Genomic DNA, 100,785 nt, shown 5'->3' on the forward strand with positions numbered 1-100,785 from the left:
AATGGAATTACACAATCAAGCCCCGAAATTAAGCACCTTCAGAATTGTATACTTTGTTTTTTAACGGGCCCTAAGGTGTGTCTGTCTCGTCCGGAGAGGCCATCGCCGGGTGCTTGATCATGAACGAGAGCACGGCTTATTCAACCAGGGCACGTGCCCGGTCGGTTTCTTCCTTACCCGTGCGGACACAAACGAAATCCCACGGAAGAAGCCTTTTCTTCGGTGGGATTTCGGTTCGGGTCAGCCGGGCTTGACAGGCAGCCCGCAGCCCGGCTGTTGACAGCATTCGGCATCAGTAACCTTCGCCCTCAGCCGGCAATTTGGTTTTGCCGCGGAAGGAATAGAAGACGTAACCAAAGTAACCCGCGGCCAGCACCATGCCGATGATCCACCACACCATACCGACGCTCAGGCTGTATTCCTGCGCCGCGCTGTTGTAGATGGTGAGCGCGAATTGCCGATCGGTGGAGGCGGGCAACATGGTGGGGAACAAACCAAAGGCCGTACTCGCGGCCATGCCGGCGATGAACAGGCTGGAAGCGAAAAACGCATGGCTGTCCTGCTGGCGTGCCTGAGCGTAGGCGCCGCCGAGCCAGCCCAGCAGGCCGAGCACGGGAAAAATAAATCCCCAGGGCGCGTGCCGGTAATTGTCCCAGATTTCGGGGTGAATGTACCAGGTGGCGAGAAAAGCCAGCAGCGAGGTGGCCAGGGTCAGCCACCAGGCTCTTTCCGCCCAGAGCCGCGCGCGCGTTTGCAGGGCGTTCGTGGTCTTCATCGCGATGAAATGCGCGCCGTGCGCGGTCACCGTCGCGAGCGCCACCACTCCCATGATCACCGTGAACCAGTCGAGAATGCCGGCTGCGGGCACCACGGTGAAGGTCGTCCACAAGGGCGCGAAGAAATAGCCTTCGGGGTTGAGCGGAACGCCGCGCACCACGTTGCCGAGCGCCGCGCCAAAGAAGATAGCCAACAGTGTGCTGGCGAGCGAGAAGGTTACATCCCAAAAGGCTTTCCACATGGGATGGCGCAGGTGATGGCGGAATTCGATGCCGATGGCGCGCAGCATGAGCAGCCACAGCACCATCATCAACGGCAAATAGAAGCCGCTGAAGCTGGAGGCATAAACCTTGGGAAAGGCGAAATAGAGCGTGCCGCCCGCCGCCAGCAGCCAAACTTCGTTGCCATCCCAAACCGGCCCGATGCTGTTCAGCACCGTGCGCCGCTCATCCTCGGTTTTGGCGACCAGCAGATGAATCACGCCGGCGCCGAGATCAAAGCCATCCAGGATGACGTACATCGTGAGCATGAAGCCAACCGCGATGAACCAGAAGATTTCCATTCAAACCTCCGTGAGTGAATGCGAAGACGCTGCCCGCGCCGTGCCAGCCAGGCCAGGGTTTCTCCGAGAATGCTCCAACCTTGGCTGAGCCGTGGTTTCTTCCACTTCGACTGCCAAAGAGACTCTGAGAATCTTCATGCGACAGCCCAATCGTTGCAGGATCGTCTTCTCGAGAGTCTACGCTTGCGGACCGACACGGCGCCGAACCGGTGCGGCCGCGGCGACAGGCATGGCAGCAGACGGATCAAGCGGCGGAGGCATGGGCTGCGGCCGGCGCCGGCCCATGAAAAACCTCGCGCATCACCAGAAACAGAAACAGCATGCCGAGCAAAGCATACATGCCCATGAAGCCCAGCAGCGTGAACAGGCCGTTGCCCGCCGATACCGTCGGCGAGATGCCTTCGGTGGTGCGCAGCAGGCCGTAAACCAGCCAAGGCTGGCGGCCCAGCTCGGCGGTCATCCAGCCGGCAGTGTTGGCAATGTAGGGAAAGGGAAAGCTGAGCATTAGAATCCACAACAGCCAGCGGGTGGAGTAAAGTTTACGCCGCCAGAGCAGATATGCTGCAACGGCCATGATCGCGATGAAAATCGTGCCCAACCCCACCATGATGTGATAGGCGTAATAGAGTAGTGGAATGTTGGTGGGCCATTGCTCGCGTGGAAAAGCATCCAGGCCTTTGACCTCGGCGCCCCAGCGGTAGTAAGTGAGGAAGCTGAGCAGCCGGGGAATGTGAATGGGATTGTCCATGCGCAACTTCTCCATGTCGGGCTGGCCGATGAGGATCAATTCCGCGCCTTCCTTGGTTTCGAACAACCCCTCCATTGCCGCCAGGGTCACGGGCTGATAGGTGGCCACGTTCTTGCCCTGGCCATCGCCGGTGGGAAAAGCCACCAGCACCGCGGCAAGCAAGCCGGTGGTCACGCCCAGGCGCAGAAACACCTTGCCGTATTCTTCATGACGGTGATCCAACAAGTAAAAGGCGCCAACGGCCGACACGACAAAGGCGGCGGTGATCACTGCGCCGATCATGTTGTGGAGGTATTGCCAGCCGAGCCAGGGATTGAGCAGCAAACCCCAAAAGCTGGCGAGATGCACCGAACCGTCAGCCGCCACCGAATAGGCCACGGGGTGCTGCATCCAGGCATTGGTGGCTATGATGAAGAAGCCCGACAGCCAGGAGCCAAGAAACACCATGAACGCGGCGACGAAATGGCCGATTTGCCCGAGCTTTTTTTCACCAAAGATGAACAGGCCGAGAAAGCTCGATTCCAGAAAGAAAGCGAACACGCCTTCCATCGCGAGCGTCTGGCCGATGACGCCGCCGGCAAAGGTGGAAAACTTGGCCCAGTTGGTGCCGAATTGAAACTCCATCGGAATGCCGGTCACCACGCCCAAGGCGAAGTTGATCGCGAAGATTTTGGCCCAAAAGCGTGCGCTGCGATTGTAATGCTCGTCTTTGGTGCGCAGGGCCAGCCCCTTGAGGATCACGATCAGCAATCCCAGGCCCATGGTCAGTTGGGGGAAAAGATAGTGGAACATAATCGTAAAAGCAAAGTGCACGCGGTGCACCAGCAATGCCTCTTCCATCCTGTTCTTCCTTTCTTGTGAGAGTGCCAGGTGTGACCGTCTGCGCCGGCGCCTCCCTAAAATAGAAAAGACAGCGACGAGAATTCGCGCTGTCATGCAATGTTTCCCAAAATGTCAAAACAACTGTGCGCACGCGCCGGGCGTACGAGAGCTGTCGGTTCCAGGTTTAGGTGACGCCCTCCACCGGCAGACCGGCGTCGTGGTACAATTCCTCGCCCTGCGGATTGGTCACCAGGACGTCGATTGCAATTCCTCGCCGCACGCTTGCCGTCACGACACAGAAGTCTTCGAACAATTCCAGACAGCGGATCATGCGTTGCTGCTCCGCGGCAACCTCCACCATGAGGTGCACGTCGATCTTGCCGATGCGCAAGCGGCCCTGCTCGTTGCGCACCAGCGCGCCGGTGACGGTGGTCTTGATATTCTTGACTTCTATCTTAGCTCTTTGCAGGCAAAATAGCAAGCTGGCGCTCAGACAATCACCCACCGCCGCGCCCAACAGCCGGGAGGGATTGGGCCCGCGGTTGTGGCCGAGCGGCGGCGGTTCATCGAGCGTGAGGGGCGCGAGATGCTCCTGGTCGAAGATCGCCTTGAATTCATAGTCCTGCACCCGTTCGAGCCGAAGCGCAAAGGTTCCGTTTTCAGCCATGCCGGTCTTCCTCGAGACTAGTTAGGTCTGGCAGCTTGTCCTTCCTGCAACACGAAGTTGATGGGAATGGCCATCCACACGGCCACCGGTTGATCTTGCGAGATCGCCGGTTTGAACACCCATTGTTGCACGGCGGCAACCGCCGCGTCGTAGAAAATTTCGGGTCCCTGCAACGGCACGACTTTCTTGACCTGGCCTTTTTTGTCGATGAGAGCCTTGACGAACACTTTGCCCTGCACGCCGGCCTTGCGGGCCAACTCCGGGTAAACCGGCTGCACGCGCTTGACGATGGCCGGCGGCGTCTGGAAGGGCACGAATTCATCCATGCCCGGCTCTTCTTCGCCGAAGAGCAGTTCATCCGAGCCGATCACCAACGAGTCACCGCCGCCGGTGCCCTCACCGGAAGTGATCGGCGCCTGGAATTGCGACAATTCCTCCTGCGTGGCAATGGTGGCTTCAGGCGTGATTTGCGCGTCCGGCACCGGCACGGGGATACCCACGGAGGGCCGGGCCACTGGGGCCGACACCGCGATCGCGGGCGCGGACGAAGCTGAAATCGACGGCGGTGGCCCGAGCTCGGCGATGTCTTTGATCACCCGCATGCGCACCATGCGCACTTCCGGCTCTTTCGACCACTCCCGCCCGCCGATCCACATGCCGATTGCCACCAAATTGAAGAAGAGCGCCACGCCCAAGGCCCAGGTCAGGTAGCGATTGTAGACTTCATTCAGCTCCGGCGCGCCGTAGGGGAAAAGCTGGTAAAGCTTGAGGCTGTTTGCTGTCATCTTGATTTCTCCTTTCCCTGCACGGGAAACGCGCTAACCGGCGTTGGCTTGGAGTTTCTGCAACATTTCGATATCGGTGGGCTTCATGGGCGCCAGGCTGAAGCGATTGACATTGGCGAGCTCGAGCTCGTCCATGACATCCACCATCAGGTGATACTTGCTCTTGGGATCGACTTTGATCAGCGTAATCAGCTTGGGGTTGGTGCGGTTGCGCTCATCCAGGAATTTGCGCAGATCTTTGAACTCGATCTTCTCCGGCGTTTCGATGCCCAGATTCCAAAACACGCTGCCGTCCTGCAGCACGCGCAGGGTGAGCAGGTTGGATTCTGCCACCTCCACGTCGGTGTTGCTCGGCGGCAGATTGATCTCCATCGTCTGCGGCCGGCTGAACACACTGGTCAACATGAAAAACGTCAGCAGCAGGAAGGCAATATCCACCATCGGCGTCATGTCGATGTGGATGCCGACCCGCTGGATCTTGCGTGGCCGGCTCTCGTCTTCCGAGCCCTTTTTCTCGGCTCTTTTGCCAATATTCTCTGCCATATTTACGGCCTTTCTCTCACCTAGAATTGATTCAACTGCCCGCGCGCGGCTGGCCGGCGGCGAGACTCACGGCGGACAACGACGCACCCCCGCGGGGGGGACACCAAACGGCGGCCAACTCACTCCGCTTCGCTGCGTTCGAGATTGGTCACCAGATTGAAGCGCGTCAGGTTGACCTTCTGCATAATGTCCATCACTTCCATGACCACGCCATACTCCGTGTCGCGGTCGCTCTTGAGCACGGCGCGCAGTTTGGGGTTGGACACGCGCGCCTCCACCAGCTTGTGCGCCAGCGCGTTCATCTCAATCGGAACTTCGGTTCTCAGCGCATACTCCTCGCCGAAGAGCCGGCGGCGCAGGAATTGCGAATCGACGCCGACGTAAAGGTCGCCTTCTTTGGCGATGGTGATGGTCAAAACGTCCGATTCCGGCAGTTTGATTTGCGAATGGGAATCGGGCAGGATGACATCCACTTCTGCGGGTGGGCGAAATTGCGTCGTCAACATGAAGAAGGTCAACAGCAGAAAGGCAATATCGACCATCGGCGTCATATCCAGCCGAATGCCGGTACGATGCAATGCCATAGGACATGCCTCCCGGGGTTAGCGTGATTCTCTGGTCTTGCCCGTCAGGATCTCGACGACGGAATAGCTCGCCTCATCGATCATGTAGGTGAAGCGGTCCACTTTGTTGACGAAGTAGTTGTAGAACACGATCCCGAGGATCGCACCCACCAGCCCACCGGCGGTGTTGATCAGTGCCTCGGAGATACCGATGGAAAGCTGCACGGCGTCGGGGGCACCGGCGTGTGCCAGCGCGCGGAAGGCGCGGATCATGCCGATGGTCGTGCCCAGCAGGCCCACCATGGTCGCGATCGAGGCGATGGTGGCGAGCGCCAGCAGGTTCTTTTCCAGCAGCGGGATTTCCAGCTTGGTGGCCACGTCGATGGCGCGCTGGGTTTCCTTGGCCACTTTGTCCATGTCGCTTTCGGGCTTTTGGTTGACGCGTTGATAGCGTTCCAGGCCGGCGCGGATGATGTTGGCCATCGAGCCGCGTTGCTCATTGCAGGCGGTCAGGGCGGTATCGACATCGCCGTCCATCAAGCTGCGTTGCACTTTGTGCAGGAAGTTGACCAGTGCGCCGCGGCCCTGCGCCTTGTTGAGCGACAAAGCCCGCTCGACGATAAAGGTGATGTCCATCATGATCAGCAGCATCAGCAAAATGACCAGCGGGCCGCCCTTGTAGATAAATTCCAAGCCGTAGCGGTCGTTCGGCGCACCGAAGATACCGTAATAGATATAGGTCGCCACCGCCAGCTCAATGAGGATCACGATCAGCAGGAAAAGATTACGCTTCATAACTCGCCTCCGAGAATGGGTTGATTCAAGCCGTCGCCAAGCTGGCGAGCGCTTCTTCTTGGTTGGGAAACACTTCGAATACTTCCGTCAATTTGGTGATGACCAAAACGTTCTCCACGCTGTCGCGCAGGCTGCACAGCAGCAGCCGGCCCCCGCGTTTGGCATACTCTTGATGGCCCGCCACCAACACCCCGATGCCGGTGCTGTTGAGATAGGGCACCTTCTCCAGGTTGACGATGGCGAACTTGTTGTCCTCTTGCGCCAGGTTTTGCAGCGTCTCCCGGAGCGCGAAGGTCTCATCGTTGCCCGTCAGTGAGGTTTTGGGCGAAAGAATCACCACCTTGCCACGAGCTAATTTTTCCAGTTTCATAACCTGACTCCCTGCGGTTTGGGCTTGGGAAGGTCGGCGCCGGCACCTGAGCCCGGCCTGCAACCTTCGCAGATTGTGCGGCTCCATCCCGGCAGCCACTCTATTGCTCCAACAACTTCAACCCGCGGATGGCATCTTCGTTTTTCGGATTGAGTTGCAACACCCGGCGATAGGCGGCCATGGATTCCTCGCGCTGCCGGTTCAGCGCCAAGCCCTGCGCCAGCCAGAGCCAGCCATATTCACTCTTGGGCTCGAGTTCAACGTGTTTGCGCAGCATCTGTGTGGCCTTGCCGTAATTCCGTTTGACCAGATTGTAGAAACCGATCTGCTTCATGGCTTCGGAGCTTTTCGGATCCAGCTCGAGCACTGCTTCATATTGCGCCTCGGCCTGGGTGATCGAATCGACCTGGGCATAGGTGCGCGCCAGCGACAGCCGCGCTTCCAAATAGTCAGGCTTCAGCCGGACGCTGTTGCGCAGCGGTGGAATCGCGCCGTTCCAGTCTTGCATGCCGATGTAGGCGATGCCCTGATTGAAATATGCACCCGGCGCGGTGGAATCCGCTTTGATCTTTTTGTCGAAGCAGGGCACGGCTTCGGCGTAACGCTTTTCGATCACCAGCAGCGTGCCCAAATCGAAGTACACATCTGCCTGGGTGGAATCGAGTGCCACCGCCTGCTGCAGCTTGGGAATGGCTTCACTGTATCGCTTCGTGCGCGTCAGGCAGCGGCCCCAGCGGATGTAGTCTTCGGTCTGCAACTCGCCGTTGGTGACGATTTGCGCGAGCCGCTCGTACACTTTGGCGGTGTTGTCGTAGTCGCGCGTGTCATAGTAGAGATTGGCCAGCAGGCGTTGCGCCTCCACCGAACCGTTGTTCAACTGTACCGCTTTTTCGGCCTTGCTCACGGCGGCGGCCGGCTGGCGCGCGGCATAAAGCGATTTCGCCAGCAGGAAGAAGCCGGGATACGAGTCCGGCTGGCGGACGACGTGGCTCTCCAACGCGGTGATCGCCTCGCCGTAGCGCCGTGCCGTGAAGTAGATGTTGCCGAGATCGAAGTAAGCCTCGGGATGATCGGGCTGCAGCCGCACCACCTCCTGCAACTCGATCAACGCATCGTTGAAGTTTCTCTCCTTCATCAGCAGCTTGCCGAGCGTGTAGTGCACCTCCATCCGGCCCGGTTCCAGCTTGAGCGCTTCGCGATAATTGTCGATGGCCAGCGCCGGCACTCTTTGTTTGGAATAGGCATCGCCCAGGGTGACATAGACGTCGGCGTCTTTGGGTGCGGCCTCGCGCGCTTTGAGCAGTGTGATCAAAGCCGCGTTGAGCGAATCCTGCGCCAAATAGACCTGGCCGAGCGTGAGCAGGAAACGGCCCTGATTCTCCTTCAGCTTGGCGCTTTCCTTCAACACCGCCTTGGCCTCGTCGTATTTCTGCAGCTCCATGTTCAGCAGCCCCAGGGCATGCAGATAATCGCCCTTCTTGCCGTTCAGCTCGCGCGCCCGCTTCAGCTCTGCCAACGCCTCCTCGCGCTGACCGGTTTGCCAAAGCGACATACCGAGAAAGTAGTGCGCCTCGTCGGAGTTGGGATTACGCTGCAGCTCTTCGCGCAAAAGCGGAATCGCCTCGCCGTACTTTTTGCTTTCAAACGCGTCGCGCGCGGCCAGCAGCGTCGTCTGCTGCGACCAAACGGCGGCGCCAATTGACAGCAACCCACTGAGCAGGATGATTTGAATGCGAATGTGCATGGTTCCCTCGACAGCTTTCTTCATTGCGGCATGTCGCGAATGACTTTGAGCAGGTCCATGGTGGTGATGATGCCCACCACCCGCTCCTTGTGAGTGACCATGAGCCGATGAACGCGTCCGCCGATCATCGTGTCCGCCACCTCCTGAATGGGCGTCTGTTCATCGACTTTGAACACGAACGGCGTCATGATCTCCCGTACCGTGACCAAGGGTTTCTCTTCAACGTGAAACGAGCTGATCTCCTCAGCGGAAAGGCGGTCTTCCCAACCGTGCAGGTAATAGTCATGAGGCTCGTTCGCCCGGACCCGCATCTCGGCGAGGCTGTCGTGCTGCACAATATCCGTCAACGAAACCACGCCAATCAATTTGCCGGATTCATCCGCCACCGGCGCGCCAGTGATCGCCTTGTCGATGAGAAATTGTGCCAGCTCTTCAATGGTCCAATCGTCGGGAACGGAGAGGACATTGGGATTCATCACGTCCTTAGCGGTCAGTCTTTTCATGACAGCCTCCTGGATGACATGCGCTCGGAGTTGCTTGATCCGCCTCACCACGCTTCCAATGAGCATCAATGGTGCCAAAACCTTCACGTCAAAACAAGGTGACCTATGTTTTTGAATGTTATCTAATTACGCCGGCAGGCTCCGAGCCATGTTGCAGGCAGGAAATTCTTCCTTCTCGGAAAATGACAAAGGGCTTTCTCAAACTTGGGAAAAGCGTGCGGGCGGTTTGAAGGAAGGTGATGCGGGAGGAAATCGGGGCTGAAGGAATCTCAGGGCAGCAGCTTGGCCACCAGGCGAAATCCGATATCTTGTGAGCTGTGCTCGGGTTGAAAAGCATCGCGATAGGGAATGTACAACAAGGCGACGCTGGCACTGTACCACGAGCCGCCGCGTCCCACGCGCAGTCCGCTGGCCTCATCGTGGTTGCGCGCATCATCGCGGAACGGGCGCTCGCGGTTATAAGCACGATTGAGCGACTGCGTCCACTCCACCACATTGCCGCTCAGGTGATACAGGCCAAAACGATTGGCACGGTCAGATGCATAGGACTCCTGCCAACCCACGACCGTCACCGGGGCGTCGGGATTCTTCTTCCAATTGTACCAGGGAATCTCGCGGTCACTGAGCAACAGGCTGAGGCCGTAGTCGAAATTGTCCGGGCCGCGCGCCGCCTTCTCCCATTCCGCTTCGCTGGGCAGCGCGAACAGCCAGCGGCCGCCACCGATTTTCCGCGTCAGCCATTTGCAGTAGGCATTGGCCTCGAACCAATTCACCCACACCACCGGTTGATCCGGCTGGCCGAAGCGGACATAGTCCGGATGCTCCGGCGGCAGCAAGGCCGTGGCCTGCGAGGGATTGACAGCCTTCCAGCGCCGGCCGGCTGAGGTCCAATTGCTGTCCTCGGCATAGCCGGCGGAATCGCGCAGAAACTCGCGAAACTCGGCATTGCTGACTTCAAACGGGTGAATGAAGAAGCTGGTGAGCCAGAGGTAATGCGGCTCGCGGGGATTCAAGCGGTCGCCAAAGAGAAAGCTGCCGCTGGGGATGGCAACAAACTCGGGCAGATTGGGCAGCAGCCGCGGCGGGTAAACGGTGGGCGTGGGCCGCAGCGTAACGGAAAACGCGCCGCCCTTGTCCGGACCGGCGCGATATCCCGCCAGCGGGACCGGGAGGTACTGTGTGCGTCCTTCGTGCGTGACCTGCAAAAAATAGTTGCCTGCCGGCAGCCACATGCGGCTGCCGTTGAATGCTGTGATGCGCGTGGTATCTTCGAGATGGGCGCCGGCGCGCAAGAGCACAACCGCCGCGCCAAGCTGGTTGGCGACGAGCAGTTCGGTTTCCCGCCGTTCGTAGTGAAGCTGCTCCTGGCGCGCCTGCTGCCGCGACCAAAGCACCAGCGCCAACCCGGCTGTCACCGCAGCCGCCGCGAACACGCCTGCCACAACGATTTTCTTCTTCACCGGCTCCTCCAACCCCGGCAGTACGCACCAGCCGCCAGCTTCAAATATCCTGGCGGCGCAACAATCGCTGCGAAAACCAGAGCGGAAAAATGATCCAAACGGAAAGACCCAACACCAGCAGCGCGACGCTGGCCATCTTGCCGCCCAAAAACCGCAGCAACGCCGCGCCCGCCGCGCCGAATATCGTGACGCCGTCGAGAATGATCAGCGCCGCCACCCGCACCATGTCCACCGGATTGCCGAACAGCGAGAGAAACAGAAAAGTATTCGCCGCTCCTCCCCGCAGCCACAAGGTGGCACCGATCGCCAACAGATCATAGAAAAGAACGAAAAAGAACCAGAGAAACAGCGAGACGCCAAAGGCCTTGGCCTTGCGCTGATTGGCCGTGGCCACCAGCGCCGCCAGACAGAGGAACACCAGCGCCAGCAACAGGGCCAGCGCCACAAACATGCTGTAGCGCACCAACCCTCCCACCCCGTTGGCCGCGACCACCAGCGTGCCGGCCAGGGCAAAGCCGATCAACGTGGACAGCGCCATCGATCCGAACACCCCCAGCAGCTTGCCGAGTTGCACCTCGCTGCGCAGCACCGGCTGCGAATAGAGCAGCTCGGTCGCGCCCTTGTCGCCGGTGAAGCTGAGTGTGCCCATGATGAGTGCCACCAACGGCACGAGATAAAGCACCAGATTGAGAATGCTCGCCGAGGTGCGGGTGAAACTCTGCATGCCGGAGAAGCCCTCCGCCCGCATGCCGAAGTAGGAAATGCTGAGCACCAACGCGCCGAACACGACCGCAAAAATCAGCGTCCACTTGTTGCGGATGTTGATGATCAACTCCTGCTTCGCGATATCGAGGATGATCTTCAGTTCCATGCCCATTGCCTTTCACTATAGCATTTTTCAAATGCGCGCGCAGGAATCGTAGTCTTGCCCGCTCGGGGAGCACTGTGACAACCGCGAGTTTGCTGGCTTTGACAGCCGCCCGCAAGGCGGTGGGCACGACAAACCTGCTCATGCAATTGAAAACCACGGCAAAACAGCGGCGGCGTGCCGAACCAAGCCGATGGCCGCCACCGAGAGTGGCACCGGTTTGCCTCAGCCGCCTCGCGGAAACCGCTGGAGAAATTCCCGCGCCTGCAGGGAATCGCTGAAGGCGACCTTGCCGGATCCCATCGGCGTGCGGACGCCGGTCTGCACGATGGTGGCCTGCGCCAGCGGCAGCCAACGCTGGCCGGCGTAGTCCATCACAAATGCCGCCGCCACCGCCTGCTTGCCGACGCGGCGCTCGAAGTTCTCCAGGCAGCCGAGATCGTCGAATTTGTACACCTCACCGGAGGTAGTGTGAATTTGCGAGGCAAACAGGCGCTCGGAAATCGCCATGCGGCAGGAGGCGCACATGTCTTCCGGGAAGATATCCACCGGTTTGATTTCCGCCGAACCACAGGCGAAAAGAGACAAACCAACAACGGAGAAAATGACAAGGCAAATTCTCCAATGGCGTGGGCATGCTCCTTTCCGTGGGGATGCTTCGATCCCCGGGAGATCATGCTTCTTGCGGAGGCACTCAAGTTTCTTCATGTTGATGACTTCCCACGTAGTGCAAATACATATCCTCAATCGTACCGTTGGCCAAAAACGTCTGGCGCAGGTTTGCAATCGACTCCTGCGCCACCAGCTTGCCACTCACAAAAATGCCGACCCGGTCCGCCAGTTGTTCCGCTTCGGCGAGCAGATGCGTCGAGAAAAGGATGGTTTTGCCCCGCTGCTTTTGCTCCAACACAAACTCACGAAAGCGCTTCACCCCGGCCGGATCGAGGTTGGCCGTGGGTTCATCGAGCAGCAGCACCGGCGCATCCGGCAACGAAACCACCACCAATCCCAGACGCTGCACCATGCCGCCGGAGAATTCGCTCACCAACTTGTCGGAAAAACCGTTGAAATTGGCCTGCGCGAGCGCGGCCTCGGCGAGCGCCGGCGGCAGTTTGCGCACGCGGTCGTAGAAGCGCACGACTTCGCGCGCGGTGAGATTCTCGGGGAAAACCACGCGTTGCGGCAGATAACTCAACCGCCGCTTCGCTTGTTTGGGAAAGCGATGCACGTCGAAGCCGTCGATCAGAATGCGGCCGGCGGTGGGGACATTCAAGCCCACCATCGCCTTCATGGTGGTGGTCTTGCCGCTGCCGTTCGGACCCAGAAAGGCAAACACCTCGCCGCGCTGCACCTCGAACGAGATGTCATCGACAGCGGTGAATTTGCCGTAGCGCTTGGTGAAATGTTCGACCTGGATCATGGCATGCCTTGCAGAAATAAAGTTGCAGTCAGAGGTCCGTCCGCCCCCCGGGCAGACGCCAACCCTTCAAGGCGAAAGGTTGAGGGCGTTGAGACGCAAATCAACCGGCCGCAGCAACGGATGCTCGTCCATTTCCCGGTTGACTGCGATGATGGGAAAGGCCTTGGCAGCCGCGGCCAGCGCCTGCGCCGCCGGGCTGTAGAGATAAAGCCGCAAATTCGGGCGGTGGCCTTCGAGATAGTCAAAAACGTTTTGAATCTTCATCGGAATATCGCCGACGCCGTCGTGGTCGAGATCATAACCCTCATAAGCGCTCCAGTGATTGCCCCGGCCGCCGCTGCTCCACGCCGTGCGCGTGCGCTTGCCCACCAGCGTGAGCGGATTCAGGTTGTCGATGAAATTGTTCTCGGTAAAGAGGTTGCGCTCGGAGTTTTGAAACATCTGCAGCGCAATGTCATTGCGGGCGATGAGATTGTGGCGAAAGCGGTTGTTGGTCGAAGCTTCGAAGAACAAGCCGACGGCATTTTCGGCAATCACGTTGGAATCGGCCAGCGAATCATGGCAGTCCTGAAACAGGATGCCGAAGGAGGCAAAGCCGCGATTGCGCACGAAGTGATTGTGGCGCATTTGAATGCTGCGCGAGTACATGATCGCGGCGCCGGCAACATTGTCGAAAAAGCGGTTGCGCAGAAAGACGTTGGAATCGGCGTACATGTAGTGCACGCCGTAGCGCAGATTGCAGACTTCATTGGCCTCGATCCAGGTATGATTGGCATTTTGGATGTAGAAGCCGTCGCGCGCCGCAGAGATTCGGTTCGCCACCAGCCGGTTGCGCTGGGAATTCCACAAATGAATGCCGCTGCCACGATCTCCCAATTCCAGCTCCGCCCGGCCGGTGATGCGGTTGCGCATCACGAGATTGCCATCGCTGTGAAATAGGTAAATGCCAAAGAGCACGTCACGCAGCTCATTGTCGGCCACGAAATTGTGATTGGATTTGATCAAGATGCCGGCGTCTTCCTGCACCAGCATGCGGCCGCAACCCTCAACCACGAAGCCCTGGAACACACAGGAGTCCGCCGTGATCAACACCGTGCTGCCGGTGCCGCTGCCCAGAATCACCGGCCGGCCGGTTCCGATCAGTGCGAGCCGCTTGTTGAGATGCAAATTACCGCGATAGATCCCCGGCGCCACCCACAGCGTGTCGCCCGGCCGCGCCGCCGCGAGGCGAGCCTGCAAATCATCGCCGGTGACGGACTCCGGTGGTGCCGAAGGTGCAGTGCGCGCAGCCGGCGCTGAGGTTGAGGTGGTGGCACCTTCAAACGCAGCGCGCGCACTGCCGGCGAGCAGCAGCGCAAACAAGATCGCTTGCAGCAGCAGCAGCAGACCGAGGTTGCGGAAGTGCACGCTGCCGGAGAGTTTGAGCGTGCCGTAGACGGCGTGCACCGTCATCGGCACAAATGCGATCACGGCAAACAACGGCGTCCAGTTGTTCACGGCAAGCACCGCCACCAGGGCAACTGCCAAAACATGATAGGCGAGATTGAGCCAACCCAGGCTGAACTTTTCCGGAAGTGTCAGGCCGGGCTTTTTCGTTGCGGAGGCCGCGAGTTTCATGTGCACGTAGACCATGCCGCCGCCAAAGAAGAGAAAGTTCAACAGCCAAATCCAGCCGGCGGTGAAATCGAGTTTTCCGGCAACGACATAGTAGCCGCTGGGTGCGGTCATGGTCAAACCCAGCGTCGCCAGCAGATCGCTGGAGATGGTCTTGGTGCGGCCGCGCACCAGCAAAAAATTCGCAAGGAAAAGCAAGGCTGCCAGACCGCCGATTCCCAGCAGCGCCCATTTCCCTTGCGCCAACAGCGGCAGCAGAAACAGCAGGCCGGCGCCGAGGTAGACGGTTGTCCAAAAGCGCGCCGCCGCTGCTTTGCCGCTGCCCGGGGCAACACCAAAGCCGGTACGAAGCATCAATTGCATCGGCACGTAGCTGAGAAACACGCCCAGCACCGCCAGCGCGAGCCACAGCAGCGCGAGCGTGAACCTTCCCGCCAGGCTGGCGCCGACCAGCAGCGGCACGAACAAAACCGCCCAGGCGCCGTGTTCCTTGGGAATGATGGGAGCCGGCAGCATCATCTCATCCCACCGCCTGTACTTTTCGCCAACTTTGCCGCGACAGCCACATGGCCGCCACCAGCAACACCGGCAGACAGATCATGAAGTAAGTGCCGACATCGGGCAGGCTGTAAACTTCAAAATTGGCCAGCGTGTGATGCCCGATGATGGGCGGCGTGAACGGTGCCACCTTGACCGCTGCCGTGGGATCGAGCTCGTGGCCATAGAGATAAAGCTTGTGATAGAAGCTCCACAGCGAAAACAGTCCGAAGTAGCAGAAGAGCACGACCAAATCCACCAGCGCCGACATCTTCCCCAGCACCGCCACGCGCAGCGCCAGCAGCATCACTCCGCCCACCACGAACGGAATCCATTTGAACTCGGTGAAGTCGTCCTCATGCAACTCGCGCATGCCGATGTAATGATTGAGCGTGTTGATTTCGCGCAGGTCATCGCGGTAGGCGGATTTGCCCCCCTCCAGCTTGAAGGAGTAGATCTTCAAAACCAATCCCTCGGGAAACTGGTTGGAGTACAGCGTCATGCGCCAGAGCGGGAAAAAATAGGTGGGCAGTAACAGCACGACAGCAACCAGGATCAACACCCGGCTGCGCAGGTCAATCGGTGTCTCCAGAAACTGATTCAGCTTGTCAATATACTTTTGCATTGCACAACTCCCTTCTTGCTCCACCTCTTACTCTTACTCTTACTCCTACTCCTACTCCTACTCCTACTCTTACTCCTACTCTTACTCTTACTCTTACTCCGACTGCTCCCCAAAATGAGTAGGAGTAGGAGTAGGAGTAGGAGTAAGAGTAAGATTAAGAGTGAGAGCTAGAGCACAGCCACACACCGTGCGCGTCAGCCCTTCACCAACAAATACCCCTGCATTTCCTGGTGCAGCGCCGAGCAGAAATTGGTGCAGTAGAACGGATAGACGCCGGTCTTATCGGCCACGAATTCAATGGTCTTGGTCTCGCCGGGATCAACCACGACGTTGATATTGTACTCATTCAAGCCGAAGCCGTGCAGCTCGTCCGTGGTTTGTTCGATGTTGGTGAGATAGACCGTCACCTTGTCGCCTTTGTTGACTTCGATCTGCCACGGGGTCATGCTGGAACGCACGGCGATCATGTAGACCTCGACGTTCTTGCCGTTGCGCTCCACGCGGGCATCCTTCACGTCCCAAATCGCATGAGGATTCTTGTTTTCTTCCTTGGGATAGACTTCGATCGGATTCAGCTTGTCTGCCTTGATGATCTGCGCATAGTGCGGCTCAGGCTCGGTGAAGGCATCGTAGAGCAGGGACATCTTCTCGCCGCTGATGTCGATCAACTGCGAAGCCTCGGGCTGCGAAGGCCCGACGCTGAGATGCCGGCCGTGCGACAGCTTGTTGAGCGCGATCAGATACTTGCCGTCCGGACTTTTGGTATCGCCTTCCGCCGCGGTCAGATGGCCGATGTTGTAAGAGATCGGAATCTTGTCCACCACTTCCCAGGTGCCGAGGCGCCATTTGGCCACGGCGCTTTCCACGAACAGCGAAGTGTAGGCAAAACCCTTGTCATCGAACTGCGTGTGCAGCGGACCCAGGCCGACATTCACTTCCGCGTCCTTGACGGCGTCATAGTTCAAAACCGGAATGCCGTCCTCCTGGCCGGTGAAATCCCTGTTCTGAATCGCGGTCAGCATCTTCTCGAAATTGAAGGCAGTGGTGATGCTCTGCAGCTTGCCGCTGGCAATGATGTAATTGCCATCCGGGCTCACATCCACGCCATGCGGCGATTTCGCGGCCGGCAGCAGATACACCACGCCTTCGGCATCCTTCGGATCGATCACTTTCACGCCCGCAAGCGTTTTGAACTTGCCGTCGGCGATGGCCTTCTCGGCATTCTTCCAGTTCACCGCAATGACGTAGTCGCGATCTTTCTGCGCTGAGCTGACTTCGAACTTGTCGGTGAGGCCGGTGGCACGCTCGCTGTTGTAGCAGGTCCAGAAACCCCAGTCCGCACTCGGGCCTTTGCCCGCGTCGCCCAAATCATAGTTGAACGGCGGCATCAATACTTCCCAGCCAAGCGCCATCTCACCGGTGTTCTTGTCCACGGCGATGCCGGCAACCACGCCTTTGAACTTCGTGGCGTAATCTTCCGCGCTCTCGTAAGTGCCCTTGGGCAGCGGAATCGAGAAGCGCGAGCCGGCCAGCACATACTCGGTGTTTTCGGTCACGAACGAAGAGCAGTGATTGCCCGAAACGTTCGGCAGCGGCCCGAGAATCTGTTTGGTCTTGAAATCACGCAGATCGACGCGCGCCATGCGGTTGTTGGCATTGTCGGAGATGAACAGCCAGCGGCCGTCGTAATCGCCGTTGGTTTCGCTGATGGCGGGATGGTGGGCGTCGCCCCAGGTGAACCCGCCGAGCATTTCCTTCGACTCCTTGTCAAAACCGTAGCCAGTGGCCGGATACGGCGTAAAGACCGGAATTGTAGCGATGTGGCGCATCGAGGGAATACCATAGATGTAAACCTGTCCGGAATGGCCGCCGGATTTGAAGACGTAATACTCGTCCAAGTCTCCCGGCGCGACGTAGGATTTGAGCGCCGCTTCCTGCACATCCGAACGCACACCGGCGCGGCCTCTTTGTTCACCGCCACCGCCGCAGCCCGCATGCAGGGCGAAACCGGCCAGAATCGCCACACCCGCCATCATCAAAAACTTCACTCGCATAACGACTCCTCCTTGGTTAAGATTGACGGCTACAGAAAATGGAATTGCCGCCCGCTTCACTTTTGACTGGCGGCCTGCTGCTGCTGCTTCTTCAACTCGTAGGCATAACGCATCTTTTGGATGGCCTCCTGCCGCTGTTCTGTGGTGAGAGGAATCATGGTAGAGAGCACCACTTCCATGGTACCGCTCGGCCGCATGAAGAAATCATCGAGCGTGCGCCCGAAGCGCGACTGCACATCCTCCACCGCCAACGCCAAATCCGGCCCGATTTGCGCCGCCGCCTCGATCTCTAGGCTGGAGACGGAATGGCAGACAAAACAGCGGTTGTCCACGAAGAAGGCACCCGGCCCCTCGCGCATGCGCTTCTCCTTCTCCACCTCGGCGGCGGTGGGAATGTCCCGCACGTTGTGATTGGGCAAATACTGCAGCGGGAGATTCGTCTTCTTCCAGCTCATCACCAGCATCGCCAGCGCCTGGGCATCCATGCTCGAGAAATTAAAATTCGGCATGACGGTTTCCGGCACCAGTTCCTTGGGATTCTTGAAATGCGCCACGTGCCAGGTGAAAGCCGAATGAAAGCCCTTGATCCGCTCGTAGTTGTATTGTTCCGCCGACTTGTCCCCCACCCAGGTCAAATCCGGCCCCACCGTGCCGCCGCGGCCATTGACGACGTGGCAGGCACGGCAGCCTTTCTCATTCACCAATTGCTTGGCGCGGTTGAGGTAGCTTGCGCCCTTCGTCTCCTTGTCGTAGCGATGGCAGGCGTTGCAATTCATCTGCATCAGCGCCTTCTTGTCGCTCATGACGTAGAATTCCCCCAACTCACTGCCCAGCACCGGTTCCTCCCAATGTTCCACTAAACCGTGCGCCGCGTGCGTGTCGGTGGCATAGCCCTGCCCGCCGTGACAGCTCGTGCAGCCGTATTGCGCCACCGGATGCTTCTGCAGAATTTCCTTGGGATGGGTGCGAAACGGTTGTGGCGCGTTTTCCAGGCCCTTCCATTCGACCCCGAGATGGCAGGTGACGCAGCGATCCGCTTTGTCAAGCTCCCGAACGTAGACCTGCTGCAGCCCCGAGGGTACCATCGCGGCACGCTCCGGCCCGAGCTTCTCCGCCACGTGGGTGCGGAACTCGGATTGATACCGTTTCCACTCCGGCGTGTAGTACTGATAGAAGATGAAGCCGGTCAACAACAACACCGCGAGGCCGAGCAAGCTCACGACGAGCTTGTCTGTTTTCACAAAGGTGAGTTTGTCTTTGATGGTTTTGTGATCCATTGTTCTTCCTTAACCGTTAAGCATAGGGCATGGCGCGAAGCGCATAGTATAAGCTATACCCTATGCGCTATGCCCTCTGCGCTCTGCTCAGAACTTCACCGGCATTTCCGGCCACGCTTCCCACGGCCAGTAGAAGTTCCAGTACGGACCGCGCAGGAACGTGCCGATGATCATGAACACGATGATCAGGACGCAAATGCCCAGGAATATCCAGTTCTGCGTGCTGCGTTCTTTCGCAAACCACACGCCGACACTGTTGAGACTCGACTTGTCGCGATAAGGCCACCACACCGCCAGCGCCAGCAGGACGGCCGGCAGCAAGATGCCGCCGATCAACGCGCCGTTGATGGTGAAGGAGCCGATCTTGACGGTGGTGATCGTAACGATCTCTTGCAGCCAGAGGAAGTACCACGGCGCCTTGGCCGGGTTGGGCGTCACCGCGGGATTGGCCGGCGCTTCCAGCGGCGCGCGGAAGATGATCGTCAAGACGAAGGTCGCGGCGAAGGTCAGCAGCGTCACCAGCCAGATGCGCCGCAGCAAATGCGGCGACGAAGCGACGGTGTTTTTTTCCTCATCCACCATTGTGTTCTGCACGTGCACCGTCGTGCCGTTGGTAATGCCGAGCAGCGAGTAGGTTTTGGATTTAACCGGCGCGATTTTCTCCGGGCTTTGCTGCAGAGCTTCCCGGTCGGTCACCGCCAACCCGCCGTCCTTGCGCACGCGCCACATGTGATAGGAAAACAGCAGCAGCACCAACAGGGGCAGGAAGAAAACATGCAGCACGTAGAAGCGAATCAGCGTGTTTTGATCGATGGTGTTGCCGCCCAGCAGGAAGAAGCGCACCGCCTCGCCGGCCAGCGGCGCCGAGCGCGCGATGTTGGTGCCGACGGTGATCGCCCAATACGCGAGTTGATCCCAGGGCAGCAGGTAACCAGTGAAGGACAGCAGCAGCGTGAGCAGCAGCAGCACCAGCCCGATCATCCAGTTCAACGGCCGGTTGGCACCGGCCGCGCTGCCGTTCTTGTAGGCGCCGGTGAGAAAGACACGCACCATGTGGAGAAAAACGGCCGCCACCATCATGTGCGCCGCCATGCGGTGCATGCCGCGCAGCAGCCAGCCAAAGGAAACGACGAATTCGATATCCTTCACCGAGGTATAGGCGCGCTCCACCGAGGGCACGTAGAGAAACATCAAGATCAAGCCGGTGAAAACCAGGATCATGAACAGGGCGAAGGAAATCGTGCCGAGCCACATGGAGTAGTTCCACGACAGGCTGGCCTTGCTGATCTTGTTGGGGAACCAGTGCAGCATCAGGTTTTTGACGATGGCATCGCCGGCTTCTTTATCACTGCCCGGCCGCCACGTCCAGGTGAGCTGATCGTAGAGTTTTCTTGTTGAGGCTGTAACAGGCATGCTCGACTCCACTCGTTTGTCGCAGCGCCTATAGGCGCCGAGGCTTTGCGTTAACCAAGAAGTGTGCTCTGCGTTGAAGGGTTGCACGAAGTTCAAGCGTTCAGCGCCGGAAGGCGCCACTGCGAACAGATCACACCGTGAGCCGGAAATTCTGCTCGACCTCGCTGCCCAGGTCAATCACCAACTGGCCGTCATCCGGAGAGAGTTCGAGCTTGTGCCATTGCAGCGGCCGCGGCGCCGGCCCGGCGTAGTTCGTGCCATCGGCATAGAATTTCGAGCCGTGGCAGGGACAGTGAAACTCGAACGGAATCGTCTGCTTCTCGCCGCCGATGGTGACCTGCTTGGGTTGATTTAGTTTGGTGTATTTCACGGTGCAGCCGAGATGCGTACAGGCCGCGGAAATGGCATAAAATGACTTGCCCTCTTTGAAAACATACAGTCGCTTGTCCTCCAGAAAAGTCACACCCTCCGCCAGATTGGCCGGCAGTCCGATCTTGAACTTCTGCGGCGGTTCATACAACACGTTGGGGATGAGCGCACGGAATGACTGCCAGCCGAAGCCTGCCAGGCCCGCCAGCAGGCTGCCAAGCCCGAGTTTCTGCAAGAATGCCCGCCGCGTTTCCGGCAGCAAACCGTTGCCGGCCGCCGGTGTCTGAGATTCAGTTTTTTTGAAGAGCTTCATGTCACTCCTGCCTCATATGAATTTTTGCACCGCAAAGGGAATCGCAACCACGGAAACTTCTGAAAACGGAACCCGACCGGTGGCCGATGCTATCGTTCCTTTTCCTCGTAGTAAAACACTTCCATCGTCATGGCGTCGGTGGGGCAGCGAATGGCGCACAAACCGCAGCGAATGCAGGTGTCGTCATCCTTGAGCATGGCCGTCGCCGGCTGAAAGGGATCGAGCTGGTAGTGATCGATCAGCCGGGATTTGGTTTCCTGATCGAATGCGAGCTGCTCAAACGGCACGAGCTTGAGGCAATACTCCGGGCAAACATCGACGCAGCGGTTGCACATCACGCATTTCTCTGCGTCGTAGATGGTTTGAATGTGGCAGGCCAGGCAGCGCTCCGCCTGCTGCCGTGCTTGCTCTTCCGTATAGCCGCTCTCGACTTCGGAAATGCCGGTGCGGCGCTCCAAATCGATGGTGGGCGGCGCTTCCCGGCTGTGCTGTTCGAAATCCTCCGTCCGGCTGAAGCGCCGGGTCGGAATCTTTTCGATGGAGAGATGATAGAAAGTCGTGAGCTGGGCGCCGCGCAAGTATTCATCGATCGACAGCGCGGCGCGCTTGCCGTTGGCAATGGCATCGATGATGTTGCGCGGGCCGAAGGCAACGTCGCCGCCGGCATAGACGCCCGGCGCCGTCGTCGCCAGGGTCGCCGGATCAATCTTGATGAATTTGCCGGGCGTCAGCTCGATGCCGTCGGAGGATTTGATGAAGGACAAATCAGCCTGCTGGCCGATGGCGAGCACGACCGAGTCGGTTTCGAACATCTCTGAGTATGTCGGATCGTATTGTGGATTGAAGCGGCCGTTTTCGTCGTACGTCCGCTTGACGCCGATGAACTCCACGGCTTTGACCTTGCCGTTCTCGCCCAGGAAACGCCTGGGCCCGCGCTGTGGATGGAAGATGATGCCCTCGCGCTGCGCTTCTTCGAATTCTTCGTGCCCTTGTGCGGTGCGCAACACTGGCATCTCGGCGAAAGACTCCAGGCTGGCGATATGCACTTCCGCGGCACCGGCGCGCATGGCGGCACGCGCCGCATCCACGGCGGCATGAATGTCCCCCGGCTCTGCTTCCGGGCCGCCCCGCAAGGCCATCCGCGCCGCATCGAACGCGACAAATCCGCCGCCGATCACCAACACCTTCCGGCCGAGATTGACGCGATAGCCGTTGTTGATGTTGATCAAATAATCGATGGCTTTGATCACGCCGTCGAGCTGCACCCCTTCGAGGTTGAGTTCGCGGCCCCGCTGCGTCCCGACCGAAACAAAGATGGCCTCATAGCCTTGCTGCTTCAGTTCGGCAATGCCGAACTGCTCCGTGAGCGGGGTGTGGTAGCGGATCTCCGCGCCCAGGCTTTTGATTTTTTCGATCTCCTTGTCGATCAGGCTGCGCGAGAGGCGATACTCGGGAATGCCATGCCGCAGCATGCCGCCGGCCACGTTCGTCGCTTCGAAGACCGTGACGAGGTAACCCATCAACGCGAGATCATGCGCGCAGGAAAGCCCGGCCGGACCGGAACCGATGACCGCTACTTTTTTGTTCTGCACGACCTGCTTGCGCGTCTGAATCTGCACCGGCAGATGCCAGCGCCACTTGTTGCCGGCCTCCGCGCCGCCTTCGAACAGACTGTCCTGGGTATCGGGCGCGAGCGACTCGACGCCGAACTTGTCGGTGACAAAACGCTTGAGCGCACGAATGCTCACCGGCGCGTCGATCTTGCCGCGGCGGCAGCGGTCTTCACAGGGCGCGGCGCACACCCGGCCGCAGACGCTGGCAAAGGGATTGGGCGAGCGCGAGGTGAGATAGGCCTCGCGATAGCGCTGTTCGGCGATGAGCTGCACGTAACGCCCGGCGTCGGTGTGGATTGGACAGCCGATCTGGCACGGCACCAGGTCCTGCCAGAAGGCCAGGTCGGGAATCGTGACGGCGTATTTTTCAGACATAAAAATCCGATTTTTAGTTGCCCAAGTGAGATACAAACGCTGCGCCAATCAAATAGGACTTTTCTATCTTGTTTTTTCAGGGCGGTTTGGCGTCGCCCGACCGAGCAGCAGGCTTCTTTTTTGCAATTCTGCAAATCGGGTCAGCGGGTTTTCGCAGAAATGCGAAGGACGCCGCACACCGTCTCAGGAGGTGCGCGGCTTGCTTAGGGAGATCTTGGGTTTGGTGGACTTCCGGCTCGGCCGGCGGCCGAGCTTGTGCGCCAGGGAGCTCTTCGCGAGGGTCTCGCTTCGGAGGAGGCTGACGATCGAGGCGCGAATCTCCTTCCAATTATCATGGAAGGGACACGGGTTGCGGTCGCCACAGGTGGGCAGGCCGAGGGCACAGCTTTCCACGAGCGCCGGCCCATCGATGAGGGCGACGACCTCCATGAGCAGAATCTGATCGGGACGGCGGGCAAACGCAAAGCCGCCGCTTCGTCCTTTGGTGGAGGTCAGGATGTCACCTTTCACCAGAGATTGAAACGTCTTGGCCAGAAACGGAGCCGGCGTGTGCGTGCGCTGCGCCAGTTCCTGAACGGTCCAGGATTCCTGCTCCTCCTGGCGTGCCATTTCGAACAGCGCACGCAGGGCGTATTCACAGGCACGGCTGAACAGAACCGGCATGACGGGCATCTCCTTCTGAAGTCTCTCGACACAGCTTCACCGCCTCTTCCACGGCCTTGACACGCGCAATATAATACGCCCGGCCGGCAAAAGCAATAAATAAGATAAAAAAATCCGAAAAAGTGCTTGACAATGGAAAAAAGAGGCTTATATTTGCGCCAGCCTCAAAAAAGGATAAAAAAGTCCATTATTTGTCGCCGGGCGACTGCCTCTTTCCAACCCCATCGCCGGGACCTTGCCTCCGGCGGGAAAGGATACGCCATGCCTCTGCGCCAGTTCATTGTGCTGTTGCTGCTGTGGGAACTCTGCGCCTGGCCGGCAGACAGTTCCGCCCAGGCCTCCCGGGAACCTGCCGCCTCCCCGCTGCCGCGCCTCCGTCCCTCCCGGATGCTTCCGCCCTCCTCTGAACTGCTCGCCCTCGGAAAGAAAACCTACACCAAAGAATGCGCGCCGTGCCACGGCCTCGATGGCCGCGGCCAGGGTGAGGCCGCATATTTGCTCTATCCCAAGCCGCGGGATTTTGTGACCGCACAATATCGCCTCGTCTCCACCTGGGAGAGGCAGCCGACTGATGTTGATCTCTTCACCACGATCTCCCGCGGCATTCCCGGCTCGGCCATGCCCTCGTGGGCGCATTTGCCGGAAGAAACGCGCTGGGGTCTCGTGCACTACCTCAAAACATTCGCACAGAATCCCATTAACCCCGACACCGCTGTAAGTGAAAGCGGCACGGGCGTCATCAAGGTTCCGCCGGCGCCGCCGTACACCGCCGAGGCCGCTCAGCGCGCGCAGGAATATTTTCGCGATGCCTGCGCTTCCTGTCACGGTGGGAAAGGCAAAGGCGATGGCGTGCAACAACAATTCGACAGCGAGGGCTATCCCACCCGCCCGCGCGATTTGACCGTCGGCGTTTTCAAAGGCATGGCCGCGCCGCAGGAAGTCTATCGCCGCATTGTTGCCGGTCTGCCCGGCACACCAATGCCGATGAGCGATTGGGCCTATGGTAACGATGCGTGGGATTTGACGCATTTCGTCCTGTCGCTGTCGAGTCCGGAGCAGCGTGAACGTGCAGAGATGAGAAAATTCGAAATCGTCGCGCGTTATGTACCGCTGATTCCCGATCATCCCGATGCCAGCGTTTGGCGCGATTCGCCGAACATGAATCTGCACATGATGCCGCTGTGGTGGCGCAACGATCGTCCTGAAATTTTGACCGTGCAAGCAGTGCACGACGGCAAAGAGCTGGCGCTGCGCCTCATGTGGTATGATGACACCAACGACAAAACCGCGATGCGCGTGCAGGATTTCCGCGACGCCGCTGCCGTGTCGTTCACGCTCGATCCCGATCCGCCGTTTTTCGGCATGGGCGAGAAAGGCCGTTTCGTCAACATTTGGATGTGGAAAGCCGAGCGGCAGGCGGATTTGGAAGCGGCATTTCAAGACCTCGACAAAGTCTATCCCAACCTCGGCATCGATTCGTATCCGAATTCGATGCGCTCGGCGCTGGAGCAACCGACGCGGCATGCGCTCACGATGGAATCCGATCCGACGTTTATCACCGGCTGGGGCGCGGGCAATATCGTTTCCGATCCCACGCGCGAAAGCGCCGCCGAAGCGCTCTATGCGCAAGGCTTCGGCACGCTCAAAGCGCATCCCATTCCCGATCAAACCGTGACGGCCAAAGGCGCTTATGACATCGGCACCTATCGTGTTGTCTTTCGCCGCGCGTTCAAAGCCAGCGTGAGTAATGTCAAAGCCGGCAGCAGCGCCGCGAAGATCAGCACGCTCGATTTTGTTCCCGGCCAAACCGTGCGCGTCGCGTTTGCCGTGTGGAATGGCCATGCCGGTGATCGTGATGGGAAGAAGTCGGTGACGATCTGGCAGGATCTCGTCATAGCCAAATAAATCCTATCACTCTCTTACTGCTACTCGTACTCATACTCGTCTTTACCGGTTTTAAGAGCGAGCAGGAGTAGGAGCAGGAGTATGAGCAACGAGGAGAAACTTATGTCCGAGCACAAAATTGAGAATTTCGGCACCCTGAACCGGCGCCAATTTCTGCGCTGGCTGGGCGTCGGCGCGGGAACCACGGTCCTCAACATGGGGCTGCCGCTCAATCTGCTCGCCACCGCGGATCCGGATCAGAATCCCCTCGCCGGCCAGATTGACCGCAATTGGGAAAAGATCTATCGCGACCAGTACAAATACGATTCGTTTTTCGATTGGGTGTGCTCGCCCAACGATACGCATGCCTGCCGCGTGCGCGCGTACGTGCGCAACGGCATTGTGACGCGGCTTGGCTCGACCTATGATTATCAAAACTACGCCGACCTGTACGGCAATCACGCCAGCCACAATTGGAACCCACGCCAATGCGCCAAAGGCTTCACCTTCCACCGCGTCATTTACGGCCCGTATCGCTTGAAGCATCCCATCGTGCGCCGCGGCTGGAAAGCCTGGGCCGATGCCGGCTTTCCCGAATTGACGCCGGAGCTGAAAGCGCAATATAAATTTGACAGCCGCGGCGATGATGAGTTCGTGCAAATTTCCTGGGGAGATGCGTTTGATTGCGTTGCCAAAGCGCTCGTCGCCATTTCCACGCGCTACAGTGGCGACGCGGGCAAGCAGCGATTGCTCAGCCAGGGTTATCAGCCAGAGATGGTCGAAGCCACGCAGGGCGCGGGCACGCGCTGCGTCAAGATGCGCGGCGGCATGGGCCTTTTGGGGGTGTTGGGAAAATACGGCATGTATCGCCTTAATAACTCGCTCGCGCTGCTCGATGCCAAAATTCGCGGCGTCGATCATCATCACGCGCTGGCCGGACGCAACTGGGCGAATTACACCTGGCACGGCGATCAAGCGCCCGGCCAGCCGTGGGTGCACGGCCTGCAAGCCTCCGACTGCGATTTCAACGATCTGCGCTTCTCGAAACTGATTATCATGGACGGCAAGAATCTGGTGGAGAACAAACTCACCGATTCGCACTGGTTCATCGAAACGATGGAGCGCGGCGCGAAGATCGTCGTCATCGCGCCGGAATACGGCCCGCCTTCCACCAAAGCCGATTATTGGATTCCAATTCGCCCGGCCACAGACGCCGCCCTGTGGCTGGGCATCACCAAAATCATGATTGAAAACAAATGGTACGACGACAAGTTCGTCAAGCAATTCACCGATCTGCCGCTGCTGGTGCGCAAAGACAATCTCAAACGCCTACGCGCCACCGAAGTTTTTCCGAATTACCAAAGCGATCTCAAGCCCGACGGCCCGTCGATGAAAATTCAGGGCATGACCAAAGAACAGCATGACAAGCTCGGCGACTATGTGATTTGGGATGCGCAGGAGAACAAGCCTCGCGCCGTCACGCGGGATGACGTCGGCGAGACCATGGCGCAGCAGGGCATCGATCCGGTTTTGGACGGCACGTTCAAAATCAAATTGGTCGACGGCAAAGAAGTCGAAGTCGCCACGCTGTGGACGCTTTATCAAGTGCATCTGAAAGACTACGACCTCAACACTGTCGTTGAAATCACTCACGCGCCGAAAAATCTCATCGAACAGTTGGCGCAAGACTTCGCGACGATGAAGCCGGTGGCGATTCATCAGGGCGAGGGCATCAATCACTGGTTTCACGCGACGGAGATGAACCGCGCCGCGTATTTGCCGCTGATGCTCACTGGCAATATCGGCAAGCCCGGCGCCGGCTGTCACACCTGGGCGGGCAACTACAAAGCCGCGCTCTTTCAAGGCTCGCCGTGGACCGGCCCCGGCTTTAAAGGCTGGGTCGCGGAAGATCCGTTCGAGCCGAATCTCGATCCAAATGCGCCCGGTAAAGGCATTCACGCGCACGCCTATACCAAGGATGAAGAGCCGGCCTATTGGAATCATGGCGACAAGGCGCTGATCGTTGAGACGCCGAAATATGGCCGCAAAAATTTCACCGGCAACACCCACATGCCGACGCCGACCAAGGCGCTGATCTTCAACAACGTCAACCTCATCAACAACGCCAAGTGGGCCTACGAGATGATCAAGAACGTCAACCCGAATATCGAAATGATCGTCTCGATGGATATTCAGATGACGGCTTCCATCGAATATGCCGACTTGGCCTTGCCGGCAAACTCGTGGCTGGAGTTCGAGGATTTGGAAGTCACCGCGAGCTGCTCCAATCCCTTTCTGCAAATTTGGAAGGGCGGCATCAAGCCGGTCTTCGACAGCAAGGATGATTTGGCGATTCTCGCCGGCATCGCGAAGGCGTTGGGAAAAGTGACGGGCGATTCGCGTTTCACGGATTACTTCAAATTTGAATACGAAGGCAAACGCAGCGTGTACTTGCAGCGGTTGCTGGATACGAGCACGACAACCGCGGGATACAAGCTCGACGACATCATGGCGGGCAAGTATGGCCCTCCCGGCGGCGCGCTGATGTTGTTCCGCACCTATCCGCGCATTCCGTTTTACGAGCAGATCAAGGACAGCGAGCCGTTCCACACTGACACCGGCCGCTTGCATGCGTATGCCGATATTCCCGAAGCCATCGAATACGGCGAGAATTTCATCGTGCATCGTGAAGGTCCGGAAGCCACGCCGTATTTGCCGAACGTGATTGTGAGTTCCAATCCCTTTATTCGTCCCGATGATTACGGTATTCCGTTGACGGCTGAGCATTGGGATGAACGCACCATTCGCAATGCCAAGATGCCGTGGGCGCAAGTAAAGAACACGAAAAATTTCCTGTGGGAAAAAGGTTTTCAATTTTACTGTTTGACGCCGAAGACGCGGCATCGCGTGCACAGCAGTTGGTCGAACGTGGACTGGCACATGCTGTACGATTCCAACTTCGGTGATCCCTACCGGCTCGACAAGCGCTCGCCGAGCGTGGGCGAGCATCAAATTCACATCAATCCGCAAGCGGCGCGGGATCTCGGCATCAACGACGGCGATTACGTTTACGTCGATGCGAATCCGGCGGACCGGCCTTACATCGGCGCCAAGCCCGACGAGTTTTTCTATCGCGTCTCGCGCTGCATGTTGCGGGTGAAATACAATCACGCCTATCCCTACAACATCGTGATGATGAAGCACGCGCCGTTCATCGCCACGGAAAAAAGCGTGCGCGCGCACGAAACGCGGCCCGACGGCCGCGCGCTGTCGGAGAACACCGGATATCAATCCAATCTGCGCTACGGTTCACAGCAATCGATCACGCGCAACTGGCACATGCCGATGCACCAAACCGACAGCCTTTTCCACAAAGCCAAAGCGACGATGGGTTTCATCTTCGGCGGCGAGGCCGACAATCACGCGCTCAACACCGTGCCGAAAGAAACACTGGTGCGCGTCACCAAAGCCGAAGACGGCGGCATGAACGGCGCCGGCATTTGGCTCCCGGCGACGACAGGTTTCACGCCGGATAACGAGAGCGCGTTTATGGAGAAGTATATTGCGGGTGAGCTGATTGCGATTGTGGAGTGATGGACTTTGGGTTCTTTGAAGCGTAGCGCAGGCAGCCTGCCTGCTTGTGCCGACTGAAAGCGTGCATTGCTTTGCGCGCTCGGCACAACATTCAAGTATAGCCGGACTCGAAACACGGCCACGAACCGTGCTCGCGTAAATGCAAAAATGAGAAGCGGGAAAAAAGCAGCCAATCACACAGGATTGCCATCGATCCTGGCAAGTTGATTCTCGGCGAGACAAAATGAATCGCCAGGTTTGCGGCAGGCGGCGAAAACAAAGCAACGTGAGGCTCGCCGGAGAAAACTCTGGGTGCGGCCAACGAGGAGAGAAAAGATGCCCTATGACGACCCTGATCCCACCGATCCCAATATGCTGGTGGGTGTTGAATTGCCTGGCACCGCGGAGAGTACGCGCGACATGGCCTACGTGTTCGCGGAGGAATTTGCCCGGCTGGGATTCGAGAAACGCAGATTGCTGAGCATTTTCCGAACGCCGTTCTATGCCGGCGCGCATCGCGCCCATCTCGAGTTGGGTGAAGCGGAAATCGAAAAAATCATCGACGAGTGTCTCGGAATTTGGGGGAGAGTGAAGATTAGTATCGAAGAGTGAGGGGCGAAAGACGACGGGAGAGGGATGCAGAGAAAAGTACCCTTCGCCCATCACCCATCGTCCTTCAACCCACAAGCCGTTTCACTTTTCACGTTCCACGAATGGCAAGGAGCAACCCCATGCCCAAAGTCTTCAACTGGCAGCTTGGCCGTGACATGGAATATCCGTATGCCGCGGCTTTTCCCAAGCGGCAATTCGCCTTTGTCTTCAACACCAATCGCTGCCTCGCCTGCCAGACTTGCACCATGGCCTGCAAGTCCACCTGGACCTTCAATAAAGGCCAGGAACACATGTGGTGGGCGAATGTCGAGACCAAGCCCTACGGTGGCTATCCGCAGTTTTGGGACATGAGGATTCTCAAACTGTTGGAGGAAGCCAATCCCGGCGGCCAGGTTTGGAGCAAACAAAATGGCGCGGCGAAATTCGACGGCATGACGATTTTTGAGGCAGCACAAAAGAAGCTCACGCCGGAAAGCGCGCGCGTGTTGGGCTATCTGCCGGAAGATCACGAATGGAATTCTCCCAACATTTACGAAGACAATCCCAAAGGCAGCAAAGGTGTCAAACGCCAGCCCATTGAGTTGGACCAGGAAGGCGTGGCACTGCCGGTACACAAGACGTGGTTTTTTTATCTCGCGCGCATTTGCAACCACTGCACTTATCCCGCATGTTTGGCGGCGTGCCCGCGCAAAGCGATTTACAAACGTCCGGAGGACGGCGTCGTTTTGCTCGATCAAAAAGAATGCCGCGGCTATCGCAAGTGCGTTGAAGCCTGTCCTTACAAGAAGAGTATGTATCGCGGCAACACGCGCATCTCCGAAAAGTGCATCGCCTGCTATCCACGCGTCGAAGGCAGCGACCCGGAATCCCAAGGCAAGCCGATGGAAACGCGCTGCATGGCCGCGTGCATCGGGCAAATGCGCCTGCAGGGCCTGGTGCAGATGAACAACGACGGCACGTGGAAGGAAGATCGTTACAATCCGATTTATTATCTTGTGCACGTAGCAAAGGTCGCGTTGCCGCTGTATCCGCAGCTTGGCACCGCGCCGAACGGCTATTACATTCCGCCGCGCTGGGTGCCGCGCCCGTACTTGCGCCAAATGTTCGGTCCCGGTGTGGACGAGGCCATCGAGCGCTACATGAATCCCGATCGTGAGCTGCTCGCCGTGTTGCAGTTGTACCGGCGCTCGAATCTGATCATCTTCAACTACAAATTTCAAGAAGGCCCGAAAATCTACGAAGGCACGCTGCGTGGCAAGCCGGTGACCATCTACAACGACACCGTGATCGCCTACGGCAAGGACGGCGAGGAGCTTTTTCGCACGACGGTCGAAGAGCCGGTGTTCGAACGTCCGGCGCAGCATGCGAATTCGATCTAGTAATTCAAATTCTGAAGTTCAATACCCAAGGTCGCTCCCAACTAAAATGTCATTCTGGAAGAATCCCTTTTCTGATCAGCACCATGCTTGATATAAGAAGATTCCTGCGGATTGACATGATCCTGCTAGTGGGTTCGCGTGGGAAAAAAACTGAATGAGTCGCTCATGAATAGCCTCGACCTGCACGAAATCGACTTGGCGCTCTGCCGCAGCGCGATGTATGAAGCGCTGGCCCTCGGTTTTGGCGCTCCCACCCCTGCGACCATCGCACGGCTGATTGCAGAACGTCAAAATCGCGACCTGGCCGAAATCGCGGCGATGCTGCAGTCGAACTCGCAAAGCGAAGAATCGGATGGCTTGGCGGCCTGTGTTCGCCAGTTGCGCCTTTGTGCCGATGCCCGCGCTTTCGAATCTCTGCAAATCTCGCATCGCCGTCTGTTCGGGCACACCGCGCATCCGCCAGCGCCGCCGTACGAAACGGAATACGGCGAAGAGGCGCTCTTTCAGCAGCCGCAGGAATTGGGCGATATTGCGGGATTCTACCAGGCCTTCGGATTGAAAGTGAATGCGTTTGAGCGCGTCGACCATGTCCGTTGCGAGTGCGAGTTTCTCTGCTTCCTGAGTCGCAAAGAAGCACATGCGCTGGAGGAAAACGCCGCGGAGATGCTGCAGCAAACCCGCCGCGCGCAACGGCTCTTTCTCAAGGATCATTTTGGAAGATTCGTGCCCGCTTTCACCAAACTGCTGCAGCGTGAAGCACCGGAGAGTTTCTATGCTGCTCTCGGCTCCTTCTGCCATGAGTTTGCCCGCCTGGAATGCGGCCGCTTTGGCATCCCGCTCGGCTCGAAGCTGCTGCGCCTGCGTCCGACCGACTTGGCAGATGAGGGCATCGATTGCGGCTCCGGTGACGAACTGATTCAAATCACCAAACGCGCTTCGGCTTCCACTGTGGTTGCGTGAAATGTGAAGCATTACCCGTGGAGCCTTCCCGCTCTGCACTTTGCACTGTGCGCTATGCGCTCTTCGCTCAACGAGTCTAAAGCATGAACTCCGACTTTCGCATCGAATTTCAGCCGCAGCTTCACGAAGACGCCGTGCTGCGGGCAATCACTCGCCATCCTGAAGAGAAGCTCTTCTGGCGGGAAAGAAACCGGCTTTACGAACTTGGCGAAAGCGAAGGCCGCGAACAGGCCTTTCAACGCTTGCACGAGCAATGGTTTCAGCGCCTGGGACTCGCCAATCCCTTGCGGCAAGTTATCGATTTTTGGCCGATTTTGACGGAAGCGACCAACCGCTGCCTGCTCCTCAAAGCACGTTCACAAAATAGCCTGGGCGCCGAGTTGTACCTCGCGCCGGCGCCATCCGAGGCCGAGATGCGTGCGCGCCGCACCATTGTCGTACAACTCACGCCCGAGCTGCTGGCGCGCTCCGATGCTTTGCTTCAATTCCTGCGCCACGAGTTCTTGCACCTCGTCGACATGCTCGATCCTCAGTTTGGCTACACGCCTGACTTTCCCAAAACCGAGGACGGCCCGGCTCACGATCATTTTCTCCAAAGCCGCTACCGTGTGCTGTGGGATATCACGATCGACGGCAGACTGCAACGGCAAGCCTGGCTTCCGCCCGGGACGCGCGCGCACCACTTCGCCCTGTTCAAGCGCGCCTTTCCTGGCGAGGAGACAAAATTGGCGGAAACCTTCGCGTTTTTCTACGATCAAGACTCCCACACGCATCGCGAGCTGGTTGAGTTCGCACAACATCCGGAGAATTGGCTGGTAACAGAAACGGAAATTCCATCCAAAGGCCGTTGTGCGATTTGCCGCTTCCCGACTTTTCATTTGATCGACCCGGCGACGGGACTTCCGGTTTATGTGGCCGCCATCATTCAAGCAAATTTTCCAGGATGGAATCTCCACCAGCCCATTTGCCGGCAATGCGCGGATTTGTATGAGACGAAGTTTCACGCGGCCAGTCGGTGAAAAAACTGCCGTCCAGGCAATCCAATGATCTGAAGAAAATCCGTTGCCCGTTCTTTCATCCGTGGCAGGAATTCCTTTCGGCAATTACTCATGAGAAAGAAGAGCGCTCCCGTTATTCTGTCAGTGGTCGGTTACTCCGGTGCCGGCAAAACCACGCTGCTCGAAAAACTCATTCCGGCGCTGCGCAAGCGCGGCATTCGCCTGGCCGTGATCAAGCACACCAGCCATCATCACGAGCTGGACCGGCCCGGCAAGGACAGCCATCGCCTGCGCCAGGCCGGCGCCGAAGCGGTGGTGGTCTCCTCGCCGAAAATGGTGGCCATGTTTCGCGAAGTCGCGCGTGAGTGGCCGCTTGCACGCTTGCTGCGCCATTTACCGCGCAACGTTGATTTGGTGATTGCCGAAGGATTTCGCAGCCCGGCACATCCCTGCGTGGAAGTGTTTCGCCGCGGCTTCAGTCCCGCTCTCAAATGCCGCGGGCATCGAAATCTCCTGGCGGTGGTCGGCGATGATCCCGGGGCGCTGACGGTGCCACGGTTCGATCGCGACGCCGTGCGCGCCCTCGCGGAGTTCTTGTTGGAAAACCTGTTTGCCCACCCGCCGTTGCGCCAGAAAAAAGGGACACGCGATGCTTTCAATCAAAAGCTGGCAAATGAGCGGCGCCGGCCAACCGATAGTGCAAAAGGAAATCCCCGCACTGCGCTTGGCAGAAGATGAAGTGTTGGTTCGTGTTGCCGGCTGCGGCGTCTGTCATACCGATCTCGGATTCTTCTACGAAGGCATTCCAACAGACAAGAATTGGCTTTCAGCTTGCTCACGCACGGCGCGACATTGAGCGTGGTGGGCTTCACCATGGATACGCTCGAGGTGCGGCTCAGCAATCTAATGGCCTTTGACGCGCGCGCCATCGGCAATTGGGGCTGCGAGCCACGTTACTATCCTGAAGTGCTGACGCTCGTGCAGCAAGGCCAAATCAAACTCGCACCGTTCGTGCAGACTTTCCCATTGCGCGAAATCAATTCCGTCTTTGCACGCGTCCATCGCCGGGAGATCGATAAACGCCCAGTGCTGATGCCGGATTTCTAATTGAACAATAACCGGGAGAACGATGCCATGCTCGTCACCGATCTTGCCAGAATCGAAAAACTCTCAAAGCAGAAAGAAAACGAAAACTGGCAATTCAGATCCTTTCTGAGGAGCGGCAGAGTTTCATCCAGAAGAATCGATGCAATCGTGCAGCGGCTGAACAAAGAAGTCACGCCCCAAATCGATTGCACGAAGTGCGCAAATTGCTGCAAGACCATAGCGCCGACTTTGGATGCGCAGGATATTGCAACGTTTGCCAAAGGCCTGGCGATGCCGCCAGAGCAGCTCAAAAGCCAGCACTTGAGGCAAGATGAAGAAGGATTCACGTTCAATGCCAAAACCTGCCCCTTTCTGGTTGACAACAAATGCTCGAACTACGACCATCGCCCCAAAGCCTGCGTCTCCTATCCCCATTTGCACAAGGACGGTTTCGTCTCACGAACCATCGGCGTCATTGATAATTGCTCCATTTGCCCGATTGTCTTCAACGTGTTCGAGAGATTGAAGGACGAACTGCGGTATGACGATGAGCCTTCTGCGAGCGAAGAAGTCTTTTGATCATTCTGCCCCAGAATATCTTGCCACGGAAATGGGAGCGCCCGGTGACCACCTGCAAAGACCACAACCTCGTCCCCGATTTCGAATTCACCCAAACCTGCGGCAACTGCTGGCGCACGGCCTCGCTGGAGCGGCATAATCGGTGCGGGTAAGAAAGCGATGAGGAACAGCCGTCAAATCGACCACAGCGGCTTTTCCGCCTGTGCTTTCTCGCTGGATGCGCAATTAGCCGCCGAGGGCTGGGAGTGGCGCTTCGTTGCCGATGCCAAACGCGCACAGGAGGCCATCGCAATGTATGAGGAGCTCGAACAGGAGGTGCGCGTGGAAGCCATTGCGCTTGCAGAAATCAAAGAGGAATGTCAGGGCTGTTGGTTGGTTCTCAGTCACCTCAAAGCGATCTACACCAGAAAAAAAGCCAAACCTGTGGAGACGGCTTCATGAAGATTACCGAAGCACTGCTGGGAGAACATGGCGTGTTGTATGCGCAGTTTGACTATTTGGAGAAATGCCTTCCGACGGCAACGGATCTGGCGCTCGTCAAAAGTCAGGGCACCATGCTGGCGGTGGCGCTCGAGACGCATGCCCACCTGGAGGATGAACTGCTCTTCGTTGCCTTCGAGGCGCACCTGGATCCCAGATCCGGGCCGCTCGCAGTGATGCGGTTGGAGCATGAGGCGATCGCGCAGAGCCTGCAGCTCATGCAGGAAACGCAGGAGATTGCCGAAGCGCGAAATCTCCTGCTGCACACCATTCAGACCGCGCGGGCCCATTTTGCGAAGGAAGAACAGATCGTCTTTCGCATGGCGCAAAACATGCTGGAGGCGGAAACCTTGGCGCTGCTGGGCGCCCGGTGGGCCGCGCGGCGGAGAGTGCTGATTTGAAATCCTGGCGATTCAAAAATAGATTCTGAGGGCGGAGAAGTAGAGATCAGGGTACGTGCCGAATTCGGAATGCAGGCGCAGGGTGGGAAAGACGGCATCACTGGTTTTGATTTCCGGCTGCTTGCCGGCGCTGATAAACGCGCCCGCCGCCAGATAGACATTCTGCGCCAGATTGAGTTCCAACTGCGCGGAGAGAAACAGCGAGGCGTCATTCAGATTGCACAGCGCCTGCGTGCTCAAAGTGAGCAGGGGTGAGATTTGATAAACGAGGCCGGGCGCGAGATAGTGCCGGCCCAACAAATACACCGCCCCCTCTCGAAACGCCGTACCGGCAAGATTGTCAAGATAATGCCCGGCATTGCCGGCACCGGCCTCGCTGTAATGGTATTCCACGAAACCATAAGTCCGGCCGCTGAAGCTGTAGTCCAGGCCGGCAGTGCCGCGGAAATAATTGCGGGCAGCGTCAACCGCGGATGTTTGCAGCCGATCGGCAAACACATGGGCCGCTTCCAGCCAGAGGCCGGCGCCGCCCAGACTGCGGGCGAGATCAATGCCAGCCAGCAAATTCCCACGAAACCCCAACAGCAGCAGCGCAACATCAGTCTTGGCGCGATAGAATTTCGCCCGCGTGAAAAACGCGCTCTGCTCGAATGCAAAATCCTCACCGAAAACATAACCGGCATCAAGCTCCGCGAGCGCGCTGAGCGGCACACGCACGCGCACGGCGTCGACACCGACACGTTCCTCGGTGTCCAGTTCCTGAAAGACAAATGGCGCGAGCACGTCCGTGGGATTGAGCACGCGGCTGCTGCCCCACGCGATCGGTTGCCGGCCAATGAGAATATCCGCCGGCGCCGTTTTCAGCTCCACCAGCATGCGGTCGAGATTTTGAAAGACGGCGAAACTGCCGACTTGGCTGTCTTTGCCGGGATAGAGGCGCGCGTTGAAATCCGCGGCGCGATACTGCCAGGGATCGATGCCGGTGAGCGTCAAACGATTGCCGAACAGCACAGGGTCTTGCACGCGCGGCGCGAGATCATAAGCCGCGTGCACAGCAAGCCAATTGCGGTCACGCCAGGAAAACTTGAGACGCAGGCGATTGTAGACCGCGCCCAAATCCGGCGGCTGCGGCAGAACCTCCGGCCCGGCATAATCCGGCAAATGAAAGACGACGAAAAAGCTCTTGTACTGGCCCGCGAATTCCACGGTTTGCTGGCCACGCGCCGGCACTGGCGCCACACCCAGCAGTCCCGCGACCAACAGCAGCGCGAGCGCCGGCGCCCGACTAGCCATCGCGCCTCTCCTCACCCGCAATCAATCCGTCTTTGATGGTAATGACGCGGCGGGCGCGTTTCATGATCATTTCGTCATGCGTGGAAAACACGAAGGTCATGCCGGTGCGCTCGTTGAGGCCGCGCATCATGTCCAGCAGGCCGGCGCCGGTGCTGGAATCGAGATTGGCGGTAGGCTCGTCCGCGAGAATCAACGAGGGTTTCGAAACCATGGCGCGCGCAATGGCAACGCGCTGTTGCTGGCCGCCGGAAAGCTGCGGCGGCAAGCGATGCGCCAGGCCTGCCAGTCCCACTTCCTGCAGAATGCGCAACACCCGCTCGTGCCGCTCGCGCCTGGGCACTTTCTGCAGCAGCATGATGTATTCGACGTTTTCCTCCACCGTCAACACCGGAATGAGATTGTAGGCCTGAAAAATGAAGCCGATGTGATCGCGGCGGAAATCCGAGAGCTCGCGGCCACTCATGCGCGCGAGCGATTTGCCGTTCAGCCAGACTTCGCCGGCCGTGGGCGTGTCCAATCCGGAAATCAAATGGAGCAACGTGGTCTTGCCGGAACCGGAAGGCCCGACGATGGCAGTGAACTCGCCGGCGTGAATGGTCAAATCGATGCCGCGCACCGCAGGCACCGGCACGCCGTTGTCGGAATATGTTCTCGCGACTTGTTCAGCCTTGATCACCACTCGGGACTCATCGCCTGCCATGAAACCTCCAATCACAGACTCTTGCGCATGGCATCCGCCGGCAGCATGCGCGCGGCATGCAGCGCGGGATAGAAACCGACCAGCGAAGTGAACACGAAAACCCAAAAGGGATAGAACACGTACTGCCTGACCGTCATCACCGGATAGAGCAGCTCCCGAAAAGTCACGCCGGCATACTCCACACCGGTGTAATCGATGCCGGTTTTGCTGATGATGAACGTCACCACCAGGCTGAGCACGACGCCCAGACCTATGCTCAGAATTGCCAGGGCGCCGGCTTCACAGATGATCAGCGCCGCCATGCGGCCGGGCCGGGTGCCGATGGCGCGCAACACGCCGAATTCGAACAGGCGCTCGTGCAGCGACATGAACAGCGTATTGACAATCCCCAGCGCCACCACACCGAACAGGATCAAGCCGGTCAGGTAGATGCCGAAAGCGGAGAGTTCGAAAACGGCCTGTAATTGCGGCAACAACACCGGCCAGCCCACCGCCTCGTTGCCGTCGCGGGAATATTTCTGCCAGAAGGGATTGCGCTCGTCACGCGCAAAGCGCGTGTCGGTGAATTTGAGGGCAATCTCATGCACGCCGCCGGCAAGCCCCAGCAGTTGCTGCGCCTGTTCCAGCCGGATGAAAACCATGCCGGCGTCAAGCTCGCGGATGTTGAAATGAAAAATGCCGGAAACGCGGAACATTTCCTGGGCGAGATCACCGCTCTCCGCGTGACGGCCGGCATCAGCGGCGCGTGCGGCGGTCAAAACGACGCGATCATCGAGGCCGACTTCGAGCAGCTCCGCGAGCTTGCTGCCGATGATAAGCTCACGGCTGTGGCGGCCGCTGAAATAGCCGCCGGTGATGAGCACTTCATCAATCTGCGACAGGGGCGGCTCGCGCTGCGGGTCGATGCCAACGAAGGTGATGGCACTCACGTTTGCCGGCGAAGTGAGCATGCCAAAGGCAAGCACGCGCGGCGCGGCGTGGGCCACGGCGGGCTCATGCTCCAGCCGATGCAGCACGTCCTCGGCGTGATTGACCGTGAGCGAAACTTCCTGGGTGGCGCGGAAACCGGCGCGGTGAATCTGCCCCTCTCCCAGAAACGAGCCGGTGGCAGATTTGACCATGTTGCGTTCCATGCCCAAAACCAGCGCGTCGACGAAAATCAGCGCAGCGAGACCCGTGCCGATGGCCGTGCCGGCGATGAACGAACGGCGTTTGTTGCGAAAGAGATTGCGCCAGGCGAGTTTGAGATAGAAAAACATGTGCCCTGCCATTTCCAACCAACGATTCATCCCCTCAGCCGGACAAACCGGAACCCCAAAAAATCAACAGGAGAAAACGGAGCAAACAGAGGGTGCAGTGTTTGGAAAGTTCCCTTCAACTTCAAAAGCTCCGTTCACCCTGTTTTCTCTGTGGTGCGAGCCTTGGCTCTCTTGCACTGATTGACCTTTTAATGGACGAAAGAATCAATGCAACCGCATGGCGCGTGCCGGCTCAATGCGCGCCGCTTTGAGCGAGGGAAACAGACTCACGAGATTCGCCGCGAGGAACACGGTGATCGCCGGAATCAAAATGCTGCGCAGATTGACCGCGGCGTTCATTTCCTTGAACTCGACGCCGGCAAAAGTGAAAGACTGCGGCAGGGCGATGCCGTGTCGCGACAACCAGGAATTCAGGATCAGGCTGAGCGCCGCGCCCGCCACGATGCTCGCCACCGCAATGACATTGACCTCATAAATCACCAGCGCAAAAATCTGCGCCGGTTGCGTTCCCACCGCCTTCAGCACGCCGTATTCGCGCGTACGCTCCAGCACCGACATCAACACCGTGTTCAACACGCCGATGGCCACGATGAGCAGGATGATCGACAGACTGATCCAGTTGCCGCGCTGATCCATTTGCATCGCCTCGTAGAACGACTTGGCGAACTCCTGCCAGGGTGCCACCGCCAGGCCGGGATCGTCGAGCGCTGCGGCGATTTCGCCCGTGAGCCGGCCCACCCGGTCGAGTTCATCCACAATGACGACGATTTCGTGCACGCGCGCGGGCAGCACCAGCAGCTCCTGCGCCACCGGCAAAGGCAGATAGAACGCCATGCGGTCGCTCAGCTCATCGCCGCTGTCGATGATGCCGACCAGGGAATAAAGCGCATTGGCGAGTGAGCCATCGGCGGCTTGCGAAACCACCACGATCTCATCGCCCACTTCGGCCTGCAGGACTTGCGCGAGCCCTTTGCCCACCATCGCCTGCGGCGCGGTGTCAGTCGCAAAATTCCGGCCGGCGATGATCTTGCGGTCGAAGCGGGTGGCCATCACTTCGCGGCCGGGATCGATGCCGATGATCTGCGCGCCGGCGCTTTTTTCTCTCACCGCCACCAGGCCCGCGGAATAGAGCCGGGGCGCCCACGCCTCCACCCCCTTCACTTTCGCGATCGCCTCGCCCACCCGCTGGAAGTCATCAATGGTTTTGAACAACGCGGGTTTGTCGAGATAACCGGCAGCGTGAATTTGAATGTGCCCGAGACGAGTCCGCGTGAACAAATCGATGACCGCAGCATAGGTGCCGTCGGTCAAACCGATGGAGAGCGCGGACAACACCATACCGCCCAGGAGGGTGAGCGCGGTGAGCACCGTCCGGCGTTTCTGGCGGAAGACATTGCGGAAGGCGATCTTGAACACCATGGTGGCTTGTTCTCGTGAATGGCGTAGCGGCCACTGCGGGCGTTGCGCCGCACCGGCCCGTCAGCGCGCTTGCAGATTGCGCAGGCTGAATACCTCGCGATCGAGCTTCAGATCAAAGTCGATCGTCAGGTAGCGGATCACGGTTTTGTGGCCTTGCTTGTTTTGCGGAATCAGTTCGAGCGTTGCGGGAATCCGGCGGCCGCCCAGCAGCTTCACGTCCTTGAAATGAATGACGCGCATCAGATTGCCCTTTTCATCGAAGTACGCTTCCGACACCGGCAGATAGTCCTGCTTTTGCACGACGGTGACGATTTTGCCCCACACGATGGGCAGACCTTCGCGCGGGATGGCTTCGAGATAGAGCAGGCCGGGCCGGGCCGTGTCCGGCGTCATCAGGCGAAAATGAAAATCTTTGAGCAAAGTGAATTCGCTCACCAAATCATCGTTGGTGAAATCCGAGCCCATCCACGAGTTCATCATCATTGATGGTGGAATCTTGATGACCTTGTTGGTGTTGGGCAAATAGTTCCACATCTCGTTGCCCAGGCGCAGCGTTGCCACACCTTTTTCCTTGAGCGGCGCCAGGATGCGGATGAAAGTCTTGTCCATCCCCTCCGTCCAGATCTGGAGGCGCAGGGTTCGTTGCCAGTGCGGGGTGACAATTTCCATTTCCATCTCACCCGCGCTGGTTGTGCTGCGATAAAGCTCATCGATCTTGCGCACGACGGCGATGGCCTCCTCCTGTTTCTGAGCGAGCAAGGCACCCGGCCACAGCAGCAGCAATGCCGTCACCGCCAGCTTGGATATCATGTGTGTCATTTGCCTGCTTCCCGTTTCACCGATTGTCCGTGAACAAAGTTGCTGCATTGTTGGTGCCCTGCCGGCGCTGCCCGATTCATTTCACCTTAACCACCACCAGCGTGATGTCATCGTTTTGTGGATGATCCTGCCCCCAGTACCTGGCCGCGTCGACCAAATGGTCGATGATCTGCTGCGGCGGCAGGGCGCCCACTTCCGCAAACAAGCGGCGCGCGCGTTCTTCGCCCAGCATCTCGCCGTGGGCGTTGAACCGCTCGGGCAGTCCGTCACTCATGAACAGGATCGTGTCGCCGCCGTTCAGCCCGAGCTGCTGATGCGGATAAACCACGTCGGTGCGGCTGCCCAGCGGCAGGCTCTTGAGTTCCACTTCCTCCACGCGGCGGGTGGCGGCGCGATAGATCAACGTGCAGGGCATGCCGGCCGCGGCCAGATGCAAGTGATGATCTTTGAATTTGGCGATCGTCATCGCCATGTACATGTTGTGAAATCCCATGCCGCGCAGCGCCTGCGAAGCTTCCGCCAGGATCGGAACCGGATGCGGCAAGTGCGCCAGCGAGTTGAACAGGCTTTTGGTGGCGGCAACCATGGTGCCGGCCTGCAGGCCGTGGCCGGTGGCATCACCGATGGCGGCGGTCAGGGAGCCGTCTTCGTGCAATTTGAAATCATAATAGTCGCCGCCGACTTCATTGGCCGTTTGCGTGTACACGGCAATCTCGAGATGCGGCAGCGCGGGAATGACTTTGGGCAGCATCGAAAGCTGCAGTTTGCGCGCCTCTTCCAACTCGTGCGTTTTGCGCTCGTTCTCCGCTTGCATGGCGCGCGCCTGCGCTTCGATGGCTTGGGCGCGCAGCTCGGCGGTTTGGGCACGGAACTCGGCCTCGCGCAAATGCGCGCGCTCGCGTTCCTTGCGCAGCAGCCGCGTGCGATGCAGTCGCTCCACCGCCACCAGGCCTGCCAGCAGCGCCAGGGCGTAGGTCACGTAGGCCGCGGGCGTGCGCCACCACGGCGGCGTGATGGTGAGCTGCAGGGCAATGCCGGTCTCGTTCCAGACGCCGTCGTTGTTCGATCCTTTGACGCGAAAGGTATAGCTGCCGGGATCGAGATTGGTGTAGGTCGCGGTGCGCAGCGCGCCGGCCTTGCGCCAGCCGGCATCATAATTCTCCAGCATGTAAACATACTGGTTGTTGGCGGGCCGGCTGTAGTGCAAGGCGACGAAATCGAAGGAGATGTCATTCTGCCAGTGCGCGAGCGTCAGGGCCGCGGTCTCGGAAATGTGCTTGCGCAGCGGCGAATCGCCGCCGATCGGCACCGATTCGTTGAACAGCTTGAAGTCCGTCAAGGCGAGTTGGGGTGCAATGGGATTGTCCTTCACGCTGTCCGGATGAAAAACATTGAAGCCGCTGATCCCGCCAAAGAACATCTCGCCTTTGCGGTTTTTGAAATGGGCCTGGCCATTGAACTCGCGGCTCTGCAAACCATCGTCGACATCATAGCTCTGAAAGCGGGCGGTGGCGGGCGTCAGGCCGGTGCTGTCACTCAGGATGAGTCTGCAAACGCCGGCATTCGTGCTCATCCACAGGTTGCCGTGCGCGTCCGGCAGGGTGGCATAGACGGCGTTGTTGACCAGCCCGCTGTTGTCTTCGGTATAGACGGTGAATCGGCCGCTGGCGGGATCAAAGCGGCTAAGGCCGCCGCCATAGGTGCCGAGCCACAGCCGGCCCGCCTCATCCTCGTAGAGCGATTGCACCAGGTTGCCGCCCAGGCTGTTGCTGTCGCGATCTTCATGGCGGTAGCGTTGCACCGACTTGGTTCGAAAGTCAAACCGATTCAGGCCGCCGCCGGCTGTGCCCAGCCAGAGCGCACCGGTCTGATCCTGATGAATCGCGCGCACAAAGTCGTTGCTCAGACTGTTGGAATCATTGGGATCATACCGGAAGCTGGTGAACGTGCCGTTCTGCAACTCAAAGCGGTTCAGCCCGCCGCCATCGGTTCCAACCCACAACACGTTTGGCTCAAAGCGATCCTCATAGATCACCCGCACATTGTCATTGCTGAGGCTGGCAGGATCGGCGGGGTCGCGGCGGTAATGCCGAAAGCTCTCTCCTTGTCGATCGAATTCATTGAGCCCTCCCCCCAAGGTTCCAACCCAGAGGCGACCGCCATGATCCTCGTAGATGGACCAAACATTGTCATTGCTCAAACTGTGCGGCCGGTCAGGGTCGTGGCGGTAGTGTTTGAAGGTGTCAGTGGTTCGATCGAGGCGATTCAGGCCGCCTTGCGCCACACCGATCCAAAGCAGGCCGAAGCGATCCTCGTGCAACGCCCGCACGGTGTAGCTGCTCAAGCTGTTGGCGCTTTGCGGCTGCGGCGCGTAAGCAATGAATTTCTCCGCGTAGTAATCCAGCTTGTTCAAGCCGCCGGCTTCGGTGCCGAACCAAAGCACGCCCGATCGATCCTGATGGATGGCGCGAACCGCATTCAAACTCAGACTGCGGGGATCAAGCGCATCGAACTGGCAATGAACGAATCGTCCGGTGTTGGGGTCGAAACGATGCACGCCATCATCCAGCGGCGTGCGCATCCACAGATACCCGCGCGTGTCCATTTGCAGCGTCATCACAATGTGGCTGAGCGCGTCTGGCCGGCCGGCGTTGGGTTGAAAATGCCGGAAGGTGCCGGAACGACGATCGAACTGATCGAGACCGGCGGCCGTGCCCAACCAGAGCCTGCCCCGATCATCTTCAAGCATCGGGCCAACCACGTCGCTGCTGATGCTGCTGCGGTTCGCGGGATCATGGCGGTAGTGCGTGAATGTGCCGGTGGCAAGTTCGAGGCGGTTCAAGCCGCCGCCGGTGGTAAATGGCGATTGCGGATTACCCGTGCCAATCCACAAGACGCCCGGCTCGCGTTCCGATTCAAATATCGACAGAATGAAGTCAAAGCTCAGGCTGTTTGCTGTTTGCGGCTCGCACCGGTATCGCAGGAAGGTTCCGGCTTTGGCGTCGATGCGATTGAGGCCCTCGGGCGTGCCCAGCCAGAGCACGCCGGCCTCGGTCAAGGATTCATGAAACGCGGTGATCTGATTGTGGCTGAGGCTGTTGGCGTCGTGGGGATCGTGGCGGTAGCGCGTGAATTTGCCGGTCCGGCGATCAAGGCGGTCCAACCCGATGCCGGTGATCACCCACAAATTCTCGGCGCGATCTTCATGGATGCGACCGACGAAATCATGGCTCAAGCTGGTGGGGTCCGCGGGATTGGAGCGGAAACGCCGGAACGTTTCCGTTTCCCGGTCGAAGCGATTGAGGCCACCATTACCGGTTCCGATCCAGAGCGCCTCCGGCTCGGAAGGCGCTTCGTAGATCGACCAGATGTCATTCTCCGACAGCGAGGTGGAATCGAAGGGGTCGTATTTGTAAACGGTGAAGTGATAGCCGTCATACTTGTTGAGGCCATCCTGCGCGCCAAACCAGAGAAATCCCTTGCTGTCCTGATGAATGACGCGCACGGCGCTTTGCGAAAGGCCGTGTTCCAAGGAGACTCTTTCGAAGTAAAGGCGCGGTTGGGAGTGCAAAGCAGCGGCACAGCCGCAGACCAAAACGAACAGGGGCGCGCACTGAAGAGTCTTGCGAATTGTTCCCGCGCCCAGGCCGGGGCGTTTGCCGCGAGGCGCCAAAGCCTTCATCTCCCTTTCTCCACGCCAAGCCGGCGGCTGCGGCGAGACTCTGCCGGCGCCGGCCGAAAATTTCGATTCAGTCTTCTTCTGTGATGGCGGCGCAGTCCGGCCTCCCGCGGACCGCACACACTCTTTCCTCCTATATAAGCGATTAAATTCGACGAAAGCAACTCTCTCGCAACGAAACCAACGCTGCCCAGTCAGAGCGATTGCTGCGATGCTTGGGCGCGCCTCAGCCGCGCACCGCCCACTTCATGATTTCTCCCAGGTTGGGCGGCTTGCCCTGCAACAGAATGCCGACGCGAAAGGCGCGGCCTCCCGCCCAGATGAGCAACAATGCAAAAGCAATCATTCCAAACAACGCCGCCCAGGGCTGCCACGCTGGGACGCCACCGGGCACACTCAAACGAACGAGCATGAGAATCGGTGAAAACAGCGGGAACAAGGAGGCGACCAGCGCAAAGGTCGAATTCGGCTCACCCAACACCGGGACCATAATGAAAGTGGGCAGCAGAATCGGAATGATCGCGGGGAAGGTCAGCGACTGCACGTCCTTGGCATCGTTGCAGGCCGCACCCAGCGTCGCCATGATGGCGCCCACCATCAAGATCGCGAGAATCATATAGGCAAAGAACCACGGCACCACCGTGAAGGGCATCACGCCGGCGGCGCCGGCATAGAGCGTGATGACCACACTGATGAGCAGGTAGACCACGGAACCGGTAAGCGAGACACTCACCCCGCCGAGCACCTTGCCGAGCATGAATTCGAAGGGCTTCACCGCGCCCAGCAGCACTTCCGCAATGCGCTGGCCTTTCTCTTCCGTAACGGCATTGAGCAGCGGCATCGCGCCCATCATCATCATGAGCAGCATGAGAAAGCCCATGATCAGCGGAATGCCGAACGATTGCATTTCACTGACGCGCCGGGCCTCTCCGGCTGTGCCGGTGGCCTGATCCTGTTCCAGCAGCCCCAGACCTGCGATCGGCATCCAGTCAAAGAGATCGGGAATGGCGGCGGGATCGATCCCGGCATCGGCCAAACGTAGTTTGCGCAGCGCCTCATTGATTGGCGTGCGCAGCCAGCTCCGCACTTCGCTCGCGGCGGCATTGGGCGCATAGAAGGCAATGGTTGTTTGCGCCGTATCGCGACGGGGGTGCACCACGCCCGCGCCGATTTCGAGAAAGGCGTGCAATTCACGGCGCCGGACGCGCTCGGAAAGCTGCAGCCGAAACTTCACCGGATCCGCCACGGGCGGGGCAACCGGCTCGAGGAGATAAGCAGGCTTGATCTTGTTTTTGGTGCCGGCCGCATACACCTCTTCGGCGTTTCGCCGCGCCGCGGCTTCGACCAGTGCGGCAGACAGCCGGCCGGTGTAATCCACCACCGCAACGCGTTTGTCACTCGTGTCCACCTGCCCTTCCAGAAGCTTGATGGCGATGAAACTGCCCCCGAGGAGCAGTGGCGCAACCACCAGCCCAATCGCAAAACCGACGGTGCGCACGGCCGCAAGATATTCGCGCTTGACGATGAGGAGGACTTTACGCATGGCCCACCTCCTGCGCTTCCGGGCCGGCAATGCGCACGAAAATGGCATGCAACGACGGCCGCGCCAGATCGAAACCATACACCGCGGTGCGGTCGAGAACGGCCTTGAGAACCGTTTGCGGATCACAACCCGGGGCGAGCTGCAATTCCTGCAGTTGGCCGAAATCCTGCACCGCCGTAACGCCGGGAAGATCGTGCAGCGCCGCCGTACCCGCCTCACAGCGCAGCCGCACGGTATCGTGGCCGTAGGCGGATTGAATGCGGTCGAGCGTGCTATCGAGCACCTTTTTGCCGCGAAAGATCATACAGATGTAATCGCACATGTTCTCCGCCAGCGCCATGTCATGCGTGCTGAGAATCACGGTGGTGCCTTGCGCGCGCAGCTCCAGAATCGCCTGCCGGATCACCTCCATGTTCACGGGATCCAGGCCGCTGAAAGGCTCATCGAGCACGAGCAGCGGCGGCCGCGTGACCACCGCCGCGATGAATTGCACTTTCTGGCTCATGCCTTTGCTGAGCGTTTCGATCTTCTGGTTGGCGCAGGCAGCCAGTTGCAGCCGCACGAGCCAATCCTCGACCTCGCGCGCCACGTTGCGGTTGCTCTTGAGGCCGCCGAGGAATTCCAGCAGCTCGCGGACCTTCATCTTTTTGTAGAGGCCGCGCTCTTCCGGCAAATAGCCAATGTTGTCCGGCGGCCGGCCAAATACGCTTTTGCCGAAGACGTCGATCGCACCGCGGTCGGGATAGAGGATGTTCATGATCATTCGCATCGTGGTGGTCTTGCCGGAGCCGTTCGGCCCGATGAAGCCGTAGATGCTCTGCGCCGGCACCAGCAGCGAGAGATCGTCGACTGCCACTTTCTTGCCGAACGTCTTGGTGACGTGGTGCATCGCGATGACGTGGTCATTCATCAGATGAATTCCTTGCACGGGTGAACTCGGTGAACATCCCACTCCTGCTTGCGCCGAGCGGTTCCACGCTCAGGTATTCGGTTTGTCAACTGCGGTTGCGGAGCAGCCGGCCGCACGCACCGCTTCATGCAACTGGGGTTGCTCCTGCCTGGCTGGCTCCATTGGAATCGAACAATCGCAGTGCTTGCCGAAAGCGATGGGCCAGAACTGCGGCCCATGAGGCCTCAGCGCAGCACGAATCCAATGACGGCCAAAATCCACGCAGCATTGATCGACACCAGCCAACCGTGGTAGAGGCCGCCCACTTTGCCGGTTTCCTGCAGGCTGGCTTGCTTGTACTGCTGCGCATACTTGGGCAAATACAATCGCAACAGGAAAAAATTGATCTTCACCTTGCGGCGCTGCAGCTCTCCGACGATCAGCATGGAGAAGACGACATGGATTGCCGCCGCCAGCAAGGCGAGCGACAGAAAAAAAGTGAAAATGGTCACAGCATCCTCCCGCTTGAAGCGGATGGCTTTCATGATTCTCTGCCTGATGCGCGGCTACCGCCCGGCGCCGGTCAATGGCCTTCCGGCTCCATCAGAACGGCGGTGCCGTAGCACAGGACCTCGGTCACACCGTCCATGATTTCGGTGGCATCGTAGCGCACGCCGATCACGGCATTCGCGCCCATTTCCAGAGCGTGATTGACCATCATCTCAAAAGCATCGAAGCGGGTCTGTTCGCACAGTTCGGAGAAGATGGTGATGTTACCGCCCACGACGGTTTGCAGGGCGGCGCCCAGCGTCCCAAAGATTGAACGCGAGCGCACGATGATGCCGCGCACGATCCCGAAGGTCTTGATGATGCGCTGGCCGTCGAGGGTGAATGCCGTTGTCGTCATGCGATAGATAGGCAGCGGCTGGCGGGCGCGCTCCTGCTCCTCCGGCGTTAATTTGTCAAAACACTCGCGGCAAATCGTCCTGGTCTTGAAATAGTACTCTGAAGGGAAATCATTGCCACAACGTTCGCATCGCATGGTTGGCCTCCGGAAAATTGTCGGATCGGTTTTGCCGAAAAGAGCGGCGCTGGCGACATACCCGCAATCATTCTTTATCGGGACGGCGTTCCAAGCCTTGCTGCGCGGCGTCCCTCAAGCTGGAGATTCGTGCAGTGAAAGTTGGACCGGCCTCTGTCTTCTTTTCGAACTCCTCCGCCCAGCTCAACCAGCTTTGCGCCTCAGTGAAACTGCCGGCATTGATCAGCAGGTCGCTGTGGGCCAGCGCGGCGGCGGTGAGGTTTCTCGCCAGGCCGCTGGTGTAGACGCGCCGCACCGGGCTGCGGTCCTGGGCACTGACAAACGGGCCGGCAAACTCATCCGCCTTGAGGCCGGTCAGATTGACGCGCAGCTTCGCGGTGTCGGGCGCCGCCGGGAGGGAGCCTGCTTGCCACACCAAATACGGTCCGGCGAATTGCAGTCGATCCTTGAAGGTCGCGATTGCCGTGGAGTCAACCGTCACCGAAAAAGCCACGGGGCGGGTGAATTCTCCCGTCGCTATTTGCGCCACCCATGCCCGCAGAAATTGATCGGAAACCGTCACCAGCTTGCCCCCTTCGTCCTTGAAAGCGCGGAGAGAATCCAATTGTGCATCTGGAAAAGGAAGCGAAAGACCATAATGTTCTCGCAGGTAACGCGCATACCATGGCGTGTTGAGCAGCGAGCGGTTGACGACGGCAACGTCGGCGCGAAAGGCCTCGGTCTGCTGCAGCGCCACTGCCGGGTAAGTGTCCATATCCCCATTGGTCACCAGCAACGCTTGTTCAGGGAGATTCTGCAGCATCCAGCGGCAATAGGCCAGCGCGGCCGGCGCAAAGAAACCGGCCTTGGCGGCCGTGGCAAGCGTGCGCCCGGCAATCGCGGTTTCACCGCGGCGCATTGCCTCCGTCCACATATTCACCCAGGCATTGCCGTCAGTGGAATCGCAAGCGACGGCCCTTTGCAGATGTGTCCAGGTGCTGTCAGAGTCTGCACTTTCCCAAATGCCGTACATCGGATTATAGGCATCCGCGATAACGGTATGGGCAAAACTGTTGCAGGGCGCGAGTGCAAGCGCCCGGCGCGCCAGGCTCACCGCCTCCTCCCTCCTTCCCAAGCGCCGATAGGTTTCAGCCAGCCAGGCATGCGCCTCCGCATCACTTGGCATTTTGCTGAGGGCCTGCTCGAACAACGGCAGCGCCTCCGTGAGTTTGTTCTGGCGATACAGCCTCTGGGCCTGGTGATACTCCTCTGGCACGGAGGGCGCACAAGCGGCCAACATCATTCCAACTGCCAAAACCACCGAAACACAGCTTGCGGCAGGCCGCGAGCTGACAAAATGATTCAGCGGCCTTTGCATCCTCTGATAGAGGTTCATTTGATCTTCTCACCTTTCCGGTCCGCATTCTGACGTCTGCTCCGCGCGGCACAAGAGCTTCACGCCCGGCTTTCCGAGAGCAGGACTCACTTGAATTTCAACACGACAAACGTGATGTCATCATTCTGCGGTTTGCCGTTTTGCCACTGCTCGCAGCCGGCGACCAGATGGCGGATGATTTCAGCCGCAGAACGGGAAGCGGTTTCTTCATAAAGCTGCCGGACGCGGGTGGAATCGAGCATCTCGTTCTCTGCGTTGAACAATTCGGGAAAGCCGTCGGACATGAGCAGCACCGTATCACCCCGCGCGAGTGTCGTTTGTCTTTCCTGGTAGCCGGTCGCGCCGGGGCCGCCCAGCGGCATGCCTTTCAGCACCACTTCTTCCACGGCGGCGGTGGCGTGGCGATAGATGAGCAGCGGCGGCATGCCGGCGGCGGACACGATCATGCGCCGGCCGGTAATGCGAATGAGTGCCATCGCCATGTAGATGTGATCGAGATGCATCTCCCGGATGATCGCCGACCAGTTGCCCAGCAGTTGCCCCACCTCCGCGCGGTCACCGTAGGCGGTGAACAGGCTCTTGACGGAGGCCACCATCGTTCCTGCTTTCATGCCGTGACCGGTGGCGTCCCCGATCGCCACGGTCAAGGTCCCGTCGGCCGCAAGATGAAAATCGTAGTAATCCCCGCCGACTTCGGTGGCCGGCCGCATGAAAGTCGCGATTTCCACCTGCGGCAGAACCGGAATCATCTTGGGCAGCAGCGAGAGTTGAAACTCGCGCGCTTCTTCCAGCTCCTGCGTCTTGCGGGCATTGTCCGCTTCCAACAGCCGGCGTGCCAGCTCCTGTTCCTTGGCGTGACGCTCCTGCGTCAAGGCCTTTTGCGAAAGCTCCTGGACTTGCACCAGTTGCTGTTCGAGGCGGCGGTTGGTTTGCGCATAATTGCGGGAAAGATCGACGGACACGCAAATGCTGAGCACCAGCACGCCATAGATGTACACCACGCCATATTGGCCGACGGGCGCCACCATCCCCATGCCGATCAGCAGTTGATAGACCAGCGCCAGCATCAGCGCGATCAAACCGGCGCCCATGATCCACCTTGCCTGTTCGCGTTTGACCACTTGCACCACAAAGATGCGCAGCACCTCGAGCGCGGCGAGGGCGAGGTAGACATAGAGAATGATCTGGAAAGTCCTCAAGCTGGTGGCGACCACGCCCCACAGCGACAACCATCCCCAAATGGTCACGAGCACACCGGCAATGATGAAAAACGCGATTTGGCGGGGAGGCCGGTGGTACACGCTCGCGTACGCGGTGAGCAGGCCGAACACGATCGCCGGGCCGGTCACCAGCAGAGAAACGCTCTCAAAGCCGAGCATTTGCCAGACGCTCGCAATAAAGAAGAAATGCAGATCCTCGAAAACGATGACGGCCCAGCAGAACATGCAAATGGCGAAATAGAGATTTACCCGGGCGCGCACGTCGAACAAGTAAAGAAACAGGTGGAGCAGCGCCAGCACGATCGGCACCACGGAAAAGACCATCTGGTAGATGGTCAACGTGCGAACGTCCTGCGTGCGCGCGGCCACGCGCGCGTTGACGTCTTCCCAAATCAGGCAGGCGAAGCCGGCATCGACCCCCAATTGATTGAAGGCGGCGGTGGAGAAATTCGAATAGCGGACGGCGAGCACTTGCTCCTTCTGCGCGGCCCAGGCAATGACGCGGGGATTCCTTTCGATCTCGGTTCGCTCGGTCTCGCGCGACCGGCCGACGCGGCCCTGATGAAAGAGCCGTTTGCCATTGAGGTAGACCTCGGAGGCACCGGTCTGCCGGATCGCGAACGCAAGCGGCACCGCCCACAACGAGGAATCCACTTCGACATGCAAGCGAAACCAGCCCACGCCCGGCCAGCCGCTTTCCGGCTTTTGTGCCGAGGTCAACCGCGGGAAGGTCACTTCCCAGGAACGGTCATCACAGGCAGGATCCGCCCAGACCGCGCTGTCGCCGGGGTGATAGCGCCAGTTCTCCAGAATAAACTCTCTGCCGGGCCGGTGCCGCAGCCGCGCCGCGGACAGATAGGTCTTGCCCATCGCCGCGTGCGGCGCGATGAAGTTCTGCCGGATGAATTTGAGTTTGTGATCGGCGAGAAACTCCACCGTGCCCAGAAGCTGGGGCGTGTTCCACACTTCGTCCGCCCTGCCCGGTGCCCATTGAATGGAGCCGTCGCGATGATCGGAATCATTATCATGAACATTGATCGCCAGGCCAAAGATATTGCCCACGCCCACCGGCACCCTTCGCTTCAGGACGGAAATCCAGCGCCACGCCAGCCGCAGCTCGAGGGCGTAACCGTCTTGCGTTCTTCTTCGGGCATAGTTCCGCGGCGAGGCCGCCTGGGCCGCCAGATCGCCTTCCGAGTACAGATTGTCCACCCCGGCGCGATTGCGCGCCGCGGCACTATCCAGCGCGGAAAGCCGTGCATTGACGACGCCGGCCCGGGCCTTTTGACGGGGATCAGGATCGAACTTGAGTTCGAGACAATCATTTTGGGGGCGGGAAGGATGATTGACGATGACCGCCTCATCCCGCACCTCGACATAGAAGTAGAAAAAGTCTTCGTCCCACGCGGCCCAAGCTTGCGCCGAGAGATCGGCATCGCCCGCCGGCCTCGGACCGCTCAACGGCAGAAACTCGTCATGCGGGATGACCAGGAAACCCTCGGAGGGGCCGGTCAACTGCTGGTAGAATGAATCCCTCTGTGCATCGATGGTGATGGCAAACTGCGCCAGCGCGCCGCGGCCGCAGGCCAACACCATGATCAGAGCAATCCGGGTGTTCAGTTTCATGACTGCAGCTCACCGAATTCGGGAATGACACATAAGACGCAACTCATGCCTTTTCTATTGATTTCGCTGCGAGCAAGCGTGCGTTTGTCCAATCCGCGCCGGCCGGCGCCGCGCCGCATTTGCACAATCGAGGGCAACGCGAGGGCGGCCACGACCTCACTCATCCGTCATTTGCCGGGTGAAATACGCCTGCAGCGTGGCCAGCGTGGCGTCATCACGCTGGAGATCATGAATGATCACGCCCTTTTCCAGAATGGCGATCCGTTCGCAGACTTCCGTGACATGATTCAAGTCATGACTGGAGATCAGCACCGTCGCCTGCTGCTGCAGGTGAAAATCTTTCAGCATGCGGAGGAGACGCAGCACTGTCGTAGGATCCAAATGTGGAAACGGCTCATCGAGAATGAGCACCTCGGGCTGGGCCAGCAGCGCCGCAGCGATGCCGATCTTTTTTTGATTGCCGCGGGAAAACTCGCGAATGTACTTGTGTTGCCCGAGAATTTCGCCATTGAAAAAATCCTGAAAGCGGTCGAGGAAGGCGGCATACCTCGCCGGCGGTAGATCATACAGCCGGCAAACGAAGTCGAAGTATTCCTCCGGGGTGAGATAGTCGATGAGAAACCGCTCATCGAGGTACGCTCCGGTGTAGCGTTTCCAGTGCTCGCTTTGCTTGACAGCGATGCCCTTGGAAAGAACGGCGCCCTCGCTCGCCTCGATCAAGTCCAGGATCAGGCTGAAGAACGTGGTCTTGCCCGCACCGTTGTTGCCCACCAGGCCGAAGCTTTCACCGCGCTTGACCTGCAGATGCGGCAAATGCAACACGGCCACACCGTTGTACCGCTTGATGAGATTGCGCGTCTCGATCATTGCTTTGCCCTTTCTTCACAATTCCCGGAAGCCGGCTGCCATCTGGTATTTCTGCCGGAGGAACAGCCTGGCAATGCCGCGCAACGCGACGCTCTGAAACAACAAGCCGAGGCCGCCCAGGCTCGCCAAAAACACAAAGCCGAGATCCGCATGATGCGCCAACGCAAAGGGAAGATAGAGCAGAATCGGCACGATGAGCGTTGGCAGAATCACGATGAACTGGCTGCTGCCCTTGCCTTGCGTGCTGAAAATACTCGCATTCAAATCCAGACGCTTGCGGGAAAAGGTGGCCCATGCCAGCAACACCACGGCATTCACGCCGAGGTTGTAGAGAAAGAGCGCGCTGTTGAGCCACAGCAACTGCTTCGAATAGAAGCCCAGCAACAGACTCAACAAAAAGAGCGGCACGGTGAAAGCCAGCAGCAGCACGAATTTGGCCCGGAGATACTGCAGCAACGGCAGCGGGCGGCTCAGGAGAAAATCAAAGAAGCCGCTTTCCCAACTGAAAACGAACTGGCCGTAGATCAACATCGCGATGCCGGTCACCAGCAGCCCCATGTAGATGATCATGACCTCGACCGGGATGAGCCGGTGCGGCGTCTTCCAGCGCGGGTGTGCATGCGTGAGCGTGGTGTCGCCGCGAACGACGAACGAGTGCACCTCCGGCTCCGGCCCTCCGTCCATGCCGGCTTCGTTTTCCCATGATCCCAGCGTGAAAATGTAGCGCACGGTCGTACCTGCTTCGAAGGCCACCGCCCGGCTCCAGGCGCTGTCCGACTGTTGCTGCAACGGCAGGAATGCCGGTTGCCATTTGCCCAGGCGTACATGATCGCCGGTGAGATAAACATGGGCTTTCGCCTGCGCAGGATTGGAAATCACCCGAAAGGTCACCAGCCGCTCCTCGGCAGACGAGACCGGCACGGCAACAAGTGAGGCCGGCGGTGCACCTGGCAGCGGGTAGAACTCCAGTTGATCTTTGATGGTGGGATAGAACAACGGCATGATCGCGGCCGTGATGAGCACCAGCGAAAAACTGGAGCGCGCGCGCTTGTGCCGCCAGAGCAACTTCAGTTCCAGTGCCAGGAAGCAACCGATCTCACCGCGCCGCTCCAGCCAGGCGAGGCCGCCGGCCGGTTTGCGCCGCCGTGCGCCGGAGGCAGGAAGTTGGTCAAGATACAGATAGCGACGCAGGGTACTCACGTTGAAAAAGTAGAGCAACGCCACCATTCCCCACGGCAGCACCGTCGCCCCTGGATGCGTCAGGATCAATTGAAAAAAGGCGGAGGACATGCCCGCGAGGCTCACCAGCTTCAGCCGGTCGGCCGCCAGACAGAGAAGAAAGAACAGGCCCACGGCCAGGGCGCGCTGCGGCTTGGCGAGATGCTGCCGGTCGAGAGAAACATGCAAAAAGCTCGCGCTCATGATCAGCCCCCAGGCCGCAAACAGCCACGCCAGCGCAGGCACGCTGCCGTGCTGCGGCATGATCACTTTGACGGCGAACGGCGCCAGCACGAGCAACGGCAGGAAATTGAACAGCGACAGCGCCGAGCGCACGAGCAGATGATGAATGAGCCGAATGCGCGGAACCGGTAGAGGCAAATAGGGCCGAATCTCCAGTCCTGGCACGCGTTGCAGGACGGCCCGCATCGCGAGATCGATCAGAAAGTAGTAAACCAGCAGGCCGCTGCCGGCGGTGACCGGGTCGCGACCGGGAAGCAACCTCAGGAAAAGCTGATCAATGAACAAACCCAGCGAGAGCAGATTCAAAATCAGCAGCAGAAGAAGGGCACCCAGAAAGACATTGGTAGCGAGGTTGCGATACCACAGCACCGACCGCACCGCGGCCTGCCAAGTATGTCGCAGGAGTTCGAAGTGCATGCCGCTGCCCTTTCGAATGCAGATGAAATTCCGATCGCAGCGTGAGAATCTTCAGTCCGTGCCGGAGCTCGCTGGTGAAACCCGGCACCAAAATTCCAACCCGCGCACCGGCCCAGCTATCGGTAAGGTGGCGGGCGCGGCGTCAGCGTGGCTAAATCAACCGCTTCAGGACCAGGGCGTGCTCCAATCGCTGACCGCCGCGGAGAATGGTCAAGCGAAGCGTGGCGCCGTTCTGGAGAAACAGCCGGTGCAACTCCAGCCGGGCGATTTCCCGCACCTCTCGGCCATTGACGGCAACAATCTGATCATCCTTCTCGATGCCTTTTTCTGCGGCGGGTGACTGCTCCACGACTTCACGCACCTGCAGATGGCCGCCCGGTAGGGTCTTGAGATACAAACCCGCCATGTTGAAATCGAAGCTGCCCGGGTAGCTTGCGTTCGGCGCAAGAAAGACGCGCGCACCGGCATAATCCAACACGACCTTGAACAACTGCAGGGTTTCCTGGCCTAGGAAGCCATTCTGCCCCAATATCGTGGCCGATCCCATGGCTGTCTGGTCGAAAAACCCCGTCAATGGCTGGTCCAAAACAAAAGTGCCAAACTTCAGCGCAGCGACCCTTCCCACGCGGCATCGCATCACGCCGTTCAGTCCTTCGTCGGTGAGGGCAATCGTGCGCGGCGGCAACTGAATTCTCTCCTCGGAGTAGGTAAACAAACACAGTGGAAAGGAAACGCCAGTGTCTAGCAGCAGCTTGAGGGCCAGCTCTTGTTTTCCCTCGAGCACGGCGGCGGCCTCCACCACGGGAATGCCATAAGAAAAAGTCACCTGGAACTCCTGGCCTGGATCTGTTGGTCTGGTCGCAACGCCGTCATACAAATTCAAGACGCCGCGTTCATAGTCGATTTCAACGAGGCTGGCGCACAGCGTTTTGCCGATGATGCCGTCAGCCGGCCAGTCTCTGAACGCCTCTTTGTTTGACATAACCAGCAGCGGCTGCTGGACGAACCGAACGCCCGGCAGGGACAACGTGGCGCCGGATGCCACGTTTGCCGTCCGGTTGGCCGCCTCGCCACCACCTCCCAAATTGACCGACGCAGCATAGGCCAGCCCCAGCCGGCCACCCGCCGCCGGATCGAAGAGTATCGCACCCTCGTTGCCAAAACCGGTATCGAAAATCATCTCCAGTTTGAGAGAATCGTTGACGGTGACCGGCACGATGAGGAGTTGATCGACCATCCGGAAGGGAATGCGCAGCGCGCAGTTTCCGGAAGCGAACTGCACAGCCCCAGCGCCGAGGGCCGGCGGCGCACCCTGTGGAGTTGAAGAATTTCCACACGCCTGGATCAACAAGGCGACCGCAGGCACGAGCAAGAAACGGAACAGCGATTTCATGGCTCACCTCCTGCCGGTGAAGGCGAAAGTAACTGCTCTTTCCCCACAGTCTGCAGAATCACTGAATGAACCGAATCGTGAGCGGGTAACGATACTTGCCGCCGTCGCGCGCCTGCAGCGCCGCCTTGATGATGACAACCAGGGAAAAGACAAGCAACCCGATCAACAGAAAAAGGCCGATGCCGATCAACACCATCAGCGCGGAGGCAATCAAATAGACGCTGAGACTGATCTGAAAATTGACTGCTTCTTTGCCCTGGTCGTCGACCAGCGGGAATTTTTCCCGGTGGATCAACCAAATCGCGAACGGAGCAATGATATTCCCAAACGGGAACACGAAGCCGACCAAACCGCCGAGATGGCAAAGCATCGCCCACATATTTTCATCGGATTGGACCGGCGGCGCAACCTCACGGTTTTCGAAACTGGTGTTGGTGGTGCTCATGACAGGCCTCCAGAGTTGGGGCAACAAAAATGGTCTCTGACCTCTCGCGACGTGGGTTTGTTGCAGCACACAGCAGACGCTCCCCGCCTTTGCGAGCTGAGAACGGAAACGCAACGAAAAATGACTGGCTGATGAGCGTAGAGGCGAGGGCTCTGGTGACGCACTCGAGTCAGGGAGGGACAAAACCGGCTGGTGGACAGCCTGCACTGTTCCGATGCGAAGAGGCAGGGTTGAAAAGGAGGATACGCTTGTTCCCTGCCCCGGCATGTCAATCTCACAGACATGGATCTTTGATTGCTTTGTTCATACCTGCCTCATCGTTTTTCGCATCATTCCGGCAGTTGGCAGGCATTTCGTTGAGCTTCTACGGCTTGGGTCAAGTTTTGTTCACGAGTTATTCGACGCGCCGCCTCGCTTGATCCAATTCCAGACTTCATTTCCCGCCAGCATCAGCAGGAGCCAATTCACCGGCACGGCATAGCGCGACATGTAGGCCACAACGTAGTAGACCAGCGGAAAGGTCGCCAGTGGAATCAACAGCGCGGCGCGCTGCGGCGGCGACCATGCCGGCAGGGCACGCCCGGCACCCAGCACCGCCAAAATAGTCAAAAGGGAAATTCCTGCGGCGACGAGCGGCTGGTGCAGCGGCCCAAACCAAAAGTGCATCACACGCGCCGCGGTCAGCCGGAGAAATTCCGCCGGATGCGCACTGATCCAGTCCCAGGCCTCGGACTGCGCCTGCCGCATGTACTCCCTCTCTCCCAGTTCGCGAACCTTGACCGCTTCTGCGCGATTGTTGCCGGGGTGGCGCATGCGGTCGCCCTCGCGAGCGTCCATCACCTCCATGGCCGCCGCTGCCCCCGGGTGATTGCCGACTCGCAATTCCAATCCCAAATTACTGCGAATGAAGAAGAACTCGTGGAAGGCGGCGTAATTCCGCCACGTCCAGGGCAGACATGCCAGCGTCGCGCCCAAGACCACCAGCAGTGACGAGAGCCACTTGCGGCGACTTTTGCTCCACCACAGCTCAAAGGCGAGGCCAGCCAGCATCACCAACAAAAGCGCAGGTGAAAAATGAAACGCCACGCCCCATCCCACTCCGAACAAGAGGGCACTCAAGAATGAATGACCGGGCTCCCTCCATCGTTGCAGGAATCCGGCGAGCAGCAAAGCCAGCGCGATTGCCGCCAGCGGCTCATTCACCGACCATCCAATCAACTCACCCAACGACTGCTGTGGAATCAGCGCGCCCACCAGGCCGCCCAGCGCACCGCCCTGCCAGTCTGCCCCAATTTTGCTGGCAAACCAGGGGATCATGGCGTACATCGCTGAGAAGCAAGCAATGCAAAGGAAGCAGCGCACATAGCCGGCAGTCAATGTCACGCCAAACAGGTGATAGATCAGCGTGATCATGCCGGTGTAGAGAGGTTGGGGATGGGCAGTCGGTCCGGTTGGAACGATATAGGGATCGGCGTACGCTCCCGTTTCGAACAGCGTTTTAGCGACCGCTCCGGTCTCGGTGGCCGTCTCAGGAAAAATGAACTGGCGCGGCGTCATCCCGGAAAGCAAAAGTGCGCTGCGAATCGCGAACGACAGAAAGAAGATGATGAGGAAGGCCTGCTTCGGCGACCGGGCAACAGCCTCGCCTGGCCTCGGCGTGACACTCGTGGCATGTAATTTCGGCATTGGTTTCCCGTGGCTGGTCCCGGCAATCCACTTCCAGCGAATCAATATGGAAACCTGTCTTTCCAGTGCTCCGGCACCGCGCTTTCGCAGTCTTGCCCCCGTGGACGTCGCTTCCACCCGTGGATTCATTGGCTTTGACAGCGACGCACCAGGGGTCAGGCTTTCGAGGTATCAAGCTCCCCGGCGGTCAAGCCGTGCCGTCGCCTGTGCTTCAGCTCCGTTTGAACTTCAAGTGAACCTGTTCGCCTTCGACATAGATGCCCGCCATCTCCCAGCCCTGCGCCTGGTACTCCGCGATGATCCTTCGAATCTCGTGCTTGAGCGCTTCCGAGGCATGAAAGGAACGGATGCAAATCACTTCATCCGCAGAATCGCCGTTTTCAGCCTGGGCCTCTGAATTCGCATGCTCTGTCATCGGTGCTCCTGTTCCGCAATGCTGGCACAAATAACGCTTCCACCAAACCGCAAGGCTGGCGCTGAACGAGTTCTCTTTCCTGCCACACCCGTGAGGCTACTGCACGCAACGGCAACACGGCAAAATCCGCTCACGCGCGCTGGCCGCCGCCGACCCGCTTCTCTGAGTGCTGCTTCTGGCCGCGCTTCATTCTGCCGCGGAGGGTTCGGGCAGGGCTTTGCGATAAGCATCACGATACAATCCGATCTGCTCGACCGGAATCTTCTCGAAACCAAGCCGGTAGGCGGGCGAATCCTCCCGCAGGCGGAAATCCGCGCCGGCAAAATCGACGAATCCAGGATTGCCGGTGATGATGCGGTTGCCGCGCTGCTCGAAGGCGGCCGCCGTGGCGGCATGGCCGCGCGGGAACTCCGTGAAATTCTCGGTCTCCACGCCGGTTTCTGCGCTGGTACGAAAAATGACGGAGTCGGCAATAAGGTTGTTCGTAATTTCGAGCAGCGACAGTTCGAGGCCGCTGTAGAGATCGAGCCAGCGGCCGCCCACCGAAATATTGCGCAAAATGCGGTTATGCTTCGGCCGCGCCGGATCATCCTGGTAAAGGGTCAACAACTCGGGATATCTTTCGCTGTAAGGCGGCGCGGTGTAGTTCATCGCCTGCATGCGGTCGGTGAGCGTGGTGATGCGGCCGTCGAAAAATTCGGTGTTGCGCACCAAACCGCGCGCGTCGAGAAATACCGAGGGCGAGCATTCCACAAAGACATTGTTCTCGATCCGGTGCTCGCGGCCGCCGCCCAGAAATACGGCGCGGCCGGCTTTATAAAAAACGTTTCCCACCACCGTCGCGCCGCTGGCAAAGTCATCAAGATACACCGCCATCACGCCGACGTGCATAGGCTTTTGCAGATGGTGGAAGTAGTTGTAGCGAATCACGTTGCCGCGCATGGTGTAGTCACGGCCGGTGTAAAACGCGCCGACGTCGTCACTCTCCTTGGCGATGTGGTGAATCTCATTGAACTCGAGCAGCATGTCATTGCCCCAATACATCACGCCGGCATCGGGTGAGTCGTTAATCAAGTTGTGCGCGATGCGATTGCCCACGCCGCGCGTGTCGATCGCGGGACAAGTAGTCTTGCGCACCTCGCCAAAATGGTGAATGTGCGTATTGTCAATGAAACTGTTGCCCGGCGTCAGGGTTTTGCGCTCGCCGCTGTCCAACACCACGCCGCCGCCGCCGAGATGGTAAAGATCGCAGCTCTGCACCCCCTGGTGCGTGCCCCCTTCTATGACAATGGCATTCCTGCCCAGGTTGCGCAGCGTGCAGCCCGCGATGAGATTATTGCCGCCACCTTTGATCACCATGCCGTCGCCCCGGCTCAAGGCAAAGATAATGTTTTTGAACTGCAGATGCGAGGCGTTATGCGACGCCACCAGCGGACCGGACAGCACAGAGACCAGAAGTTCGGCCTCTGCCAGCGCGACCGGCGGCCAGAGATACAACCGGCCGCTGGTGCGGTCCAGATACCATTCACCGGGCTGGTCCAACTCTTCCAACACATTCAGAAAATAGAACCGCTGCTGCTGGTGAAAGCCGTATTCGTGATACGGCGGCGCCAGCGTGATTTCCTGTTTCTGTGGATCAATACTTCTGACTTGCTGGAAGCCGTCGCGCCAGTCCCAGCAGAAATAGCCATGCAGCCAAATATCGGGAGCGGGCTGCCACTGCCGCGGACGATCATCGGCAAATTGAATTCGTCCGAAATGGCGTCCCACCGGAATGCCAAAGCGTTGCCATTGCCAGCTTCCTTCGTTGATCGGCTCGGCACCGGATTGCGGCACGGCAGCAATCTCGAGATAACCCTGATTGGGATAACGTGCGAGCTGCAGCCGTTTGCCGTTGCAGAACACCTCGAGGCCGGGGCCGTCCTGATCACCGAGCGAGCCGTAGTCATCGATGCCCGCTGCCCGCAGGTCAGCTTGAACCACGTGCGGTCGCGCGGCCTCCGGAAAACGCTGCAGCACCTCCGGCGCGGTGACCGGCTCGAAATCTCGAATCTCGCGGCCGCCGCTCAGCATCACTTCTGCGCCGGGAGCCGCCTGCCAAATTACCGGCGCGGATTCGCTGCCCGAATCTTCTTCTTTGAATCTCAAAGTTTCTGGGAGCAAGTAGACGCCCTGATGAAGCTGTACCATGCCCCCGGCCGGGCCGAGTTGATTTTCCTGCTTCAGCCGCCGCATTGCGGCTTGCGCGGCAAGCAACGAGCGCAGCGGGCCATCGGTTTCTGCCGCGTTCGGCCGCGCCAGGCGGCCGGACCAATCGTCGCGGCCCTGTGGCGAGACATGAATGACAGTGATCTCCGGCTGCCGCCGGCAACCAGCGAGGGCTGCCAGCATGACCGCAGACAGAATGAAAACGAAGGCACGGCTCGCTCTGGTAATCATAAGAGTGTCCCGGAGTTGAATCGTGTCCATCCGAAAATGTTCCAACCTCAGCTCTACGGCAGCAACGAACCCGTCAGATTTGGAACATCGCGAAAACACCAAGAACAGAGTGATGAAATGATTTCTGTATTTGCGCTGGCCAGACGGCAATATCGCGACGAAGCGATCATGCCGGCCGGCGCAGTATTGCAGCGCGACTGAGCGCGATCTTCGGCTGCGCCTCCGTTTGCAAACCGGCAGCATGCGCGGCCGCCAATACTTCGCGAAAGCGCGCCATGGGAACATGAATCATCGGCTCTGCCACCAGCAGCGCGGCACGAGGTTTCAACAACTGGTGGATCTCGTTGAACAGGTTTGCGGGACTGGGCGTCTCGTGCACCATCCAAAACGCCAGAGCAAAGTCGAGCGGATCGTGGAGTCCCAACTTGTCGCGTTCGCTCAAATGGGGCCGAATGCGCGGCCATAGGCCGCTGCGGGTGGCCCGGCGCTGCAGCACCGCAAACATTTTCGGCTGCACGTCCACCGCAATGACCCGGCCCGCCGGGCCCACCAGGTGAGCCATGGCAATGCTGAAAAATCCCATGCCACAGCCGATATCCGCCACGGTTTGGCCGGCAGACACCAGACCGTCGAGAAGCTGCTCCGGCCGATGCAGCAGGCGGCGCAAGCGGTGATCAAAAGTGTAAGCCAGCCACCACGGGCATACGTGTTCTTCCATCAAGAGGGCTTGGCGCAAGCGTTTCATCATTCATCCTCGGCGTGAGCACTCACAGCACTTTCACTACCACCACGGTCATGTCATCGTCTTGTTGTGTACTGCCGGAAAAACGCTTGACCGCCGTGACGATCTTCTGTTTGATGTCATGCGCCGAAAGCGCCGCCATGTTCAGGCTGGCGAGGAGGCGGTGCAATGCCTCTTCGCCGTAAAGCTGTTGGGCATGATTCCGTTCTTCCACAATGCCGTCGGTCACGATGATCAGCACATCGCCGGTGCGCAATGCTACCCGCTGGTGCTGGTAGCGGTCGTCGGGGGTGGCGCCCAGCGGCAGCTTGGAGCCGGCGGAATCCAAAGTCATCACCCGGCCGTCGCGCTTGAGCAGCGGCTCGATCAAGCCGGCATTGGTGAAGGTCAATTCCTGGATGGGGAGATCGATGGCCGCGAGGCAGAGCGCAATGAACGTCTCCCGGCCGGTTTTGGCATACACCGGCCGATTCAGCCGCGTCATGATTTCGTCGATGGCCAGGCCCTCGTCGGCTTTCGCGTAGATCATGCCGCTGGCCATCACGGCCGTCATGGCAGATTGCATGGCTTTGCCCGACACATCGCCGACCACGATGCCGAACCGGGTTTGCGCCGCGTCGAGCCAGAGGTAATCGAAGAAATCGCCGCCGACTTCATTGGCGGGCAGGCAGATGCCCGAAATGTCGAACCCGCTGAGCTCAGGATCGGCCTGCGGCATGATCGACATCTGCGCGTTGTGCGCGGCCCGCAATTCGGTTTTCATGCGCACCGTGTTGAGACGGTAGCGAAAACCGGCGTACAGCGCGCTCAGCATCAGCACGGCTGCCAGCGTTTGCAGCCACCACGTCTTCCACAACGGCGGATGAATGATGACTCGCAGGGAAGCACCGGTTTCATTCCAGCGGCCGTCGTTGTTGCTGCCCTGCACCCGAAAAACATACGCGCCGGGCGCCAGCGTGGTGTAAGTCGCAAAACGCCGTTGCGCCTCGGTGTGGATCCACTCTTCGTCCAGGCCCTCCATCTTATAGGCGTACTGATTCTTCATGGGCGCGGTAAAATCCAGCGCGGCAAATTCAAAAGAGAAAACATAGTCCTTGTAGGAAAGATGCAGCTCGTGCAGGCTGGCAGGGTCACGTTCGAGCCGCACTTCCTTGTTGAATTTGAGCAGCGCGGTGATCACCACCGGCGGCACATGCAAATTGTCGCGCAGGCGCTCGGGAACAAATGCATTGAAGCCGTGAATACCGCCGAAAAACATCTCACCATTTCTGCTCTTGAAATACGCACCGCCGTTGAATTCATCGCTCTGCAGGCCGTCCTGCACATCGAAGTTCTTGAACAGCGCCTGGCAGCGATTGAAGCGTGACAAGCCCTGATTACTGCTCATCCACAAATTGCCGGAGCTGTCGCTCAGAATGCCGTAGATTTGATTGCTGGACAAGCCCTCGCGCGTGGTGTAATAGGCCACAGCGCCATGCCGCCGATCAAACTGATTGACGCCACCGCCCCACGTGCCAATCCAAAACAGGCCGGACTCATCTTCGTGCAGGCAGAAAATGTAATCGTTGTTCAGACTGTTTTGCCGGCCCGGCACCGCGCGAAAATGCTGAAAGGTCCCGCGCCGGCGGTCGAAACGGTTCAACCCTCCCCCTTGCGTGCCGATCCACAAAACCTCACCGGCCTCGTCCGGGTCTTCATAAATCACCCGCACGAAATCGTTGCTCAGGCTCGTTGAGTCATCGGCCTGATGCCGAAAGTGGCGGAACACCGCGGGCGCGCCCGCCTCGCCGCCGGCAACGAGTTGATCGAGGCCGCCGCCATTGGTGCCGACCCAGAGCGTGCCACCACGATCTTCATAAATCGCGCGCAGCTCATTGTGGCTGAGACTGGTGGGATCCCGCGGATCGTGCTGATAGCGGGTGAATTTCCTGGTGAGGCGATCAAATTTGTTGAGTCCGCCCCCGTTTGTGCCGATCCACAAGGCCTGCGGCGAGATGCGGCTGGGATGAATAACCCGGACGATATTGTTGCTGAGGCTGCGCGCGTCGGCGGGGTCGTTTTGGAAATGGGTGTAACGTTGCTGCTGCCGGTCCAGGCGCGACAGCCCGCCGCCGTGCGTGCCGATCCACAAAATGCCCTCGTCATCTTCATACAGCGCCCACACAATCTCGTGCGGCAAGCTGTTGCGATCATGCGGAACCGCACGAAAAACGGCAAACGGCTTTTGCTGGTTGATCGCCTTGCAGACGCCGCCGCCATAAGTGCCGAGCCACATCAGGCCGGACTGATCGCGGCCAATGGCGAGAATCTCGTTGCGGCTCAGGCTGGCAGGATCATTGGGGTCGTTGACGAAATGGATAAAGCGCGTGCGTTCCGGCGTCAACAAATTCAGTCCGCCGCCATTCGTGCCGATCCACAGGACGCCATTCTCATCTTCGCAAATCGCACGCACGGCATTGTGACTGAGGCTGTTGGGATTACCAGCCTCGTGGCGATAGCGCATGAACGCTGGCGCGGAACGGCCATCGGTTGCGGGCACCAATCGGTGCAGACCGCCCAGCGTGCCGACCCAGAGCACACCGGATCGATCTTTGTAAATCGTGGTAACCGTGTCGTTGCTGAGACTGTTGGGCTCTCCCGGCACGCGCTGATAGTGTTGGAAGACCGGCGGGGCGCCCGTGCGGCGGGGCGCCAGGTAATTCAGGCCGCGGTCCGTGCCGATCCACAGCCCGCCCTCCTGATCAGTCCCAATGGCGTTGACCACGTCGTGACTCAGACTGGTGGGATCATCCTCGTGATGGAGGAATTGATGAAACGTGCCGCTTGCGCGGTCGAGACGATTCAATCCGCCTTCAGTGCCGATCCACAGCGTGCCCTCCGGATCGGCAAACAGGCAGCGAATGTTGTCATGACTCAGACTGTTGGCGTTGCCGGCCTGATGCCGGTAGTGGGTGAACTGCCGTCGCGCCGGATCGTATTTGTTGAGGCCGCCATAGAAAGTGGCGATCCACAGCGCGCCGGCACTGTCTTCTTGCATCGCCCGAATTTCATTGTAGGTCAGCGAGTTTGTTTCCAGAGGATCATGCCGCAGAACCGTGAAATCGTATCCGTCGAAACGATTCAGGCCGTCTTCGGTTCCAAACCAGAGAAAGCCGGCACGATCCTGCAGAACGCAGAACACAATGCTTTGCGAAAGCCCTTGTTCGATCGAGAGTGTTTCAAAGGTGAGGCTGTGCGGCTGGCCGTAACCCGGGGCGCAGAGGCAAACCGTGCAAAGCAGGGCGCAGAGAACTGCATTCGCCGCGTGGTGGTTGCAGGTGCAGCGCCACCGCCGGCGATCTTTTTGGCAGAATTGCTTCCTCATACCAAGCCTTTGCACATGCTCACGCGCGCCACCAATGGCCGGCTGGCATACGGCATGACCAGCCGGCAGGCACACCTCTGCGCGGAGCCTCAAGGGATCACGAGTGTAGGGGCCAGAGTTGCCGCCCGTAGTATAATAGAATCGCCGGTCATTCCCAAATGGGATTTGCCGCGGCTAGCTTTTCCCGGAAACGGGGCGGCCGCGCAGCAGCCGCGCCGGCAGCAGCACGATCGCCCACAGCAATTCCAGCACACCATCCACCACGATTCCCACCAACCGAAACGGCAGCAACAACAGCCACACGATGGGATAGAGAATCAGCGCCAGCAGCGCCAGCGGCCAGCACAAGATCAGCAACAGACACCACAGCAGAAATTTGATCATCATCACCCTCACATCTCTTCATCTTGGTTGCTTCCCAGGCGAAAAGAATCCCGGGAACAAAAAACGATTTGCGCCGCGCCGGCAATTCGCCTCGTGTCGCGGCCGGCCGCGGTAATCGATCATTCATTGGCGTTCCGGCGCTGCCTGCGCGGCAGGCAGACTTCCGGTGGCGGCGAGCGTCTCCTGCCAGCCGGCAATCAACGCAAAGATGTCGCCGAGGTTCTGCGGCAGAAACAGCTTGGTCGCCTTGCCGTCAGCCAGCGATTGCGAGACTTGTTGCAGCGCCATGAGTCCCGCCAATTTGACCACCAGCTCGCGGGTTTCGATATGAGCCAAAGCCTCACCGATGCGGCGATAGCCTTCGGCCTCGGCCTGGCGGATGGCCAGAATACCCTCGGCCTGGGCGCGGCGCACGATCCTGATGCGTTCGGCTTCCGCCTCGGCCATCTTGATGATGTACTCCTTGCGCGATTCCCCGGTGAGCGAATAGAAATTGCGCAGATGTTCCGCATCGTTTTGCAGCAATTCCTTTTCATCGGAAAAGCAGTCACGTTCCTTTTCAAAGCTCTGCACGTTGATCATGGCAATCCTCCCGTTTCATTGGCGATCATGCAGAATGATCTCAGTAATCTCCACCAGCCGTACGGTGATGCCCCAGGGCCGGGTTTCCGTCTCCAGCGTGCTTCTCAGCTTGTCGATGAGCTTGCGCCGGCCGGCGAGCAGCTCCATCGCCGGGAAGTCACCGCATTCGTTGCGCAGCGTCGCCCGCACGAGCTGCAGAATCGCGGTCTCATAATTGTCGATGTCGAAGGAGGCCTTGACCGGATCGGTGATCTTGAAGTACACCACCGTATCGATCGTGCAGCGCACACCATCGCGCGTGAAGACGTCCTCCCGCGGATAGTCCTTCACCTGTTCTTTGACCGGCACGGGTGCGCTCGGCCTTTCGTAGAGGCCCCAAAAACTCAAGCAGGAGCCCAGCCCCGGTCCGGCGGTGCGCAGGTACTTGCCCAATGCCGTGATCAAGCAAACATACCCCTGCGGCACGCTGAAGTACTTGCGCACTCCCAAAGTCACCAGCGTGAGCAGAAAGCAGAGCGTCGTGTTTCGCTCAACATTGTTCATAGCGCCTCCCCTTGGTGATGAGCATGAAGTTCGGCGAGATAGTTGCCGTCTTCCTCTGCGATGAGCACCTCGCACTGCCAGCCGGCGCGGGCGGCGTGCTCCTGCAACGTCCCGACATCCACGTGCAGCCAGCCGCACGCAGTTCCGCGCTGACCCTGAAACTCAAACTGCATTCTGATTTCCCCGATATACCTTCCTGCCTGTTGGTTGGCGCGATGATAAGCGAGGTTCACCGGATTAGCCGTTACCCGGACATCGAGAGAATCCAGCAGAATGCGGCCGTCTTGCGCTAGCAACTGCTGTGCGCGCGCGAGAAAACGATCCAATCCGCCGATCGTCTCCACCATTCCAATGCCATGGCCCATGAGCAGAAGCGTGTCAAAACCGTGCTCATCGAAATCAAAGAGATCGACACAGCGCGCCTCGCGCACGCCGCGTCGCCGCATGATTTCGACTGCCGCGGGATTGACGTCGAGGGCGGTGACCTGCAATCCTTTTTCTTGCAGAATCAAGCTGTGCACGCCCGTTCCGGCGCCGGCGTCGAGCACGCGGCCGGTGCAACGGGCGAGTGCCGCATTTTCAATGCGGCTGAATTGTGCCGGCTCCCGAAAAAAGACGCTGATCGGCAGCGGCGATTCCTCGCCGTCATCCCGGCGCACCAGCACTTGCGCGCCGGTGTCACCTTTGAAATAAGCCCACAGCGCTGCGCCGTAGGGTGCCATGGCATGGGGATTCATCTGGCTTCTCCGACTCTTTGCACCGCATGTGATTGTCTCTGCCAACACGCCCTCCGCGCGAGAGCCTGGGTCGCCGCCGATGGGGTCATTGCAGCATGAGGACTTTTCGCGCCATCACTTCTTTGCCTGCCTGCAGCCGCACGAAGTAGACACCGCGGGCGAGCCTGCGCCGGCCGGCGTCGCAGCCGTCCCAAAGCAGGCGATGCCGGCCGGCTGACAGTATGCCGTGGACCAGGCTGCGCACAACGCGACCCGCCAGGTCAACTACGACCAGTTCGACGCCAGCCGCCTTCGGCAAATCAAAAGTGATCGTCGTCGTAGCGTTGCAAGGATTCGGCATGGACGGCCACAGCGCAAAAACTTGCGGCCTCTCTTGATCCGACGGCGCAGCCACCACACTGGTGGGCGCGAGATGGAAACCCGCGCGGTAAACCATCAAAGCCTCACCGGTCAAGTTCGCCGGGGCCGGGGCCTCCACCACCAGCCAAGCCGGCCCTGCGTGCAACCCGTTGGTCTCCACCTTTGCAATCACTCTTCCCGGTTCGAACAACGCCAGCGAATCGGCAATGGCCTGCTGACCGGCAGCCGTTGCAATCCACACGCGCAGCGCTGTTGTGCTGTAGGACGCAATCTCCGCGTAAACCGGCCGGCCGATCGACACAGTGTCGGAATGCAAGAGCACGATGGGCATTGGCAGCAGCCCCGAGGCTCGCCAATAGTAAAAGTCCGGCTGCGGATTCTGCCAGTCCACCTCGGCAAGAAAGCTGGCGCTCCATTGCGGCGGCGGAGGGGCATTGGTTTGCAGCATCTCTCGCCACGCTTCATCCGTCAAGCGGTCGGTGGACGGCCAGACGAACTCATGATGGGAAAAACCGGCGCCTCTGGCGATCACCAATTGCCCGGCGATGGAACAGATCGCATATACGCAATAGGGATAGCCCACGCCTTCCTCCAAGACCGTGCCGCTGTTGGCATCCGTATGCACATCCGCGATGACCGGCATGGCATCTTTGTTGTCCGGGCGCGGCCCGCCGGCTGACCGCTCCGCAAATTCCACGATCTCCTCCAAGGCATTTCCGATCGTCAGGATCGTTGCGTAATCTTCTGCAGACAGCGGACGACCTTCCAACTCCTTTTCTGAAATCGCCTGCAGTTGGGTCAGCACGTTGTGCAGGCGTTGCAGGCTGGTTGCGAATTGTGGAAAGAGCAGATCCCGGCTGGCCAGCCCAGTTTGCATGAAAAGTGTCAAAGCAGCCAGGCGCGCATACAAATGGGGATTCGGCTCAACGTATCCTTGCTTGCCAACCGCTTCCGGTTTCATCCCGGTTTCAGTGCCGCTTTGCTTGGCATAAAGAATCGTGTCGTGGCGCAGCTCGGCCCAAGAACCGAGAGCGGCCAACAGGTCTTTGTCAAGCCAGGCAGCGGTTTGCATCCAATCGGGATAGCCTTCACCTTTTGGATATAACAGCGGCATTAAGCAATACAGCCAATTCCAGTAGACATTTTGCGCCCACGTCGTGTCCGCGTAATTGGCAAATTCACGGCGCAACGAATCCAGCTTGACAGGATAACTTGGAAACATCGTCCAATCCGGTGTTTGTTGCAGCAACTCCAGCGCGCGTGCCGAACCGAGCACGGCCATGACATCGAGGCCTGTGGGCATGACACGCAGATCCGGGAGCTTGTCGAATACCAGCTCGTCCAAAACATAAGAATCCGGAATAAAACGCTGTCCCATGATACGAAATCCTGCAGGCTGGCCGGGATATTCAATTTTCGGCCCGGGCAACGCCTGCGCCATCTGGCCAAATTGCGAGAGCAGGTTGCGATCCGCTAACTGATTGGGGGGGGAGTCGAGATAATTCTGGCCATAAACTTCATTGGCAATTTGCAGGTATTGCTCCGGACCAATGTCGTCACTTTTGCCGACAAAGAAAACCGTGGGCTGATAGATGTCATCCCACACTGCGAAGCTGGGCCGGCCATTCACCTGGGTGCGATAAAGCGCCTGGGTCAGGAGAATTGCGCTCAGACTGAATTTCAAGCTGTCCCGGTCAAACGTCATGCGTCCCAGCCACATCATGCTCTGAAAATAGTGGCGCAAAGAGTCGGATTGGGTGTAATGCCCGCGGACGATGTACTGCGTGTAATCTTCATCATATTCGAAAATGGGCGAGGGTGTAAATGGCAGATGCTGCCTGATCAGGTCAAGCTCTTGCTGATAAAGTCCGATTGTTGCCGCAGGCACATAGGTGCTGTCCAGCAGACGGCGCGCGACATTCAGATACTCGAGGTTGCGCCACAGCGCCCACTGGGCGAGGGTGTCGGTGGCAGCAGTCTGTTGCGCCCGGCTTTCCTCGTACAGGGCGGCGAGCAGCGCCTCCAGCCAGCCGTAAAATCGCTGCTCTTCACAAGTCTTCAGTACGCGGTCAAACACCAGATGAAAGGTGTGCAGCATCGCGTCGGTGGTGACGAGAATGGGAAATCCGAGCTCCCGCGCCTCATTGTAAATGTCATACATCTCGCGGTAGCCCGTTCCGCCCTGTGACCGCCGCGGCGAAACAACAAAGTGATTCTGCCGCAACAGGTTTGCCTCACTCGCGGTGAAAGCAAACTGATTGAAGTTGACCACGTTGCTGAAGTCGGGCGCCACTGCCACCGGCGGAAGCGAAGGCTGCACCGTGACAAGATAGGGATGATAAACTCCGAAGGCCGTTGCAACCTCGGCGCGGATATCCGCCAGCATTTGGGCGCTGGCAAAACGAACCCAAAGAACGATTGGCAGCGCTGCAAGAATGGTGTGCCTTTTCATAACAACCTCACGACGTATGCTATCCGACAAGGGTTATCATCATCAAAGTCCCAAATGTCGAATCCCTCTCTCCCGATTGGCGCCAGAGGACACCTCATGTTCTTTTTCGCACGAGACCAAGCGCGGCGGCAATGTCTTCCGCGATCATTCTGCGCTTGCTCTTCTCGATGAAGAAGCTCGGCCCGGCTTGCAGATAGGACGGGAAAGCTCGCTTGCCGCGAAAGTAGTATTTCTGGCCGCGAATCTTGTACGTGGAGCCAGCCGGAATCACACTGCCTTCTCCAGCCCGCTTGGCGATGCAGTTGATGGCCTTGATCGCGACGTCGCCCATGAACATGAACACTTCGACATTGGGGAACAGCGCCAGTTCTTTCTCCAAAATGCGTGAGCATTCTGCGATGGTGCCGGCTTTAATGCCGTATCCCGTTTTGCCGCATTTCACCGCCGTGGTGAGATACACGCCCAAATCGAGAATGTCGCGCATGGTTTTGACCTCGGCGCCGGCATCGTTGAATGCTTGCACAGTAGTCCTCTGAAAAAGAGAATCTCCTTTGGCATAGTAATAATCCTTGGGATTCTCGGGCGCCGCCTCTGAGATCATGATGATGGAAACCTCGTCCGGTTTCACCTCGATGTTGGGGATGGCAAAACACTCGTGCTTGACATCAGCGCACGGAAACTTGGTGCATCCCACGCATCTGTTCACTCGCATTTTTCAATCTCCCTTCAACCCATCCAGAATCCCTTGCGGTGAGATACACCCAGGACTTTTCTGCAAGCGGGACAGAAATAGATGTATCGCTTTCCGAAGAAACTCTCGATTTCACGGCACCAGATTTTCACCAGCTCCTTCAGGCAATGCGGGCAGATGGGAAACACGTCATTCTTCTCTTCAACGGGCAGCATGGGAGCCTCCTTGGTTCACATTTTTCACGCATAGGCAAAGCGTTGGAGTATCATACAAAGTTGCGGCAGCGTACTCAGGATACTTCTGCAGTTGCCCTAGTAAAGGCGACTTCCAGTACAAGTTCGTACTGACCTTCAGAATTCGGATTCTCCATTTTCAAGACTACTCTGTCTGGGGCCTTTTTTGTGAAGGTCTGAATCAGCAGGGTGTCATGCCAATTCATAAACAGCGTTTCCTCGTTGACGAAACGGCAGCTCGCAGTCATGAAAGCCCCGGAATCCTCGAACCACCAATAGCGATAGAGCTTCAGCTTTTCATCCCACGCAAAGATTCCGTGGGCCTGGCATTTGTCGCCGGAAGAAAAAGTTGCGGCATAATCCAAATAAACATACTTATCGTTCAGCGCTCTCTTGAACGTTCCGGTCCCGGCCCCGGTCATCGCCTCGCTGAACGTACTCCTTGGAATGCTGTAATCCAGCAGCCAGTGTCCTAACAAGAAATCGAATTTCTGCATCATCTGCAATAGCTCCTCCCGGCTGTGGGGCTGCACTTTTCACAGAGTGGGCCTGGCGATCCATTCTTCCATCATCCTCAACACCATCGGCCGCATTGCCTCCTCTATCCGTTCGTATTCAGCGGGAGAGTCAGTCCCTTCCGATTGAATGAGGTGATTTGATTCCGGCAAAAATGCTCTGCCTCATGTCAAGCAAGCGTGCCTTGGCACTTGGTTCCAAACTGAAAAACACCTCAAGCCGCTCGCAGGCATATTCCGTGCAATAGGCACAGTTGTCAAGCATCTTCTCACTTGCACACTCCCGAATAAGGCAGCGCTTGCACCCCGAAAATAGTCTACCATTTTTCGTGCGACAGCCGTCACAATCGTTGATCTCTTCCGGCTGATAATTCATCCCATATTGTTCCTTTAGCAGTCGAGCAATTTCAGCCCGCATTCTTCGTTGTTCTGCTTCATTTTCCTGCCTGGTTGCCAGATAGATCGGACACGTGTGGCAGGCTAAACCGCAGTAAGCGATGAGCTCGGCCATGTGATCTCCTTCTACGGTCGCCAATACCACGGCATCCGCAGGGAAGAATTCGTTTCATAAAGCCGGCGGACTTCCGGAAATGAATTGTCACCCTCATTAATGAGTTGAGCAACACTGTCGAGCAGAGCATATTCGCTCTCGCTCAATTGGCTGACCTCTTTTTCTGAAAGCCTATTCGTATCCCATGGGAGAAGCTCAAACTTGTTCAGCGCCATGAGGTCAAGAAGTAGTTCTGACAAAACGAAGTTCCATCCTCCTATCCACTCATTTGCTCCTCCGCCAACTCCAAATTGTTTGGGATTCAGTTCTCCTTTGCGGCACCGCTGCCATGCCTCGGCGCCGGTCATGAAGGTGCCTGCCGGCAAATCGAGGGGGTCAAAATCAATGTGCCACTTCTGTTTCAGATCGCTGTCCATTTCCGCGTCAACTTGGACCCACCGCCGCTGGGTCGGATTCCAATACTCGCAAATCCAGTGGTCATGATGACGGACAGGCGAGTGATGTGTTTCAAATCCGCCTCGGGCGCGTGCCGGTATCTTTTTGTGCCTTAACAACGAGCAGGTGAGCACGGCGAAATGCCGGCAGCTTCCGATCAAACGTTTGTCAGGCGGACGCAATTCGACGAGCGCTCGATCATCCATTGCCGTAATGCACTTGAGCATGTCTTCGACTTTGCGCAAATTCTCTTCGTGCTGTCGTCGTTTTCTGGGAAGCTCAAACCCCAGCGCCCCGGCGTGGTCACTTCCAATAATCACACCTTGCACGGCTTTGACGATTTGTGATACCTCGCTGGAAATGTCTTCGTATAAATGTACAAATTCTCCCGCATCGGTAATCGCGCTCTGAGCAGAGTAATACGCCAGCACGTTGTCTTTGCTCTCTGACAAGTTTTGCCTGCCCTGATGATCATCATTATTTGATTCGGACGAACACGCGATTTGGGATAGTATTGAGAATCCCATTAATAGCGTGAAAAGGAAGTGTATTTTCATCATGACAGCAAAAGTTCGGCGCGCGACTTCCGTCTGTTTTACAGATTCCTTGCGTTCGATTTCTGCCGGCTCTATGAATTTATCATGCTGGCAACTCCCATGCGTCAAGCTGCTGCCCACAACGGCACCGTTTCTGATACCAGTAGATGGCCGCAGCACAGCTTTTGCATGACCATTCCTGCTGTTGCGCCAGCAGCCATTTCTCGACGCCGTTCTTCTTGATGCACTCGAGATTCGGTTGCATCGTCCAGTGGTGCGGCCATTTGTCGTTCATGAATTCATGCAGCGCCTCGCAGGGATAGTCGAGGCAAAAACAGCAGAAATCAATGTTCTTTTCCCTGGCGCATTGCCGGAACGAACATTGTTTCACCCAATCATCCACCCGGTCACTCCGACAGCCATCGCAGTCCAGGGCCCCGCAGGCACCGCAATAAAGGCCGCAGGGGCCAGATTGTGATTTTTTCATGCTATTCTCCTTCTAAAGGAGGGTGGGCTTTTCAGTCCACGCGCGCATTGCGGACAAGAAAGTCCGCGCTCCTCTTTTGCACGGGATCTTCGAGACTCCCAGCCAAGTGTCCTTATCTCACCAGAACCATCTTTCGGATTTGCTGCAACAGCTCTTCTCCTTCGGATGATTTGACAACCATTTTGCAGAAATAAATTCCACTCGGCAGCACAGAGCCGGTATCATCGCGGCCATCCCACTCCACTCCGTAATAGCCGGCGGCTTGGGATGCAACGGTTACCAAGCTCCGCACTTCTTGTCCCAGTACGTCGTAGATCGCTATGACAACATTTGCTGTCTGGGGCAATTGATATCGAATTTGCGTGGCGGGATTGAATGGGTTGGGATGATTCTGCAATAGCTCGCAGCGAGCAGGTACAGAAGCTCCCCGGGGAAAGGCCACGATACCAGACGGAAAACCATCGAAACGGTAGTCATTTTCATAAATCTTTTGCGCCGCGTGCTTCAGTTGAAATAGATTTGGCGCGGCATGTGAATTGGAATTGAGGCCTTCCAGAGCATCGTAGGCATGCACCATTGCCACCGAGACCCGTTCTTCGCGCCCCTTATGAAGTGCAAACGGCCCCGATCCACATGTCAGAATCAAATTAGAGATGTTGCCGGAATAGCTGACCAGTGAGTCCTCACCGATCAATTCCCACATCGATTTGTCGCCCCGGAACCAATGATATTCCGAAGCGTGACTCGGCATCGGAAACATCCCGACTGCCGTCAAGCCGATCATGTCCGATTCAGAAACATCCGTAGCAGCAAAATCAGGCTCACCTCCCAAACCTTCCGAAAAGTCGGGGCGGTGATTACATTCGCCTGCATCCGGCCCGCCATAGTTCAAATCGCCCGGGCCAATACCATCCAGGCCCACATCATCTCCGGCATCTTCGTCCAAATCGTATTTGCCGTTCGCATTCGCGTCATTGCCATCATCCCAATCCTGGTCTTCGTCGGCGTCCCAGTGGTCGCGAAGGTTTTCCAATGTTAGATTGTAGTGCGCCAGGAACTTCGCCAGATCGGCAATTCCTTCCTGAGGTCCAATAACCCGCGTCGCGACATTGTCTCTTTTTTCGTCAACCAAGCCATCGTCATCATTATCGCGTTGGTCGAAAGAAAGCCCGGGCGTTTCCAATAACGCGAGGCCAAACGTACCCGTGGGCAAACCACCATTCCCGATTCCATTGACATCCCACGAATAGACCATATCGATCAGCGTGTCAAAGTGGCCAAGCTCGTCGTCCGCACTGTCGCCGCCAATACCACTATCAATCCAAAAGCCAACGGCGATTTCGGGCAAATCGTAATCTGAGATATTGGCGATCTTGTATTCCCAAAAGATGATATCACGGACGGCCTCATGGTTCCATTGGAAGCCGCGCACCTCGGCACGAATGCCCAGTCCTCCCCAAGGTTTGCCGCGCTGAATGGTACAATACTCGGGGTGTATATCGCCAATTCGAACGCCCGGACGAGGATAATATTTGATTCTATCCTGCACGCCCAAATATTCCTGATCATGGGCGTCATTGACCACAAAGTACGTCTCGAGGTCGGCATACTGCACGCCTCTGCCAAAGCGCCCATTCCACTCGCCGGGCCAGATAAGCGCATCGTCTCGAGAAGGCCAACCATTTGGCGGCCACGAGCGCGGATCGTTGCTCATGGCAGGCTTGTCGTGGAGCGCATTGAAGTAGCCGAATACCGGATAGAAACCCCATTCGACCGTGCCGGTTGGATCGCGATCCATTTCTTCGCGGTAACTGGTTTGCAGAAAATAGAGCGTATCAAGGTCCGTTCGCGAGCTGATAACGGCCGGATCCGTTACAGGAATCGAATCATGCTCGACATATACTCTGGCGCCGATCATGAACCCAACGCCGTTCAGCATCTTGGTGCCATTGGCATTATTCGGCCATCGTGAGACGTCCGGACGGGGCCAGTCGGAAAGTTCCGTCGTGTTGCGAAAATAGAGAAAGACGCGATCGCCGGTCAAATAGCCTGCGCGTTCGGCGGCAATGTCACCTGCCGGATCGTCCGGACCTTCGTAGGTTTTTCCTTGGGCGAACAATCCGCCGAACGAGCAGTGCATGACGAACAAGATAAATACAAGTTGATGCCGCTTCATTTTCAGGATCTCCGAGACATAGAGAACTTCGATTTTTTGGCTATTCGCTGCCGTGAACGTCTCTTCCACACGAATGTGTAGATCGTGGAATCCGTACGACCCTTCGGCCGTAGCCTTATCTTACCAGAACCATCTTTTGAATTTGTTGCAACAGTGCTTTTCCTTCAGTTGATTTGATAATCGCTTTGCAAAAATACATTCCACTCGGAAGTGCAGAGCCGCCATCATCACGACCATCCCACCCAAAATGATGTTGGCCGGCTGCTTTCCACTCGGCTAACAGCGTTCGCACCTTTTGGCCGAGGAGATTGTAGATCTCCAACGTTACCAAGCTTCGCGCAAAGAGTTCATAGCGAATATTGGTTGCGAGAGTGAGCGGATTGGGGAAAGCCGGTGACAACACGAAAACTTGGGGCAAAACCGGTTGGGTTGATTCTTCTCGTTCCGCCACGGAAGTGATGATATCCTGATAGCGAAAAATCCCGCGTGTGGTGCCGACAAACAAGACCCTTAGATCCCACCGATCCAGCGCGGCACAGAGCACCACCCGCTCGGGGAGTCCGTCGCTGATATCCAACCAAGTTTCGCCATGATCGCTGCTCTTGAAGACACCCTGCCCTCTCGTCGCCATATACCAAGTGCCCGGCTGCAACGGATGGGGCAACAGACTCACAACGAACCGCTGCCAGCGCACCAGCTCCCAGGTTTGTCCATCATCGTGGGTGCGATAGATGCCGTCCGAGCGCGTGCCGGCATTCATCGCGGCATACACATCACAACGAGGGCCCAACCACGAACGCGGCGGCATGATGACCCAAGACATGTCATAACGACCGAAGCTGTGCCGCCAGGTTTTCCCGCCGTCTCGGGAAATATGAACGCCAGCAGAAGTCGCGAGCACGACATAATCGCGGTCTACCTCATCCACCTCGATGCAGTTGATACGAGTTGCGGTCGTGTCACCCGGCGTCAAATCGAAGCTTTGCCAAACCGAATCCTGGTACACGTAAAAACCATCGCGCTTGTAAAAAGGATTGAAGGCGCCGGCGTAGGCAATGCGCGGGAAACTGGGAGGCACTTTCAAGGCCGAAACGGCCACTTGGGGAAATTTCGTGTCGATCCACTCCTGGCCGCCTTTTCTGTTGTAGCAGATGCGGCCCAGCCGCTCCTCTGGAATGGGCGTGAATTCTTCCGTGCCCAGCCACAACACCGGCCACGGCCAGCTCATGGGTGGATCCATCTCCGCGCGGATGTGCGTGACCGGCACTGAAGGATTTTCACCAAAGCGAAGTTGACTCCAATGTTCACCACCGTCCGTTGTTTCGAAAGCGCCGGCATTCGTTCCAGCAAAAAGAGAATAGGTGTAGAAAGGATGGGGCGCAATCGCGTTGATGTTGGCGTCCGGCAGATCGCCCGTAATGGCACTCCAACGTCCCTTCAAAATCTCCGGCAGCGAATAGAAAATCACAACCCACTCGGCGGTAGAAAAATCAGCCGCTCCCAACGAAAAGGAATGGAGATAAAACAGGACGCCGAATTTTTCGGTCGTGAACCGGGAAAGAGGCGTTGAAGTTTTGGCCGCTTCCCAAACTTCACCAACGTCGGTGGAATCCCAGTCAAAATTTCTCACATAGGCGAGGTGTGCCGGACGATCGATATACGGCCCCGGATCTCCCGGCGGCACAAGGCACTCCGGCGTTGGGAAGATATGCTCGCCCATGCCGGACCACACGGTGGAGGCCTCGTAGATGACCTGGCCGGTTTCGCTGCTGCGCATCGTCGTGCGGCCAAAGTCCGTTGGCGGAACGATCTTGACGAACACGGTGCCATGAGGCACTTCGCCGGCTTGCGGCGGGGAAACTTGATAAGGCTGGGTGAGATAGTAGATCTGCTTGAAAGCGAGGGTCGAGTAATTCAACCGCACCACAAGGAATTGCACTTCATCGGAAGCAACAGCGTGTGCAAGAATTGATGGCGCAAAGCCCACGAGGGCAAACACGAGTAAAACGAATCTGCGCATGATACCATCTCCCGGAGCACAAGCTCGGTGAAGTATCTGAAACCTCCCGGCGTTTCGTTGTGCTCCTCATATCTCAACGAGTCACATGAAACACTCCGATCTTCCTGCTCTTGGTCAGATTGAAAGTCCGGCCAGCCGTGGGTGTCCCTCGCACGATCACTTCGCAAGCTCTTTTCTTGAAATTGGCACCCGCCTCCGGCGAAAGCCGGCGTGAATCGTGCTGGCCGGAGCCAGCTATCATCACTTCGCAGCCCTTTTCGTAGATGTACTTCGCCTCGTCCAAAGACAAAATGTGCGAAGTTCCGCAGACTCGCTTGGCAAGTTTCGGCTGGCGGTTCTTGATGTCTTCCGACAGGCAAATGAGCACGCCATGCGCATGAGTCTTTCCGGCGATGGTGATCGCGCCGAATCGGTTGTTTTCGATGGTGAGAAGCATGATTGCCGATCCTCCCCTCAGTCATTGTACTTCACCATGCGCAGCAAAGCTCCCGACTATTCCGCCGTCAGCATCTGCAAGAGCGCCGACGCATTTCGCGGAGCGTAGCCATTGACATCGTTGTTGAAAAAAATGTAGACTTTGGCCGCTCCCAGCGTCGCCATTCTCCGGGCCACGGTCGCAATCTCGCGCAATTCCGGAAGGGCGTACTCGTAGTTGTACCACTGCCGGCGTCCATGCAGGCGGACATAAGCGACTTCGGAAGTGACCCAGTCCACTAGCTCGCTCTTCGGAGAATCGACGGCGCAGAAAACCGCACCAGTTTCCTTGAGCAAGTCCTTGATTTCCTCGGTGAGCCATTTTTGGTCACGAAACTCCACTACGACTTTTCTGGAATCGCCAAAAGCGAGAAGTGCTTGCTTGAGCCGGTCCGGATCATACGCCGAGTTGGGCGCAAGCTGCAGAAGAATCAAACCCAGCTTGTCTGCGAGCAGTGAGGCCGATCGCCAAAAACTCCTGATTTCCTCTTCCGCGTCTATGAGGTGCTTGCGATGCGTGATGAATCTGGGAACCTTCAACACGTAACGGAATGCTGCCGGTGCCTGTTCGCGCCATTGGTGATAAGTCTGATCCTTGAACGTCCGATAGAATGTTGCATTCACTTCAACGGTTGCGAATTTCTTGGCATAGTATTCAAACCACCGGCGCTTCGGCCATGCTTCAGGATAGAAGATTCCCTGCCACTCTGGGTAGGACCAGCCGGAAGTGCCGACGAGGAATTGTGCTTTTGCTTTGCGCATGATGAGATCGCCGGAGGCCCTTGCCGCACTCCTGACCTATGCCGCGATGGCATGGCAGTGGGAATTGGCCGGCCTATTTTTTCTCTTCTGCCAATTGCGCCTGGCGACGCATTTGATCGATTTTCGCTGCGACCTGGGCCACCATCTCCTGGAAGCGCGCCTCCGTGTGCACGTTCTCCAGCAGGGGATCAATCAATGCCCAACGATACTCCAGCCAGCCGGCAGCGATTGCTTGCTCGAGCCAGTGATAAAACTCTGCCTTCTGGTGGCGCGCTGCATGGATGCGTGCCAGATCATAGCGCGGCCAGCCCCTTTCATTCCCCGCAGCGATTCGCGCCTGGCAGTTCGCGGCAAAACGATCGAACATCTTGCCGGCTTCATTCTCCCTCCCGGTCTTCAGGTAGACATACGCGAGCTCCAGCGACTGAAATGCCGGATTACCCGCGATGGTTTTGTCAAAACAACTCATGGCCTGCTGATAATCCTGCTGCAGCAGAGGCGACAAACACAAAACTTGGAAATAGTTCGGCGCGACCGCGAGTATCTTCCTCCGGATGATTTCGGCGGCTTGTGATTGCCCTTCCTCCAGGTAGAGTTGCCACAGTCGTTGATAACTCCTGAGATAATCCGGCGCCAGTTCCACGGACTTCTGGAACCATTTCTCAGCATTGACCTTGTCAGCCAAGCTCATATAGGCTACGCCAAGGGCGCTCGCCGCACTTGCCGAAGTCGGAGCCAACACGAATGCCTTTTTCAGCCAGGGCAGCGCGGCAACGGGGTCTGTTTCCAGCAGCACCCAGCCCACATTGACTGTGGCGGGAAAGTGATTGGCATTCAGCTTGATCGCGTGCAGGCTGGCTTCCAGGGATTTGTGCAGCCATCCCTTGTAGTAGTAGGCAAGCCCCAGCGCCTTGTATCCTTCCGCCAAGTTCGGATCCAGCGTGATCGCGCGTTGGCTCAGCACAATGGCTGAATCGAGCAAATCCCTCTGCGCGCAAGCATCGGCGAGTCCGGCATACGCGAGCGCATACCCCGAGTCCTGCTCGAGCGCTTTGACGAAGAGACTGCCGGCCATTTCGTAGGATTTGCGATCATGGCGATAGTAGTACTCGCGGCCTTTGAGATAGAAATCATATGCGGTAATATCTGTGGTGGGCTTTTTCGCGGCCTGGCCGCTTTCCGCAGAGGAGAGCCTGGCCTTGAGCGCGCCGGCAATCTGCCGGGCAATATCACTCTGAATGGCAAAGATCTCCGTCATTTCTTCATCGTAGACTTCCGCCCAGAGATGGCCTTCGTCGTGTGCATCGATCAACTGGGCGGCGACCCGCACCTGCTTGCCCGAGCGTCTGACACTTCCTTCGAGTACCGTGGCAACATCAAGCTCCCTGCCGATGTCACGAATGCTGCGATAGACACCCTTATACTTCATCACGGAAGTTCTGGAAATCACCTTCAGATCGGCAATCTTGGCAAGCTCAGTGATGACATCTTCCGTGATGCCATCACTGAAGTACTCGTCTTCGTGGCTGGTGCCAAGATTGACGAAGGGAAGAACGGCGATGGATTTTCGATCAGTCGGACCGGCGTCACGTTGCAACAGAAAAATCCAGATGACGAGGGCGAGCACAACCAAGCCGGCAGCGTACCAAACCAGGCGTCTGCGGCGTTGTGAGTCCGGTGCGAAAGGCCGCTGCCGGGCGCGGGAAGCGGGCGGCGTTTGCAGGGCGCGCAAGTCCAAAAGCAATTCGTTGATCTGCTGGTAGCGATCGGTTGCTTTCTTGGCAAGGCACTTGTTAATGATGCTTTCAAGTTCTTGGGGAACGTTTGCGCGCAGACTGGTAGCCGGCCGGGGAGTTTCGTTGAGAATGGAATACACCACCGCCTGTTCATAATCGCCCTTGAACGGCAACTGTCCGGTGAGCATTTCATACAACATCACGCCCAAGGACCAGATGTCTGTGCGATGATCCACGGCTTCACCCTGCGCCTGCTCCGGAGACATATAAGCTACCGTGCGAATAGCCGTGCCAGCCCTGGCCAGCCCTCCCTGATCACCTAATTTGGCAAGGCCGAAATCCAGTATTTTTATCACACCATCTTTGGTGATCATTACGCTGCCGGGCTTGATATCGCCATGGACAAGGCCATTTTCATGCACCTTTGCCAGTCCCTGCGCAATCTGCATAGCAATATCAATGGCGCTGTCCACTGACAGCTGGCCACGAGCTACTTTCTTTTTCAGCCTTTCGCCATCATAATAAGCGATGACGATGAAGAGACGCCCATCCGCTGTTTCGCTAAATTCATGAACAGAGCAGATGTTGCGATGATCCAGCGCCGAAGCCGCTTGCGCTTCATGAATGAAAAGCGCTTTCACTTCGGGAGCACGAGTAAATTCAGGCGGGACAAATCTGAGCGCAACAATGCGCTTGAGTTTCAAATCTTCGGCTTTGTAAACTGCGCTCAACCCGCTGCCGCCGAGCTGTTCAATGATCTTATAGTGGGAGATAGTTTGGCCGATCATCTCTGCTCCATCATTTCCACCTGCTGGCGCATCTGGTCCACTTTCGCTTTTACGTGTGCCATCATTTGCCTGAACCGCTTATCGTTGTGTAGATTTTCTAGTAATGGATCAGTCATCCCCCAGCGATACTCGATCCACCCAGCGTCGATGGCTTTTTGTAGCCACTCATAAGCTTCCGCTTTCCTGTTTAGAGCTGCACTTATACGTGCCATATCATAGCGTGGCCAGTACCTTTCATTTCCTCGTTCGATATTCGCCTGACACCGTTTGGTAAACAAATCGAATATCTTTTGTGCTTCGCCTTCCTTACCTGTTTTTTTGTAGAAGTACGCCAGATCTAAAGATCGAAATTTCGGATCGATTGAAACTGTTTTCTCATAGTATTCCTTTGCCTGTACATAGTTATGATCCAGAAGATAGGACAGGCCTGTAGCCTGGAGATAATTTGGCGCATTCGCTAAGAGTTTCTGCTCGATTTCCTTAGCTGCATCATATCGTCCTCCTCGCGAATACAACTGCCATAATTTCAAGTAATTTCTCCAATAGTCTGGCGCAATTTCTATGGACTGCTTAAACCATTTTTCTGCATTGGCCTCGTCACCAAGAACCATATAGGCCGTGCCAATGGCGCTCGCGCTGGTCGCAGTGGTCGGATCCAGCATGAATGCCTTTTTGAACCAGGGCAGGGCTTCAACCGGATTGGTTTCGATCAGCACCCAACCCACATTGACGATGGCGGGAAAGTGATTTGCATTCAGTCTTATCGCGTGCAGGCTGGCTTCCAGGGATTTCTGCATCCAGCCTTTGTAATAATACGCGAGCCCCAACGATCTATAGGCCTCAGGAAGTCTCGCGTCCATCGCTATCGCACGCCGGCTCAGGGTGATGGCGGAATCCGCCGATTCTCTCTGCGCGCAAACATCAGCCAGCCCCGCGTAGGCGAGAGCGAAGGTTGAGTCAAGCTCAAGCGCTTTCACAAAGAAACCACCAGCCATCTCATAGGCTTCTCTGTAATGCCGATAATAGTATTCACGCCCTTTGAGATAGTAATCATACGCTGTGATGTTTCCTGTGGGCTTTTTTTCAATTTGTTTCTTTTCGGGAGATGAAAGTTTTACCTTAAGCGCCATGGCGATCTGCACTGCGATTTCAGATTGAATGACAAAAATATCTGCCATCTCTTTATCATAAGTTTCTGCCCAGAGCAATCCCTCATCATGTGTATCAATCAACTGGGCAGCGATACGAACCTGGTTTCCTGCACGCCTGACGCTCCCTTCAAGCACTGTTGCAACGTCAAGCTTCTTGCCAATATCAGGAATATTTTTGTCGACTCCTTTGTACTGCATCACGGACGTCCTTGAAATCACTTTCAGGTCGGCGATCTTCGTCAGCTGTGTAATGACGTCTTCGGTTATCCCATCGCTGAAATATTCATCTTCTTTGCTCTCACTCAGATTGCTGAAAGGAAGGACGGCAATGGATTTTCGGTCAATTGTCGGGGTCTTCGGGATAAAGACTACATACCCGACGAGCAAAGCCAACACCACCACACCGGCGCCATACAGATAGGCAAGTTTTCGCGGCGGCTGCGCACTTCCGGCGAGTGATCGTTGGGAAGCGCCATATTCCAGCGATTGTTTGAGCGCGCGCAAATCGGCCAGGAGCTCAGTCATTTGCTGATAGCGATCAGTCGCTTTCTTGGCAAGGCACAAATTGACGATGCGTTCGAGTTCTGGGGGAACGTTTGCACGCAAACTGGCAATTGGATGCGGCGTCTCGTTGAGAATGGAGTAGATGATCGCCTGCTCATACTCGCCTTTGAAAGGCAACTGTCCGGTGAGCATTTCATAGAGCACGACGCCGAATGCCCAAATGTCGGCGCGATGATCCACGTCCTGGCCATGCGTTTGTTCCGGCGACATGTAAGCGGCGGTGCCGAGGGTTGTGCCCGCTTTAGTGAGCTGCACTTGCCCAGCGAGTTTGGCAAGACCGAAATCCACGATCTTGGCCGCGCCCTCACTGGTCACCATGATGTTGGCCGGCTTGATGTCACGATGCGTCATGCCATGTTCATGCGCCTTTGCCAAACCCTGCGCAACTTGTATGGCAATGTCGATGACTTCCGCCACCTGCAATTTGCCCCTTGCCATTTGCTTCTTCAGCGTTTCACCCGCATAATACGCCATGACGATGAAAAGCTGCCCCTCCTCGGTCTCACCGATTTCGTGGATGTCGCAAATGTTGGGATGATCGAGCGCCGCAGCTGCTTGTGCCTCGTGAATGAAACGCTCTTTCGCCTCCTCGTCACGAGTCAACTCCGGCGGCAAAAACTTGAGAGCGACAAGGCGTTTCAGCTTGGTATCTTCGGCTTTGTAGACGACGCCCATGCCGCCGCCACCGAGTTTTTCGATGATTTTGTAGTGTGATATGGTTTGGCCGATCATGATCAACTCCGACAACCAAATTCTGCGCTTCTGCCGGCTGGCATTCTGAAAACCTTTTATCGATCCTGAATTTTCTTTGCTCGTTTGGCGATGACTCGCTTGATTTTCTGATAAGACGGCGGCGGTCCGGTTCGCACCTGCTTGCCGTCGACAAACAAGGCATCGGCAATGCCCCATTCCATAAAAGTCTCGCGCGGCAAGGTATCAATCGCGCGGAACTCGACCTTGTCGCCCAACTCCGCGGCGGCCCGCTTGGCTCTCTCAAAGACCATATTCTGTGCCGGACACCAGCCGTTGCAAAACGCGGTGACCGTGACCTTGCCGGGAAATCTTTCCGGTTGTTTCTTTGGTCGAACCCATTGGGGCGGAATTGCATCTTCGGTGAAAGGTTTCCACAGGAGAACCTCTCCCAAAAATCCTTGTTGATCGACCTTGAGGTATCCCTGTTTCTTGAACCATGCGGCCTTCATCCAAAACGGCAGGGGAACTCCCCAAGCGGCAATGCCTTTTGCTCCCAATGCTTTCGCATCATCTTCAGCGGCCTGCAACAATGCTGTTCCCATTCCTTTTTTCTGAAAATTTCCCCTGCCCTTTTGGTGGCCGTGTACCCAGATGCAGTTGATGAAGTACAAATGCCTGCCTTCCGCAAAGGCGTGCTCGATGGGCATGTACTGAATCATGCCGCCGACATGGCCCTCATCATCCAGCGCGAGTTTCACGCGGAGACCCTTGTCCTGCATGTAATTGTACCAGACTTCTTTGTGATTGCCCGCCTCTTTGAGTTCTTCATTCCAATCCTCCAGACAGGCAAAATAGAGCGGCTGACGCTCATTGGTGAGATCGATGATTTGCATGGCTCGGCCTCGTTGTTGTAACGGAATGGCCCGCCGCAACCGGCAGGGCAAGACAAGTCCAGGCACCGGCCTGGTTGGCCGAGGACTCGTCCTGCCCGAGAACACAATCAGGCGTGAGTTCATTCCATTTTCACATGTTCGACTGCCCGGTTTTTCTCACGCGATAGCGGATGATGGTGGCGTATTTTTCAGGATCGCCCCGGGAAAACATCGTCGGGCCTTTGAGATATTCTTCTTCATGCTCGCCGGCAACCTCATAGCCTTGCGTTTTGATGAACTCCATCAACCGCGCGACGGTGGGCTGCTCCTTGTCATAAGGCCCCATATGCAGAATCTCCGCAACCTCACCATACTCCCAGGTTGTCAACGAAACCTTCAACTCCCGCGGTGCTTCAAAGCTCGGCAGCTCGGTGGTTGTTTCGGGAACAGGCATGGCATATAAACCCAGCCATTCCGATTTGGGAGTATCCCACGCCAGCGGCCAGCGCGCACGCGGCGCAAGCTGGCCCGGCCCCTTGGCGGTGCCCTTGGTCTTGAAATACACTTGAAACAAAGTCGCAAATGCCTTGCTGCCGGCGACATTGGGATCGCCTTTGGCCTCGACCACGATCATCTTCTGATCTGGTGCTGTTACAATCTGCGGGTTTTTGAGATGCTCGTATTTGGACAAATCCGGGCCCTGTGTCATGTAATAATAGGTCACGGCGATGAGGGCAACAACAGCCACGACCAGAGCAGCAGCGACACCGAGCAGCACTTTCGTGACTTTCTTCATATTGCTTCTCCTCGTTCTTGAGAGGTGAAAAACTCATAACAATGGCGCGACATGCCGCGGGGGTTCCATACACCGCGCCACCACCAGACCGGCCAGTGTCCAGGAAATGAAGTCATTCGCAGCCAACAACGGCGCGGAGCGCCAGGGCAACCCACCGATGCCGAATCTTACCGGACCGCCGATAACAACGAACGACAAATCGATGGCGGCGAAAAAGAATACGCGCCGGGAATAGCTTGAGAGAATCCGGATCGAAGTCACCGAGAGCATCCAGGCCGCAATCATCCTGGTGATGACTGCGCCGCCAATTGCACAACAAGTTCTTACACCGCGCCACTCGATATTCCGGCAATGAGCATTCTTTTCGACACGGTTTCTCACCCTCCGTTGGAGCCACGAATGGCGGTTCGTCGGTCATCCCCAAATGGCTTCTCAGCAAGCGCAAGCGGAAGGATCCAGCTTCGCGCTTCACCAGCTCTTCATAACCTCACCAAAACACTGCAGGCCGCTGCCAATCACGCCGCCGTAGCCGTGGCCGGGCTGCGTCCACGCACCGGCGAGATAGAGATTTTTGATCGGCGTGGCATTCGGCAAGCGTTGTGGTCCGGAGTTGTCGAGCGTTTGATCCCAGCCGTAAATCGCGCCGCGATAGTTGCCGGTGTAACGCACGTTGGTCAGCGGCGTGCCGATCTCCTTCACAGCGATGGCCTTGCGCAAGCCGGGCAACAGCGTCTGCTCCACTTTGTCGATGAGCATGTCCGCGATGCGCTCTTTTTCGGCGCGATACGCTGCTTTGTTGTTGCTGAAATAATCCGCTTCATACTTCTGCCAATGATCATAGCCCTGCAACGTCATGATCGTGAGCGTGTTCTTGCCTTTCGGCGAATAGCCGGCATACACATTGTCATAAAGCGTCAGCGCAAAGCCGCCGTTCTCCACCTCCGCGTTGCGCGAATGCCGATAGCCAGCTTCAGGATCGTATCCGGACTCGAAAAAGATTTCCGTGTCCTGGAGGCCAAGCTCGTTGATCAAATCCTTCTTCAATCCGAGAAAGATTTGAAAACTCGACAGGCTAACGCTGAATTGCGCCATTTTCGCGAGATACTCGCCGAGCGCCGGCTGCGGCTTCATCAGCGTGTGAAACGTGTCGTGGGCGTTGGCATTGGATATCACAACTCTGCTTTTGTAGGATTTGCCCTCTGCAGTGGTGACACCCACGGCAATTTGATCTTGCACCAGAATTTCGTTTACACGCTGGTTCAGCAAAACCTTGCCGCCGTGCTTTTCGATGAACTGCACAAAAGCATTGCTGATCTTCTGCGAACGGCCGCGCGGATAAAACCCGCCGCCGGTGAGATAACCCAGTGTCGGCAAGGCGTAGAAGATGCTGGCAAGCTGCGTGGGCGGCAGACCGTAATACACCCACAGCGCCGAGACGATGGCTTTTAATTTGGGATCGCGAAGGCGCACGGCCATCATCTGCTCCCAGGTTTTGCTGTAGCAGTTGAACAGATGCGGATATTCAGCCGGAAAGCTCATCATGTCCACTTGGCCCGCGGCGCGTGAAAATTTATTGATATCCTCGGACAGCCCTTGCATGTCGGCGAACAATGCTGCGATGCCCGTCTTTTCTGCGGGGAAGTGGCCGGCGAGCAGATCGATATAGCCGGGGAGATTGCGCTGGGGGACGCGAATATCATGTTCGGGAAAGATGATGCGATACAGATTGGGATGAGGAACAAATTCAACTTCGCTGATTTCGGGAAAGCCGGGAATGAGATTGTGCATGCCGCCGCGTTCGCCGACGGTGGTGGAATGCAACGACACATCAAATTCAAAACCGCCGGGCCGCGTGAACGTCGTGGCATATCCGCCGGGGCGATCGTGCTTTTCCAAAACCAGTGGCCGGAATCCCTGGCGGGCGAACGCTGCGGCGCAGCTCAGTCCGCCGAGTCCCGAGCCGATGATGATGGCGTCAAATTCATTATCACTTATTTGCGCGCCAGCGCCTCGTGGCAAAATGCTCCAATCCAGAGCGAGAGTGGAAACGCCGGCGATTAGTGTTTTGATGAAATCTCTTCTCTTAATCTCATCGCTCAACATAACTCATCCATCTCCTTTCAGACTTCTCTTCACCTTTTTTTCCGTTTGAAACTCAACTCGCCCGCGGCCTTGAGCGGCGGCAACATCGGCGCTTTTTTCTGGTGATATTCCTCCATGCTCTTCAAGATGTCATCGAGCATGCGCACGGTCTGCAAAATATGCGGACCTTTGTTCAGCATGACGCATTCGGCCTGCTGCGCCATGGCGGCGTCGGAAATCTCCGCGCGTGAGGGTATGCCCTTTTTCGCCAGGGTTTCCAGCACCTGGGTCGCCCAGATGATCGGCAGATGCGCCGCTTCGCAGAGCCACAAGATTTCTTCCTGTAATCCCGCCAAATTTCTCCAACCCGCTTCAATGGCGAGATCGCCGCGCGCAATCATGACACCCACCGGATGATTTCGCATGGCCGCCAGGAGGATGGCCGGCAAGTTGCGGAAGCCGCGCTGCGTTTCGATCTTCACGATCAAACCGAGCTTGGCGCGCAATCGCTTGAGCGCCCTGAGCAAGGCCATGACATCCTGCGGCCCATTCACAAAAGAGAGACTGACTAGGTCGGCATGCTTGGTGGCGAACTGGAGGTCACGCTGGTCTTTGTCCGTCAGGCCGGTCAGTTTCAATTCACTCTCCGGAAGATTGATCCCTTTGTCGACGCGCAGCTTGGCACCTTCCTCTTTGGCGTAAGTGATCTCGACTTGCAGAGCATCCTCCGCTGCGGAGCGAATGATGCCCTCGATCTTGCCGTCGTCGAACAGAATCGGTTCTCCAGGTTTGACATTGCGAAAGACTGCCGGCAAGGTGCAGGCAATGTGTGCGGGCCGCAACAGCTCGCCATTCTCATCATAGTGCGCCGGCTCGCCGGGAGTCGGATCGGCATGAAGCACGAGCGTGTCGCCGATTTTCAACATGAGACACTGCTCCACCGCCGGCAGCTCGCCCACGCGCGCCACGACGGCATTCTGGTTGTCGCGATACAGCTCGGTACCCGGCGTGACATAAGCCGAATCGTAGCAACTCGCCCAACGGCCACCGGCTTGCCTTTCGCCAATCACCAACGTGCAGCGTTTTCCGCGCGCATCCGTGAAGCGAATCTTGCCGCCCTTTTCGATATGCTCGAATCCAGCAGTCGAGACGGGAAAAAAGGCATCAGCGGCAGAAGGTGGTTGCACGCCCGCGGCAGCCAGCCAAACGCGCGCCGGAGAGATGACATGGCCGTACCAATCCCGCTGCGGCTGCAGGTGAAGCACTTGCGGCCCGGGTCGCAGCGCACCGGTGCGCAACTTGGGCCCGCCGAGATCCATGCAGATTTTGCAGTTTCTCCCGGTCTTGCGTTTGGCGCGCTTGACGTTGGCGATCATGGCCCGCCAAACCGCTTCATCGTCGTGGGCGCAATTGATACGCGCGCAACTCATGCCGGCGGCAACCAAATCCTGAACCAACGCTTTGTCCGCGGCGGCTTCGTTCGACAGCGTGACCATGATGCGCGCCTTGCTTCCTTTCAGCTTCTTGCCCAGCAGCGCGTTGGTGTTACTGCGCAAGAGCTTTTTGCCTTGCTTGAATGAAACGATCGGCGTCGCATTGTCCGGCGGTTTGAGTTTGGCGAAGCGCGACAGAATTTCTCTGACCGCAAGCAAGCTGGCCATCACGTGGCTCTCGGCGCGGCCCAGACGGGAAACGCCAAGAAAGCCGAGCTTGTCCTGCAAAGCACGAATGTCTTGGGCACGCAGGGCGAGATAGTGCAACAAATTGATGGCCCCCTTGCGGAGCGCCGGGTGCATTCGTGTCAGCGCTGTGCCATACTGCTTTTCCAGCTTGCGCGCATTCTTGCAGATCGCATCGATCTGCGCAATCATCTTCTCGATTCTTTTGCGACCGACTTTCATGGCTCGCCTGCAAATCTGGTACACCGTTACCTTCGATGGGACAGACAGTCTCCTGGGAACTCGTTCGTTAGCGTCGCAGGAATGGCCAGGGATAGCCCCAGAATCTTCACTATTGCCTTTCGGGATGACCAGGGCAGAGCAGGCCTTCAACGTAACAGCTCACAATTTCGGTATGCGCGTGCTCATCAAAACTTTCCAAACTTGAGAGTGACCGCACCCGCCGGGCCGGCCAAATCACCGTTCTGAATGTCGTGAAAATCGGCGCCCGAGATGAGACGAAAGCTGCCGCCCAGGCAGATTCGAAAAAATGTGGTGACATTCAGCTCGACATTCAATGCCGGCTCGAAAACAAAAAAGACGTCACCATTGAAGTCCTCACTATAGCCCCCGCCTTTTTCGCGCTGGTCCACCCCGCCGCCGCCGATGAGCACAAGCATGTTCAGGTGGATCAGTTTGTCGGAGTTCATAATATATTCCAGTTCCAATCCACCATAGCCCATCGTCAAATAAATGGGATTACCCGTAACTGTTCTCCCCTGCTCGATGTTTTCTGTGACCAGGCCGTAGGCGCCGCCGCCGATGGCGAAGGTATGATTGAGAATCCAACCGCCGCGGCCGCCAACCAAAACGCTGAATTCATCTTTGATCTCGGTAAACTTCACCACCGGTGCGCCAAACCCGCCGCTTTCGATTTTGCCCTTGAGCAAGGTTTCTTCCTGCGCCAAAACCGGCAAGGCAGCGCAGAGCAACACTCCAGTCAAAAATCTCTTCATGGCAGCAATCTCCTTCAAAATGGTTTCACACATTCCACATGCCGCGTGATCTTATCTTTGCAATCTATAGAAAAGGTAAGGCGCGATGGTCGTCCAAATCAACACGAGCAGCCACACGCGGCCGGCAAAGATATTATAGTCCTGCAGCAGCTTGCTCCACGGATGGCCGGCCACAAAATGGCCGAAGAGGAATTCAAAGGCAATCGTCATCGCCAGCCAAATGAAGCCAACGGTCCAGGCTTGTTGGGCTGAGGCCAGCGGCCAGATACGACTCAATACCCAAATCACCACGCCGAGCAGGATAATGCCGGTGAGCGTGGAAAGCTGATGCGCGCGCAAATCGCCGAGGCTGTTCTTGTAAACGGCCTCGCGGAGGGCGCCGTTGATGATCGCGGCGACCATCAAAATGAGCCAGGCAAAAGTGTAGCGGAGTATCATTGTTCATACCATTTCAAAATGCGCAGCGCGCGCAAGGTATTCCAGCGGCTGGGTTTTCCAACTTTTTCCATTTCGAAAAAAGTTCTGCCGGGATGTTTGCTTTGCAAAACCCATGTGCCATCCGCGCTGCGTTTCTTTTTGATGAGGGCAATCGCCTCGTCCATGCGAGGATCGCGGGCTAATCTGCAGGCTTGAAAATAATCCAATGCTCGCATGATGTCATAACGCCAGCGCGGCGGAAATGAAAAGCGCGTCATTCTCGAATCGACAACGGCGCCGGTTCGATGCGACCGAAAGAGTTTGTGGACGAGCAGAAATTCAGCGCCACGCTCCTGACTTTTGGCTACAATCTGACAGGGGTGACGCTTTTCGTATTCTCGCAAGCCTTCCAACACGCTAATCGTCGTATGGAATGAGCTGTGCGTGTCGCCATCGTAGGATCGGCAATTCCACCCGCCATCCGGCATTTGTTGCAAGAGAAGATGTTCAACCATTTTTTCAATACGCGTATCAGGAAAATCGAAATAAGCGAGAATCGCCAGCACCATTCCGGTGACGCAGGTTTCACTGTGCTTCATCGCAGTAAAAAAATTGATGCCCCCGTCACGGTAGAACCCTTCATCCATGAGCAGCTTGCAGGCCTTGAGGGCTTGGGGATGATCCGCAGGCAATCCGAGCTGGCGCAGCAGGAGCATGGTGTAGGTTGTCGAAATCCACTTGGGCCCGTAAATGCCGCCGCCCCACATGCCCGATGCAGCTTGACGCGCCAGGAGTCGCGTGCCCCAGCCTTCGGAGGCAATCTTCTTGCGTTCCCGCAGGAATTCGGCCTCACTGGCGCCACAGAGATCGTGCAATGTTTGCCAGCGAATCGCCGGATCACCTGCGAGCAGCCACGTGAGAATAGGATCCTTTGTTTTCATGACAGCAGGAATTCTTGTTTGAACTGGTCAAACCGGATTTCGCATCGGCTGAATCTTCCAATAAGTGAGCGAACGCCACAGCCATTCTGCTGGGCCAAATCTGAAATAGCGAAGCCAAATTGGAGATACGATGAGCTGAACAACCCATATCGCCAGCACGATTAGCACTTGTCCGGCGCGCTCCACTTTGCCGAATAAGCCGAAGCCGTGTCCGTAAAAAATCGTGGTACAGATGAGGGTTTGGAGCAAATAGTTCGATAGCGCCAAGCGGCCAACCGCGGCAAAGGGACGGGTGAATTTCTCCAATGGCTTCGTTTGGCAAGCGAGCATCACCACACCGACATAGGCGGAGGCCATGAACAGACTGCCCCAATAGTTGAATTGCCAGCCAAAGAACATCGAATAGTCGAGCGACCAGCCGGCGGCGAAATTGCGCAACACGCCGTAAATCACCACGGGCAGGCCAGTGACAAAACCGGCTGCCAGCATCGTCCGATAAAAGCGCAGCGGGCGTTGCGCCGTGAGCACGCCCCACTTGAGCAACGCCATGCCAACCAGCATCAATCCGCCGGCGCGCCAACTTTGAAAGATCAAAAAAAGAAACGTCTGAAACCAGAAGGCCGTCGGCGCTCGCTGCGCCATTTGATCCAACCAGCCGCTTTGATAGGCAGTGATTTCTTTGGCAATAGCCTCAGCACCCGGCTTCCAACTCAGCCGCAATCCTTCGACACTCTCCGGCGGCCAGAATTGCATCGACCAACCGAACAGCCAATAAAGTAAAGCCGGCACCGCAAGAACAACAAGGCCGGTGAGGAGCAGTTTGGGCGGAGAGAGCTTGCGCAAGAGAAAAACGAGTATGGCGCACACTGCGTATGTCACCAGAATATCGCCATACCACAGCAGATAGGCGTGCATCATGCCGATGACGAACAGCCAAAAAATGCGGCGATAATGCAAACCGGCGGCGCGGCGCTCTTTCTCTTCCGCTCTGCCGCTCATCAACACGATTCCGGCGCCGAACATGATCGAGAACAGCGTCATGAATTTTTGATCGCCGAAAACGTGACTCAAAATCCAGACCCATTCGTTCCAACCGCTCAGGTCGCCGTACGCGGTGGGATTGATGTACGCCGCTCCGATCATCGCGTAGCTTTGGATGTTCATGATGAGAATGCCCAGCACCGCGCAGCCGCGCAAGACATCCAATGACGTGACTCTTTCAAACGGAGAAATTGGCGTAACAGCCTGGTTGGTGTATGACTTTAGCTCCTCTCATGGCGCCAGGTTAAAACCATCTTACGCCTTTTCAATCAGCCACATCGCGCAGGCGACGTCCCGTTCCAATATTTCACATTCCTGTCTTTCCTGCTCCAAAAACTCGCTGAGAGCATCGGCAAGTTCCGGATGAGATTTGACTATTGCGCTGGCACTTTGGGTGATAAACGCCGTGTTGCGCTGGTTAACTTGTTTCATCTCGGCTACTGAAAAGATTTTTTCTTGGAGGATCTTATCACCGTGCGCCGTGAGCTGATGAATGGTTTCTTCATGCGAAGCATAATACTCATAGCCGGGAAATGCGATGGGATCGTTTGTCAAACGGAAGCCGTCGTCGATAATCATATAACCGTGAGGGTGAATGGCTTCTCTGAGGCGCCCAACGCATTGGGCAACCGATCCCAGCACATCGCCAACTGCGGTATAAATGGCGAGGTCATAATTGCTCGCACTGTTCAGCGCATGCCGCATATCCGCACACGTGAATGTGCAAAGCTCGGCTACGTTCGGTTCTTGCGCTTTTTGGCGAGCTGCCAAAACAAACGGCTCAAAGAAATCAAATCCGAAGATTTGATAGTTGAGCTCCTTGGCCAGAGTGATCGCAACGGCGCCTTTGCCGCAGCCCAAATCGATGGCACGGGTTGATCGGGGCGGCAACCCCAGGCGACGCAGCCATGCGACGATGATTTCGGGGGCACTGCCAATCGCCCAGAGGTCGGCGAAAAGCTCCGGGAGATATGGCAGAAGCTCCGGTGCTATTCTGAAATACTCGTGGACTTCATGATTGGTTTTCGTATGCATGCTTCGCCTCAATTGGTAAATAAAGATCAACCACCAAATCATGCTCGGGCGCCGACAGATCGTGCACTTTTTCAAGCTCGTGCGTGTTGCGCCATTGGTATGGACTGTCTTGCACCCAATTCCACAGCTTCATCCACACTTCTTGAATCGTTCCCTCCGGATCGCCGATTAGCTTACACGTGGTGACGGCATACAAACCACCCGGAAAATCCTTGATGGCGATGTCGCCTTCCGCCTGGATTTCCGGGCCGATACTGATCCAAAACTCGTAGCCGTACTCCTTCTGCTCTTTGGAAGGGCTGGGGTTGTTGAAGCCGAAAATGAGATGCTGGTCTCTGTCATCAAGCAACCCCATCGGTTCTGCCCACGCGCGCAACTTCTCCCAGGCGTCGCGTTCGGGTGTTTCGCTGAAAGCGCGGACGCTGGCGACGCGCATCGGCGCCAGCGCCACGAGGTCAACTTGCATCATTTGACTTTTCTTGCCGTTTGTTCCACGCCGCCTTGCTTCAAGATCAAGCTCGCGACGTTGCCGGCCTCATCCTTAACAAACGTGAGATCGGCCTTGACGACTTGCAGGAAATACTCCGTTGCCGAACGCGGAAAGATTTCAAATCTCGGCTGGCCGGTCAATTGCGCAAACAATTGCGCACCTTCCTTGGTAACGGTGATGATCACGCCGGGCGCCAGCTCGTATTCGCCGACATACGCATCATAAACCGCCGGATCGATCTGCGCCGGAGTTTCTTCTTTGAATCTCGGCACCGTGAGCGTTTGTCCGCCTTGCCGATGGATGCCGTGAACGACCTCGCCCTTTTCATTTTTCACGAAGGTGATTTGGGCATCCACCACTTTCCAGAAAAACTCGGTTTCGGAGCGGGGAAAGATTTCAAACTGCGGCTGGCCGGTCAATTGCGCGAGCAGCTTGTTGCCGTCGCGGGTGACCATCAGAATCGCGCCGCCGGGATACTCATACTTTCCCACATAGGCGTCATACAGCTTGGGATCGACCGTCGCCGTCGCGTATGATTCCTGGCTCTTCATTTTCTCCCACAGATAAATCTGCGCAATCTCTCGCGTGAGACCGCCGGGATTCAAATCGCGCCCCGGCGCACAATTCGTCAACACAGTCACCGTCATGTTGTGTTCGGGATAACGCGCCAAGCTGGTGACAAAGCCATGCAGTCCGCCGCCGTGCGCGATTTCTTTGATGCCGCGAAAATCGCTGATCGACCAACCATAGCCGTAGCCATCTCCGGCGGTTTGCGGCTTGCTGCCATCTTTAAGCGTAACCGGCGTGAATGCCGCAGCGAGGTTCTTTTCACTCAGAACGTTGCCATTGAACACCGCTTCATTCCACCGATACAGATCCGTCACCGTTGAATACAGCGCGCCCGCGCCGCCGGCGCGCGACATATCCCAATTTTGCGCCTTTTGAAATTTGCCATCGACGTAAGCATAGCCGGTGGCTTCGTGCGGGAGAACGTCGCTCCAGCGGTGCACATCTGTATCGCTCATGTTGAGCGGCTCGAAAAATGTCTTCTTGAGATAAGCCGCATAAGGCTCGTTCGCGAGTTTACTGACGAGGTATCCGAGCAGAAAATAGCCGGAGTTGTTGTACCGCCATTGCGCGCCGGGATCGAAATCATACTTGTCGTTTTTGAAGCTCGCGATCAGACTTTCAGGCTTGACTTCGACCGTGACGGTTTGCATGAAATCCGGCTTGCTGGTGTAACTGTGAATGCCAGAAGTGTGCGTCAACAAATGGTGAATGGTCACTTCATTGCCGCGCGGATAATCCGGGAGAAATTTTGAGAGAGTATCTTGCACGCTGAGCAGGCCGGCCTCCTGCAATTTCAGAATCGCGGAGGCGGTGAATTGCTTCGTAATCGAGCCGATGCGGAATTTGGTTTCCGTCGTGACCGGCACACGATGTTCGAGGTTCGCGAAGCCGAAGCCTTTCTGATAAATGATGTTACCGTTTTGCGCCACCAGCACCGCGGCGCCCGGCGTTTCTCCCGCGGTTGCGTCCGTGAAAAGCGCATCGACAAGCGTTTCCGGGGCCGGCATGGCGATCTTTGGATCTGCGCCCTTTTCCAGCAGCAGTTTGGCAGCGCCTTCACGACCGTTGATTTTGGCGGAATGCAAAGCCGTCAATCCAAATTTGGTTTTGCTGTTGGCGTCCGCGCCATGCGTCAACAGCAACTTGAGCGCATCAAGATTGCCGCGCTCGGTATAGGAAATCAGTTTCTCTGTGAACAATGTGGGACCGATCACGCGCGCGCAAAATCCCCAGGCCTGCTGCATATCCTGAACTTTGAGCAGGAGCTGATTCTTTCCTTTTTTGAACGAAAGAGAAAAAAGATCGTCGTCCTTGACCACCGCCCGCCCAATCCAATTTTCATGCACCAGTTGGCCGTTCAACCAGACTTTGACGCCGTCGTCGCTGCCCAATGCCATGAGCATGGTCTTTGCCTCCGGCGCGTTGATCTCTGCCCAAGCATAGGCAACAACAAAGTCGGAATCCCCAAAGGTTTGCGTCAAATCCACGATGTCTTGCGGTGCTTGCACGAAGCGCCACTCGTATTTTTTCCCGCCAATTTGCTGGTTTTGGCCGGGTTTAACGGCGGCAAGCTTGGGATTGATGAATTCAACACCAAAGGCCTTTTTCTGCGTTTCTTGATCTTCAGGTTTGGGTTTGACCGGGGAAATCGGCAGTGGCCCCAACACCAACCATTTGGTCATGAACTGGTCGGGCTGCAAGCCGGCATAAGACGCGGTCTCTTGCGAAGCCGAACGCTGCGCCGGGTTTTGGGCTTGTACTTGAATATTCGTCAAAACGAATATTGCGCAGAGTGCGAAGATGAAGAGAAGCGCGGATTGATTGCGTTTGAGAGACATGATTCCCTTCCTTTCGATTATGATGGCTCTGTTACGGTTAGATAGAAATGTCATCCCGCCGTGGCGGGAACTTGTTTCTAACCAGCACTGTACTCAGTCGGAACAAGATGTTTCCAGCATGACATGGGTGGTTGTCCACCAATAACTGAGAGATTCCTTTCAATTGCTGATTTTAATGTCAATCAGCTTTTTGACGTGCTCGACGTCTTTCGGAGATTTGACTTCAATGCGAATGCCGCGGCCTTCTGCATATTTTCGCGCCTTTCTGAGTTCGTTTTTGAGAGCTTCCGGCAAATCACTTTTCTCAACCGCGGCCACGGCTTTATCGCCGAATACAAAAGCCAGCCGGAAAAGTCCTTGCAATGGAGTGAAGAAAAAGAGATTGCGCTTCTTGAGTAGAACCTTCAAAGTCCAGCCGGATTTGGCGTTGTAGAACTTCCATTCTTCCGTGAAGTCGCCGTGCTTTTGCATGATGTGTTGCTTGAGCGCTTCCCAGAAAGTGGCATTTTCGCCGAGCACACGTGCGAGTCGGTTGCCGTCCGGTTGGATCGACTTGTCCATAAATACATTCGTCTCCATAGAGTATTCTTCCCTTTGCATGTTGTAAGTCTGCGTTAGGACTACTGGCGCAGCAACAAACCGGCGACCGGCATCAGGATCATCACAAAGAAAACCGCGCCCATCACCCAATTCAGCCATTTCTTCTCCGGGTGATTCACCCAATAAAACAGAATCACGGAAAGCAGCAGCGCTTGCGGCACGACTTCCAACCAACCTACTAATTGATCCAATATCGGAATGCGGGTATAAATCATGCCTTCGATGGATCCCGGTGGCGGCCCAAAAGTCGAGAGAATGCCCAATGCCACCAATAACCACCATAAGATCAGCCAGCCGTTTTTCCTTCCGAACAAAATTTCCCGCAGCGGATAGAACGCCAGCGCGAAGATCAAGCCGCGAATCGGCTGGAGCAGTGGCCCGGCCATGATCAGTGGGTCATCGAGTTGCCGCATCCAACACGCCATCTCGGGACGGGCGAACCTTTCGGCATAATTCAGAAAAGTCGAAGCAAGAATTCCCATCAAGAAGTAAGTAATGGTATGGACGACGATGGTCTTGATGGCTAAAGTCATGAAGCTTGGTTGATTGTTACTCATTCTGGCACTCCTTTCCGCGTTATTAGAAAATTGGAACCGGAATTCCGTCCCACTTTCCTCTATCCATCCTCTGTGAAATTTTCACAACCCGTCTTTCTCGCAAATCGACGAGAAACTCGAGAATAGGATTAAAGCCGAGGCTGCTCTTCACAATCTCTTCCCCTCGCGCTTCGGAAGATGAGAGAATCGGCTCGGTGATCAAGATCACAAGAGAGTCGCTGTTAAAGCGGGAGGAGTTGCCATGACCGCCGGGATTTCCTATCACATCGTGAGCGTGTCCCATGCCTTCCAGCCCAAGCTCAGGGATGTTCCATTCGTGCGGCACGATGTACAGCAACAACTTGCGCGAGGCGCGGCCGGCCAGCAACGATTGCACACTCGCCTCAGCGGTCGCAATGCGGATTGCTTCCGCTGCTTTCTCCTTTTCAAGCGGCGCGACAGAGACCGCGGCTTGATCATCGCTGTAAACTGCGGTGAGCCGTGACAGCGCATAGTCGCGTGCGGCAAATCCGGCCGCGGCGACGAGTCCCATATAGATCACGTACACGACAAACAATGCAAGAATTCTCGATGCACCTGCTTTCGGGAACAGAGCGGGAATTCTTGACAGCCTGGCTTCCAGAGATTTGGGGAGAAACCTGCCGGTCTGCTCGAGATACTTTTGGTAAGATTCACCGTATCGCTGCAAACAATACTTTTCCTCTGACTTTGCAAGGAAGTAATAAAGAAACAGCATGGTCGCGTACATCAGGTACGCGATGAACCGCGGCCAGTAAATTGTGCATCCCAGTCCGACCAGCGCCAACGCCGCATACTGAGGATGGCGGATCACCCGATACAGACCGCGCGAGACCTGCCCTGTCCCCCTGAACTTGGCCCAATAAATCTGAACAAAGCCGGCCAAGAAAAGAACGAGTCCGATTAGTATCACCGGCCAGGCCATGAGCTGCAAGACAGAAATCACGAAACTGCTCTGGTGCGAGAAGTGGGGCAAGATGCTGAGCGTCAGGAATGCAGTGGTCTCGTGCGATTGCAGCCATCGCAGCGGCGGCGCGTACAGGGAGTAGTAATACAAAGCAAACGGGCTGATCATGTAGAGAATCTCGAAAACGATCACCGCATAGGCCAGCCATGCCGAGGCGGCCAGGCCCTTGGACAAACTTTTGGGGTTGTGCATACAGCCTCCTTCGTTAATGGTTCGTGCAATGATAACGAAGGAGTACTGCAGATTCCTCGCCATCCGATAAGGTCGTCAGTTTATCCCATCGGCGCAGAAGGCAAACTGCGCTCAGACGGTGTGCTGTCTGCGAAACTGCGAGGGAGTGGATTTGATGAACTTCTTGAAGGCGGCGTTGAACGCTGAAAGCGAATTGAAGCCCGCGTCGAACGCGATAGACGCGATGCTCCGGTTGTTCATTTTGGGATCGAGCAGCAGCCGCTTGGCTTCCTCGATCCGTTGGGCATTGATATAGTCATAGAAATTCGAGCCGGTCTTTTCGTTGATGATCTGTGAGAGGTGGTGGAGAGGAATGCCCAACTTTTGCGCCAGGCATGAGAGACCGATATCCTTATCCAGATAGAGTTTCTCTTTCTCCATCACGATCACAAGTTTTTGGAATTGCGCCTCCGCCATTTTGGGCGTGAGCGATGATTTTTCGTATTTCGGAGATTCCGTCGAGATGACGATCTTCGGATCGAAGACAGGAGCTGAAAACACCTCGGGCTGCATGAAACCGAAATAGCCGATGAGATAGATCACAACGCAGCTTGCTCCCCACACGACGTCCCAATTTCCGGCTTTGAAGAGAACGTCAAACATGCCGGCGAATATCCAGAAAATCGTGAGCGCGACGACGAACACCCGCAGCCAGTTAAGACTGATTTTCTGAAACGAGGAGAAATTGTTTTTGATCACACGCGCATGCCGCGACAACACGACATTGGCGGCCGCAATGTAGATGATGATAACGATAGAAGCCAGGGCATGCAGCGTGCCAGCAAGCACGGCCGCTTGCGGGAGATCGCCGGGCGCCATCAACAACGGCAAACCGAGCAACAGGGCTGCTCCGAAGGGAAGAAGATGGAACGCATGCTTCTTCTCAATCCGGAATTGGTACGCGGTGAGGGCAGCCGTGTAAAAATAGACCAGCGGCGCACATAAGATCATCAACAGGCTGATGAGGGTTTTGTGATTGTCCGCCAGCGGCAAAACACCGGCGTGCGAGAGCACGTGCAGGAGAATGGAGGCCGACAGAATCGCCAATATCCCGGCAAGAATTCTGTTGGCGATGCGGTTGTCCCTGCGCTTAAGCAGCAGCAACATGGAGAGAATCAGCCCTTGCGCCGCCCCGACAAAAAGAATTGCATTTGTAAATGTAAACATTCAAAAGTCCGATATTGAAATGGACAAAAAGCAGCAGACGTCATATTCTGCTTTATGTTATTGAGTTTTGCATAAATAATAGGAATATCAGATCTCCCATGGAAGATCTGACGCTTTGATGCACGCCCTAAGAA

General features: G+C 57.4%; 90 protein-coding genes. 12 read left to right on the top strand and 78 right to left on the bottom strand.

Going from position 1 to position 100,785, the window contains the following annotated elements:
• Positions 1 to 292: 292 nt before the first annotated feature.
• The 22 genes from cydB to L6R21_22800 all read right to left on the bottom strand — a co-directional run bounded on the left by cydB (position 293) and on the right by L6R21_22800 (position 23,480).
• Positions 293 to 1,339, bottom strand: a complete 1,047-nt coding sequence (cydB, locus tag L6R21_22695) for a cytochrome d ubiquinol oxidase subunit II (protein ID MCK6562018.1) — start codon at positions 1,337 to 1,339, stop codon at positions 293 to 295.
• A 244-nt stretch (positions 1,340 to 1,583) separates the two neighbouring features.
• Positions 1,584 to 2,927, bottom strand: coding sequence for a cytochrome ubiquinol oxidase subunit I (locus tag L6R21_22700; protein MCK6562019.1), 1,344 nt, complete (start codon positions 2,925 to 2,927; stop codon positions 1,584 to 1,586).
• Between the two features lie 166 nt (positions 2,928 to 3,093).
• Complete coding sequence (locus tag L6R21_22705) at positions 3,094 to 3,576, bottom strand: OsmC family protein (GenBank protein ID MCK6562020.1); 483 nt, start codon at positions 3,574 to 3,576, stop codon at positions 3,094 to 3,096.
• Between the two features lie 17 nt (positions 3,577 to 3,593).
• Positions 3,594 to 4,361 carry an energy transducer TonB gene (locus L6R21_22710; GenBank protein MCK6562021.1) on the bottom strand — a complete coding sequence of 256 codons (768 nt, stop codon included), beginning with the start codon at positions 4,359 to 4,361 and terminating at the stop codon, positions 3,594 to 3,596.
• 33 nt (positions 4,362 to 4,394) lie between these two features.
• Entirely contained in the window at positions 4,395 to 4,904 is a 510-nt protein-coding gene (locus L6R21_22715; GenBank protein ID MCK6562022.1) for a biopolymer transporter ExbD, read from the bottom strand.
• A 119-nt stretch (positions 4,905 to 5,023) separates the two neighbouring features.
• Complete coding sequence (locus L6R21_22720; protein MCK6562023.1) at positions 5,024 to 5,488, bottom strand: biopolymer transporter ExbD; 465 nt, start codon at positions 5,486 to 5,488, stop codon at positions 5,024 to 5,026.
• 18 nt (positions 5,489 to 5,506) lie between these two features.
• The gene (locus L6R21_22725; protein MCK6562024.1) at positions 5,507 to 6,262 is read right to left on the bottom strand and encodes a MotA/TolQ/ExbB proton channel family protein; all 756 of its coding nucleotides are present in this window, start codon (positions 6,260 to 6,262) and stop codon (positions 5,507 to 5,509) included.
• Between the two features lie 25 nt (positions 6,263 to 6,287).
• Positions 6,288 to 6,632 carry an STAS domain-containing protein gene (locus L6R21_22730; protein MCK6562025.1) on the bottom strand — a complete coding sequence of 115 codons (345 nt, stop codon included), beginning with the start codon at positions 6,630 to 6,632 and terminating at the stop codon, positions 6,288 to 6,290.
• 100 nt (positions 6,633 to 6,732) lie between these two features.
• Positions 6,733 to 8,376, bottom strand: coding sequence for a tetratricopeptide repeat protein (locus tag L6R21_22735; GenBank protein ID MCK6562026.1), 1,644 nt, complete (start codon positions 8,374 to 8,376; stop codon positions 6,733 to 6,735).
• Between the two features lie 20 nt (positions 8,377 to 8,396).
• Positions 8,397 to 8,879, bottom strand: coding sequence for a CBS domain-containing protein (locus L6R21_22740; protein MCK6562027.1), 483 nt, complete (start codon positions 8,877 to 8,879; stop codon positions 8,397 to 8,399).
• A gap of 269 nt (positions 8,880 to 9,148) precedes the next feature.
• A complete protein-coding gene (locus L6R21_22745; protein ID MCK6562028.1) occupies positions 9,149 to 10,339 on the bottom strand; it encodes a formylglycine-generating enzyme family protein in 1,191 nt (396 codons plus the stop codon).
• A gap of 40 nt (positions 10,340 to 10,379) precedes the next feature.
• Positions 10,380 to 11,210, bottom strand: coding sequence for an ABC transporter permease (locus L6R21_22750; protein ID MCK6562029.1), 831 nt, complete (start codon positions 11,208 to 11,210; stop codon positions 10,380 to 10,382).
• A 222-nt stretch (positions 11,211 to 11,432) separates the two neighbouring features.
• Positions 11,433 to 11,756, bottom strand: a complete 324-nt coding sequence (locus L6R21_22755; GenBank protein MCK6562030.1) for a nitrous oxide reductase accessory protein NosL — start codon at positions 11,754 to 11,756, stop codon at positions 11,433 to 11,435.
• A 145-nt stretch (positions 11,757 to 11,901) separates the two neighbouring features.
• Entirely contained in the window at positions 11,902 to 12,627 is a 726-nt protein-coding gene (locus L6R21_22760; GenBank protein MCK6562031.1) for an ABC transporter ATP-binding protein, read from the bottom strand.
• Positions 12,628 to 12,693: 66 nt separating this feature from the next.
• Positions 12,694 to 14,760 carry a YwiC-like family protein gene (locus L6R21_22765; GenBank protein MCK6562032.1) on the bottom strand — a complete coding sequence of 689 codons (2,067 nt, stop codon included), beginning with the start codon at positions 14,758 to 14,760 and terminating at the stop codon, positions 12,694 to 12,696.
• Between the two features lies 1 nt (position 14,761).
• Positions 14,762 to 15,403 (bottom strand): hypothetical protein, encoded by a 642-nt coding sequence (locus L6R21_22770; GenBank protein ID MCK6562033.1) that lies wholly within the window; start codon positions 15,401 to 15,403, stop codon positions 14,762 to 14,764.
• Between the two features lie 194 nt (positions 15,404 to 15,597).
• Positions 15,598 to 17,457 (bottom strand): Sec-dependent nitrous-oxide reductase, encoded by a 1,860-nt coding sequence (gene nosZ, locus L6R21_22775; protein MCK6562034.1) that lies wholly within the window; start codon positions 17,455 to 17,457, stop codon positions 15,598 to 15,600.
• 56 nt (positions 17,458 to 17,513) lie between these two features.
• Positions 17,514 to 18,734 carry a c-type cytochrome gene (locus L6R21_22780; protein ID MCK6562035.1) on the bottom strand — a complete coding sequence of 407 codons (1,221 nt, stop codon included), beginning with the start codon at positions 18,732 to 18,734 and terminating at the stop codon, positions 17,514 to 17,516.
• A gap of 87 nt (positions 18,735 to 18,821) precedes the next feature.
• Positions 18,822 to 20,147: a cytochrome b N-terminal domain-containing protein gene (locus L6R21_22785; GenBank protein ID MCK6562036.1), complete on the bottom strand. Its 1,326-nt coding sequence runs from the start codon at positions 20,145 to 20,147 to the stop codon at positions 18,822 to 18,824.
• A 130-nt stretch (positions 20,148 to 20,277) separates the two neighbouring features.
• Entirely contained in the window at positions 20,278 to 20,829 is a 552-nt protein-coding gene (locus tag L6R21_22790; protein ID MCK6562037.1) for a ubiquinol-cytochrome c reductase iron-sulfur subunit, read from the bottom strand.
• An 89-nt stretch (positions 20,830 to 20,918) separates the two neighbouring features.
• Positions 20,919 to 22,817: an FAD-dependent oxidoreductase gene (locus tag L6R21_22795; protein ID MCK6562038.1), complete on the bottom strand. Its 1,899-nt coding sequence runs from the start codon at positions 22,815 to 22,817 to the stop codon at positions 20,919 to 20,921.
• Positions 22,818 to 23,000: 183 nt separating this feature from the next.
• Positions 23,001 to 23,480, bottom strand: a complete 480-nt coding sequence (locus L6R21_22800; protein MCK6562039.1) for an Rrf2 family transcriptional regulator — start codon at positions 23,478 to 23,480, stop codon at positions 23,001 to 23,003.
• Between the two features lie 261 nt (positions 23,481 to 23,741).
• On the opposite strand from L6R21_22800, the gene L6R21_22805 reads away from it, so the two are divergent.
• From L6R21_22805 to L6R21_22840, 8 genes are all read left to right on the top strand, one after another.
• On the top strand, positions 23,742 to 25,385 hold the full coding sequence (locus L6R21_22805; GenBank protein ID MCK6562040.1) for an ethylbenzene dehydrogenase-related protein: 1,644 nt from the start codon (positions 23,742 to 23,744) through the stop codon (positions 25,383 to 25,385).
• 102 nt (positions 25,386 to 25,487) lie between these two features.
• Positions 25,488 to 28,958 (top strand): molybdopterin-dependent oxidoreductase, encoded by a 3,471-nt coding sequence (locus L6R21_22810; protein MCK6562041.1) that lies wholly within the window; start codon positions 25,488 to 25,490, stop codon positions 28,956 to 28,958.
• A gap of 315 nt (positions 28,959 to 29,273) precedes the next feature.
• Positions 29,274 to 29,549 carry a hypothetical protein gene (locus tag L6R21_22815; protein ID MCK6562042.1) on the top strand — a complete coding sequence of 92 codons (276 nt, stop codon included), beginning with the start codon at positions 29,274 to 29,276 and terminating at the stop codon, positions 29,547 to 29,549.
• Positions 29,550 to 29,668: 119 nt separating this feature from the next.
• A complete protein-coding gene (locus tag L6R21_22820; protein ID MCK6562043.1) occupies positions 29,669 to 30,928 on the top strand; it encodes a nitrate oxidoreductase subunit beta in 1,260 nt (419 codons plus the stop codon).
• A gap of 165 nt (positions 30,929 to 31,093) precedes the next feature.
• On the top strand, positions 31,094 to 31,888 hold the full coding sequence (locus L6R21_22825) for a molecular chaperone TorD family protein (GenBank protein ID MCK6562044.1): 795 nt from the start codon (positions 31,094 to 31,096) through the stop codon (positions 31,886 to 31,888).
• Positions 31,889 to 31,971: 83 nt separating this feature from the next.
• Complete coding sequence (locus L6R21_22830; GenBank protein MCK6562045.1) at positions 31,972 to 32,907, top strand: hypothetical protein; 936 nt, start codon at positions 31,972 to 31,974, stop codon at positions 32,905 to 32,907.
• A 90-nt stretch (positions 32,908 to 32,997) separates the two neighbouring features.
• Positions 32,998 to 33,624 (top strand): molybdopterin-guanine dinucleotide biosynthesis protein B, encoded by a 627-nt coding sequence (mobB, locus tag L6R21_22835; GenBank protein ID MCK6562046.1) that lies wholly within the window; start codon positions 32,998 to 33,000, stop codon positions 33,622 to 33,624.
• An 81-nt stretch (positions 33,625 to 33,705) separates the two neighbouring features.
• Positions 33,706 to 33,993: a hypothetical protein gene (locus tag L6R21_22840; protein MCK6562047.1), complete on the top strand. Its 288-nt coding sequence runs from the start codon at positions 33,706 to 33,708 to the stop codon at positions 33,991 to 33,993.
• 123 nt (positions 33,994 to 34,116) lie between these two features.
• Here L6R21_22840 and L6R21_22845 read toward each other — a convergent pair whose 3' ends face one another.
• Positions 34,117 to 34,413, bottom strand: coding sequence for a hypothetical protein (locus L6R21_22845; GenBank protein MCK6562048.1), 297 nt, complete (start codon positions 34,411 to 34,413; stop codon positions 34,117 to 34,119).
• 297 nt (positions 34,414 to 34,710) lie between these two features.
• Between L6R21_22845 and L6R21_22850 the strand changes: the two genes are divergently transcribed.
• Entirely contained in the window at positions 34,711 to 34,992 is a 282-nt protein-coding gene (locus tag L6R21_22850) for a hypothetical protein (protein MCK6562049.1), read from the top strand.
• On the top strand, positions 34,989 to 35,432 hold the full coding sequence (locus L6R21_22855) for a hemerythrin domain-containing protein (protein ID MCK6562050.1): 444 nt from the start codon (positions 34,989 to 34,991) through the stop codon (positions 35,430 to 35,432). The genes L6R21_22850 and L6R21_22855 overlap by 4 nt, the downstream gene beginning before the upstream one ends.
• A gap of 12 nt (positions 35,433 to 35,444) precedes the next feature.
• Here the strand turns inward: L6R21_22855 and L6R21_22860 are convergent, their stop codons facing one another.
• The 19 genes from L6R21_22860 to L6R21_22950 all read right to left on the bottom strand — a co-directional run bounded on the left by L6R21_22860 (position 35,445) and on the right by L6R21_22950 (position 61,128).
• On the bottom strand, positions 35,445 to 36,725 hold the full coding sequence (locus L6R21_22860) for a hypothetical protein (protein ID MCK6562051.1): 1,281 nt from the start codon (positions 36,723 to 36,725) through the stop codon (positions 35,445 to 35,447).
• Positions 36,718 to 37,425 carry an ABC transporter ATP-binding protein gene (locus L6R21_22865; protein MCK6562052.1) on the bottom strand — a complete coding sequence of 236 codons (708 nt, stop codon included), beginning with the start codon at positions 37,423 to 37,425 and terminating at the stop codon, positions 36,718 to 36,720. Before L6R21_22865 ends, L6R21_22860 begins: the two co-directional genes overlap by 8 nt.
• Positions 37,426 to 37,436: 11 nt before the next feature.
• Positions 37,437 to 38,714, bottom strand: a complete 1,278-nt coding sequence (locus L6R21_22870) for an FtsX-like permease family protein (GenBank protein MCK6562053.1) — start codon at positions 38,712 to 38,714, stop codon at positions 37,437 to 37,439.
• Between the two features lie 174 nt (positions 38,715 to 38,888).
• Positions 38,889 to 40,103 carry an ABC transporter permease gene (locus L6R21_22875; protein MCK6562054.1) on the bottom strand — a complete coding sequence of 405 codons (1,215 nt, stop codon included), beginning with the start codon at positions 40,101 to 40,103 and terminating at the stop codon, positions 38,889 to 38,891.
• Between the two features lie 60 nt (positions 40,104 to 40,163).
• Positions 40,164 to 40,922, bottom strand: a complete 759-nt coding sequence (locus L6R21_22880) for an outer membrane lipoprotein-sorting protein (protein ID MCK6562055.1) — start codon at positions 40,920 to 40,922, stop codon at positions 40,164 to 40,166.
• A 76-nt stretch (positions 40,923 to 40,998) separates the two neighbouring features.
• Positions 40,999 to 44,454, bottom strand: coding sequence for a SpoIIE family protein phosphatase (locus tag L6R21_22885; protein ID MCK6562056.1), 3,456 nt, complete (start codon positions 44,452 to 44,454; stop codon positions 40,999 to 41,001).
• 373 nt (positions 44,455 to 44,827) lie between these two features.
• On the bottom strand, positions 44,828 to 46,144 hold the full coding sequence (locus tag L6R21_22890) for an ABC transporter permease (protein MCK6562057.1): 1,317 nt from the start codon (positions 46,142 to 46,144) through the stop codon (positions 44,828 to 44,830).
• A complete protein-coding gene (locus tag L6R21_22895; protein ID MCK6562058.1) occupies positions 46,137 to 47,054 on the bottom strand; it encodes an ATP-binding cassette domain-containing protein in 918 nt (305 codons plus the stop codon). The genes L6R21_22890 and L6R21_22895 overlap by 8 nt, the downstream gene beginning before the upstream one ends.
• A gap of 224 nt (positions 47,055 to 47,278) precedes the next feature.
• Entirely contained in the window at positions 47,279 to 47,578 is a 300-nt protein-coding gene (locus L6R21_22900; protein ID MCK6562059.1) for a hypothetical protein, read from the bottom strand.
• Between the two features lie 38 nt (positions 47,579 to 47,616).
• Positions 47,617 to 47,940, bottom strand: a complete 324-nt coding sequence (locus L6R21_22905) for a YbjQ family protein (GenBank protein ID MCK6562060.1) — start codon at positions 47,938 to 47,940, stop codon at positions 47,617 to 47,619.
• 202 nt (positions 47,941 to 48,142) lie between these two features.
• Positions 48,143 to 49,357, bottom strand: a complete 1,215-nt coding sequence (locus tag L6R21_22910) for a tetratricopeptide repeat protein (protein ID MCK6562061.1) — start codon at positions 49,355 to 49,357, stop codon at positions 48,143 to 48,145.
• A 179-nt stretch (positions 49,358 to 49,536) separates the two neighbouring features.
• The gene (locus tag L6R21_22915) at positions 49,537 to 52,296 is read right to left on the bottom strand and encodes a SpoIIE family protein phosphatase (protein ID MCK6562062.1); all 2,760 of its coding nucleotides are present in this window, start codon (positions 52,294 to 52,296) and stop codon (positions 49,537 to 49,539) included.
• A 156-nt stretch (positions 52,297 to 52,452) separates the two neighbouring features.
• Positions 52,453 to 53,163 (bottom strand): ABC transporter ATP-binding protein, encoded by a 711-nt coding sequence (locus L6R21_22920; protein ID MCK6562063.1) that lies wholly within the window; start codon positions 53,161 to 53,163, stop codon positions 52,453 to 52,455.
• A gap of 15 nt (positions 53,164 to 53,178) precedes the next feature.
• A complete protein-coding gene (locus tag L6R21_22925; GenBank protein ID MCK6562064.1) occupies positions 53,179 to 55,041 on the bottom strand; it encodes a DUF5687 family protein in 1,863 nt (620 codons plus the stop codon).
• A 151-nt stretch (positions 55,042 to 55,192) separates the two neighbouring features.
• On the bottom strand, positions 55,193 to 56,434 hold the full coding sequence (locus L6R21_22930) for a PDZ domain-containing protein (GenBank protein MCK6562065.1): 1,242 nt from the start codon (positions 56,432 to 56,434) through the stop codon (positions 55,193 to 55,195).
• A gap of 58 nt (positions 56,435 to 56,492) precedes the next feature.
• Positions 56,493 to 56,879, bottom strand: a complete 387-nt coding sequence (locus L6R21_22935; GenBank protein ID MCK6562066.1) for a DUF4870 domain-containing protein — start codon at positions 56,877 to 56,879, stop codon at positions 56,493 to 56,495.
• A 387-nt stretch (positions 56,880 to 57,266) separates the two neighbouring features.
• Entirely contained in the window at positions 57,267 to 58,565 is a 1,299-nt protein-coding gene (locus L6R21_22940) for a hypothetical protein (GenBank protein ID MCK6562067.1), read from the bottom strand.
• 211 nt (positions 58,566 to 58,776) lie between these two features.
• Complete coding sequence (locus L6R21_22945; GenBank protein ID MCK6562068.1) at positions 58,777 to 58,980, bottom strand: hypothetical protein; 204 nt, start codon at positions 58,978 to 58,980, stop codon at positions 58,777 to 58,779.
• 186 nt (positions 58,981 to 59,166) lie between these two features.
• Complete coding sequence (locus L6R21_22950) at positions 59,167 to 61,128, bottom strand: right-handed parallel beta-helix repeat-containing protein (protein MCK6562069.1); 1,962 nt, start codon at positions 61,126 to 61,128, stop codon at positions 59,167 to 59,169.
• A 27-nt stretch (positions 61,129 to 61,155) separates the two neighbouring features.
• Between L6R21_22950 and L6R21_22955 the strand changes: the two genes are divergently transcribed.
• Entirely contained in the window at positions 61,156 to 61,620 is a 465-nt protein-coding gene (locus tag L6R21_22955; GenBank protein ID MCK6562070.1) for a hypothetical protein, read from the top strand.
• On the opposite strand, the gene L6R21_22960 is transcribed toward L6R21_22955, so the two are convergent.
• From L6R21_22960 to L6R21_23055, 20 genes are all read right to left on the bottom strand, one after another.
• Complete coding sequence (locus tag L6R21_22960; GenBank protein ID MCK6562071.1) at positions 61,586 to 62,167, bottom strand: class I SAM-dependent methyltransferase; 582 nt, start codon at positions 62,165 to 62,167, stop codon at positions 61,586 to 61,588. The genes L6R21_22955 and L6R21_22960 overlap by 35 nt on opposite strands.
• 19 nt (positions 62,168 to 62,186) lie before the next feature.
• Positions 62,187 to 65,342 carry a SpoIIE family protein phosphatase gene (locus L6R21_22965; GenBank protein ID MCK6562072.1) on the bottom strand — a complete coding sequence of 1,052 codons (3,156 nt, stop codon included), beginning with the start codon at positions 65,340 to 65,342 and terminating at the stop codon, positions 62,187 to 62,189.
• A 357-nt stretch (positions 65,343 to 65,699) separates the two neighbouring features.
• Positions 65,700 to 65,909: a hypothetical protein gene (locus tag L6R21_22970; protein ID MCK6562073.1), complete on the bottom strand. Its 210-nt coding sequence runs from the start codon at positions 65,907 to 65,909 to the stop codon at positions 65,700 to 65,702.
• 123 nt (positions 65,910 to 66,032) lie between these two features.
• Positions 66,033 to 66,491: a hypothetical protein gene (locus tag L6R21_22975; GenBank protein MCK6562074.1), complete on the bottom strand. Its 459-nt coding sequence runs from the start codon at positions 66,489 to 66,491 to the stop codon at positions 66,033 to 66,035.
• A gap of 15 nt (positions 66,492 to 66,506) precedes the next feature.
• Positions 66,507 to 67,034 carry a paraslipin gene (locus L6R21_22980; GenBank protein MCK6562075.1) on the bottom strand — a complete coding sequence of 176 codons (528 nt, stop codon included), beginning with the start codon at positions 67,032 to 67,034 and terminating at the stop codon, positions 66,507 to 66,509.
• The gene (locus L6R21_22985; GenBank protein MCK6562076.1) at positions 67,031 to 67,771 is read right to left on the bottom strand and encodes a methyltransferase domain-containing protein; all 741 of its coding nucleotides are present in this window, start codon (positions 67,769 to 67,771) and stop codon (positions 67,031 to 67,033) included. Before L6R21_22985 ends, L6R21_22980 begins: the two co-directional genes overlap by 4 nt.
• A gap of 85 nt (positions 67,772 to 67,856) precedes the next feature.
• Complete coding sequence (locus tag L6R21_22990) at positions 67,857 to 70,583, bottom strand: DUF3160 domain-containing protein (protein ID MCK6562077.1); 2,727 nt, start codon at positions 70,581 to 70,583, stop codon at positions 67,857 to 67,859.
• Positions 70,584 to 70,677: 94 nt separating this feature from the next.
• On the bottom strand, positions 70,678 to 71,295 hold the full coding sequence (locus L6R21_22995; protein MCK6562078.1) for a uracil-DNA glycosylase family protein: 618 nt from the start codon (positions 71,293 to 71,295) through the stop codon (positions 70,678 to 70,680).
• Positions 71,296 to 71,309: 14 nt separating this feature from the next.
• Positions 71,310 to 71,489 (bottom strand): hypothetical protein, encoded by a 180-nt coding sequence (locus tag L6R21_23000; GenBank protein ID MCK6562079.1) that lies wholly within the window; start codon positions 71,487 to 71,489, stop codon positions 71,310 to 71,312.
• A gap of 74 nt (positions 71,490 to 71,563) precedes the next feature.
• The gene (locus tag L6R21_23005) at positions 71,564 to 72,007 is read right to left on the bottom strand and encodes a hypothetical protein (GenBank protein ID MCK6562080.1); all 444 of its coding nucleotides are present in this window, start codon (positions 72,005 to 72,007) and stop codon (positions 71,564 to 71,566) included.
• Positions 72,008 to 72,134: 127 nt separating this feature from the next.
• Positions 72,135 to 72,533 (bottom strand): DUF3795 domain-containing protein, encoded by a 399-nt coding sequence (locus tag L6R21_23010; protein ID MCK6562081.1) that lies wholly within the window; start codon positions 72,531 to 72,533, stop codon positions 72,135 to 72,137.
• 11 nt (positions 72,534 to 72,544) lie between these two features.
• Positions 72,545 to 73,633: a transglutaminase-like domain-containing protein gene (locus L6R21_23015; protein MCK6562082.1), complete on the bottom strand. Its 1,089-nt coding sequence runs from the start codon at positions 73,631 to 73,633 to the stop codon at positions 72,545 to 72,547.
• Positions 73,608 to 73,991 (bottom strand): DUF3795 domain-containing protein, encoded by a 384-nt coding sequence (locus tag L6R21_23020; GenBank protein ID MCK6562083.1) that lies wholly within the window; start codon positions 73,989 to 73,991, stop codon positions 73,608 to 73,610. The genes L6R21_23015 and L6R21_23020 overlap by 26 nt, the downstream gene beginning before the upstream one ends.
• A 112-nt stretch (positions 73,992 to 74,103) precedes the next feature.
• Positions 74,104 to 76,236, bottom strand: coding sequence for a T9SS type A sorting domain-containing protein (locus L6R21_23025; GenBank protein MCK6562084.1), 2,133 nt, complete (start codon positions 76,234 to 76,236; stop codon positions 74,104 to 74,106).
• A gap of 46 nt (positions 76,237 to 76,282) precedes the next feature.
• Entirely contained in the window at positions 76,283 to 78,154 is a 1,872-nt protein-coding gene (locus tag L6R21_23030) for a hypothetical protein (protein ID MCK6562085.1), read from the bottom strand.
• 106 nt (positions 78,155 to 78,260) lie between these two features.
• On the bottom strand, positions 78,261 to 78,623 hold the full coding sequence (locus L6R21_23035; GenBank protein MCK6562086.1) for an MTH938/NDUFAF3 family protein: 363 nt from the start codon (positions 78,621 to 78,623) through the stop codon (positions 78,261 to 78,263).
• Positions 78,624 to 78,679: 56 nt separating this feature from the next.
• Positions 78,680 to 79,423, bottom strand: coding sequence for a DUF72 domain-containing protein (locus tag L6R21_23040; GenBank protein ID MCK6562087.1), 744 nt, complete (start codon positions 79,421 to 79,423; stop codon positions 78,680 to 78,682).
• A 73-nt stretch (positions 79,424 to 79,496) separates the two neighbouring features.
• Complete coding sequence (locus L6R21_23045; protein MCK6562088.1) at positions 79,497 to 81,863, bottom strand: protein kinase; 2,367 nt, start codon at positions 81,861 to 81,863, stop codon at positions 79,497 to 79,499.
• Positions 81,864 to 81,943: 80 nt separating this feature from the next.
• Positions 81,944 to 84,394: a protein kinase gene (locus tag L6R21_23050; protein ID MCK6562089.1), complete on the bottom strand. Its 2,451-nt coding sequence runs from the start codon at positions 84,392 to 84,394 to the stop codon at positions 81,944 to 81,946.
• 56 nt (positions 84,395 to 84,450) lie between these two features.
• A complete protein-coding gene (locus tag L6R21_23055; protein ID MCK6562090.1) occupies positions 84,451 to 85,134 on the bottom strand; it encodes a GNAT family N-acetyltransferase in 684 nt (227 codons plus the stop codon).
• On the opposite strand from L6R21_23055, the gene L6R21_23060 reads away from it, so the two are divergent.
• Positions 85,027 to 85,269 carry a hypothetical protein gene (locus tag L6R21_23060; protein MCK6562091.1) on the top strand — a complete coding sequence of 81 codons (243 nt, stop codon included), beginning with the start codon at positions 85,027 to 85,029 and terminating at the stop codon, positions 85,267 to 85,269. The two genes, L6R21_23055 and L6R21_23060, sit on opposite strands and share 108 nt — an antisense overlap.
• 109 nt (positions 85,270 to 85,378) lie before the next feature.
• Here the strand turns inward: L6R21_23060 and L6R21_23065 are convergent, their stop codons facing one another.
• From L6R21_23065 to L6R21_23140, 16 genes are all read right to left on the bottom strand, one after another.
• Positions 85,379 to 86,023 carry a GyrI-like domain-containing protein gene (locus L6R21_23065; GenBank protein MCK6562092.1) on the bottom strand — a complete coding sequence of 215 codons (645 nt, stop codon included), beginning with the start codon at positions 86,021 to 86,023 and terminating at the stop codon, positions 85,379 to 85,381.
• A gap of 33 nt (positions 86,024 to 86,056) precedes the next feature.
• Positions 86,057 to 86,308 carry a hypothetical protein gene (locus L6R21_23070; GenBank protein ID MCK6562093.1) on the bottom strand — a complete coding sequence of 84 codons (252 nt, stop codon included), beginning with the start codon at positions 86,306 to 86,308 and terminating at the stop codon, positions 86,057 to 86,059.
• Between the two features lie 183 nt (positions 86,309 to 86,491).
• Complete coding sequence (locus L6R21_23075; GenBank protein ID MCK6562094.1) at positions 86,492 to 88,042, bottom strand: NAD(P)/FAD-dependent oxidoreductase; 1,551 nt, start codon at positions 88,040 to 88,042, stop codon at positions 86,492 to 86,494.
• A gap of 113 nt (positions 88,043 to 88,155) precedes the next feature.
• A complete protein-coding gene (locus tag L6R21_23080) occupies positions 88,156 to 90,006 on the bottom strand; it encodes a pyruvate kinase (GenBank protein MCK6562095.1) in 1,851 nt (616 codons plus the stop codon).
• 185 nt (positions 90,007 to 90,191) lie between these two features.
• Positions 90,192 to 90,779, bottom strand: a complete 588-nt coding sequence (locus L6R21_23085) for a hypothetical protein (GenBank protein ID MCK6562096.1) — start codon at positions 90,777 to 90,779, stop codon at positions 90,192 to 90,194.
• A 51-nt stretch (positions 90,780 to 90,830) separates the two neighbouring features.
• Positions 90,831 to 91,217, bottom strand: a complete 387-nt coding sequence (locus tag L6R21_23090; GenBank protein ID MCK6562097.1) for a hypothetical protein — start codon at positions 91,215 to 91,217, stop codon at positions 90,831 to 90,833.
• Positions 91,214 to 92,137, bottom strand: a complete 924-nt coding sequence (locus tag L6R21_23095) for a hypothetical protein (GenBank protein ID MCK6562098.1) — start codon at positions 92,135 to 92,137, stop codon at positions 91,214 to 91,216. The genes L6R21_23090 and L6R21_23095 overlap by 4 nt, the downstream gene beginning before the upstream one ends.
• Before the next feature lie 27 nt (positions 92,138 to 92,164).
• The gene (locus tag L6R21_23100; GenBank protein ID MCK6562099.1) at positions 92,165 to 93,343 is read right to left on the bottom strand and encodes a DUF418 domain-containing protein; all 1,179 of its coding nucleotides are present in this window, start codon (positions 93,341 to 93,343) and stop codon (positions 92,165 to 92,167) included.
• A gap of 90 nt (positions 93,344 to 93,433) precedes the next feature.
• Entirely contained in the window at positions 93,434 to 94,213 is a 780-nt protein-coding gene (locus L6R21_23105; GenBank protein MCK6562100.1) for a class I SAM-dependent methyltransferase, read from the bottom strand.
• Positions 94,191 to 94,664: a GyrI-like domain-containing protein gene (locus L6R21_23110; protein MCK6562101.1), complete on the bottom strand. Its 474-nt coding sequence runs from the start codon at positions 94,662 to 94,664 to the stop codon at positions 94,191 to 94,193. The genes L6R21_23105 and L6R21_23110 overlap by 23 nt, the downstream gene beginning before the upstream one ends.
• Positions 94,665 to 94,678: 14 nt before the next feature.
• Positions 94,679 to 97,111, bottom strand: a complete 2,433-nt coding sequence (locus L6R21_23115; protein MCK6562102.1) for a serine hydrolase — start codon at positions 97,109 to 97,111, stop codon at positions 94,679 to 94,681.
• Between the two features lie 159 nt (positions 97,112 to 97,270).
• A complete protein-coding gene (locus tag L6R21_23120) occupies positions 97,271 to 97,810 on the bottom strand; it encodes a DUF3788 domain-containing protein (GenBank protein ID MCK6562103.1) in 540 nt (179 codons plus the stop codon).
• A complete protein-coding gene (locus tag L6R21_23125) occupies positions 97,732 to 98,268 on the bottom strand; it encodes a hypothetical protein (protein ID MCK6562104.1) in 537 nt (178 codons plus the stop codon). Before L6R21_23125 ends, L6R21_23120 begins: the two co-directional genes overlap by 79 nt.
• A 22-nt stretch (positions 98,269 to 98,290) precedes the next feature.
• On the bottom strand, positions 98,291 to 99,445 hold the full coding sequence (locus tag L6R21_23130) for an isoprenylcysteine carboxylmethyltransferase family protein (protein ID MCK6562105.1): 1,155 nt from the start codon (positions 99,443 to 99,445) through the stop codon (positions 98,291 to 98,293).
• A 111-nt stretch (positions 99,446 to 99,556) separates the two neighbouring features.
• Entirely contained in the window at positions 99,557 to 100,591 is a 1,035-nt protein-coding gene (locus tag L6R21_23135) for a helix-turn-helix domain-containing protein (GenBank protein MCK6562106.1), read from the bottom strand.
• Positions 100,592 to 100,599: 8 nt separating this feature from the next.
• Positions 100,600 to 100,785, bottom strand: a 186-nt coding sequence (locus L6R21_23140; protein MCK6562107.1) for a hypothetical protein, incomplete at its 5' end; no start/stop codon positions are given.

Source organism: bacterium (genome assembly GCA_023150945.1).
GTDB lineage: Bacteria > Zhuqueibacterota > Zhuqueibacteria > Zhuqueibacterales > Zhuqueibacteraceae > Coneutiohabitans.

Coding starts and splice junctions, on each gene's coding strand:
- L6R21_22750 (MCK6562029.1), bottom strand. CDS start 11,210: ATGGAACTGAAGATCATCCTCGATATCGCGAAGCAGGAGTTGATCATC.
- L6R21_22875 (MCK6562054.1), bottom strand. CDS start 40,103: ATGGTGTTCAAGATCGCCTTCCGCAATGTCTTCCGCCAGAAACGCCGG.
- L6R21_23085 (MCK6562096.1), bottom strand. CDS start 90,779: ATGAAGAGATTTTTGACTGGAGTGTTGCTCTGCGCTGCCTTGCCGGTT.
- L6R21_22855 (MCK6562050.1), top strand. CDS start 34,989: ATGAAGATTACCGAAGCACTGCTGGGAGAACATGGCGTGTTGTATGCG.
- L6R21_22960 (MCK6562071.1), bottom strand. CDS start 62,167: ATGATGAAACGCTTGCGCCAAGCCCTCTTGATGGAAGAACACGTATGC.
- L6R21_23095 (MCK6562098.1), bottom strand. CDS start 92,137: ATGAAAACAAAGGATCCTATTCTCACGTGGCTGCTCGCAGGTGATCCG.
- L6R21_23060 (MCK6562091.1), top strand. CDS start 85,027: ATGCCTGCCTTCCGCAAAGGCGTGCTCGATGGGCATGTACTGAATCAT.
- L6R21_22760 (MCK6562031.1), bottom strand. CDS start 12,627: ATGATCCAGGTCGAACATTTCACCAAGCGCTACGGCAAATTCACCGCT.
- L6R21_23070 (MCK6562093.1), bottom strand. CDS start 86,308: ATGATTGCGGCCTGGATGCTCTCGGTGACTTCGATCCGGATTCTCTCA.
- L6R21_22805 (MCK6562040.1), top strand. CDS start 23,742: ATGCCTCTGCGCCAGTTCATTGTGCTGTTGCTGCTGTGGGAACTCTGC.
- L6R21_22765 (MCK6562032.1), bottom strand. CDS start 14,760: ATGATGCTGCCGGCTCCCATCATTCCCAAGGAACACGGCGCCTGGGCG.
- L6R21_23005 (MCK6562080.1), bottom strand. CDS start 72,007: ATGATGCAGAAATTCGATTTCTTGTTAGGACACTGGCTGCTGGATTAC.
- L6R21_22925 (MCK6562064.1), bottom strand. CDS start 55,041: ATGCACTTCGAACTCCTGCGACATACTTGGCAGGCCGCGGTGCGGTCG.
- L6R21_22725 (MCK6562024.1), bottom strand. CDS start 6,262: ATGAAGCGTAATCTTTTCCTGCTGATCGTGATCCTCATTGAGCTGGCG.
- L6R21_23135 (MCK6562106.1), bottom strand. CDS start 100,591: ATGTTGCTGCTGCTTAAGCGCAGGGACAACCGCATCGCCAACAGAATT.
- L6R21_23000 (MCK6562079.1), bottom strand. CDS start 71,489: ATGCTGCCCGTTGAAGAGAAGAATGACGTGTTTCCCATCTGCCCGCAT.
- L6R21_22790 (MCK6562037.1), bottom strand. CDS start 20,829: ATGAAGCTCTTCAAAAAAACTGAATCTCAGACACCGGCGGCCGGCAAC.
- L6R21_22890 (MCK6562057.1), bottom strand. CDS start 46,144: ATGCGTAAAGTCCTCCTCATCGTCAAGCGCGAATATCTTGCGGCCGTG.
- mobB (MCK6562046.1), top strand. CDS start 32,998: ATGAGAAAGAAGAGCGCTCCCGTTATTCTGTCAGTGGTCGGTTACTCC.
- L6R21_22955 (MCK6562070.1), top strand. CDS start 61,156: ATGAAGCTGTACCATGCCCCCGGCCGGGCCGAGTTGATTTTCCTGCTT.
- L6R21_22710 (MCK6562021.1), bottom strand. CDS start 4,361: ATGACAGCAAACAGCCTCAAGCTTTACCAGCTTTTCCCCTACGGCGCG.
- L6R21_22945 (MCK6562068.1), bottom strand. CDS start 58,980: ATGACAGAGCATGCGAATTCAGAGGCCCAGGCTGAAAACGGCGATTCT.
- L6R21_22705 (MCK6562020.1), bottom strand. CDS start 3,576: ATGGCTGAAAACGGAACCTTTGCGCTTCGGCTCGAACGGGTGCAGGAC.
- L6R21_23090 (MCK6562097.1), bottom strand. CDS start 91,217: ATGATACTCCGCTACACTTTTGCCTGGCTCATTTTGATGGTCGCCGCG.
- L6R21_22715 (MCK6562022.1), bottom strand. CDS start 4,904: ATGGCAGAGAATATTGGCAAAAGAGCCGAGAAAAAGGGCTCGGAAGAC.
- L6R21_23020 (MCK6562083.1), bottom strand. CDS start 73,991: ATGAAAAAATCACAATCTGGCCCCTGCGGCCTTTATTGCGGTGCCTGC.
- L6R21_22720 (MCK6562023.1), bottom strand. CDS start 5,488: ATGGCATTGCATCGTACCGGCATTCGGCTGGATATGACGCCGATGGTC.
- L6R21_22910 (MCK6562061.1), bottom strand. CDS start 49,357: ATGATGTTGGCCGCTTGTGCGCCCTCCGTGCCAGAGGAGTATCACCAG.
- L6R21_22810 (MCK6562041.1), top strand. CDS start 25,488: ATGTCCGAGCACAAAATTGAGAATTTCGGCACCCTGAACCGGCGCCAA.
- nosZ (MCK6562034.1), bottom strand. CDS start 17,457: ATGCGAGTGAAGTTTTTGATGATGGCGGGTGTGGCGATTCTGGCCGGT.
- L6R21_23080 (MCK6562095.1), bottom strand. CDS start 90,006: ATGAAAGTCGGTCGCAAAAGAATCGAGAAGATGATTGCGCAGATCGAT.
- L6R21_22865 (MCK6562052.1), bottom strand. CDS start 37,425: ATGGCAGGCGATGAGTCCCGAGTGGTGATCAAGGCTGAACAAGTCGCG.
- L6R21_23035 (MCK6562086.1), bottom strand. CDS start 78,623: ATGCTTCTCACCATCGAAAACAACCGATTCGGCGCGATCACCATCGCC.
- L6R21_22995 (MCK6562078.1), bottom strand. CDS start 71,295: ATGCGAGTGAACAGATGCGTGGGATGCACCAAGTTTCCGTGCGCTGAT.
- L6R21_22895 (MCK6562058.1), bottom strand. CDS start 47,054: ATGAATGACCACGTCATCGCGATGCACCACGTCACCAAGACGTTCGGC.
- L6R21_23065 (MCK6562092.1), bottom strand. CDS start 86,023: ATGAAGAAAGTCACGAAAGTGCTGCTCGGTGTCGCTGCTGCTCTGGTC.
- L6R21_22740 (MCK6562027.1), bottom strand. CDS start 8,879: ATGAAAAGACTGACCGCTAAGGACGTGATGAATCCCAATGTCCTCTCC.
- L6R21_22880 (MCK6562055.1), bottom strand. CDS start 40,922: ATGACACACATGATATCCAAGCTGGCGGTGACGGCATTGCTGCTGCTG.
- L6R21_23130 (MCK6562105.1), bottom strand. CDS start 99,445: ATGCACAACCCCAAAAGTTTGTCCAAGGGCCTGGCCGCCTCGGCATGG.
- L6R21_22830 (MCK6562045.1), top strand. CDS start 31,972: ATGAACTCCGACTTTCGCATCGAATTTCAGCCGCAGCTTCACGAAGAC.
- L6R21_23115 (MCK6562102.1), bottom strand. CDS start 97,111: ATGTCTCTCAAACGCAATCAATCCGCGCTTCTCTTCATCTTCGCACTC.
- cydB (MCK6562018.1), bottom strand. CDS start 1,339: ATGGAAATCTTCTGGTTCATCGCGGTTGGCTTCATGCTCACGATGTAC.
- L6R21_22985 (MCK6562076.1), bottom strand. CDS start 67,771: ATGAATCCCCATGCCATGGCACCCTACGGCGCAGCGCTGTGGGCTTAT.
- L6R21_22935 (MCK6562066.1), bottom strand. CDS start 56,879: ATGAGCACCACCAACACCAGTTTCGAAAACCGTGAGGTTGCGCCGCCG.
- L6R21_22930 (MCK6562065.1), bottom strand. CDS start 56,434: ATGAAATCGCTGTTCCGTTTCTTGCTCGTGCCTGCGGTCGCCTTGTTG.
- L6R21_22825 (MCK6562044.1), top strand. CDS start 31,094: ATGAATAGCCTCGACCTGCACGAAATCGACTTGGCGCTCTGCCGCAGC.
- L6R21_22815 (MCK6562042.1), top strand. CDS start 29,274: ATGCCCTATGACGACCCTGATCCCACCGATCCCAATATGCTGGTGGGT.
- L6R21_22795 (MCK6562038.1), bottom strand. CDS start 22,817: ATGTCTGAAAAATACGCCGTCACGATTCCCGACCTGGCCTTCTGGCAG.
- L6R21_22800 (MCK6562039.1), bottom strand. CDS start 23,480: ATGCCGGTTCTGTTCAGCCGTGCCTGTGAATACGCCCTGCGTGCGCTG.
- L6R21_22850 (MCK6562049.1), top strand. CDS start 34,711: ATGAGGAACAGCCGTCAAATCGACCACAGCGGCTTTTCCGCCTGTGCT.
- L6R21_23050 (MCK6562089.1), bottom strand. CDS start 84,394: ATGATCGGCCAAACCATATCACACTACAAAATCATCGAAAAACTCGGT.
- L6R21_22900 (MCK6562059.1), bottom strand. CDS start 47,578: ATGAAAGCCATCCGCTTCAAGCGGGAGGATGCTGTGACCATTTTCACT.
- L6R21_22990 (MCK6562077.1), bottom strand. CDS start 70,583: ATGAAAAGGCACACCATTCTTGCAGCGCTGCCAATCGTTCTTTGGGTT.
- L6R21_22905 (MCK6562060.1), bottom strand. CDS start 47,940: ATGACGACAACGGCATTCACCCTCGACGGCCAGCGCATCATCAAGACC.
- L6R21_22730 (MCK6562025.1), bottom strand. CDS start 6,632: ATGAAACTGGAAAAATTAGCTCGTGGCAAGGTGGTGATTCTTTCGCCC.
- L6R21_22940 (MCK6562067.1), bottom strand. CDS start 58,565: ATGCCGAAATTACATGCCACGAGTGTCACGCCGAGGCCAGGCGAGGCT.
- L6R21_22920 (MCK6562063.1), bottom strand. CDS start 53,163: ATGATCGAGACGCGCAATCTCATCAAGCGGTACAACGGTGTGGCCGTG.
- L6R21_22915 (MCK6562062.1), bottom strand. CDS start 52,296: ATGAAACTGAACACCCGGATTGCTCTGATCATGGTGTTGGCCTGCGGC.
- L6R21_22980 (MCK6562075.1), bottom strand. CDS start 67,034: ATGAACAATGTTGAGCGAAACACGACGCTCTGCTTTCTGCTCACGCTG.
- L6R21_22785 (MCK6562036.1), bottom strand. CDS start 20,147: ATGCCTGTTACAGCCTCAACAAGAAAACTCTACGATCAGCTCACCTGG.
- L6R21_22870 (MCK6562053.1), bottom strand. CDS start 38,714: ATGAATCGTTGGTTGGAAATGGCAGGGCACATGTTTTTCTATCTCAAA.
- L6R21_22780 (MCK6562035.1), bottom strand. CDS start 18,734: ATGGATCACAAAACCATCAAAGACAAACTCACCTTTGTGAAAACAGAC.
- L6R21_23010 (MCK6562081.1), bottom strand. CDS start 72,533: ATGGCCGAGCTCATCGCTTACTGCGGTTTAGCCTGCCACACGTGTCCG.
- L6R21_23055 (MCK6562090.1), bottom strand. CDS start 85,134: ATGCAGGACAAGGGTCTCCGCGTGAAACTCGCGCTGGATGATGAGGGC.
- L6R21_22970 (MCK6562073.1), bottom strand. CDS start 65,909: ATGATCAAATTTCTGCTGTGGTGTCTGTTGCTGATCTTGTGCTGGCCG.
- L6R21_22700 (MCK6562019.1), bottom strand. CDS start 2,927: ATGGAAGAGGCATTGCTGGTGCACCGCGTGCACTTTGCTTTTACGATT.
- L6R21_22975 (MCK6562074.1), bottom strand. CDS start 66,491: ATGATCAACGTGCAGAGCTTTGAAAAGGAACGTGACTGCTTTTCCGAT.
- L6R21_23105 (MCK6562100.1), bottom strand. CDS start 94,213: ATGCATACGAAAACCAATCATGAAGTCCACGAGTATTTCAGAATAGCA.
- L6R21_22735 (MCK6562026.1), bottom strand. CDS start 8,376: ATGCACATTCGCATTCAAATCATCCTGCTCAGTGGGTTGCTGTCAATT.
- L6R21_23125 (MCK6562104.1), bottom strand. CDS start 98,268: ATGAGTAACAATCAACCAAGCTTCATGACTTTAGCCATCAAGACCATC.
- L6R21_22770 (MCK6562033.1), bottom strand. CDS start 15,403: ATGCAAAAGTATATTGACAAGCTGAATCAGTTTCTGGAGACACCGATT.
- L6R21_22820 (MCK6562043.1), top strand. CDS start 29,669: ATGCCCAAAGTCTTCAACTGGCAGCTTGGCCGTGACATGGAATATCCG.
- L6R21_23120 (MCK6562103.1), bottom strand. CDS start 97,810: ATGGCTGAATTGGGTGATGGGCGCGGTTTTCTTTGTGATGATCCTGAT.
- L6R21_22860 (MCK6562051.1), bottom strand. CDS start 36,725: ATGGCTAGTCGGGCGCCGGCGCTCGCGCTGCTGTTGGTCGCGGGACTG.
- L6R21_23040 (MCK6562087.1), bottom strand. CDS start 79,423: ATGCGCAAAGCAAAAGCACAATTCCTCGTCGGCACTTCCGGCTGGTCC.